Raw genomic sequence first — 89,791 nt, 5'->3', positions numbered from 1 at the left:
CTGGGCCAGTCCGCGCGCACAGGCCGCCGCCACCCGCGCCTTGGCCTCCGCGGTGATCAGCGGGCCCAGGTCGGTGCCGGGGGGGGGCGGGGGGGCCCCCCCCGGGGGCGCGGGGGGGGGGGGCGCCCCCGCCCCCCCCCCCGCCCCCCCCCCCCCCCCCCCCCCCCCCCCCCCGCCCCCCCCGCCCGCCGCCGGGGGGGGGGGCGGCCCCCGCCCCCGGGGGGGCCCCCCGGGGGGGCCGCCCCCCCCCCGCCGGGCTCCGCCGTCGTCAGCCGACGGTCAGCCGGAACGGGCCTGCCAGCACCGTGTAGCCGTCGTTGGCGAGGTAGTACGCGTCGTAGCGGCCCGGGCCGCTCAGCTTGCCCGTGGAGAAGGTGACCGCGCCGCTCTGGTTCGGCGTGTAGGACCAGGCCGAGGAGGACTGGGAACCCGGGGTGACCCCCGCCGGGTAGAGGCCGACCCAGTTCTTCGCCCCGGCCTGGGCGGCGTTCGGCAGGGTGTAGCGCAGGGTGACGTTGCCGCCGTTCGCGACCGCGTTCAGGTCGCCGGTCAGCGTCGGCCCGGTCGCCGTGGCCGGTGCGAAGGCGGCGTTCAGCGGAGTGGCGTACGTGTCGTTGGCGGTCAGCCCCGGCAGGCCGAGGGACGCCTCGATGGTGCGGCCGATGCCGTAGTGGTCGTAGTGCAGCGGGCTGCTGGTCCCGGCCGGGACGGTGCCCTGCGAGCCGAGGACGACGGTGGCGACGTGGTCGTACCCCTCGTTCTGGCTCTCGTCCCAGGTCAGGACGAGCAGCGAGCGCTCCTGCGTCCAGGCCGGGGAGGACAGCACCGGGGCCAGGGTCTGCTTCAGCCAGCCGTCCTGCACCTTGAGGCTGGCGGCGCTGCCGTTGCCGGAGGCCTCGCCGTCGTAGTAGTCGTCGGCGGCGATCCAGGAGAAGTTCGGCGTGGTGGCCGCCGACCGCAGGTCGGTCGTCAGCTGCGAGGTGTCGAACAGGTGCGCCGCGCAGCGGGCCGGATCGCCGCTGATGTCGGTGTAGTTGATGAACGGCGCGTCGTCGGGCATGTAGTAGCTGTCGTAGGTCTTGGTGGTGTTGCAGGGCGTGCCCATGCCCTGTTCGTAGGCCTTCCAGCTCTTGCCGGCCGCCTCGATGGTGTCGCCGAGGTTGCGCTGCGGGGAGTTGATGTTGGGCCAGTAGGTGGCGCCCTTGGTGTAGGTGTCGCCGCCGGCGACGGCCAGGTAGTTCTCGTCGCTCGGGTGGTAGACCGCGTGCGCGTCGGTCAGGGTGGCGCCCTGGGACATCAGGCCGTGGATGTACGGCGTGTCCGCCGGGTCGTTCATGATCTGGGTGTAGTCGGTGTTCTCCATCATGACCGTGAACACGTGGTCGTAGCCCGGCACTTGGGAGGCGGGCGGGGCGACCGGCGCGGGGGCGGCGACCGGGGTGTCGAGGGTCAGCGAGAGGTTGTCGAGGTACCCGGTCTCGTTCGACGTGGACAGGAACTGCACCTCGACCTGGATCGACCGCGTCCCGGCCGGGACGGCCCCGGTGGCGCTGCGGGAGAGGAACTCGGTACTCAGGCCCCGGTCGGTCGCGGAGACGGTCGGCAGCTTGGCGGTCGCGCCGACCGGGGCGCCGTTCGCGTCCTGGAAGTGCAGGCCGACCGCGACGTAGCCGCCGTAGGTGGTCCAACCGCCCAGCCAGCCGGCCAGGTTGTAGTGCACCCCGCCGCCGTCGATCGCCGTGGCCGCCGAGGAGACGTCGACGGTCTGCGCCATCGCGCCGTCGCCGAAGTTGCCCGGGCCGAAGAAGGCCTTGCCGGGTGTCCGGCCGTCGCCGGGCAGACCGAAGGAGGCGACCGAGTGGCACATCACGTTGACGCCGCCGGCCTGGACCGTCCAGCCGGGGACGGTGGTGGCGGCGCTCCAGTCGCCGGTGCAGTAGCCGCCGGCCTCCGCGTCGCCGTTGACGATCAGGTTGCCGCTGCTCCCCGCCGCCTGGGCGGGGGCGGGCGCGGCGACGACCAGTGCGCCGACGAGCGGAAGGGTGGCGAGCAGCCCGCGCAGGGGGCTCCAGCGCAGTCGCATGGGGTATACCTCGTCCCGTTGGTGAGGGTGGGTGTCATGGCCGAGCACCATGAGCGGGGACATAGGTATCCGGTCGGCGCGGTCCTGCGGAAGACCTCCTGCACGAACGCCGGCCGAACTTGACCAGACAACTTTGCGTGCGTCGCTCACGAAGCAAGGGGCCTCGCCGACCCGGCCCGCCCCGGCCGCCCCGGTCGGCCCCGCTCCCCCTCCCCGGCGCCGCGGGCCCGACCGGCAGGACGTTCGGAGGGGAACGACCGGGCCCGCGCAAGGAGTTCGACGGCCCGGAGCCGCATTACCGGGACATATCCGGAATGGTTCCCACCCGATCGGTCAAGTCTTCGCAAACAACATCGGTGCGTGGCGGAACTGCCTGTCGCAGCGCTTCGGGCCTCACCTATCTTCTGGCTCAACATCGGCGCCGCTGTGCGACTTTGAGGTTTAGTCACTTTCACTTTTCACGGGGAGGAACTGCCGTGGGCGTTTGGCATGCCCGAAATCGGACGTCAGGGGCGGGAGGAGGCTCCGGCGGGACACGACCACGCTCGGTGCTGTACGGCGCCGTGCTGGCGCTGACGGTGTCCGCTCTGGTGGCGCCGCCGGCGTCGGCGTGGACGTATCCGGAGCCCGGGGACAAGGTGTGGACTCCGCCGCACACCCCGCTGGGGGCGGCGACCACGCCCGTCCAGGGGCATGACGCGAAGCCGCCGGGGGCCGCGTCGGTTCCGGCGAAGGCGGTGTGGAAGCCGGAGGCGGCGGCGCCGGTGGTGACCGGTACGGCGACGGTCACGCTGGGCGCGGACGGCGCCGAGGCGGAGGCCGCGCGCAAGGCGACCGGCGGTGCCTCGCCCGCCTCGGGCGGGCAGAACGGGACGAAGGCCGGGGACCTGGCCGTCCGGGTCGCGCCCGGCAACGCGCAGACGGAGGCGGCGCATTCGGTCACCGTCCAGGTGACCGACCGGGACAAGGGCCGGGCGGCGGGCGTCGCCGGGCCGCTGGTGGCGCTCACCGACGCCGAGGCGCAGGCCGCGGGCGGCCCGGGCCGCGGGGCCCGGGTGACGCTGGACCTGAAGGCGCTGCAGGCGGGCGGCTGGTCGGACCGGGCGGCGCTGGTCGCCCTGCCGGGCTGCGCGCTGACCACGCCGGACAAGCCGGAGTGCCGCACCCAGACGCCGGTCACCACGACCAGCGACGGCTCCGGCACGATCACCGCGCAGGTGACGCTGCCCGCCAAGCCCACGGCCGGGCAGCCGGATGCGAAGCAGCCGGGTTCGGGACAGGCCGGCGGCACGGTCAAGGCCTCGTTCACCACCACCGCCACCCCGGCGTCGGTCACCGACACCTCCGGCGGCGGCTCCACCGTCCTGGCGGCGGCGCCTTCGCCGTCCGGCCCGCTCGGGAACTACACGGCCACCTCGCTGTCCCTGTCCGCCGCGTGGGCGGGCGGCTCCAACGCAGGCAGTTTCTCCTACAGTTACCCGATCGCGGTGCCGCCGACCCTCGGCGGCGCGGCGCCGACCGTCGATCTGAGCTACAACTCGGCGGACGTGGACGGCAAGACCTCCGCGTCGAACGCGCAGCCCTCCTGGGTCGGTGACGGCTGGAACTACGAGCCCGGCTTCATCGAGCGCTCCTACCGCGGCTGCGACAAGGACGGGATCACCGGCTCCGGGGACGAGTGCTGGGGCGGCCAGACCGCGTCCCTCGCGTTCAGCGGCCACTCGGGCCCGATCGTGCGCGACGACAAGACCGGCGTGTGGCACCTGAGCAACGACGACGGGACGAAGGTCGAGCAGCTGACGGGCGCGCCGAAGGGCGCGGGCGACGTCGACTACAACGGCCGCGAGTACTGGCGCGTCACCACGCCGGACGGCGTCCAGTACTACTTCGGCGCCAACCACCTGCCCGGCGGGGACGGCAGCGATCCGGCCGCGAACTCCGTGCTGACCGTGCCGGTGTACTCGCCCAACAGCGGTGACCCGTGCTACGACGCCGCCAGGGGCACCGGCTCCTGGTGCCAGATGGCCTGGCGCTGGCAGCTCGACTACGTGGTCGACGCGCACGGCAACCTGACCACGTACAAGTACGCGGCCGAGGGCAACAAGTACCAGCGCGGCCGCCTGCCCGGCGGGCCCGCCGGCACCCTCACCGACTACCAGCGCTCCGGCTACGTCCAGGAGATCGGCTACGGCCAGCGGCTGAGCGAGCAGCTGGCGGCCAAGGGCGCGAACGCCCCGGCCGCGAAGGTGGTGTTCACCGTCGCCGAGCGCTGCCTGCCCAGTGGCACGATCACCTGCTCGGAGGACCAGCGCACCACCGCCAACGCGGACTCCTGGCCGGACACCCCGATCGACCAGCTCTGCACCGACAGCAGCTGCGTCAACGGCTCGCCGACGTTCTTCACCACCAAGCGCCTGACCTCGATCAGCACCCAGGTCCAGGTCAACGGCGCCCCGCGCACCGTCGACACCTACAACCTCACCCAGGAGCTGGCCGACCCGGGCGACGGGACGAAGCACCTGCTGCAGCTCGACTCGGTGCAGCGGGTGCCCAGCAACGGGCAGCCGGACCTGACCACGCTTCCCGCCGTGCAGTTCCAGTACAAGATGCGGGCCAACCGGATCGACGGACTCGTCCCGGCCTCGCCGCAGTTCATGCGCCCGCGGATCCAGGGCATCACCACCGAAGCCGGCGGCCGGATCGGCGTCCTCTACACCGACCCCGAGTGCTCCCGGGTCAACAACCGCATGCCGGCCTCCGAGGACACCAACTCGATGGCCTGCATCCCGGTCCACTGGTACCTGCCCGGCCAGTCCGGGAAGGACCCGGTCAGCGACTGGTTCGACAAGCCGCTGGTGAAGGCCGTGGTCGAGCAGGACCTGGTCAGCACCCCGACCGTCTCCCGCGAAACCGACTACAGCTACGGCGGCGGCGCGGCCTGGCACCGCAACGACGCGGAGTTCACCGACCCCAAGGTCCGCACCTGGGACCAGTTCCGCGGCTACCAGACCGTCACCACGACCACCGGCAACGCCAACCCCGGTGAGGCGCCGAAGACCCAGCAGCGGGTGACCTACCTGCGCGGCATGGTCGGCGACTACCTCGCGGACGGGACGACGCTCAGGACCGTGCCCGATCTGGCGAGCCCGCTGGGCGGCAAGGTCACCGACAGCGCGCAGTTGGCGGGCCGGGTCGTCGCGACGGAGACCTTCGACCAGGCCGGCGGCAGCGTCATCGGGATCTCCGGCGCCACCTACAACGGCCAGCAGGTCTCCGCCACCCACGCCCAGAGCGCGGGCGCGCCGAACATCTTCGCCTGGCAGCCGGACTCGCAGACCACCGCGATCGCCAAGTCAAAACTGGCGGACGGAAGTTGGCGCACCACGACGACGGTGACGACGAGCGAGCCGGCCAACGGCAACCGCGTCGTGTCGGTCGACGACCAGGGCGACGGCACCGCCGCCACCCCCGAGACCTGCACCACCATCGGCTACGCCAGTGGCGACAACCCCATGGACCTGGAACTGGCGGCCGAGAAGACCGTCTTCCAGGGCGCCTGCTCCGGCACGGCCACCGCGGCCAACACCCTCACGGCCACCCGGACGCTCTACGACGGCAAGCCGTTCAAGCACGCCGGCACCACCGGCGACCCGACCGGCTCGCAGACCCTCGACCACTTCGACGGCTCCGGCAACCCGGTCTACGCGCACACCAGCAGCGCGACCTTCGACGCCTACGGCCGCCCGCTGACCACCGCGACCACCGACGGCTCGACCTACGACCGCGGCGGCGCCCAGCTCAGCGGCCCCTCGGTCACCCCCGCCGTCGTCTCCACCGCGTTCACCCCGGCCTCCGGCCAGCTGCCGACGTCCTTCGTCACCACCAACCCGCTGGGCTGGACCACGACCGTCAACCAGGACCCGGCCCGCGGCTCACCGCTGACCACCACCGACCCCAACAACCGCGTCACCACCGCCCAGTACGACCCGCTCGGCCGGATCACCGCCGTCTGGGGCCCCGACCGGCCCACCGACAGCCTGCCGAGCAAGCGCTTCACCTACGGCCTGTACGGCGCCAAGGCACCGGCCACCATCAAGACCGAGACGCTCAACGACAACTCGCCGACCTTCTCGGCGAGCATCCAGATCTTCGACGGCCTCGGCCGCCCCCGCCAGACCCAGAGCACCAGCGCCGCCAAGCCCACCGGGCGCCTGATCACCGACACCGTCTACGACACCCACGGCTGGGTCATCAAGACCTCCGCCCCCTACTACGAGCAGACCTCCTTCCCGACCGAGGCGATCTTCGTCCCGACCGCGGACGGCCAGGTGCCCGCCCAGACCTGGAACACCTACGACGGCAACGGGCGCCTGCTGCGCGCCGAGTTCCGCTCCAACGGCAACCTCCAGTGGGCCACCACCACCGCCTACCCCGGCGCCGACCGCGTCGACACCACCCCGCCCTCCGGCGGCACCGCGACCTCGACCGTCACCGACGCCCGCGGCCGCACCACCGCCACCTGGCGGTACCGCACGCCCGCGCCCACCGGCAACCCGGCCGACGCCGACGTCACCGGCTACGCCTACACGCCCGGCGGCCTGACCGCCGCCAAGACCGACAGCAGCGGCAACACCTGGTCCTACGGCTACGACCTGCGCGGCCGCCAGACCTCCACGTCCGACCCGGACACCGGCACCACCAAGCTGTTCTACGACACGCAGGGGCATCTCGACCACACCGTCGACGCCAAGAACCAGACGCTCTCCTACACGTACGACGCGCTGAACCGGAAGACCGGCGCGTACAGCGGCGGCGTCGCGCCCGCCAACCAGCTGGTCTCCTGGACGTTCGACACGCTCGCCAAGGGCCTGCTCACCTCCAGCACCCGCTACGTGGGCGGGGCGGTGAACGGCTCGGCGTACACCAAGGCGATCACCGGCTACGACACCGCCTACCGCCCGCAGGGCAGTTCGCTCACCATCCCGTCCAGCGAAGGCGCGCTGGCCGGCACGTACACCACGAACCTCACGTACAGCGGGGTCCTCGGGGTCGTCACGGGCATGGACATCCCGGCCGCCGGCGGACTGCCCGCCGAGTCGGTCAGCTACGGCCACACCATCACCGGCCTGCTCACCTCGGAGAGCAGCCTGAAGAAGGCGGTGGTCGCGCAGGTCGAGTACGACGCCCTCGCGCGGCCGGTCCGCACCACGGTCGGCCCGTACGGCACCCAGGTCGTCGCCACCCAGCAGTACGACTGGGCGACCGGACGCGTCATCAACAACTTCGTCGACCGGCAGAACGGCACGGTCTCGGCCGACCAGACCAGCTACACCTACACCCCGGCCGGCCAGATCACCTCGGCCACCGACATCCAGGACGCCTCGGCGACCGACACCCAGTGCTACACCTACGACTACCTGAACCGCCTCACCGGCGCCTGGACGGACACCGGCGGCACCCGGACCACCGCGGACTGGACGGACTCCTCCGGCCTCACCCACGGCACCGGCAGCTCCACCACCGTCCCCGGTACCGGCACCTGCAACAACGCCACCGGCCCGGCCACCGTGAGCCCCGGCGGGCGCACCGTCGGCGGCCCGGCGCCGTACTGGAACACCTACAGCTACGACGCCACCGGCAACCGCACCGGCCTCGTCCAGCACGACCCCAGCGGCAACAGCCTCAACAACACCACCGTCGCCCAGACCTTCGGAGCCGCCAAGAGCACCAACACCGGCGCGGGCAACGGCGGGGCGCACGCCCTCCTCAGCTCCACCACCACCGGCCCGGCCGGCACCAAGGCCGTCGGCTACCAGTACGACGCCAAGGGCAACACCACCGCCATCACCGACCCCGGCGGCACCACCACCCTGACCTGGAACGGCGAGGACAAGCTCGACACCCTCACCAAGCCCGGCCAGGGCGGCGTCACCAGCTACCTCTACGACGCGGACGGCAACCAGCTCATCCGCCGCAACCCCGGCAAGACCACCCTGGTCCTGGCCACCGACGAGGTCACCCTCGACAGCGCGGGCAACACGAGCAACGTCCGCTCGCTCGGCGCCCCCGGCGGCCTGACCTACACCCGCTCCACCACCGCCGGCGGCGGCACCACCGTCCAGATCCAGGCCGCCGACCCGCACGGCACCAACGGCCTCCAGATCGGCACCGACGCCGCGATGACCGTCACCCGCCGGGCCACCGACCCCTTCGGCAACCCGCGCGGCACCCAGCCCGCCGCGGGCCAGTGGGCCGGCACCAAGGGCTTCGTCGGCGGCAGCAAGGACGACGCCACCGGGCTCACCAGCCTCGGCGCCCGCCAGTACGACCCGGCCACCGGACGCTTCATCAGCCCCGACCCGCTGCTAGACGCAGCCGACTCCCAGCAGTGGAACGGCTACGCCTACAGCGACAACGACCCCGTCAACCTCTCCGACCCCAGCGGCCTGCACCCCGAGGGCACCTGCGGCGGCTTCGGCCCCTGCCGGACCCCGGAAGGCCAGACCGTCCAGGAGACCTGGACGTCGAACCACGGCGTCTGGACCGACACCATCCGCAAGTCGCGCCCGCACAACTCCTACCGACCGCCCGCGACCAACTCCAGCACCGACCTCCCCTCCTTCAAGTCGCGGCCCAAGCCCGCACAGACGGACGATCCGTGCCCGGCGGGGAAGAAGGTCTGCGACACCTCCAACGAACTCGGCGAGGCCGTCCAGGTCTGCGCGGAGGTCGGCTGCGGGGTCTACAGCGTGACGACCTACCCGCACAACGACGACCGGGCGCACGACATCCTCCGCGCCTGGCTCACCGACACCTTCGACCACAAGGACGTGGTGAACTTCGGCGCCGGCGACCCCCTCCTGATGGACCTCACCAAGCAGCAGGAGGTCAAGGAAGCGATCACCAAGGTCCTCAACAACTACCAGGCGAAGGGGCCCCAGGCGATCGGCGAGGAACTCCGCACCCCGTACGAGGACACCGGGAAGCTCCCCGACGCCGCGTTCCCCCTCAACAAGATCGGGGTCGCGCTCGGGATCGCCGACGACGTCGCCGGGGTGCTGAGCAACGGCAACATCGGCACCAACTACGAGTCCAAGTCGATCCTCGGCTCGTTCAACGTGGACGCCAAGATCACCAGTGTCGGGCCGATGCGGAAGGACGGGTACCGCGTCGTGGACATCCACTTCCGGGTGGACGACCAGTGGGACTGGAACTCGGCGACCAAGCTGGTGCCCCGCGACTGGAACCCGCAGGCCATTCCGGAGGGCAACGGCGACCGGATTCCGGGCCGGGCCATCAAGGCCCACTTCGAATGGGGGTACCGCACCATCCTCTTCCCGTCCGACAAGGTCTGCGGCGGGTAGCCGACCGCACGAGGGGCCCGGAAGGCGTTCGCGCCTTCCGGGCCCCTCCGCGTTCGGCGGCCGGTCAGCTCGCGTAGCGCAGCGGCAGCGCGGTGAGGCCGCGCAGCACGTCCGAGCGGTGCCAGGTCAACTTCCCCGGCGGGACGGCGAGTTCCAGCACGGGGTAGCGGGCCAGCAGTTCGGTCAGGGCGATCCTGATCTCCTGCCGGGCCAGCTGGTGGCCGAGGCAGAAGTGCGGGCCGTGGCCGAAGGCGAGGTGGGCCGCGGTCGGGCGGCGCAGGTCGAAGGTGTGCGGGTCGGCGCGGACGGCCGGGTCCCGGTTGGCGGCGGACGGCAGGAAGCGGACCAGCTCGCCCCGGCGGACGAGGACGCCCTCGATCTCGATGTCGTCGACGGCGACCCGGTTGGGGGTCGACATCACCGAGGCGTGGTAGCGCAGCGCCTCCTCGGTGGCGCTCTCCAGCAGCGCCGGATCGACCCGGAGCGCGGCCAACTCGGCCGGGTGGTTGAGGAGTTCGAGCAGGGCGCTGGCAATGACGTGGCCGGTGGTGACGTGCCCGGCGAACAGCAGGACGGAGCAGAACCCGACGAGTTCCGCCGGTCGCCGAGCAGCCGCCGGGCGGCCTCGGCGCCGAGAACGGTCCACGCCTCGGTGCCGTCGGCCTGCCGGGTGCGGACGACCGGGTGGCGGCGGGCCAGTTCGCCGAGTTCGCGTTCGGCGTCGGGCAGCGCGGAGATCTGCACGAGGTCCAGGACGGGGATCACGCCGGCTCCTCCTGCCCGTCCGGGGCGGTGGCGCCGACCCGGGGGAGGTCGCGCAGCCACACGTGCCGGTTCGCGAGCCGCCAGCGTCCGCCGGCCTTCTCCAGCCGGTCGACGTACGAGCCGCTGCGGCCGAGTTCGTGGCGGCCGTCGTCGAGGGCGAAGGTGAGGGCGAGCAGCGAGCGCGCCTCGGCGGTGGTGCCGTCCAGGCGGGTGACCACGGTGTTGGCGGTGAGGTGGCGCTGGTGGGCGCCGCGCGTCCCGGTGTGGTGCCGGTACAGCCCGGCCATCGCGTGGACGATCCGCTCCCGGCCGGCGACCGCGGGCGGGAAGCCCTCGGGGACCGGGGTGAAGGCGTAGGTGGCGTCCTCGGTGAAGAGTTCGCCGAGCGCGTCGAAGTCGCCGGAGTCGTAGTAGAGGCCGTAGGCGGCGACGAGGTCCTGGATGGCGGCCCGGTCGGCGAGGAAGGCCGCGTCGAGGTGGCCGGTCGAGCCGGGCACGGGGAGCACCGGGGCGGTCGTGGTGCCGGGTCGGGTCATGGCGGAGGTCCCTTCGTACGGTCAGGGGGCGGGGCGGGGTCAGGGGGCGGACGGGGACAGCCCGGCGATCCAGTCGCGCACCACGGCGCCGGTCCGGTCCGCGTGCTCGCCGATCATGGTGCAGTGGTCGCCCTCGACCTCCACGGCGGTGTGCGCGTGCGGCCAGGCGGAGCGCCAGTCCTCGCCGGTCATCGGCTCCTCGGGCGAGCCGGGGACGCAGCGCGACGGCCGGACGAACAGCGTCGGCACGGTGGTCGGCCCGGGCTCCCAGCCGCGGAACATCCGCCGGTAGCTGCCGATCGCGGTGAGGCCGACGTAGCCGAGCGCGGTGAAGGCGTGGCGGCGCACGATCACCTCGTAGTTCATCGCCCTGCGCATCCGGCGCGACATGGTGGCCGGCAGGTAGGTGTCCAGCAGCACCTGGCCGGTCGGCGCGGTGCCGGCGGAGGCGGTGCCGGTGGCCTGGAGCCGGCTGGTGACGCCGTGGGCGAGCCAGCCGCTGGAGGAGTAGCCGAGCAGCACGAACGGCTCGCCCTCGGCGCAGCGCAGGGTCGCGTCGGCCAGCAGGTCCAGCAGGACGTCGCGGGAGGCCGCGAGCGGCTCGCCGGCCCGGAAGCCGGGGACAGTCAGGACGGCGGTGCCGCAGAACCCGTCGAAGGCGGTGGCGAGCCGGCCGAACTGGATGGCGCCGTCGACCGGGGCGAACGGCGGGAAGCAGATCAGCCGAGGGTGCGCACCGCCCCGCGACATCCGGACGGCGCCGGCCAGGCCGGCCAGGCGCTGCCGGTCCGTACTGGTCTCGCGCAGCCCGGACGCGCCGACCAGCAGCGCTTCCGCGTCGTCCATCTGTCCGCGCAGGGCGAGCCGGCGGTACAGGGAGGCGAGCAGTTCGTCGGACTCCTCGGCGCCCGGCTCCGGCCGGGGCCGGTGGTGCGCAGGCCGAGCGCGTAGGAGACCCGGTTGGCGATCATGCTGCGGTGCAGGCCGGTCACCTGCCGCGACCCGGCCGCGACGCCCGCGCGGCGCAGCAGCGCGGCGTAGTCGTCCCAGATCGCCCCGGCGAACACGCCGACCGAGCCGCCGCTCAGGCCGTGTGCCGGGATGCCGGCGTGCTCCAGCGCCTCCCAGCAGAGTTCGAGCATGAGCCGCTGCTGCGGGTCCATCAGCGCGGCCTCGCCCGGGTCGATGCCGAAGAACTCCGGGTCGAAGCGGTCGACCTCGTCCAGGTACCCGCCGCGCCGGGGCCGGTGCGGCGCGGCGGCGTCCGGGCTTTCCGGCGGGATCGCCGCGCGGCGTTCGGCAGGGAATTCCCGGACGGCGTCGGCGCCGGTGCGCAGGAGTTCCCAGAACCCGTCCGGGGTGTCGGCTCCCGCCACCCGGCAGGAGAAACCGACGATCGCGACAGCTTCCGAATCGGCCATACCGTTCCATCACGTCCAGAGTCGATTAACACGGGCGAGCGCAGGCAGCAGAACTGTGAATCGTGGGCTCAGTGATCCGCAAGCCCGGCCTGTCGGCGAGCGCACCGCCGCGGCAGGGCGTCCAAGCCGACCGAAGCCCCACGGCGTGGTCCCGCATCAGCGTTCGGAGCTGCGGGGATGCGATCAACTGACAAGCCCACCGGCCTGATTCCCGCCCTCGCGGCCATCGCTCGCACGCGTCCGGTTCTCCCTCGAATAAATCATCCACTCACCGAAAAGAAGTTCGATGCCGATCCACAGGAATCACTTTCGTCACCTTGTGTCACAATCCCGGGCCGGCCGCACTGCCGAATTCCTTGGCGCTCGAACGCTTGAAGGAATATCGGAGGTGAAGGCATTCCGAAGCGCCCGCGAATTCCGGCCAATCGGGAACTTACACCGACCCGGCGGCGCGCGGGCACCAAGATCACCTGGACGGATGCGTCGTCCACGAAACCGACAAGAAAAACGGGCCCGGCGCCGGGTGGCGCCGGGCCCGGAAGGAACAGGACCCAGCAGGTACGAGCGGGCCGGTGTCAGCCCCTGGCGCGGATGGAGCGGCCGCCCTCCACCGGGTAGTGCAGGGCCTGCAGCTCGCAGAACGACTCGATGCCCTCGGCGCCGCACTCGCGGCCGATGCCGGAGTGGCCGAAGCCGCCGAAGGGGGCGGACGGGTTGAACGGGGCGCCGTTGACCTCCACCTGGCCCGACCGCACCCGGCGCGCCACCGCGCCGGCCCGCTCGTCGTCGGCCGACCAGACCGAGCCGTGCAGCCCGTAGCGGGTGGAGTTGGCCAGCCGGACGACGTCCTCGTCGCCGTCGTGGGCCATGATCGAGACGACCGGGCCGAAGATCTCCTCCTGCGCCAGGTCCATGTCCTCGGTGACGTCGCCGAACACCACCGGCGCGACGAACTGGCCCTCCAGCTCGCGGTACGGGACCACCGGGCGGGCGCCCTGGGCCAGTCCGCGCGCACAGGCCGCCGCCACCCGCGCCTTGGCCTCCGCGGTGATCAGCGGGCCCAGGTCGGTGCCGGGCGCGGCCGGGTCGCCCACCACGTAGCCGGCGGTGAGGGTCCGCGCCAGCTCCTCCGCCTCGGCGACCCGGCCGCGCGGCACGATCAGCCGGCTCCACTGCAGGCAGGCCTGGCCGCTGTTGAACATGGCCTGGTCGATGGAGGCGGTGACCGCCCGGGTCAGGTCGGCGTCGTCGAGGACCATCGAGGCGCTCTTGCCGCCGAGCTCCAGGTGCACCCGGGTCAGGTGGGCCGAGGCGGCCGCGGCCACCGAACGGCCCGCGCGCACCGAGCCGGTGAACGACACCAGGTCGGTCAGCGGCGAGGCGGCCAGGGCCGAGCCGACGCCGGCCCCGTCGCCGAACACCAGGTTGAGCACGCCGGCCGGCAGCCCGCTGCGCTCGGCCAGCCGGGCCAGGTGGGCGGCGTGCAGGGGCGTCAGCTCGCTGGGCTTGAGCACGACCGTGCAGCCGGCGAGCAGCGCGGGCACGACCTTCTGCAGGGTGAGGATCAGCGGCACGTTCCAGGGGATGATCGCCGCCACCACGCCGGCCGGGACCCGGCGGATCACGGAGTTGCCGCGCCGCTGGTCGTCCAGGACGGACGCCGCCTCCAGGCAGCCCCGGGCGACGTCGATCGCCAGGCCCACCTGCACCATGCGGCTGAGGCCGACCGGCGTGCCCACCTCCCGGGAGACCAGCTCGGCGAGGAACGCCGCGTCGGCCTCGACCAGGCCCAGCCAGGCCTGGACGAGCTTCGACCGGTCCTCGCGCGGCGTCTCCATCCAGCCGGGCAGGGCGGCCGCCGCCGCCGCGAGCGCGGCCTCGGCGTCCGCCGCACTACCCCGGGGGACGCTGCCCAGGACGCTGCCGTCCGCCGGGTTGAACACCCGGTCGGTCTCCGAGCCGGTGGAGGCGACCCAGGAGCCGCCGATCCAGTGCTCGTGGAGGTGGGGGGAGAAATCGGTACCGAACGGTTCGAGCGGCATGGACCGCCCCTTTCTCTCGAATCCGGAACAGGACTAGCAGGGGATACACAGCGCCCTGCCCCGGTCAACGTCACACCTTCGACAGCAAGTTGACCGGGGCATTCCGGCGCCGACAACAAGTTGACGCCCCACTCCGGCAGTTCCACCGGCGCGGGGCCCGGGATGACGCCGATCCAGAACTGTAGTGCCAGCAGCCGGGAATGCACCCGATGCTCCGTCAACACCCGTTCCACCAGCGAAGATCAACCGAAAGCGGACGACCTTCGGCGGGCATCGGACCGGCGCCCGCCGGCCAAACGTCCCCCCGATTCGCCCGGCACGAATGCCGGTTGCCCGCCACAGACCGCCTGGGTAGTGTCCTGGACTGCGTCAGGAAGACCGTCACGGGGTGTTTTTCATGGTCCTCCAGGCAATTCACCGCGACTGACTGGCCATCAGTCATCGGTTAGCGGTCATCAGGTGAGCGGTACGGGGCATTGCGGTCGATGCCGTCCCGTCCCGTCCCGCTCCGGCCCCGACCGAGGTGAACGCCGATCCCCGCGGACAAGGATCGCTCTCCGAGCGTTCTGTCCCGTCCTGCCGCATTGCGTATGACGAGGAAGGAGATTGTCATGGAGAACACCTCCGTGGAGACTCTGGAGCTCCAGGCCTACGAGACCCCCGAGGTCTTCGAGGCGGGTTCCTTCGCCGAGGACACCGGCGCGCTCGGCTTCTACGGCGCTGAGCCGTTTTTCCCGACCCTCCACACCAGCTGGTGGTAAATCCGCGCCGTGGGTGAGGGTGGCACGCTGATCCGTTGAGTGGGAGCCGGTGCGGTGGATTTTGGTGAGCAGTACTTCGTAGTCTTTCCGGACGAACAGAGGGCAATCGCCGCCGCCGACCGGCTTCCACCGGATGCCGCACCACTCATGTCGCACCGATCCGGCCGGCCGTTCCTGGCCGGCCGGATCGTCCCCGGGCAGTTCCTGACGGCCGAGGCCGGGGACACCCTGCTCGCCATCGCGGGCATCTGCTCCGCCACCCAGGCCGACCTGGACGCCCAGGCGCGGCGCATCACCGACCCGGCCCAGCTGGACGCGCTGTCGCTGCGCTGGTCGGGCAGCTACCACCTGATCGCCTCGGTGGGCGGACGGCTGCGGATCCAGGGCACCGCCTCGGGGCTGCGCCGGATCTGCCACGCCGGCCTGGACGGGCTGACCCTCGCCGCCGACCGGGCCGACCTGCTCGCCCGGCTGATCGGCTCCGAGGCCGACCTCGGCGTCCTCGCCCTGCGCCTGCTGGCGCCCCTGCCGCACCCGCTGCCCGAGCGCTCGGTCTGGACCGGCGTCGACACCGTGCCGCCCGGCAGCTGGCTGTCGGTGCCCGCCGACGGCCGGGGAGCCACGGTGCACACCTGGTGGCGGCCGCCGCGGCCCGAACTCCCGCTCGCCGACGCCGCGACGGCGCTGCGCGCCGAGCTGGCCGGCGCCGTCGACGCACGGCTCGCCCTGACCACCCGGCTGACCGGCGACTTCTCCGGCGGCCTGGACTCCACCTCCCTGCTCGCGCTGGCCGCGCAGGAGACACCGGTCGTCGGGTTCACCATGGCCAACGACGACCAGGCCGACGACGACCTCTACTGGGCCGAGACCGCCGCCGCCGGACTGCCCCACCTCAAGCACGTCGTCTTCGGCATCCAGCAGATCCCGGGCAACTTCGAAGGCCTGACCGGCATCAGCGCGGTCACCGACGAACCCAGCCTGGCCCTGCTAAGCGCGCCCCGGCTGCACGCCACCCGGGCGCTCGCCACCGGCCACGGCTCCACCCTGCACCTGGACGGCCTGGGCGGCGACCAGCTGCTGACCGGCACCTTCGCCTACTACCACGACATGCTGCGCCGACAGCCGCTGGCGGCGCTGCGGCGGCTGCGGACCATCCGGCTGCTGAGCCGCATGGACGTCGGGGCCTCGCTGCGCACCCTGCTGGACGGCAGCTCCTACCGCTCCTGGCTCGGCGCCGAGGTGGACGCGCTCGCCTCCGGCCGGGTCCGGCGCCGCAACAACGTCTTCGACTGGGACGCCCCGATGGGCCTTCCCGGCTGGCTGACCCCCCGGGCCAGGGACGCGGCCGTCGCCGAACTGCGCGCCGCGGCCGAGCGGGCCCGGCCCCTCGACCCGAGCCGCGGCCGGCACCGCGACCTGGTCGCGATCCAGGACATCGGCCTGCTGATCCGGTCGATGCACCAGCTGTCCGCCCAGCCGGGCTACCAGGGGTCCTCGCCGTTCCTGGACGACCGGGTGATCGCGGCCTGCCTCGCGGCCCAGCCGGAGGACCGCGCCACCCCCTGGGAGCTCAAGCCGCTGATCAAGCGGGCCATGGCCGGCGTGCTGCCCCCGCGGCTGCTGGAGCGGCGCACCAAGGCCGACGGCACGATGATCGCCGCCGAGGGCTTCGCCCGGCACCGGCTCGAACTCGACCGGCTCTGGGAGACCTCCCGGCTGGCCGAGTTGGGGCTGGTCGACCCGGCCCCGCTGCGCGCGCTGAGCCACCGCCCGTACACGGCCGACACCCACGGGGGGCGGATGCTCGCGGCCCTGAGCGTCGAGCTCTGGGCCAGGGACCGGCTCACCGCCTGAGCACTCCCCCGCCGACCCCGCCGACTCTGCCGACCCCGCCGACCCCGCCGCACGCGCCCGACCACGACGAGAGAGACCAGCATGGCCATCACGCTTCACCCGGACGTCTCCACCGCCGACACCGAGTACGGCATCGTCCTGCTGGACGGCCGGGACGGCCGCTACTTCCAGCTCAACGGGTCCGCCGCCGTGGCCTTCCAGGCGCTGGCGGACGGCGGCACCGTCGAGCAGGCCGCCGAGCGGCTGACGGGCACCTTCGACGTCGCCCTGGACCGGGCCCGCCAGGACGTCGAGCGGCTGGTCGCCAAGCTCGTGTCGCTCAAGGTGGTGACCGCGTGAGCAACTCGGTGATCCCCGCCAGGCGGGCGACCAGGCTGACGCTCGGACGCAACCTCACCGCCCGGACGGCCGTGGGCCTGGCCCGGCTGCTCGCCCGCAAGCCGCCCGCCCGGATCCGGGTGGTCCTGACCCGGCTGAGCAAGGGCGCCCGCCCGGCGACCTACGCGGAGGCGGAGGCGGCCCGCGACGCCGTCCTCGCCGTCAGCCTGCGCTGCGCGGCCTTCGAGGGCTGCCTGCCGCGCTCGCTGGCGACGATCCTGATCTGCCGGGCCCGCGGCACCTGGCCCACCTGGGTGGTGGGCGTCCGGGCCCGTCCGCCGTTCGGCGCCCACGCCTGGGTGGAGGCCGAGGGGCGGATGGTGGACGAGGGCGTGGACCCGGCGTACTTCCGCAGCCTCTTCACCGTCGGCCCGGCCGGCGACCGGCCGTAGGGCTTTCCGACAGGCCCTGGACCCGCTCCTTCCCACCCTCCGGGGGATCGCCGGTGCCCGGCGGTCCCCCGGAGTTCTCTCATGCTCCGGGGTAGTCGATGTTGATGATCTGCTCGGCCCGGAACTCGGTGCGGCGCGGATCGGCCGTGGGCGGGGCGAGCATCAGCCGGGCGGACAGCGGCTTCTCCCAGCGCGCCGACAGGGCCGCCATGTCCCCGATGACGGCGGCGAGTTCCTCGTCCCGGGTGGTCGCCGGCAGCGGGACGGTGTCCAGCCCGGCGCCGCAGACCGAGGAGTAGGCGAGCACCGCGTCGGTGTCGATCCGGCCCTCCTGCCAGGCCCGTGCGAGCACCCGGTCCTCCAGCACGGGGAGCATCAACCCGGCGTAGCCGACCATGGGTTGGCCGACCGCGCGGATGCCCGCGGTGACCGCCGCGCAGGCCGCCACCGTCCCGGGAGAGCCGAAGCGGATGCCGCCGACCGTCTCCAGGAACTCCGCGATGCTGGCGTCCGGGGCGCAGGCCGGGGACGGGTCGAAGCCGTGGAACAGCAGGCCTCGGCGCTCGCAGGCGGGCCGCAACAGCGCGGCCAGCGGCGCGAGTTGCCCGTCCAGGCAGCTCCTGGTGAGCTCCGTCGCCGCGGCGGGGTCGGCGACGCCGGCCTCGCGCGCCCGGGCCAGCAGCGGGCCCGCCGACTGGAGGCCCACGCTCACCCCCGCGGCGCCGCCGTCACCGTACGATCCGGGGAACAGCGGGGCGTTGGGGCCCAGGTGGGCGACGGCGGCGAACCGGAAGTTGGCCTCCCCGTCGCGGTTCGCCAGCTCGCGCACCACGGCCGCGGCGAAGGCGACCGCGCCGTGGTCCACCCGGCCGCCCTCGGCGACCAGCACGGCGAGGAACAGCAGCGGGTGCGCGACCAGCACCTCCGCGACGTCCGAGGGCGTCAACCCGGCCAGCGCGGACGGCCGCAGGGCGCCGAGCGAGGCGCTGCCGACGCCGGAGAGCCGGCAGGCCGCGGTGAGCGCGGCGGCCCGGCCGCGGAGCCGGTCGGGGCCGAGCGGCCCGTCGAGCGCCGGGCTGGACAGGCGCACGGTCTGCACCTCGTACCCGGCGGCGGCGAGTTCTCCGGCGATCGCCAGCGCCTGCGCGCCGTACCGGCCGATGGCGGCGGGGTCGGCCCGCCCGTCCGGGAACACCTCGTCGGGGAGGCAGAGCGTCACCGCGCGCACCGGGCCGGTGGTGGTCTTCTCGGTCATCAGCGCAGCACCACCGGCAGTTCGTTGAGTCCCCAGGTGAAGTTCGACCCGTTGTAGCGCGGCTCGCCCTCCAGTGCCGGCGCCCGCACCAGGCGGCGCAGGGCCCGCAGGTACGCGGTGATCTCCAGCCGCGCGAGCCGGCTGCCCAGGCACATGTGACGGCCCGCGCCGAAGCTCAGGTGGCGGTTGTCGGTGCGGCCGAGGTCGAAGATGTCCGGGTCGTCGAACACCTCCGCGTCGCGGTTGGCCGAGCCGATCCAGGTGACCACGCGCTGCCCGGGCTCGACCTCGACGCCGCCGACCCGCAGCGCCTCGGTGGCGGTCCGCATGACGTGCATGCCGGGCACGGACCAGCGCAGCGCCTCCTCGGTGGCGACGGCCGGTTCGGCGTCCCCGCTCAGGACGCGCTCCCACTGGTCGGGGCACTCGACGAGTTGGAGGGTGAGCGCGGCCAGGGTGAACCGGGTCGTCTCGTTGCCGCCGGCCAGGATGCCGCTGAAGTTGAAGACCAGTTCCTCGTCGGTCAGCCCGGCGCCGCCGGTGTCCTGCGCGGTGAGGCCGCTGACGAAGGCGTTCGCGCCCGTCCGGCGGTTCTCCCGCACCAGGTCGCTGAAGTACTTGAAGATCTCGCCGTTCGCCGTGATGCGCTGCACCTCGGAGGGGGACTCGAAGGCGTCGGTGGTCTTGCGGCCGATCCACTCCCAGTCCGTGCGGGGCAGCCCCATGATGGCGCAGATGACGTCGGTCGGGATCCGTTCGAGCTGCTTGATCAGGTCCGGCCCGGGCTGCCGGACGGCCGTCTCGACGACGTCGGCGACGACCTGCTCCACGTACCGCTCGGCCCGGGAGAGCACGTCGTTCGAGAACGGCTGGATGAGCACGCGCTTCATCCGGGTGTGGTCGGGCGGGTCGGCGACGATCAGCATCTTGTTCGCGACGGCGCTGACCGCGCGTTCGGTGGAGCCGAGCCGCATGCCCTTGGTCGAGCTCATCCGGGTGGTGTCGCGGTGCACGGCGACCACGTCGTGGTAGCGGGTGACGCTCCAGAACCCGTCCGCCTCCCCGGCGGGGTGCTGCCAGGAGACGGGGTCGTTCGCGCGGTACCAGGCGAAGCGCTCGTAGAACCCGGTGCCCTCGAAGAGTCCGGGCTCGAACAGGTCGGGTGCCGTCGGTTGCCCCGTCATCCGCGCACCGCCCCCTGGGGAGCGGCGTCGGAGAGCGCGTCCCGGAGGACCCGGACGACGGCGTCCGGCTCCGTGAACCCGTGGTGGTCCGCGTCGATCACGTCGTGTCCTCGGTAGTCGGCGGCCCGCTCGCGCCACCGGGCCATCTGCCCGGCGGTGACCACCGTGTCGCGCAGTCCGGAGACGGAGCGCAGCGCGGTGCCGGCCAACGGCTCGGCGGGCTCCCGGTAGCCGGCCATCAGCCGCAGGTCCGCGCGCAGCGAGTCGACGGCGTACCGGGCGAGTTCGGTGTCGCGGACGGCCGGGTGGAGCAGGGCGGTCAGTTCGGCCTCGGGCGGGTTCGCGGCGGGGAAGGTCCGCCAGTGCTCGGGCGAGCGGGCGGCGACGACCACCAGGGAACGGGCCGGGGCGCCGACGGCTTCGAGCCGGCGCGCCACCTCGTAGGCGACGAGCGCGCCAAGGCTGACGCCGAGCAGGACCAGCGGGCCGCGCCGGGCGTGCTCACCCAGTTCGGCGCCGACGCGGTCGACCACCTCGGCCAGGCCCTCGGCCGGCCGGTCCTCCAACCGGTCCTCGCGGCCGGGCAGTTGGACCCCGAGCAGGTGCGTGCCGGGGGGCAGTGCCGGGGCGGCCGGGCGCAGCCGCAGGCAGCCGGCGCCGGCCTGCGGGAACACGGCGACGGTCGTGTCGGCGGCCTCGCCCGCAGGGCTGAAGGAGCGCAGGTAGCTCAAGCCGCCCTCGCTTCGTCGATCCGCCGCGCGAGCGCACCCGGGGTCCTGGTGGTGAGGACGTCGTTGATGGTGACGGTCACCCCGAGGTCGGTCTCGATCCGGGAGGCCAGCTGGGCGGCGAGCAGGGAGTGCCCGCCGATGTCGAAGAAGTCGGCGTCCTGGGCGACGGCGTGTCCGAAGGCGCCGCCCCAGGCCGCCAGGACGCGGCCGAGGACCTGGTCGTCGGCCGCGGGCCCGCCGTCACCGGCCGCGGTCGGCTCGGCCGCGGTTCGCTCCGCTGCGACCTGCTCGGCCTCGCCGAGTTCGGCGACCGCGCGCCGGGCGACCTTGCCGGTCGCCTCCAGCGGGATGTCGGCGATCCGGTGCATCAGGGCGGGGCAGAGCTGGCGCGGCAGCCGGGCGGCGAACCGGGCGGCGAGGCGGGTGCGCAGCTCCTCGTCGAGTGGGCGGCCGGGGGCGGTCCGCAGGCCGATGGCCAGGGTGGCCGGCTCGCCGCGGGTGTAGGCCACCGCGCCCTCCACGCCGGGCTCCTCGCAGGCCAGGTTCTCCAGCTCCTCCAGCTCGATCCGGAAGCCGCCGATCTTGACCTGGTTGTCGGCCCGGCCGAGGATGCTCAGCTGTCCGTCCGGGCCGAGGGTGCCGTGGTCCCCGGTGCGGAAGTACCGGGCGCCGTCGCGCTCGACGAAGCGGTCCGCGCCGGGCGCGCGCGGATCGACGTACCCGAGGGCGACGCCGGCGCCGCCGATCAGCAGCTCGCCGGCCTCACCGGCCGGGACTTCGTTCAGCCCGGCGTCGACGACGGTGACGGTGCAGCCGCCGAGCGGGCGGCCGATGGTGCGGGGGTCGTCGCCGCGGGCGGTGTCGGCCAGGGTGGCGGCGATGGTGCCCTCGGTCGGCCCGTACACGTTGAGCACCCGGTCGGCGGCGGCCCGGAGGCGGTCGACCAGGGCGTCCGGGCAGCGCTCGCCGGCCACCACGGCGACCTCGGCCCTCGGCAGCTCGGTGAGTGCGGCGTACAGCGAGGGGGTCAGGCAGAGGTTGTCGATCTCCCGTGCGGCCAGGGTCTGTTCGAGGTTCCCGAGCGCGGGGTCGACGGCGACGCAGGTGACGCCGTTGACGAAGGGGGTGAGCACCGACCACAGCCAGCCGTCGAAGCCCGGGGAGACGGCCACGACGGCCCGGCTGCCGGGGCGGAAGCCGAGCGTCGCGGCCTCGGCGAGCAGGTTGCCCAGGGCGGCGGAGCCGACCCGCACGCCCTTGGGGCGGCCGGTGGTGCCCGAGGTGTAGACGACGTACGCCTCGGCCCGGCGCTCGGTGTCCGCCCGGTCGTCCCAGGCGGGGCCGCCGGCGGGCGCGGCGCCGGGGGCCTCCGTGCCGTCCGTGTCGAGCAGGGTGAGGCCCAGGTCGGCGGCGTCCGGCTCGGAGGTGACGAGCACCTTGCACCCGGCGTCCGCGACGATCCAGCGCAGCCGCTCGGCCGGGTGCCGCTCGTCGAGCAGCACCGCCGACGAGCCGTTGGCCCAGATCGCCAGCAGGCTGCTGAGCCCGTAGCGGGAGCGGCCCGCCATGACGGCCACCCGGTCGCCCGCACCGACCCCGGCCCGCTCCAGGCGGTCGGCCAGGGTCCGCGTCGAGGCGGCGATCTGCGCCCAGGTGAGCGCCGTGCCGTCGGTCCCGACGAATCCGGGGCGGTCGGGGTGGGCGGACGCCCAGGACTCCAGCGCCCGCCTGACGTGCGATATGTGCGGAACGCTCGCGTGGCTGTCCGTCACGGGCCTGATCACCAGTTCTCCCCCTAAGTCCACCGCGGAGTCCCCAGACGTCCCCGGTGCGCCGATGTGCTGCCGCCGTCCGCCGTCAGTTCGACTTGGTGGCCCACAGGATGACGTTCGTTCCGAAGAACTTCTTGCGCCACCCGATGTCCCGGAACCCGAGCCCGCGCAGCACGACGGCGATGCTCTGCGGCGTCTCGAAGGCGCGCGTGCTGGATTCCAGGTAGGTGTACGACTTCCGGTCGCGGGCCACGACCTGCCCCAGCAGCGGGACGATGACGCGCATGCCCCACTTCACGACCGGCTCCACCAGGCCGCTCGGCGGGCAGGTCTCCAGGATCACGACGCGGCCGCCGGGCTTGAGGACGCGGTGCTGCTCGCGGAGCACACCGGGCAGGTCGTCGACGTTGCGCAGCAGGTAGCCCTCGGTGATGCCGTCGAAGGACTCGTCCTCGAACGGCAGGTCGGTGGCGTCCGCGTGCTGCCAACGCACCGCGCCCGCACCGGGCTTGGCCTTGGCGCGGCGCAGCATCTCCTCGGAGAAGTCGGCCCCGGTGACGGTGACGGTGGGGTACCGGCGGGCGGCCTCCAGGGCGATCACGCCGGTGCCGGTGGCCAGGTCCAGCAGCTGTCCGCCGCGGGCGGGCGCGACGCGCGCGGCCACCTCCCGGCACCACTTCTCATGACGGCCGAGCGTCATGACGAAATTCATCCGGTCGTAGTAGCCCGCGATCTTCTGGAAGATCCCGTGCACGTCGGAGCCCTTGCCGTGCTGCGTGCGGTCAGTCGTCACCTGTTACGCCCTCCTCCACTGGGAACACCCGCCTCCGGTTCGACCCGGGTGATGTGGTGGCTCACCCTGGAGTCCGAACCGGACAGGTCCGCCCAGGCCATGACCGCGACGGCGAACGCGCCGATCAGCGCCGTCCCGAGCGATGGCCGCACGCCGAAGAGCAGCAGTCCGAGGAAGACCACGGACACGTACATGTCCCGCTGGCCGACCAGGTTGTACTCGATCGGTGTCCGGGCCCGGACCATGGAGACCATGTTAGCCACGGCCGGAACGACCATGACGCCGGCGTAGGCGAGCCGGTCGGGCAGGTCGCTGACCAGGACCAACAGCGGGAACGCGGCGTACACCGCGGTGGTGGCGACGGCCGCGACCCAGGCGCCGGCCTGCTGCGAGGGCAGCAGCGCGGGGATCGTGCGCAGCCCGGCCGCCTTGTCCCCCGCGTAGTCGGGGACGTTCTTCATGATGCCCTTGGCGAAGTACCAGCAGAACAGGAACGCGGCCAGCAGGACGGGCTGTTGGAGGGAGTCGTAGTGCGGGATCTCCCACCACGAGTCGCCGAGCAGCGCGCCGGCGACGAACGGCTCGGTGACGGCCATCGAGAAGACCGCCATGCCGACGACCGGGCGGCCCTTCAGCCGGAACCGCTTCGAGGAGTAGCCGAGCACCAGGAACACGGCGTACACCCACAGCAGGGACTGCGCGAAGGAGATCAGCAGCGAGAGCAGCAGCATGACGGCGAGTCCGCCGTACAGGACGCGCTGGAGCAGCCCGACGCCGGCCGCCTCGACCAGCTTGAGCCGGCCGGGGACGTTCTCGCCGTCCTCCACCAGGTCGGTGACGGCGTTGTGGGCGTTGGCGGCCAGCGGGGCGAGCACGTGGAAGAGGACGCCGAGCAGCACCGTGAGGTCGAGGCTGTGGCCGGCGACGGCCACGCCCACGCAGTAGGAGAGCGGGCTGACCAGGAGGGTGCGGGGGCGGACGTTCTTGACCACCGCGCTGAAACGCGTCGTGCCGCGCATGGGGCGAACCTCTCTGAGGGGATCGTGCCGACTCTGACGGTCGTGCAGGGGACGGGCGCACCGGAGGGCCGCGGGCCGGTCGGCGGCGCGGCCGGGTGCCGTCACATGCGGGTGAGAGTCAGCCCGAAGCCTTCCCGGGGGCGCAGGGTGAGCATGGCCTTGGGGGCGGGGCCGGTGGCGTCCCGCTGGGAGACCTCGAAGGTGTCGAGGACGCTCGCGAGCAGCATGCTCATCTCCATCATGGCGAAGCCCTTGCCGATGCACATGTGGGCGCCGGCCCCGAAGGGCAGGAAGGTCCCCTTGCCGGGGGTGCCGTTGGCGAAGCGCTCCGGCAGGAACTCGTCGGGGCGCTCCCACACGTCCGGATCCCGGTGGATGGCGGCCACGTTGAGCATCACCATCGATCCGGCGGGGACGGTCGAGGAGCCGATCCGCACGTCCTTCTGGACCTGGCGGGGGATCGTGGGGGACGGCGGGAAGAGCCGCATCCCCTCGTTGATGACGCCCTCCATGAGGGTGCCGCCCTGGCGTTCCCGGGCGGCGCCCGGGGTGGCCGCGCGGACCTCCTCGCGCAGGCGCTGCTGGACGTCCGGGTAGCAGGCGAGCAGGTAGAGGATCCAGGTCAGCGCGCTGGCCGTGGTCTCGTAGGCGGCGACGAAGGTGGTCAGCACCTCGTCCCGGACCTCGGTGTCGGTCAGCGGCTCCGCGGCGTCGCCGACCCTGGCCTCCAGCAGCATGTCCAGCAGGTCGCCCTGCCGCTCGCCGGTGCGGCGGCGTTCCCGGACGATGCCGTGGACGAGGTCGTCCAGGCCCTTCATGGTGGCGGTGAAGGTGCGGTTCCGGCTGGTCGGCACGCTGACCGGCAGGGACAGCGGCATCTGCAGTCGGCGCTCGACGAACCCGAGCAGGAACGAGATCGTGCCCGGGGTGAGCACGGCGGCCACCGAGTCGCCGGAGCGGCTGAACATGCACCGGGACACGATGTCGAGCGCGAAGGACAGCATGTCCTCGTGGACGCGCAGTTCGGTGCGGTCCCGGCCGTCCCAGCGCCCGGTGTGCTCGGCGATCACGTCGGCCATCTTCTGCCGCATGCCGGCCAGGCTGGGGCGGCCGTACATGGGGTGCAGGGCGCGCCGGCGCCGCAGCCACTGGTCGTGGTACGGGTTGCTGATCAGCCCGTCCCCGAGCACCAGCCGCAGCGGGTTCTCGCCGTCCGGCTTGCCGAAGGTGTGGATGTCGGACAGGACGGTGTCGGCCGCGGCGCTCCGGTTGACGAAGACCATCCGCTTGGGGCCGACCGAGAAGTACGAGAGCTCGCTGCCGTCCCGGGCGGCGTACTGGATGGCGTTCAGCAGGTTCGACCGCAGTCTCGGCAGGTCGCCGAGCACGGGCAGGCGCCTGGGCGGCACGGTCGGCGCGGCGAGGACGCCGCTGTCGTGCCGCACCTGCCTCACGGGTAGCGCGCTCGCGACCGTGCCTGCCATCCCTGGCCCCCTGGTGAATCGTTGCGTCATGCCGGCGGCCGGGGGGCTCGTCCGGTCGGCGTGGAGCACGGCGACCGGGGGCCTCCCGGCGGAGCGCCGGACACGGAGTCCGTACGGAGTGCGCCGGAGGGCCGGGGCGCCGCCCGCTGGAGCGGCCGCACCTTGATCCGGTCGGCGCGTACAAGTCGTACTCTCGCGAGGTCCGGCGGAGCAAGCAGATGGCAGGAAGGTGACGAGGGGTGCGGGCGATTCCGTCCGGCTTATGCCTGATAATTCATCAGCGCACCCTTGACCAGGCCGACTTGGGCCTCGGCGGGCGGCGGGACGTCCTCGGCGCCCAGGGCCCGCACCCGGGTGTCGGCGGGGAAGCCGGCGATCGGGCCGGCCCGGCGGGCGAACTCGGCGATGGCGGCGAACTGGTCCCCCGCCAGCCGGAAGTCGAGGGTCCGGAAGTAGCGTTCCAGCGAGGCCGCGTCGAAGGGCTCCCAGTGGGCGGCCTGCCGGGCGATCTCGGGCAGGTGGTCGTGGGCGAGGTCGCGGGCGGCGAGCAGGGCGCGGTGCACCCGGTGGACCAGGGCGGGGTGGCGGGCCAGGTAGTCGCGGCGCACGGCCCAGACCGCGAAGACGAACGGCAGGCCCGTCCAGGCCTTCCACATCGCGCCGAGGTCGTGGACCCGCAGGCCGAGTTCCTCGGCCTGGTGCAGCCCCGCCGTCAGCGCGACATCGCCGATGACGACGGCGGCGTCCGCCTCCCGCATCATCGCCGGCAGGTCGGGCGGCCGGACGGCGTAGCGCGGCGTGACCCGGTACTGCTCGGCGAGCAGCAGCCGGGCCAGGCACACCGACGTCCGGGAGGTGGAGCCGAGCGCCACCCGGGCGCCGTCCAGCCGCTCCAGCGGCAGCCGGGAGACGATCGAGCAGGACATCACCGGGCCGTCGCAGCCCACCGCGAGACCGGGCAGCACCACCAACTCGTCGGCGTTGCGCAGGAATTCGACGAGGCTGATCGGCGAGATGTCGAGGTCACCGCGGACCAGCGCGTCGTTCAGCTCGTCCGGGGTCCGCCTGGTCAGGTCGAGGTCGAGCAGGGCGCTGCTGCGGGCGAGCCCCCAGTGCAGGGGAAGCGAGTTGAGGAACCGGATGTGTCCGACCCGGGGGCGGCGGTCGGCGGCGGCGCTGGGTGTTGTCTCCACGATCGGAGAGTAGGCCCCCGAACGAACCGGCCGCGGGGCGGGTCCGGCCGTCGGCGTCAGCTGGCGGCGCGCGCCCACCACGTGCGCAGGACCTCCTCGGCCGGCTTGCCGTGCGGGGTGTAGGCGAGGTGCTTCGCCGTCTCCCCGCTGTCGGGCCAGTCGTCCCACATCCACCAGCAGACGCCGGCCCACCACGCCTTGCCGTCGAAGGAGGCGAGCAACGCCTCGTAGGCGGCGGCCTGTTCGGCACTACCGTCGCTCTTGGAGACGGTCCAGGAGTACGGCGCGGTGGTGGTGCCGCGCTGGCTGACGTAGCCGGCCTCGGTGAACAGGACCTTGCGCTGCTGGCGGGCGGAGAAGGCGGCGAGCTCGTCCGCGATCGGCTTCCAGGCCTCGCGCAGCTGCGCGGCGTCGGTGGTCGCCCGGTCGGCCAGCGGCCAGTAGGCGTCGATGCCGATGACGTCGAGGTCCTTCCAGAACGGGACGTTGCGGTACTCGTCGTAGTTGGCGGCGTACGTCAGCCGGCCCCGGTAGTGGCCCCGGACGGCGGCGATGACCTTGCTCCAGTGCGCGCCGTCCTGCGAGGTGCCGGCGAGTTCGGTGCCGACCGACAGCTGCTCGGCGCCGGTGTCGGCGGCGAGGTCGGCGTAGTGGGTGATGAAGCGCTCGTAGGCCGCGAACCAGGCGTCCGGGTCGCCGGGTTTGATCCCGGCCCGGTCGCCGCCCTTCACCAGGTCGACGTGCGGCTTGATCATGGTCTTGAGGCCCGCGTCGTGGGCGCGGCGGATGATGGCGCGCAGGCTCTCGTCGGAGGCGGTCTCCTCGGTGGTGCGCAGCTCGGAGTCGGTGACGCCGTCCTGGTACCAGGTGGGGGTGAAGGTCACCCACCGGGCGCCGGTGGCGGCGATCTGCTGCAGGTACGGGCCGGCCTGCGGGCTGTCGTAGTCGTGGGTGTTCCACGAGGGGAGCGTGATGCCCCGGAGCGTGCCGGTGTCCCCGTCCGCGGGCCGGGTGCTCGGGCCGCCGGCGCTCGCCGAGGGGGTGGGCTGCGGGGTCTCCTCTTCGTCGCCGCCGGACGAGGAGCATCCGGCGCCGACGAAGAGGACGACCAGCGCCGACCAGGCGGCGGCCATCCTCTTCATCGGGTGCACTGCTGACAACTCCTCTCCCGGGCGGGCCGGTTCAGTTCGCGAGGTCCATCGGGCCGACGAAGGTGTAGCCGAGGGCCCGGATGCCGTCGATGGTCTGCTGGAGCGGCGCCACGTCGTAGTACGGGTGGTAGAAGAAGCTCGCCACGCCGTCCCGGACGGCCAGGTTGGCCTTCGCCGAGGCGATCAGGTCGGCCGGGAGCCGCGCCGGGTGGTTGTTGATGGGCACCGGCTCGTAGTTGCCGATGTTCTCCGGGAGCACGGTCGTACCGTAGACGTCCTTCACGGAGTACGGGAAGAACTGGCCGATGTACCGGGCGGCGTTCACCGTTCCGCCGCCGAGCGTTCCGGCGAAGTACAGCGGACGCTCCAGCCGTGCGGTGAAGTTCTGCCCGAAGACCCGGTAGTCGGCGGCGGAGGCGGCGTAGTGCGGGGTCGTCCAGAGCGCGGGCCTGGGCAGGCCGGCGGCGGCGAACTGGGCGAGGCCCGCGGTCACCCGGGCCTGCGCCCAGGGCGCGGAGTCCTCGGCCGGCGGCCCGTCGTAGACCACGTTGTTGGCGGCGTCGACGTGCGAGCGGAAGAACTCGAAGTCGTCGCCGGTGACGCCGGTGTAGGGGTTGGCGACGTCGCTGTACTGGTGCGTGTAGCCGTGGTTCATCAGGACGGCGCCGTGCTGGAGCATGTACTGGAGCGCGGCGACGACGTCCGGGGCCTGGGCCAGGGTGATGGTCTGCGGCGTCCCGTTGTTGTAGACGCCCTTCGGGTCGGTGTAGACCGGGATGACGTTGATGCCGTACCGGATGTTCTGCGAGGCCAGGTAGTCGGCCATCGCCCGCAGCTGTGCCGGGTCCGAGCTCGGGCTGATGTCCTCCAGCCGTACGAACGCCCGGTGGCGCGCGGTGGTCGCCGGGGCGAGGGCGTCGAAGAGCAGGTCCTCGAAGGCGATCACCCGGTCCTGCTCGGACACGTAGGCGAAGGGGATCTCGCCCACGTAGGTGAGGTTCGACGAGCGGAACGCCCACGGGCTGGTGGCCCCGGTGGTGCCGTCGACGGCCTGCGCGAGCTGGGTGACCTGCGGGTAGCCGGCGCCGGAGAGGGCGGGGTGCAGCACGCCGCCGTCCTGGCCCGCCGGGAACTTCCGGGTGAGCGTCTGGCCCTGGTAGACGACCTGGTTGATGTTGCCGACGCTGCCGTTGGTGGAGAAGAAGGAGTTGGTCGGGTCCCAGCCGTACTTCTTCTTGAAGTTCTCGATGCCGACGGCGTTGGCCATGTTCCAGACGTTGTCGCCGATCCAGTCGACCGGCTTCGCCGTGGTCATCACGTCCTGGTAGAAGGACGCGGGCACGGCGTCGGGTATGGAACCGCCGTAGTAGGTCGAGCCGACGTAGAAGGTCGCGGAGTACTGCTCCACCAGGCCCGGGGTGTACGCGGACACCGGCTTCGCGGTGACGGCGCCGAAGTGGCCGGCCAGGTTGGCCACCGCCATCGCGTAGAGCTCGCCGAGGTAGCCGTAGGGGCCGGCGGTGTCGTAGAGGACGAGGGCCGAGGTGCCGGCCGTGCCGGCCGTGCCGGCCGTGACGTTCGGGGACTGCGGGGACTGCGGGACGGACGGGGACTGCGGGGCGGCGGCCTTCGGCGCGGCGGCGGCCCCGGCGCCCGGGGCCGGGGCGACGCTGAGCCGCCGCCCCTGGCGCTCGCGGTCGTTCTGCCGCTGGTGGGCGCTCCAGGCCGCCAGGTCCTCGGAGCCGGTCGCCGACGGCGCCGAGCCGCCGCCGCCCTGGAGTCCGTGGAACGAGACCGTCTGCTTCGGGTTGCGGCCCGTCGCCGCCTCGGCGCCGGTGGAAAGCGCGACGCCACCGAGGAGGGCGGCGATCACGGTCAAGCTGAGCGAAACATGAGAAAGCGGAGCTCTCCCTCGCGCATTCTTCATTACGGCCCCCTGATTTGGAGTTTTTACCGGCCCTTCACCGAAAGCGCCTCCGGCAAAGCGGGGAGAGCGTCGCGATGAAGCCAGATAATTCGGTGATTCTTGCGCCGGGGCCGAGGAGTGTCAACTGGACTCCGCACACCGGCGAGTGCGCCCGACGAGGCGGCCCCACTCGTGGAATTCATCGTTCCGATTCTTCACCTCCGACAATAAACCGTAAAGCATCCTTCTCTTCTGATAACCTCCGTGCGCACGCATCGGGACGACCGGCGTGCCGATATCCGGGGGAACTCTCATGTACGGAAAGCCAGTTCTGGGGATAGGCCTGCCCTTGGCCGGTCTCACAGCAGCCCCAGAAGTCCTGCCCGGCATACCTTTCGCCAAGGGACTGCAGGAAGTGGCCGGTGCCGGATTCCTGCTCTACTGCACGACAGCCGCCGTTCTTCTTCTGGCCAAATTCTGGTTCGTTCTCCGAAACCATGGTGAACAAAAGTGATCACGGAGGTTCTCCTCTCGTCCAGCATCGCCATCATCGTGATGGCGGGCTGCTACAACTCCGCCCTCTTCCTGCTCTCCCGGCGCCGGGTCCGCCACGACCACGGCCACGACACCGAACGCCTCTACGTCTTCCTCCTCGCCTGCCTGAACGAGGAGAAGGTCCTCACCGAGAGCCTGGCCCGGATCACCTCACTGCCGACCGGCAACTTCATGGCCCTGGTCATCGACGACGCCTCCGAGGACCGCACCGCCGACATCGCCCGCGCCGCCGACCCCGCCCGGGTCAAGCTCCTCCAGCGGCACCTGCCCGACGCCCGCAAGGGCAAGGGCGCCGCCCTCAACGCCGGCATCCGCCACCTGCGGGAATCCGGCATCCTCCAGGGCCGCGACCCCGCCGACGTCATCGTCTGCGTGGTCGACGCCGACGGCCGCCTCGACCCCCACGTCGTCCAGGCCGTCGACCCGTACTTCGACGACCCGCGCACCGGCGCCACCCAGGTCGGCGTGCGCATGTACAACCGCCACCAGGGCCTGCTCGCCCGGCTCCAGGACATGGAGTTCGTCATCTACGGCGACATCTTCCAGTCCGCCCGGCGCTACTTCGGCAGCGTCGGCATGGGCGGCAACGGCCAGTTCATGCGGCTGTCCGCACTCGACACCCTCAGCGCGGACGGCAGCGGGCCGTGGAGCGACTCCCTGACCGAGGACCTCGACCTCGGAGTGCGCCTCATCGCCAACGGCTGGACCAACCACCACTGCACCACCGCCGCCGTCAGCCAGCAGGCCGTCCTGGACGTACGCCGTCTGGTGCGCCAGCGGTCCCGCTGGTTCCAGGGCCACCTGCAGTCCGCCAGGCTGGTCCCGCTGATCCTGCGCGAAGTCCCCGTCAAACCCGCGATCGACCTGCTCTACCACCTGTCGAGCCCCGTCCTGATCCTGCTCACCTCACTGCTTCCGCTCTCCTTCCTCGTCGCCGCGGGCGCCGTCGTGCTCGGCTCCGTCCGGGCCGGCCACCCGCTGATGACACCCATGTGGTTCATCGGCCCGTACGTCCTGTCCTTCGCGGCGGCGTACGCCTACGGCTGGGTCTACTCCCGGCGCGAGAGCGGACTCGGTCTCGTCCGCGCGATCCTGCTGTCCCACGTCTTCGTCATCTACGGCTACATCTGGTTCGCCGCCGGATGGTGGGGCCTGTGGCGCATGCTCACCGGCAAGCAGACCTGGCTCAAGACCGCGCGCACCTGACGCGCGCCCAACCCTCCACCTGCCAGCACGTGCAGGCACCCTCCCTGGGAGACCCATGCCCCCGAACGCCAGCACCACGCCCGTCCGCGCCATGCTCATCCTGGGCACCCGGCCGGAAGCGATCAAGCTCGCGCCCGTGGCCCGCGCCATGGCCGCCTCCCCGCACTTCACCCCGCTCGTCGTCTCCACCGGCCAGCACCGCGAGATGCTCCAGCAGATGCTCGAACTCCTGCAGGTCGAGGCCAAGTTCGAGCTCGACGTGATGCGCGAACGGCAGGACCTCGCCAAGCTGACGGCCCGCCTGGTCGACGGCCTCGGCGAAGTCGTGCACGCCGAACGCCCCGACCTCGTCGTCGTCCAGGGCGACACCACCTCCGCGCTCACCGGCGCCCTCGCCGCCTTCTACGAGCACATCCCCGTCGCCCACGTCGAGGCCGGGCTGCGCACCGGCGTGGCCGACAACCCCTTCCCCGAAGAGCTCAACCGCCGCCTCATCGGCCGCATCGCCCGCTGGCACTTCGCCCCCACCCCGCGCGCCGCCGGGCACCTCACCGCCGAGGGCGTGCCCGAGGCCGAGGTGTTCGTCACCGGCAACACCGTCATCGACAACCTGCTGTGGGTGCTCCGCGAGGGCACCGGCCACAACCACTTCCGCACCGGCCTGCGGCGCGTCCTGGTCACCCTGCACCGCAGAGAGAACCAGGGCGACACCATGCGCGCCATGGGCAAGGCGCTGCGCCGGCTCGCCGACCGCGGCGACGTCGAGATCGTCCTGCCGCTGCACAAGAGCCCCGCCGTCCGCGAGGCCCTGCTCCCCGAACTGTCCGACCACCCCGACATCCGGATCGTCGAACCGCTCGGCTACCTCGACTTCTCCGCCACCCTGGCCGGCTGCGACCTCGTCCTCACCGACTCCGGCGGCATCCAGGAGGAGGCCCCCACCCTCGGCAAGCCCGCCCTCGTCCTGCGCACCACCACCGAACGGCCCGAGGCCGTCGACGCCGGCGCCGCCCGGCTCGTCGGCACCGACCCGCAGGTCATCCTGGACGCCGCCGTACAACTGCTCGACGACCAGGACGCCTACCTGCGCATGGCGAAGGCCGGGAACCCCTTCGGCGACGGACACGCCACCGAACGGATCCTGGCCCAACTCGCCGAGGACTTCGGCATGGGCGCGGCTGCGGCGCCCACGCCGAACCCGCTGGTCGCCCCCTGACCCGACCCCTCCGGCGGCATACTCGACGGTATGACGCGAGTTCACCGGCTGCTCTCCCTCGCACTGCTCACCGCCGTCGCGGTGACGGGGCTCGCCCTCGCGGTGGGCCCCGTCTGGGGAGGCGGGGGCGGCGAGCCCGCCCGGCCGTGGACCGACGGCTCGGTCCACGGCCCGTGGCGGTCCGTCTTCGACGGCCACGGCGCGAACACCGAGCTCGACAACGGCCTCTCCCTCTCCCCCGCGCCCGCCCGCGCACCCGAGGAGACCCACGCCGGACTGATCGTCTCCACCCGGCAGTACCAGGACCTCACCCTCCGGGCCACCCTGCGCACCCTCGCCCAGCTGCGCACCCCCGCCCCCAACCCCTGGGAAGTCGCCTGGCTGGTCTGGGCCTACACCGACCCGGACCACTTCTACTACGTCATCCTCAAGCCCAACGGCTGGGAACTGGGCAAGCGCGACCCCGCCTACCCCGGCGGCCAGCGCTTCCTCGCCACCGGCGACCAGCCCTTCCCGGTCGGCCACCCCACCGACGTCCAGGTCGCCCAGCACGGCGCCCACCTGGACGTCACCACCGGCGGCCGCCCCCTCGTCGGCTACGACGACCGGGAACGCCCGTACCTCACCGGCAGCATCGGCGCCTACACCGAGGACGCCCACGTCGAGTTCACCGACCTCACCACCGACCCGGCCTGAACCGCGCACCCCCGCCGCACCCCCCGCCGCAACCCCGCTCTGAGCAGGCGCTACGCTCTGGGCCGCGCCGTGCCGTTCGGGGCGGCGGAGACGAGTCATCACGGGGGAAGTACTGTGCGCTACCTGGTCCGCGACCGGATGTTCGCCTTCCACGAGGAAGCCTGGATCGAGACCGAGCACCGGGAGAAGCTGTACCGCGTGAACCGGAAGTTCTTCCGGTTCCGGCGGACCTTCGCCCTGGTGGACACGCGCGGCGAACACGTCGCGACGATCGTGCGCAAGGCGTTCACGATCCACCACACGCTGCTGATCAAGCAGGACGGGCAGTTCAGCGCCAAGATCAGCAAGAAGATGTTCAAGCTCTTCGGGGACCGCTTCAAGGTCCGCCTCGCGGACGGCCGCAGGCTGAAGGTGAACGGGAACCTCTGGGACCGTGAGTTCGACATCCGGCACGAGGGGACGACGCTGGCGCACATATCCCGGCGCTGGTTCACCATCCGGGACGCGTACGCCGTGGACGTGCTCAGCGAGCAGGACGCGCTGCTGCTGATCATCCTCGCGGTCTGCGTCGACCACACCGTCCAGGACGCCAAGGGCGACCAGTTCACGAATCTCTGAGGCCGGGTCAGGCCGAGTGAGGGCAGGGTGAGGGCAGGGTGAGGGCAGCGCCAGAATTTGGCATAGCCACGGCAAAGCCTTCCCGTCGCGGCATGCACACGTCTGGACGGAGCGCCGCCGAGCTGATGTGGTGTCGGGGCTCAACAGCGAGTACGCCCCTCCCACACCCTCACACTCGGGAGCAGACGCATGCGCAAGCCGTTCAAGGCCGCCGCCCACACGCTGGCCGCGCTGGCCCTGGCCGCTGTCGGAACCACCTCACTGGCCACCGGGGCCGCGGCGCAACCCGCCGCGGTGCCGGGCCACTTCGGGGTCAAGCCGCTCCACTCCGGCGCCGCGCCACAGCTGGCCACCGCCTCCACCAACACGCTGAAAGTCGGTTCCAGCGCCACCCAGGGCGTGGTGTCCCCCACCCCCAAGGTGTACCTGGTCTTCTGGGGCTCGCAGTGGTCCTCCGACCCGGCGGGCGTGGCCCCGGACCTGCAGAACATGTTCAAGGGCCTGTACGGCAGCCAGGACACCTGGGGCACGATCCTCTCGCAGTACTGCGAGGGCGTCGCCAAGGGCACCAGCACCTGCGGCACCAAGGGCACCCACGTCCAGCACCCGGCCACCTCCCCGCTGGCCGGCGTGTGGTTCGACAACGCCGCCGCCGCGCCCGGCAGCGCGACCGCCGCCCAGATCGCGGCCGAGGCCGGCAAGGCCGCCGCCCACTTCGGCAACACCACCCAGGCGCCGAACCTCAACGCCCAGTACGTGGTGGTCTCCGCGACCCAGACGCACCCGGACGGCTTCCCCAACACCGGCTTCTGCGCCTGGCACGACAAGACCAGCAGCTCCTACGGCACCCTGGCCTACACCAACCTGCCGTACATCCCGGACAACGGCGCCGGCGCGTGCACCACCTTCACGGACGGCCGGATGCTCTCCGGCATCGAGTCCACCGAGACGCACGAGTACGCCGAGACCGTCACCGACTTCTGGCCCAGCATCGGCTGGAACGGCGGCGGCGGTGAGATCGGCGACGAGTGCCAGAACCTCGACGCCTACGTCACCCTGAGCACCGGCACCTTCGACCTCCAGGGCCTGTGGTCGAACAGCGCCAACAAGTGCGTGACGCACGGCTAGGACGAAAACGTCGCTCCGCGGCGGGATGGTGGCAGAATTCGCCGCCGTCCCGCCCGGGGCGGCCCCGAACCGGGACAGGCCCGTCCGTCCGCGCCAGCGTGAGGTGAAGTCCGAAGCGCTCAGGGGGAGATGGGTGGCGTGGCGGAGAATCGACCCGGCGGCGACAAGACGCCGCCCGGCGACCAGATGGTCTTCATCATCCTGGCCGCGCTGACGGTGATCGTACTCGTGGTCGTCGTGGGGGCCGCGCTGTCCGGCGGCTTGAACCCGTTCGAGGACGCACCGCCCGGACAGCACGGAATCTGAGCGGCCCGGCGCCGGCCCGGCCCGCTCAGCCGACCGCCTCGCGGCGGTCGGGCCTGCGCGGGCCGGGCGGGCGGACCGAGTCGCAGTGCGCCCGCAGCAGCAGCGACAGCTCCCGGCCGGGCTCGACCCCGAGCTCCCGGCAGGTCAGGCCGCGGTAGGCGTCGTAGCTGCGCAGCGCCTCGACCAGGTTCCCCTCGGCCAAGTGCGCCTCGATCAGCGCGCGTTGGGCGCTCTCCCGGAGCGGTTCGACGCCGACCGCGATCATCGCCGACTCCACCGCCTCGGCGCACCGGCCCGCCCGGACGAGGTGGCGGCTGAGCGCCTCCAGGCCGTGCAGCAGCCGCTGGCGGATCCGCTCGCGCTCGATCAGCACCCAGTCGTCGTACCAGCCGGGCAGCAGGTCCAGCGCGTCGGCCCGCCAGCGGAAGGTGCCGAGGTCGGCGGGGGTGGCTGTGCCGGCGATCAGACGCCCGGCCCACTCGCACAGCACGTACAGATCGACGACGGTGTGCTCGCGCACCGAGAGCGAGCACTTGTCCGAGTCGAGCACGTCTATGCCGGCCGCCTTGAGCCGCCACAGCGCCGAGCGGAGGTTGCCGGCCGCCCGGAGGTCGTCGCCCAGCGGCCAGAGGGTGCCGGCCGCGTGGCGGCGTTCCACCCAGCCGCCGTTGAGGGCGACGAAGGCGAGCAGCCGCTTGCTGCCCTCGGGCACCTCCAGCCGGCGGCCCGCGCGCACCACCCGCGGAGTGCCGAAGAGGTGCAAGGTCGGCGCGTCGGCCTGACCGGGGATCAGGATCGGAGCTTCCAGGAACGGAGCTTGCATGGCGGTCCTCCAGTCGAAGCCCGGCCCTGCGAGGCTATGTGCTCCTCGTCACAGGACCGTCACCGTGCGCGACCGGACAGTGCTTACCCGTCCTTTTCCTCCGTAACCCTGGTCAGCTCTGACCGCTCGTGACGCGGCAGCCCCGCAGGAAGTCCGCCACCAGCGCCAGCACCGCGCCCGCGTCGGCGGCCCGGCTGCGCGACTCGGCGGACGGCCGGCGCAGGTCGGTGCTCGACGTGACCGTGATCAGGAACCGGCCCGGCGCCTGCGGCTCGACCCGCACCACGCACAGTGCGGCGTACGGGAGTTCGTCCTCGTCGACGGGTCTCACCGACCGTCACCCGGCTCGGCGGTCGGCGGCTCGGCGGTCCGCGGCTCGGCGGTCCGCGGCTCGGCGGCGGTCTGGGCCGCGGTCCCGGCGGTCGGCGTCGCGGCCGCCCCGTCCGACCCGCAGAAGACCTGACGGCTCCGGACGAACGCCACCCACCCGCCCGTCCAGCCGCCGCCCACCGCCGACGCCGTCACCGGGGCGACCGGCACCAGGATCTGCACCTCGGCGGCGGAGTCGAGCACGATCCGGTCCCGGTGCTGCGCCTGCTGGACGGCCTCCGCGATGTCGGCCCGGGTGGCGTCGCAGAAGCGCAGGCCCAGGCGGTCCCCGAGCACCCGGCGCACCTCGTCCTCCAGCGTCCGCCGGTCGCTGCGGACCGACAGGTAGCCGGCCGGCGGCAGGTCGGCGAAGCCGCGCTCGGCGAGCGGCGGCACCGGCGGGGGCGTGGCGTCCCGCAGGTCGCCGCTGTCCCGCGCGGCCCGCTCCAGGGCGTCCTTCATCGACAGCGCGAGCCGCGAGCGGGCGCCCTGGGCCATCTCGACGATCCGCCGGATCTCCTCCGCGAGCGCCGTGTCCGCGGCCCGTTCGGCCGCCGCCGCGCCGCTCGCCCGGGGGTCCCGCCACTGCGCCGACTGGGCCTGGAACTGCAGGACCTGCGCCGTGTACGCGTTCCACGGCCGCATCCCGAGCCGGCCCTGCCACCAGCGCTCGGGCGGCGGCGCGCCCACCTCCCGGCGGGCCGTCCAGACGTCGACGACCCACTGGGAGACGTCCGGCCCGATCGGGATCAGCACGGCGAGGCGGACCGGCGGCCGCGGCAGGTCGACCGGCGGATCCCAGTCGGTCGGCAGCACGGACGGATCGGCCAGCCAGGGCGTGTCGCCCGCCTGCTCGGCGGCGAACAGCCGGGAGGCGAGCCAGTTCCGGCGGTTGACGCCGAACTGCTCCTCCAGGCCGACCGCCCGGTCCGCCGTCAACGAGATCCGCACGCCCTCGGCGGTGAACTCCTTGTTGGTCGTGGCGCCCGCGCACGGGTCCTCGCAGAGCAGCCCCTGGACGGGGGTGTCGCCGTAGTCCCAGTCGGCGCGCGACACCTCCACCCACCAGAAGGCGTCGGTTCCGGCCCGCAGGTCCTTCAGCGGCAGCGACACCTCGTGCCGGGAGCGCAGCGGGCGGCCCGCCGCGTCGATCGCCAGGCCGCCGCCGACCTTCAACGCGCCCTGGTCGACGGCGACCTGGTAGCCCTCGACGACGCCGGGGCCGCCGGACCGGCCGATCGCCGAGGCGAACTCCCGGGTGTAGTCCTGGATCCGGTTCAGGTGCTCGGCCCGCAGGAACAGTCCGTCGAAGGCGTGCAGGCGGTCGATGTCGCCGCCCGCGGTGTCCGGCGTGCCGGCGGAGTTCTCGTCGGGTGTGCCGGCCGATGCGGCGGCGGTGGCGGTGGTCAAGACGCGGCCCTCCCGGTGTCGGCGGTGTCCTGGTGCCGGTGCTCGTACTCGTACTCGTGCGGGTGCTCGTGCTCGTGCTGGTTCAGGTGCATGGTGACCACCGCGTCGTGGCCGTCGTGCCGGCCGGCCGCCGGGCCGCCCGTGAGGCCGGCGAACGGCACCCACGGCTCGGTCCCGTAGCAGGGTTCGGGGCCGGTGCCCCGGATCAGGACACGCACCAGCCGGTGCGCGGGCGGGAGTTCGAGGTCGACGACGGCCCGGGTGCCGCCGTCCGTCAGCCGCACCCCGGCGACCGTGCTCCGCGCCCAGCCCGCGCCGTGCTCGGGGAGTTCGGAGAGCGAGGTGACGGTGAGGGCCTGCTCCAGCGACCGGCGGTCCACCGGCCGGTCGAAGCACAGGCTCAGGCAGGTGTTCCCGCGGCTCCACCGCAGCGAGCCCGGCGCCAGCCGGGGCCCGCCGGCGTCCTCGCTCAGCGTCTCGCCGAGCAGCCCGGGGGCGAGGCCGCACAGCAGTTCCTGGAGGTCGCCGGTGGGCAGCAGGGCGGTCCGGGCCCGCTGGTCGACGTCCACGTTCGCGACCCGCACGCAGCCGGGCCCGGTGACGACGTCGAAGGTCAGCTTCGCGAGCGCCACCGGCGCGTGGTCCTCCGTCACCGGGAACAGCTGCGGGCAGGCGTCGCCCTCCTCCCGCTCCGGCCCGTCCTGGAGCGCGTCGCCCGCGGCCAGCCGCCGGAACTCGGCCAGCAACCGCTCCGCCCGGCGCCCGGGGGCGGCGGCCCGCACCCGGTCGGCGGCCTCCGTCGCCTCCCGCCCGGCCGCGTCGTCCGGCCCGGTGACGCCCTCCAGGCCGAACAGCACCCGCAGCCGGTGGTACGGGCGGCGGTGCGGCGGCTCGTCACCGAGGATCACCACCCGGACGGTCTCGGCGATCCGGGAGTAGTCGTCGTGGCGGCGGGTGACGTCGCACGGATCGGCCAGCGCCGGGACGGGACGGGCCGCGCAGGACGCGAACTCGGCCGCCAGCCAGGCCGTCACCCGCCGGGTCGCCCCGCCGGGGCAGGGATCCGGATTCGGCGGTCCGGCGCAAGGGTCCGGCCCGGGCGGGCCCGGCGGGCCGCCCGGCGCCGGGTGGTCCTGCGCCGGGTGGTCCTGCGCCCAGCGGGTGGCCCACGCGGTGAGCGAGGCGCACGCCTCCGCCTCCAGGGCGAGTTCGCGCCCCCAGCCGTCCACCGCGAGACCGGGCGCGGCGCGCAGCCGGTCGCCGTCCGCGTCGAGGTGCACGCCGTACCCCCAGAGCACGCCGGGGCCGTGCAGCCAGGCCGCGTGCAGCATCTGCTTGCCGCGCGGATTGCCCATCAGCACCCGGAAGTCGTCCTCGCCGAGCAGCATGCCGAAGGCCACGCGCAGGGCGTCGAAGGGGGTGACCGGCAGGTCGTCCTGGCGGCACGGGCCACTCCCCGTACCGGTCGCAATGCCGGCGGTGCCACCGCAGCCGCACGGTGCGCCACTGTCGAGCGCCGTCATGGTGATTCCTCCCTGTTGGGCCCGGTGCCGGCGGCGCCGAGCGCGCGCTGCGCCCGCTCGTCCGCGGCTGCGCCGGGCGGGACGGCCGGATCGGCCGGGAACGGGCGGCTCGCCTTGGCGTACTCCCGGCGCATCGCCTCGACCAGCTCCGGCCGGCCGACCCGCCCGCCGCACTCCGCCGCGCGGAAGGCGGCGGCGATCGCGGCGTTGCGGATCCAGCCGCCGGGGACGGGGTAGCGGTGGGCGAGCGCGGCCAGGTCTACGCCGGGCTCCCGGACGGGCGGGGGCAGGTGCAGTTGCCACAGCCGGTGCCGGTCCGCCTCGCCGGGCAGGTCGAAGCCGACCACGAAGTCCATCCGGCGGACGAACGCGGCGTCGATGTTCTGCCGCAGGTTGGTGGCCAGCACGGCCAGGCCGTCGAAGCGGTCCAGCCGCTGGAGGAGGTACGCCGTCTCCAGGTTGGCGAAACGGTCGTTGGCCTCCGAGATCTCCGTCCTCGTCCCGAACAGGGCGTCCGCCTCGTCGAGGAACAGCACCGCCTGCATCCGCTCGGCCACGTCGAAGGCGGCGGACAGGTTCTTCTCGGTCTCGCCGATCCACTTCGACACCACCTGCGAGAGGTCGACGACCAGCAGGTCCGTCCCGGCGGCCGTCGCCAGCACCTCGGCCGCCAGCGACTTGCCGGTGCCGGGCGCGCCGCTGAGCAGCAGCCGGACGCCCCGGTCGGCGCGGGCCGCCTCGCGCAGCCGCCAGTCGTCCAGCACCACCGACTGGTACGCCAAGCGGGAGACGGCGTCCCGGAGTTGGCGCTCCGGCTCGGCGGCCAGCACCAGCCGGTCCCAGGACGCGCGCGGGCCGATCAGGTCCACGCCGGGAGGCAGGACGGCGCCGGCCCTGGTCCGGATCGCGGCGGACACGTCCGTGGCCGGTCCGCCCGGCGCCAGGGCGTCGCAGCTGTGCACGTCCATGGCGACCTGCGCGGTCAGCGCCGGGTCCAGCGGGTGGCGGGCCGCCAACTGCGGTGCCTGCCAAGGTGATTCGGGCAGCGCCGCACGCCAGGCCGCCCGCCGGTCGGCGGTACCGATCGGCCCGACCGGCACCGCCAGCACCGGCCGCTCCGGGCCCGGCCGGACGGCGCCCGGCCCGGCGCAGACCAGGATCGGGCCGGCCACCCGGCGCAGGTCCAGCCGGGCCGGCCCCGCCCCCTCCTCCGGCCGGGGCGCCACCAGGACGGGCACCCCGCCGCGGGCGGCCGCGTGCAGGTTGAGCAGGCCGAGGGCGGCCGGGTAGTCGGGGCGGGTCCGCCCGGCGACCGGCCGCAGGCCGGCGGCGCGGGCGAGCGCGGCGCAGCGGCTCAGCGCGACGGTGGTGTCCTGCGCGGTCACGATCACGGTGCGCGGCGCGGGCGAGCGCAGCGCGGCCACGGCGAGCTGCGCCGCCGGTCGGGCCAGCCAGCCGTCCAGCCCGGCGACCGGCGGGCCCGCCTCGACCTCGGTCAGCGCCTCCGGCCAGGCCGCCCAGCCGTGCAGGGCCTCCCACAGGCGGTCGGCCAGGCGCAGGCTGCGGTCGTGGAACGTCCCCTCGCCGGAGACGGCGAGGGCGCCGCTGCGCGCGGCCGCGCCCTCGTGGAGCAGGCGGCGCAGCGCGGCGCGGTCGCAGGGCTGGTTTTGACCGAGCAGGAGGGCGGCGAGGCCGACGCTCGGGTGCGAGTCGCCGCGCGGGTGCATGGTGCGGAAGGTCCTGGCCAGGCCCTCGTGCTCCTCCGGCAGGCCGGCGAGCAGCAGGAGGTCGAGTTCCACCTCGGTGAGGGCGAGCCGGTCGGCCAGGCGGCCGAGCGGGTCCGCGTCGGCGGGAAGTGGCTCCTCCTGGTGGCGGGCGGCGTTGGCCCAGGCGCGCAGGAAGTCGACGGAGTCGGCGGAGGAATCGGTGTCGCAGGTGGCTTCGAGCAGCCCGGCCAGGCGCAGGGCGATCCCGGCCGCCCGCGCGGTGAGCGCGCGGCTGGCCGCCTCGGGGGCGTGCGGCAGGTCGGTCGACTCGGACATGGCGGTCTCAGACATAGACGTACCTCACGACCGCGCCGAGCCAGGGCACCCAGCCCGGGTCCAGGTCCAGGCCGGCCCGGCGGACGGCCAGGTCGGTGTCGGTGACGGACAGCCGGACCTCGATCCAGCCGGGCTCCGCGCACACCTCACCGGTGCGGTGGGCGACCGTGCGGACTGCGGTCGGGCCGTCGGTGGCGTCGGTGTCGTCGGTGGCGTCGTCCAATCGTGCCGCGGTGGCCGATGCCCAGGCGGTGGCGAGGGAGCGGACGGCGGCCCGTTCGGGCGCGGTGGGCGGCGGAGCGGCGAGCAGCGTACGGGCGCGGGCGGGGCCCAGGCCCGCCAGGGCGAGCAGGGCCGGGTCGTCCGGGGCCGCCTCCGGCAGCAGCTCGCGCCCGAGGCGGTGCAGCACCCAGCGCAGCGGGCGGGCCGTCAGCGCGGGGTCGTCCAGGGCGCGCTGCGGGAGGCCGGCGTCGGGCGCGGTCGCGAGCAGGAAGAGCAGCCCGGCCCAGGCGGTGGACGCGGCGGCGGGGGCGTCCTGGTACGAGGACGGCTGCGCGGCGCGGGGCGGGGCGACGGGCTCGGCCGGGCAGGTTCCGGCGGACGGTTCCCCGGACGGCTCCTCGGACGGATCCCCGGGCAGCTCCTCGGACAGCTCATCCGGCCACCCCCCGGATTCCTCCCCGGTCGCCGCCGACTCCCGCTCCGGCACGGTCCCTACGGGCGCGGCGGGCGCGGCGGGCGCGGCGGGCACCGGCGGCGCCCCGGGTTCGTCCCGTACGGGCGCGGGTGCGGCCTGCCCGAGCACCGCCCGCAGCTCCTCCGCGAGCGCCCCCGGCAGGTCGGGGTGCGGACGGCGGTGGAGCGATCCGGGATCGGCCTCGGCAGCCGCCAGCACCGCCCAGGCGGCCAGGGTCGCGGGCCCGGGGCGCAGCCGGGCCGACCGGGCGAGGCCGGCCAGGACCGAGCCCGCGAGCAGGGTCCGGGCGAGCGCCCGGGCGTGAACCGGAAGACCGGTGTCCGGACCGCCCGCGCCCGGCTCGCACCAGGACGCCACCGCCGCCAGCCCGGCCACCGCCTGCCACCCCTCCGCGCCGAACAGCCGGTCCAGGGCGGGCAGTCCGCACCCGGGCGCCGCCCGGAGCAGCGCCGCCGCCGCGTGCTGCGGGGCCCGGCCGAGCGCGGCGAGCACGGCCGCCCTGGGGTCGGCGGCGGGCGCCGGGTCGCCGGGCCGCAGCGCGCCCGCCTGCTGCCACGCCCACTGCCGGGCCGTCCGGTTCGCGGCCACCCCGGCGATCAGGTCGGCGAGCAGGTCGACGTCGTGCCGGTAGTGGACCACGTCGGCGCCGCCCTCCCGGACCGCCCGCTCGATCGCGGCGGCCACCGCCGCCGCCCACTCCCGCCCGCCCTCCGCGCCGGGCCGGTCGAGGTCGAGCGCCACGGCCAGCCGCAGCCGCCTGACGCACCAACGGCCCTCCGGCAGGCGCACGTTGCGCAGCGCGAGCGCCAAGCCGCCGTCGACGACGCACCGAAGGGGCGCCTCCAGCCCGCCGCCACCCGGCTGCGCCGAGCCGTCGTCGTGCAGCGTCGCGGAGAACCGCCCGATCGTCACCGCAGGAGCACTCATGCCGCCGTCACCGCCTGCCCGGACGAGACCCCGACGAAGCCGACCACCACCGTGGCCCGGCCAGGGCTCACGCCGCAGAAGGTGCCGGCCGACAGGAAGTCGTCCAAGGCCAGGGCGAGCAGGGGAAGACCCGCCAACTCCACGGCGGAAACCGACTGTTCGACCTCACCGACGATCACGCTCACCCGACCCTCACCGCCCCCACCGCCGCCGACTCCCCCACCCTCGCCGCCGCCGAGGGCACCCCGACCACCCCGTCCTCCCCCACCCGGACGTGGCCGACCACCGCCGGGCCCCAGGCGGCGCCCGGGCCGACCACGGACGTCAGGTCCAGGTGCAGGGCGCGGCCGATCCGCATTCCGGCGCCGAGCGGGCAGATCTCCGCCAGCGTGTGCGCGGGCTTGTGGGTCTCGACGATGCTGCGCACCACGTCGAGCGGCTCGCCCGCCAACGGCGCGGCGATCAGGACGGTGAACCGGTGGGCCGTCGCCGTGTAGCCGTCCTGGCCGGGCTTCAGGCCGCCGACGGCGAACCGGCCGAGGGTGGCCGTCGCCCGGGCGGCGCCACCGACCGCGGGGGCGGGGGGCCCGCCGGGTTCGGTGCCGAGGACGGCACCGCCGAGGCCGCGCAGGCGCCAGTTCTCGACGACGGCGACGGGGACGGGCAGGTACAGCCGCAGGATCCGTTCCAGGCAGGTGAGGGTGCCGCGGATGCGGAACAGGTCGTACGCCTGGGCGACGAGCGCGCGGCGGGCGGCGATCGGCCAGCGGCGGTCGAGGGCGAGGCCGAGCAGTCCGGCGAGCCAGCCGAGGGCTTCCTGCGGGGTGGCGGTGGGGTCGAGCAGGACGGTCCGCAGGGCGGCGCGTCCGTCGAGTTCGTGCAGCAGTCCTTCGGCCGGGGCGAGGTAGCGCTGCAGGAAGTCCGCGTCGTCCTCGTCGCGGCTGAAGGCGCGGGGCAGTTGGGTGAGGAGCCGGTGGCCGGGGCGTTCGACGCGAAGCGTGCGCACGCGCGGGGTGAGCCGGGCGGTGCCGGCCAGGTCGAGGACGATCCACAGGTAGCGGCCGGGTGGGGCGGCGACCGGGGCCTCGTAGGTCTCGAAGGCGTCGTCGGGGGCGATCTGCTCCCAGGGCCGTTCGCGGCCGGTGGGGCGCCGGTACAGTCCGCCGGGCGGCGCGAGGGCGCGGAGCCGGAGTTCGGACGGCAGCGGCGGCGTCAACTCGCCGTGCCGGACGGCGCGCTGCCCCTGCGCCGGGGGCGTCCAGGGCAGCAGGTCGGGGACGGTGTCCTCGTCGCTGGTGAGGAAGCCGACCCGCAGGTCGGTGCCCGGGGGGACGCAGGCGTCGAGGAAGAGCCGGCCCCAGCGGGTGCGGTAGGCACCGGAGTCGAGCCGGTAGGTGACGAGCCGCCCGCTCGGCACGTAGCGCGCGGCCGGGCCGGCGGTCCGGGCGAGGCCCTGGTCGGTGGTGTACGCGGTGTGCCCGTCCGGGGCGGTCTCGACGGCGCCGCCGTCGTAGCGGGGCGCCCGGACGGGTTCGATCTCGATCCAGCGCTCGCCGTCCGGCCGGAAGCGGCGGAACGGCTGCCCGGGGCGCCCGGCGACGGTGAGCAGGCCGTCCGGCCCGAAGGCGAGGTCGCTCGCCTCGCCGACCTCGACCGGGTGGCTGCCGTCCGGCCGGGCGATCACGGCCGGCCCGCCGCAGGGCGACGTCCAGAGCAGGTACGCCTGCCCTGCCGTGACGGCGATCCGGGCGGGCGTCAGCCCGGCGGCGAGCAGCGGTCCGCCGAGCTCGGGGCCGCGTCCGGGCCCGCGCCGTCCGCGCAGCAGGGCGAGGCCGGGCGGGTCGGCGAGCAGGACGAGGGCGCCGTCGCAGAGCGCGGCCACGTCCAGCGGCCGGCGGGCGCGGTGGGCGGCGGTGCGTACGGGCACCCGGCGCAGCAGCCGCTCGGCCCAGAGGTCGACGACCTGGACGGCGCCGCCGCAGGATTCGGCGGTGTAGAGGCGTTGGGCGCTGTCGACGGCGAGGCCGCGCGGGGTGCGCAGGGTGCCGGGGTGCCGGTCGGCGCACGGGTCGGCGGGGGCGGACGGCGCCCGGGGGTCGAGCACGTCGACCCGCCCGAGGCCGGGGTACGAGCGGTAGGCGCGCCCCCACCGGTCGAAGGCCAGCCCGGCGGCGTCCCCCCACGGCCCGCCCGGCGCCGGGTCGGCCGTCCAGGCGAGGCCGGCCCCGCCGCCGTCGAGCAGCGCGGTGCCGTCGTGGGCGCAGCGGACCCACTGGTCGGGGTCGGTGAGCACGCTGATCTCGCGGTCGCCGTCCATCAGCACACCTCCGGGGGCAGCGGGACGAGGACGGGGTCGCCGCCGGGCAGCGGGGTGGGGCCGTAGCCGGTACCGGGCGGCAACGGCGGTCCGGTGACGACGGTGATCCCGGCGAGCCGGGGCACCTGCCAGGGCTTCAGTTCGACGAGCGGGGCCGGGGACCAGGCGGCGGTGGGGTCCGGGCGGGCGGCGAGGCCGAGTTCGCCGTCGAGGTACTCGACGCCGTCGACCTGGACGGCGACCGCTTCCAGTTCGGCGCGCCGCACGGCCCGCCCGAGCGGCCAGCCGGCGCCGTCCGGCCCGTAGGGCGGCACGGGGGCGAGGTACTGGCGGACGAGCAGTTCGACCCAGCGGCGGACGGCGTCGACCTGGTAGCCGTCCCGGACGTGGAGGCCGATCGAGACGGCGATGTCCAGGTAGGTCGGGGGGATGACGTAGAGCTCGGTGGTGAGCAGCCGGCGCGGGTCGAGGTAGGCGGCGACGCGGCGCAGCAGGGCGAGGTCGGGCAGCGGGGCGCCGAGGTCGCGCCGGTCCTCGGTGGGGAAGACCAGGACGCTGACGACGCCGGCGGCGGTGCGGCTGAGGGTGTCGGGGTGGAACAGCGGCAGGGTCTCGGCCCGCCGGACGCCGGGGACTTCGAGGGCGAGGGCGCGGAAGTCGTCGGCGGTGACGGCCCGGTCGCGGCGGTGGAGTTCGCCGGGGAGGGCGTCGAGGGCGTCGGCGAGTGCGGCCGGGTCGGCGCCGCCGGCGGCGGGCAGGACGTTGCGGGCCTTGACCCCGGCGACGCCGGTGAGGCTGCCGATGGCGCCGGCGGGGACGTTCCCGGCGGCGCCGCCGCCGTGGCGGTAGCCGAGGGCCCGGATCCGTTCGCCGATCTGCGGGACCTTGCCGCGGGTGCCGAAGTGGACGAGCCCGGTGGCGGCGTCGAGGGTGTAGTGCCGGTCGAGCGGGCCGTCGGCGGCGAAGCTCTCGACCTCCGTCCAGGGCTGCCAGCCGTCCGCTTCCTCGACCTCCAGCCGGACGGTGCCGGGGACGACGGGGTGCTGGGTCAGCCGGTAGGTCTGGCCGGCGTCGGCGGTGCCGGTGCCGAGGAGTTCGGGAGCGGCGGTGCGGGCCTGGACGACGCCGACCGCGTTGGCGCCGACCCAGCGGATGCGGTGGATGGCGTCGTTCTCGGTGGCGGGGCGGCGCACCCGCAGCCAGCCGATGACCCGGGCGGCGGTCTTCTCGTCGTCCAGCGGGGGCGGGCTGTGCAGGTCGCCGGTGCTGGCCGGTGCGGGGGCGTGGGTGGGGAAGGCGGCGGGCAGCTGCAGGGTGACGACGCCGGTGGCGGTGAGGCCGCGGGTGGTGTCGGCGAGGACGGCGAGGTTGGTGAAGGCGGTGTCGGCGCTGCCGGCGCGGTCGGGGCCGTTCCAGAGCTCCCAGAGGAAGGCGGGCGGGTCGGCGGTGAGGTCGGCGGCGCGCAGCCGGGAGCGGTCGGGGTTGCGGGCCTCCAGGTCGAAGGGCGTGGGGAGTTCGGTGTCCGGGACGACGCCGAGGAAGATCGCGTGGTCGCGCAGCTGGGCCGGGTCGGTGCCGTTCTTGCCGAGCAGGGCGATCCACAGGCACTGGTCGAGCGTGCCGGCGACGTCGAGCGGCGGCTGGTCGGCGGCCAGCGGGTCGGTGGGAACGGCGGTGGTGGTGTAGAAGCCGGGGGCGGCCCCGGCGCGGACGTGGTCCTGCTGGCTCAACGGGAGCGCGGCGACGGCGTCCTGGCGCCGGCGGGCCTCGGTGCTGCCGGCTTCGGCGTCCGGGGCGGCGGTCTTGCCGACCGCGCAGGTCTCCAGCGGCCAGGCCACCACCTCGTCCTCGGTCTCGAAGGGGACGGCGCCGGCGCGCGCCTCGGTGCCGCGCAGGACCTGGATGCCGGCGGCCCGATCGGTGTCCAGCACCAGGAGCGTGCGGGCGAGTTGGGCGGGCCTCGGCTGGACGTCGAGCAGCCGCAGGAAGGCCGCCCTGGTCGCGTCGGGGATCTGGTTGAAGCGGAAGAGCAGCGACTCGCCGAGGTAGGCGAACAGCTCCAGCAGGGCCACGCCGGGGTCACTGGCGTTGTGGTCGGTCCACTCGGGGTTGTAGACCGGGATGCGCTTGATCAGCTCGTCGCGGAGCTGGGCGAATGTGCGGTCGTCGAGGATCGGGCCGATCAGGGCCACGGCCGGGTCACCCCCTGTCCGTCGTCGTCATCACCGAAGGGCACGTCAGCGCAGGTAGAACGGGTACACCAGGTTGTCGGCGCGCAGGTCAGCGAGCCGGACGTAGGCGATGTCGATCCACACCATGGTCGGCTCCTCCCCCGGCGTCACGGACACCCCGGTCACCTGGATCCGCGGCTCCCAGCGGCCAAGTGCCTGCTCGATCTCGGCCCGCAGCGCGGCCCGGGTGGCGGCGGTGTTCGGCGCCATCAGGAACTGCCGCAGCCCGCACCCGAAGTCGGGCCGCATGACGCGCTCGCCGGGCTCGGTGTCCAGGATCGTCTCGATCGACTGCCGGACGAGGTCCATCCCGCTCGTCCAGGCCAGGCCCCCGCCCGGCCCGCCGGCGGGCGTCCGCGGCCGGAAGGGCAGACGGAACCCGGTGCCGAGCCACGTGTCGGCACCGGAGCCGGCCGGTGCTGCTCCTACCGGAGCGTCGGTTGCTGCCATGCCGTCGATGGTGCTCGGGGCGCGTCACGGGCGCGTTATCGCCGGGGGCTACTTGTTCCACCCCGGGCCGCAACAACGCTTTGCGCGAGAAGTCGGCCTGGCCGACTTCTCGCGCAAACCTCTCCCGCACTGTCCAGGCCGATCAGGACGCCGGGCGACGGCAGCGTCCACAGGTTCAGCCTCTTCTCTTGATCAGAAACGGCTCGGGTTCTCATCAGCAGGGGGGATCTACCGGGGGCGCCTGATCCGCCTCGATCGCCCTGGCCGCCTCGGCTGCTTCCCGGAAGGTGACGACCGCCTCGCCGTTCTCCCGTGCCCATGCGGTGAGCATCCTGATGGGTTCCTCCAGGGTTCGCCCGAGATCGGTCAGGCTGTACTCCACGCGCGGCGGCGCCTCGGCGTACGCGTGCCGCTCGACGAGCCCGCTGGCTTGGAGCCGGCGCAACGTCTGGGTCAGTACCTTGCGCGAAATGCCACCGCTCAGCTCGACCAGCTCGCCGTGACGCAACGGGCCGTCGGTCAGCGCGAAGAGCGTGACCATGGACCACTTGCTGGCGATGATCTCCATGGCCAGGAGAGCCGGACAGTCGGCGAGGAAGGCGATTCCGGGTCGCAGGCTCATGCCCCGAAGGTTACCTGGAGGTACCTAGTGGCCGCCTATCGTCGTCGAGGTGCGCACATCCCCTGCTCGCATCTCGCATGATCGAGGTTTCAGCCATGTTCGTCTCCCTTGCCGTCGTCACCGTGTTCATGTCGGCGCTTCTCCTGGTATCGGCCGGGGCCAAATCTCTGCGGACGCGGCACATCACCGAGCAGATGTCCACCCTCGGAGTGCCGCAGAGCATGATGGCTTTCCTGATCAGCGCTCAAATCGCAGGCGCGGCCGGTGTGATCGCCGGACTCTGGTGGGGACTCGTCGGAATCGCCGCCGCGATCGGCCTGACGCTCTATTTCGCCGGGGCGGTCGCCTTCCACCTGCGTGTCGGCGACCGCAAGGGCGCGTCTCCGGCGGTGGTCCTCACCATGACCTCCGTCGCCCTGATCGTGCTGCGTACCGCCACCCTCTGACAGCGGACAACCGGGGCCAACCGGCCATCGCCAGTGCGAACCTACCAACAGCAGACTCCGAGCGCTGGACAGCCGGTATCCAACCGCGGACCGACCCGCAACAACGCTTTGCGCGAGAAGTCGGCCTGGCCGACTTCTCGCGCAATCCTCTCCCGCTCACCACCAGCAGTAGCGACGCCGGGCGATCCCGGATTCGGGATCGCCCGGCGTCGCTGCTCACTCGGACGGGTGGGGAGTGGCCTGGCGGAGGACGGAGAGGAGAAGGGCTTCAGCGTTTCCCGGGGTGGCCAGCCAGCGCTGCGTCTCGATGTGGGCGGCCCGGCGGCGGGGGCTGATCGCGCGGACCGGCCGGGAGAACTGGGCGGTGAGGCACCACCACATTTCGAAGCGGGTCCAGCTGAGGCGGCCGATCACGGCGCCGGGCGCAGGTAGATCGGGTGGGTGTCCAGGCCGAGGAAGGCGATCGCGCCCACCGCGCCGGTGTGGATGAGCTGGTGGGCGATCCGCTCGGCGGAGGCCGGGGCGAAGTAGTCGGCGAGGTAGCCGGCCTGGTCGTCGTCCAGCGGGAGCCGGGCGAGGCTGGCGCGGATCGCGTCGAGGGCGTCGGAGAGCTCGGCGAAGGTGGCGGCCGAGGTGATGCCCCTGATCTCGACGGTTACGGGGAAGGGGAGTTCGACGCTCACCGCGCGCCCTCGCCGTCGATCAGCGCCCAGATCACCTTGCCGATGCCGCCCTCTCGCGGGCAGCAGCCCCAGCTGGCGGCGAGCTGCGAGACGAGCCACAGCCCGCGCCCGGCCTCGGCGTGTTCGGCGGCCTGGCGCGGCACGGACGGCTGGTTGGCGTCGGCGTCGTGCACCTCGATGCGGAGGGCGTCGGGGTGGAGCTCGAACCGGATGAAGATGAGCCGCCCTGGCGGGGTCTTGGCGTGGAGAGCGGCGTTGGTGACGAGCTCACCGAGCACCAACTCCCCGGCGTCGAGGAACTGTTCGCCGTTGGGCTGCTTGGCGAGGTAGGTGCGGAGCAGCCGCCTGGCGAAGCCGGCGGACTTGCGGTGCCTGGGCAGCCACCAGGAGAACGGATCGGCAGGGGCGGGCGGCTTCTCCAACGTTCCGGGCATGGCGGGGCCTCCTCCGGGAGTGGTGGGTAAGTTCGCGATCCGGAGAGCGGCGAGAGGCATGGGAATGCCCGAGCGGCCGTCCGCCATGATCGCCGTGTGCGAGCAGCGGATTACTGCTCGTAGTCTGCTCCCGACTGCCCGAAATCTGCAAGACTTCATTTCGGGTACTTCAAATGGAATGACTCGAACAGTTGACGCTCATTGCGAATCGGGCACCCAGGTGCTTTCATTTCGAGCGCCGACGGTGCTTCATACTGGAAGCCAGGAAGGGGAAGGCCATGGCGGAGGGGCCCACTGGATCAACGGTGCCGCGCAGGCAACTCGGGCGGTACCTGCGTGATCTGCGCAACCGATCGCGACTCACCGTGCGGGCTGCAGCCCGTCGGCTGGAGTGGTCGGAGGCCAAGATGTGGCGCATCGAGACGGGTCAGACATCCTTGCGAAGCCTGGATGTTGAGGCGATGTGCAAGGTCTACGGCGCACCGGCCGAACTGACCGAGGCTCTGATGGGGCTGGCAAAGGAGACCAAGGCCCGGGGCTGGTGGCACGCCTACGGGGATGTGATCCCCGAGGGATTCGATCTCTTCATCGGGCTGGAAGAAGCTGCTTCGAAGATCGCTTGGTACGAGAGCGAGTTGGTTCCCGGGCTGTTGCAGACCGACGACTACTCGCGCGTGGTCATGCGGGCGCACAATCCACACGAAGTCGATGAAGAGATCGAGCGACGAGTCCATCTTCGTTCGAACCGCCAAGTTCTTCTCACCAGGGTCACCGATCCGCCGGTCTTCGATGTCGCACTCAACGAGGCGGTACTGAGGCGCCCTATCGGTGGCGACAAGGTCATGGCCGCACAGCTCGCCCACCTGCTGGATATGGGCGAGCTCCCCAATGTCACCATCAAGGTGGTCCCGTTCAACGCGGGTCTACACCTGGGCGTCCTGTCAGGCTCATTCGGAATTCTGCGCTTCCCGCTCAACGGCGACAGCTCCGAGACGGAGCCGCCGACCGTCTACGCGGACGGATTCACCGGCGACCTGTACCTGGACAAGCCCAACGAAGTGGAACGCTACGACGCCGCGTTCACGAATATCTGGGAGACAGCGCTCAGTGAGCAGGCGTCGAAGCTGCTGATCTCCGAAGTGGCAGGAAGCTATGGACACGGTTGATCTGACAGAAGCGGTGTGGTTCAAGTCCAGCCGCAGCAACGGACAGTCCGCCTGTGTTGAGGTCGCGTTCCTCAACACAGGCATCGTTCCCGTTCGGGACTCCAAGGACCGCAACGGGCCGGCGCTCGCCTTCCCCGCCGACGCGTGGACGACGTTCGTCACCGCCATCAAGGCCGGCGAACTCCCCAGCACCTGAACACCCTTGCGCGGGAAGTCGGCCCAGCCGACTTCCCGCGCCTGATATTCACAGCCTCACTTGTCGGCGCCGAGTTGCTTCCACTCCTTGGGGAGCTTGCTCTTCATCTCGGCGATCGCCTTGGTGTACTTGCCGGGCGCGATCCCCTGGATGTCCTGGGCGTCCTTGTCGATCGCCTCCTTGAACTTCCCTTTCACCAGCAGCCTCGTCTGGTCGGCCCGCCAGCCCTTGCCGCCCGAGCCCCAGCTGGCGGTCTTCTTGTGGTCGGCGACGGCCATCTCGACGGCGGGCGCGGTGTAGTGCGAGACGACGTTCAGCGCCTGGGCGACCTTGGCGGACTTCCCGGGCGCGGCCTGGGCGTCCTTGGTGGCCTTCCAGGCGGGCATGTGGTTGCGTTCGGTGCCCTTGGTCGCCCGGTTCTTGCCGCCCCTGGGGTTCTTCACGCCGAGGGTGCTGTACGGGCCGCCGCGGTAGGTGATCGGCTTGGCGAGCCTGACCCTGGGCTTCCTCTTGGTCTGCGGGCTCATCCGGGCGTCGATCAGTGACTCGTCGCCCTGGCGGTGCTCTTCGAGCAGGGTGAAGCCGTACGTCTTCTTGATCCCGGCGAGGGCGGTGCGCAGCTCGTCCTCCTCGAAGGGATCGGTCAATGACTCTTGCGCGAGGGCGCCGATCGCCTGGAGGCCGCCCTGCCAGCGCTTCAGCTTCTCGGGGCTCATCGGCTGCTGATCGGGGTCGGCGTTCTTGGGCTTCGCCGTGGCGGGCTTGGGCTTCGTCGCGGCGGGTTTGACGGGTTTGACGGGCTTGGCCGGTGTGACCGGCTTCCCAGCGGCAGGCGCGCCGCCCTTGACGGGCGCCGCGCCCGGGCCCTCGTGCCAGGTGCCGGCCTTCCTGTCGTCCCGCCCGGACTTCTTCGGGACGTGGTCGTTCATCAGGTCGGTCATGAACTTGTCGGCGCTGAAGGCGACTTCGCCGAACTGCACCTCGGGCACCTTCCCGGAGCCGAGCACGTAGTCGACGTCCGCGCCGATCCCGAACTCGCCCGGCAGCGGGTACTCCAGCTGGAACAGCGGCCAGGTCCAGCGGTGGCTGGGGGCCGGCGACCACCAGGGGCTGACCAGCGCGACGAACAGGTCGCCGCCGAGGCCGAGGAAGGGCTGGGCGGCGATCTCCAGGTGGCCGCCGATGAAGAACTCGCCGTGCTTGCCGGCCTTCGGGTCGGCGATCTCCCGGTAGCCGATCCGCGGGGTCGCCTCGACGTAGCCGCGGATCCCGGCGAGGGCGTTCAGCGCGACGCCCGCCTTGATGTCGTGGCCGAGGAGTTCGACGCCCGCGCCGCCCTCTGCGACGAGCCGGATGCCCGCGAACGCGGAGACGTTGAGGGTGCCGGTGACGCCGAAGTCCTTCAGGACCTCGGGTTTGGTGGACCAGGTACCGGTGAGTTCCATCCGGTCGAGGGTGGCCGGGCCGAGCTTGGCGAGCAGTTCCAGGCCGACGTTGGCGAAGACGAAGACGTTGCCGACCAGCGGGACGCCGTAGAGGGCGCGGACCTCCAGCTTGGGCAGCGGCCTGACCCAGTCCTTCTGCTCGAACAGCGGCCTGGTCATCCGCGGCGTGATCTTCCCGACCAGCGTCACGTCCCCGTGGTGGTCGACCACCACCAGGGCCTCGCCGCTCAGCCACTCGGCGAGCTGGACGTTCACCGTCCCCCAGCCGACGACCACCCGCGGCCCGGGTCTCGGGCCCGCCGCCTGCGGCGCCCCGCCGCCCGGCGCCTCCTCGGCCGCCGGGACGGACGGCTTCGGCGCCGCCGCCTTGGCCTGCGCCGCGGCGACCTGTTCGCCCGTCAGCCGCGTGGCGTTCTGCTCGTCGGTGGCGACCAGGGTCACCTCGCCGTCGAACTTGTCGTTGGCGTAGTGGACGCTGCCGCGCACGTCGACGACGCCGCCCGCGAGGGCCGCCGTCACCGTCCCCTTGAAGCCCTTGAGTTCCACCTCGACCGTGGCCTCGCCGGACAGCGCGCCCTGCGCGTCCCGCCTGACCGGCAGAGTGACGACGGCGAGCCCGGGCACCGTGCCGGTGGCGGTCGCGTCGAAGGTGACCAGCTCGTTGGCGAGGCCGAGCGCGCCGGTGGCGTCGAGGAAGCCGCCGAGCCGGAAGTGCAGCCCGTTCGCCCGGATCAGCAGCGTCGGGCCGTCGAGCCGGTTCTCCACCGCCGACAGCTTCAACGCGCTCACTCCGGTGAGCCCCAACTGTTCGGCGTGCTCGACGACTTGGCCGAACAGCCCGGCCGGGCCGGGGAGCAGGCGGCCCTTCACCAGCGCGGAGGCGTGGCCCTCCAGCAGGCCGCCGCGCACCCGGACGGCCAGCACCGGCTCGACGCCGTACCGGGTGAGCGGCAGGAGGAAGGGGTGGGCCAGCGGCAGCGTCTCGTAGTCCGGGCCGGTGGTCAGGCCCTCGTCGCTCGTGCGCAGGTTCAGCGTCCCACTGGCGATCGTGCCCAGCGCCGCCCGGACGGGGCCGCCGGCGGGGCCCTTCCTCGCCAGGTACTCGGTGACGGCCGGGGTCGGCGTCAGGGCCGCGCCGCCCCGGAGCGCGAGGACGTCCCGGGGGACGTCGGGCGCGACGGCCGGGCGCGGGGGCACGACGCCCGCCAGCTGACCGGCGAGGGCGCCGGCGGCCCCTTCCGCGGCAGGCGCGGGCGCCGCCTTGGGCGCGGCGGGCGCGGGCGGTTTGACGTCCCGAGCGGGCGCGGGCGGTTTGACGTCCCGAGCGGGCGCGGCCATCAGCGGCCTCCGCACAGCGGGTCGGGCGGGGAGCTCTCGACGGGCGGCGGCGTGCCCGTGGCGGCGGTGGTCGGGTCGAGCGCGGCCACCAGGTCGGCGGCCGCCGCCTGGGCGTCGGGATCGGCGCCGGGCGCGCTCGGCCGGAAGGGCGGGCGCCCGGCCATCGCGGCCGTGGCGCCCGGTTGGCCGAGCAGGTCGTCCAGCTTGCCCGGACCGGGGTTGTCCGGCCCGGGCCCGGTGAGCAGGGTGGCGAGGTCGTGCCCGGGCGCGTTGACGTAGGCCTGGAGGGCACCCAGGGCGACGACGTCCGGGGGCAGGCAGAAGCGCAGCGCGAGCAGCCACCAGAGCTGGAAGGCGAGCACCACGATCGGCAGGAAGAGGCTGAACAGGAAGAACGCCACGATCGTGAAGAGTTCGAGCGCGAAGGTGCAGATCCGGAAGTCGGTGCCGCCGGGCGTGCCACTCCCGGGCTTGGGGATGTCGCCGCCGGTGACGGGCAGTTGGGAGCCGGGCGGGGTGGTCACCGCCACGCCGCCGGGGCCGGGCGGGCGTCCGGCGCGGGCGGCGAGGGCCCGCAGGTCCGGCATGGTGATCGACACCTTGTGGTTCTTGGTGCCCTCCGGGTCGTAGAACGCGGCGAGGCTGAACGGTTCGGTGGGGGCGCTCCAGGACTCCTGCGGCGGGCAGTGCTCGTGGCCGGGCGCGGGTGGGCGGCGGGCGACGCAGTGGAGCTCGTACACGTGCTGGTCGTCGAGTCTGGGCGCGCCCTGGTCGTCGTGCTCGCCGGAGAGGGTCGGGACGAGGCCGAACCAGAGCGAGCGGGTGGCGGCCCGTTCGCACTCCCAGGCGGGGGCGGGGATCCGCCACATCGGCAGTTCCTGCTCGGGCTCCGGCTTGCCGTCCGGGCCCACGGTGCCGGTGGGCACCCAGTGCGGGCCCTTGGCGCCGGTGGTCCAGCTCTGCACGACGGGCGGCCCGAGGGCGGCGAACAGCTCGCCGTGCTCGGCCTCGAAGCGGGCCCGGTAGGCGAGGTCGGCCCAGAGCAGGTTCGGCAGGTCCCGGTCGGTGAGCTTCCCGGCCTCGGTGCCCCGGGCGGCCAGCAGGTCGGCGGTCAGCGCCTTCGCCAGCCGGCGCACGGCCGTCCGCGCGGACGTCGGCACGGTCCGCTGCCGGCGGCGCAGCACCATCCGCAGCTGGACGCCCTCGGCCGCCGCGCCGGGCCGGGGCAGGCCGGGCCGGTCGCAGAAGAGCTCGACGACCACGGCGTAGAAGCGGTGGTGGCCGGGCTGGTAGAGCTTGCGCAGCGGCGTCGGGACCATGGTGTGGGTGGCGAAGCGCAGCCGTCCGCGCCGGGTCTGGCCGGCCGGCACCGGGACGGGGTAGGCGTACACGTCCTCGACCGGGTCGAAGGCGAGCGAGGCGCGCGGGTCCGCCGTCAGCCGGGCGACGAAGTCGGGGGCGTCGTACTTCTGCAGCGCCGGGGCGGCGGCCCGGGGGTCGAAGCGGTCGAAGTGGCCGCGCTCGCAGACGTACCAGGGCGCGCGCAGCTGGAACCCGTGGGCCGCGGCGGTCACCAGATGTTCCCGGCGCCGGGCGTGTAGGCGGGTGACATGACCATCTGTTCGGCGGTCAGGGTGCCGACCTGGACGATGCCGCTGAAGGTGGCCAGCGGCGCGTCGACCTTCACCATGGGCGCGGTGACGTCGACCGAGACGTTGGCCCGGATCTCGACCGTGGTGTCGGTCAGCCGGACCTCGCAGCCGCCGGCGTGCCGCACCGTCACCGTCCGGGCGGCGTCGTCCAGGCTCACCTGGTGCCCGGAGGCCATGGTGATCCGCACCTTGGCGGCCCCGGCGGTGTCGTCGAACTCCAGCCGGCTGTCCGCGCGGGAGCGCAGCAGCCGGATGTCGTTCGCCTTCTCCGGCTGGTGCGGCAGGGCCTCCCGGCCGTTCCAGGCCGCGCCGAGGATGTACGGGCGGCGCAGGTTGCCCGCCTCGAAGACCACGACCACCTGGCTGCCGACCTCCGGGAGGACGAGCAGCCCCTGGTCGCGGTCGGCGTACGGCGAGCAGAGCGTGGCCCAGGCCCGGACGTCGCGGTCGCCGTCGGTGCCGAGCCAGGGGAAGCGCACCTCGACCCGGCCGAGCTTCTGCTCGTCCACGATGTCGGTGACCAGGGCGGGGTAGGCGCCGTGGTAGCCGGGCGCGGCGCCGTCCGACGGGCTGGGCAGGGGCATCGGTTCCACCTCGTCCTTCGGTTCGGGTCGTCCGTCAGTTCAGGTCGTTGAGCGTGGCCCGCTCGGCCTCGAAGCGGGTGCGGAAGCCGTGCTCCAGGTCGAAGCCGTGGCACAGCTGGGTGACGTAGTAGCCGGGGCCGTCGAAGGGGGCGCCGACGTCCTGCAGGGTCAGCCGGCTGCCGACCACCAGGTCGGGGGTGCCGTTGGTGAGGCCGGTCGCGACGACGAAGCGGCGGCCGCGCCGGAGCATCTCGGCGCGCGCCCAGGCGGACGCCTCGGCCGCGTTGAGGGCGACCTCGCGCACCCGCAGCGTGGTGCTGGGGCCGAGCGCCCGGGCCAGCAGGCGCGCGCCGGTGCGGCCCCCGCTGGTCTCGGCCTCGACCAGCTCCGGGCCGGCCCGCTCGTCCACGCTCTCGCGCCGCTCGGCGTCGTAGCCGGTGACCACCACCTCGCTGCGCTGGTGCGCGAGGTCGGCGGTCAGCCGGGCGGACAGCAGGTCGCGGCCGAGCACCAGGGTGAGCGCGGTGCCGGGCCGGGCGTCCCGGGTACGCAGGTGCAAGGTGCCCGCGGTGCACCAGAGTTCGGCCTGGAGCAGGCGGGCGCGCTCGCGCAGGAAGGCCAGGTCGCTCTGGTTCAGCTGCTGGACGACGTCGTAGCGCGGGCCGGGAGCGGCGGTGTCCGCCCGCAGGCCGTGCTCGCGGGCGACGGCATCGGCGAGGTCGGCGTCGGTGACCTGGGTGTAGGTGCGGGTCCGGCGGGTCATCCGCAGCCGCATCAGGGCGTCCTCGGCGTGCACCACGACGACGGGCGGGTCGCCGTCGCCGAGGACGAGCTCCAGCCCGGAGACGGTGCCCTCGAAGACGTTGCGCTGGTCGGCGTCGGGGCCCAGGGCGACCTTGAGCGCGCTGCCGAGGTCGACCGTCCGGCCGTCCAGGTGCAGCAGGCTCTGCTGCGGGCCCTTGGCGCCGATGCCGCTGGCAAGGAAGCTCGCCCGCAGGGTGCGCAGGCCCTCGACGCCCTCGCGGACCTCCAGACGGACGCAGTCCCGGCCGAGGTCGCGGACGAGGGAGCCGCCGACGGTGAAGACCGGGGCGACGGCGGTGACGCCCGGCTCAGTCATCGAAGCCCACCGCCGCGACCCGCCCGGCCAGCCAGCGCGCCCGGTCCAGCGCCGCGCACAGCTGCTCGGTCCGCTCCGCCTCGCCGACCGGGCCGCCGGGCCCGGCGGCGGGCGCCGGGCCGGGCGCGCCCGCGGGGACGACGTCCGTGTGGACTTCACCGATGTGCACGGTCATGGCAGACCTCCTCGCGCAGACGCGCGCTCAGGACCCGCAGGAGCCGCCCTGCGGCCGCCACCTCAGGGTGCTCGGCGGGGCGTCACGGCGGCGTTGCGCGCAGTCCGCCGCCGTGCGGGCGGCCGTCACCGGGGGCAGGTGCTCCCACGGGGGCGTCAGGCCGTCCGGCGGCGGCAGCTCCCGGGCGCGGGCCCGACCGGCCAGGCTGCGGGCGCCGCCGGTCGCCGTCTCGGCGAGGGTCTCGGCGTCGGCGCGGGTGCGCAGCGGGATGCCCTGGCCGTACGTCAGGGCGCGTGGGTCGGGCGGTGGCGGGGCGGCTCCGGCGGGCCCGGCCGGGGGTGCGGCACCGGGGACGGCGAAGGCGCCGCGGGCCCGGTCGACGGCGTCGGCGGCCCGGGCACCGGCCACCGTGCTCAGCGAGGCGGCGATGCCGCCGCCCGCCGAGAGCGCGAAGCCCGCGGCCGTCAGGTCGTCCGTCCCGCTGCCGGTGCCACCCGGTTGAGTGGCGTCCGGCCCGAGGCCCAGCGCCCCGGCGAGCCCGGCGACGGAGGTGACCGCGGCCTCGCCCGCGAACCCGGCCGACAGCCCGGGCCCGCCGCCCGCCTCGACCTCGACCCCGAGCTGCACGTTGAACCCGGCGGTGAGCGCGAGCGGGCTGTCCAGCCCCCGCATCGCCCCGCGCCAGGCCGCCGGGTCGAGCCCGAGCCGGGCCAGCAGCTGCTGGGCGCTCTCCCCGGCCTGCGCCTGGACGACCTGCCGCGGCCGGTTCGTCCCGGCCGTCCCGGGGGTGGAGCCGGGCGGCGGCGTGCCCGGGTCGGTGGCGGCGCGGGCGTCGCGCGCCCCGGCGCCCTTCTCGTGCGCTTCGAGGCCGAAGTCCTGCTCGGTGACGCTGAGACCGACCTTGGCCCGCAGCGGGGTGCCGTCCGGGGCGAACAGGTCCAGTTCCTCGGTGACCTGGGTGACGATCCCGTCGAACCGGAACGTCCCCCACTGGAACCGGACGATCGGCGGCGGGTCGCCCTTCCTCCGGGCCGGCGGCTCGACGAACTGCCGGACCAGCGCCGTCCATTCGCGCACGTCCGTGTAGCCGCCGGGGCCGCCCTGCTCCGCCGTGTCGAAGGCGAGGTCGAAGGCGAGCACGGCGGGCTCCGCGGAGGGGTTCTGGCGCTTCTCGGTGCGGGTGCCGACGCCGCCGCGGTCGACGTTGTTGTTCCGGCTGAGCCGCAGCGAGACCGGGTTGAACTGGACCTCGACCTTCGGCCCGTCCGCCCTGACCAGCGGCGGCCGGTCCTTGCCCCCGGCCTTGTCCACCCGCAGCCGCTGCAGGGTCGCGTGCGCCAGCTCCGCCATCAGGTGCTCTCCAGTCGCAGGCCCTCGTGGGCGATGTGCAGTTCCTCCAGGGCGATCTCGCCGGTGCGGGCGTTGAGCGCGGGCCCGGTGAGCTTGACGGGCAGGCCGCGGGTGAACCGCCAGTGGGCGACGGTCCGGGTGCCGGTCGGGTCCAGCACCTCGATGTCGCCGTCGTAGCGGGCCGACCGCCGCTCGCCGCTGACGATGCCGTACAGCCAGTCCCAGAGCGCGGTGTCGGCCCGGCCGCCGGGGGTGGGGACGAGCATGCCGCGCTTGAGCACGATCGGCTGGAGCTTGATCCGGCCCGTCCCCCGGGCCAGTCCGTCGTTGCGGCCGCCCTCGGGGTGGTCGCCGACCTCCATCTCCAGTTCCAGGCCGCCGCACTCCTGGAAGCCGCCGTCGCCGAGCCGGTCGGGCGTGCCGTCCGCCCCGGCGGCCGCCCCCGGGCGGGCGCCGGTCGCGCCGTCCAGGCTGGGCGGCGGCGTCGCGGTCGGGCCCGGGGAGGTGCTGCGCCGCAGCGAGACCCGGAAGTTGAAGGCCTGCACCAGCTCGGTCATCGCTCAGCCCGCCACTCTGACGTCGCCGTCCGCGTCCTGGGCGATCCGCAGGACGAGGTATTCGAGCGGCTGGGCGGGCGCCACCCCGATCTCGGCGACCAGCCGGCCCAGCCCCTGCGACCAGCCGGGGTTCAGCTGCTCGTCGCAGCGGACGAAGAAGGCCTGCGCCTCGGTGGCCCCGGCGAACGCCCCGGCGCGGAACAGGTCGCGCAGCAGCCGCGTCACCGCGCCGCGCAACTCCTCGCGCAGCTGCGGCGAGTTGGGCTCGAAGGCGAGGCTCTGGGCCTGGCGTTCGAGGACCAGGCGCAGCATCGTCATCAGCCGCCGGACGCTCAGCTGGCGGTAGTCCGGGTCGCGGGAGAGCGTCCGGGCCGAGGCCAGCCGGAAGCCGTCCCGCTCGGCGGCGAACACGTCGATCCCGAGCAGGTGCAGTTCGTCGCGCTCGGCCGGGGCCGGCCGGTCGGCGGCCGTGACCGCGCCGGCCGCGAGGGCGTTGGCCGGGCCCCAGGGGATGCCGAGCCGGTGCTCGCGGTCGGCGACGATCCCGGCGGCGAACCCGGACGGCGGCACCAGGACGGCCCGCGCCTGCGGGTCGTCCGGGTCGACCACGCCGAGCCAGGGGTGGTGCGCGGCCGCGTACGTGCTGTCGAAGCCGGAGCGCCAGCGGGCGGTCAGGCGCAGCGGCAGCCCGGGCGGCACGTCCAGCAGGGCGACGAACCGGCGCTGGCGCTCCGCCAGGTCGACCAGCCGGCGCTGGCGGCGCAGGATCTCGGCGAGCGCGCCCGGGTCGCGGCCGTCGAGCAGCACCACCTGTTCGGGCGGCGGCGGGTAGACCACGGGGACGGCCGGGGGCGGGCAGCGCCCGTCCGCACGTTCCCGCGGCGGATCCGGGGGGTCGGTGGTGCCGGCCGGGACCGGGTGGTCCCAGAACAGGTCGGGCACGGCGAGCAGGGCGACCTCGGGTTCCAGGGCGAGCCGGTCGAGGCCGACGAAGGAGGCGCCGTCGTCGGGACCCGAGTCGCCGCCGATGGGGAACAGTTCAGGCGGGGTGTCGCCGAAGAGGCTGTCGGCCGTGATCGCCGACCAGCGGTCCGCGCCGGGCCGGTCGGGGACGGCGTCGACGGCCGGCAGGGTCGGGTCCGGGGGCAGCAGCTGCTCGGGCCAGTCGCCGTCCGGGGCGATCAGCAGGGACTCGTCGGCGAGGACCTGCCGGGCGGGGCGGGGGTGCGCGGCGGACAGGCCGAGGTCGGTGAAGCGTTCGGCGCGGGCGAGGCCGGGGTCGGCGTCGGTGACGGTGACCGTGGCGGTGACGACGTCCACGTCGAGGCCGGTACCGTCAAGTGGCTGGTCCAGCACGGCGATTCGGCCCAGTGGCGATTCCTCGACCAGCCGGACGAAGCGGAACACCCCGCCCGGCGGCAGCCCGGCCCCGCGGGCCCGGAGCAGCGAGCCGGCCGGTACGGCGACCGCGTCGGGCAGCGGCAGCCGGGCGCCGTCCGCCGGCGCGGTGAAGTGCCGCGCGGCGGTGAACTCCCAGCGCACGGAGAGCCGTTGGCCCCAGCTGCCCTCGTCGGCCGCGAGCAGGCCGAGGTCGACGGGCCCGCCGGCCGCCGGGTCGGTCAGCCGGACGGTGAACCGGGCGACGGCGGCCAGCCCGGCCGGGTCGGGCGCGCGCGGCACCGGCGACACCCGCAGGACGTACGCGCGGCTGCCGCCCTGGGCGAAGAACGCCCGCACGGCGTACGGCAGCAGGCCCGGCCCCTCGAAGCCGCCGAAGCGCCGCTGGTACTCCGTCCAGCGCCCGACGGCGACCGGCCGGTCCACCGGCCCGCGCGGCGCCACCCCGACGAACCCGGCCACGTCCAGCCGCACCGGGCGGAAGGCGGGCGCCGGCCGCCGGGCGTCCCGGTACACCCCGGGCGCCCCGAGCCGCAGCCCGGGGGCTTCGGTCGGCGTGCTCATAGGGAGGCGAAGTCGATCCGCTCGGCGACGAGGTGGAGTTCCTCCATCGCGACCTCGCCGCCGCCCTTGCCGGCCAGGGTGGGGCCGACCCACTTCTTGGGCTGGGCGTTGTGCAGCGTCCAGGAGCAGACCGGGGTGCGGGCCTCGTCGTGGAGGGTGACGACGACCGTGCGGGGGTCGAAGTCGCCCTCCCGGGTGGCCTTGATCCAGTTGAACAGCCGCAGGTCGCCGATGATGCCGCGCTTGAGGGTGACGTCGTCGGTGACGTTGGTGTTGGCGATCTTGCGGACGTGGTTCTCCTTGTCGTTGCCGTTGCGGTACTCGGAGAACTTCACCTCGTTGCCCGCGCCGGTGAAGTCGGAGAAGCCGCCGGCGATCTGGTCCTCGCCGCCGGCGTCGCCGAGCTTGACGAGGAAGTTGAAGGCGCCGTACGGGTTGTTGCGCGTGGCCATGTGCTACCTCCTGTGCGGTGGTTGACGCTACGTCAGACGGCCGGCGCGTCGGCGGTGAACTGGCCGATCCGGAAGATCACGAACTCGGCCGGGTAGGTGGGGGCGACCCCGATCAGGCAGATCATCCGGCCGTTGTCGATGTCGTTCTGGGTCATCGTGGTGCGGTCGCAGCGGACGAAGAACGCCTCCTCGGGCTTGCCGCCCATCAGCGCGCCGCTCTTCCAGGTGACCAGCAGGAAGTCCTCGACGGACTGCCGCACCGAGGCCCAGAGCCGCTCGTTGTTCGGCTCGAACACGGCCCACTGGGTCGACTTGTCGATGGAGTGCTCCAGGTAGATGAACAGCCGCCGGACGTTGACGTACTTCCACTCCGGGTCCGAGCTCATCGTCCGCGCGCCCCAGACCCGGTTCGACCGGCCCTCGAAGAAGCGCAGCGCGTTGATCCCCTCGGGGTTGATCACGGCCTGCCGGTCGTACGTCACGTTGGTGACGAACTCGCTCATGCCGTACACGACTTCGTTCGCCGGGGCCTTGAACACCCCGCGGTCGTTGTCGCTGCGGGCGTAGATCCCGGCGACGAAGCCGGAGGGCGGCAGGTCCAGCGCCGGCGTGGGCGCGCCCGGGTCGGGCCGCCGGGTGGGGTCGGTGATCCGCAGCCACGGGTAGTACAGCGCGGCGTAGCTGCTGTCGAACTGCGAGCGGAAGCGGCGCACTTCGGAGATCGAGCTGTCCTTCGGCGGGTCGACGATCGCCATCCGGTAGCGCAGCTGCTCGCAGTGGTCGATCAGCCCGGAGGCCGCCTCCATCTGGTCCTGGCCGGTGAGGTTCACCGTGTCGGGCATCGCGACCACGGCGATGTCGTCGATCTCGCCGAGCGCGGCCAGGCCGGTGGCCGGCTTGTTGTGGTCGTCCGGGTCGGCGCGCTCGCCCAGCAGCTCCACGGACGTCGGGTCGAGGCCGTCGCCGCCGCCCGCGAGGAAGCCCGGGTGGGCGGCGTCGAGCGACAGCAGGGCGGTCAGGACGTCGCCGGGGGACGGGGGTTGGGCCCCGGGCGTGGTCGGCGCGCCCGTGGTCGGCGCCGTGTCGAGCCAGACCAGGGAGAACTCGTCGGCCGGGTCCTTGGCGGCGAGCACCCTCGCCACCGAGCGCGGATGGGCGTCGTCCAGTTCGAGCTCGTTGTAGACGTCCAGCCGGTCCGCGCCGGAGCGGACGGTGACGGCCAGGGTGAGGTGGAAGGCGGCCTTGCCGGCGGCCGGGGCGTCGACGCCGCCCTGGGCGTTGCGGTAGCCGAGGCTCCCGTCCGCGGCCCGCGCCACGATCCGGACGGCGGCGGCGTCCGGCTTCGTCCGGTCGCTCGGGGTCGGCGGCTTCCCGCCCACCAGGTCGGCCAGTTCGACGGCCGCGCCCGGCTGGACGCCGGTCAGCCGGACGGTGCCGGTGCCGTCCGCGGCGGTGGTGGCGATGAGCACGTTCTTGCTGCGCCGGAACGCCACCGAGACGGCGATCCGCGCCCCGGCCTGCCCCGGCCAGCGGGCCCACCAGCGCAGCAGCGGCGTGCCGGTCGCGGGAACCGCGAGCGAGGCGAAGTTGGCGGGCCCGTCGATCGCCCCGGCCGGGGCGCCCGGCCCGGTCGCGGTGACGAAGGAGAACACCCGGGAGACGTACAGCCGGCGGCCGCCGTTGGCGAAGAAGGCGCGGGCCGCCAGCGCCAGGTAGCAGGGGCTGTCGTCGCCCAGCGTCAGCCCGCCGTACGCGCGCTCGTACTCGGTGAAGCTGGTGACCAGGCTCGGGCCGGGCGTCAGGATCCGCCCGTTGGCGAGGTACGGCACCGGGCCGTAGGCCGTCCGGCCGGCCATGCCGAAGGTGCTGGTGGGCACCCCCTCGATCGACCGTGAGCGGAAGCTGGTCTCCTCGACGTAGACGCCTGGGGTCAGGTACTCGGGCATGCGCGGGCCTCCTCGGGCGGCGGGCTGCGTGTCAGGTGTGCGGCAACTCGGTCTCGGGGAGCACCCGACCGACGGTCAGGGTCCGGACGACGTCCCCGGTGGCGGTCCGGTAGCCCGGTGGCAGGGCGGTGCCCCGCAGCAGCGGGTTGTCCAGGTCCGCGGGGACGGGCGGGGCCTGGCTGCGCGGGACGTCCTCGACCACCAGGTCGGCCAGCGGGTCGAGCGGGTCGACCGGCGGCGGGTGTGCCGGGTCGGGGACGGCGGTGCGCAGGGCGACGTCGAAGGCGGAGGGCGTCGGGTGCGGCAGCGCCCCGATGCCGTCCACCAGCAGCAGCAGTTGGCCGTGCTCGTCGCCGTGCGCCCAGCCGACCGGAATGCCGCCGGAGCCGAAGGCCGTCACCCGCGGCCAGCGCACCGGCAGGCCGTGGTGGGTGACGCGCAGCCGCAGGCCGGTCAGGCCGTTCGTCACCGGGTACGCCACGCCGGGCAGCAGCCAGGGCCGCAGCAGCCGGGAGGCGGCGGGTACGTAGCCGGCGGTGGGCGGGCGGTCGTCGGCGCCGGTGAGTTCGGCGAGCGTCCACAGCGGGACGCGGAAGCGGCGCGGGACGAGGCGGCGGGCCGGGTCGTCGAGCCGCAGCACGACGGTGCGGGTCCGGACGCCGCCGGGGCCGTACCGCAGCACCGCGCCGGTGGCGCCGTGGCTCTCCAGCGGCCGGACGGGGCCGCCGGGCGGCGGGGCCTCGCGGCCGACCCGGACGCCCGGCGCGGGCGCGGCGGTGCGGGCGTCGAGCGGGCGGACGGCGAGCGCGAGCCGGTGGGTGACGTCCACCCGGCCGGCGTCGACGGTGATCGGGGGGCCGGCGCCGAGGTCCCCGGCGGCCTCGCCGTCGGGCCCAGTCACCGGGGGATCCCGGAGAGCCGGGTGGCCACCGTGGTGACCTCCTCGGGGACGGGCCCGTGGGGGCCGTCGATCCGCACCACCCGGGCCAGGTAGGGCAGGCAGAGCCGGTAGTCGGTGCTTATCGCCTGGAAGGCCTCGCTCAGCGAGTCCATCGCCAGCTCGTCCGAGACGACCTGGACCGTGTCCCCCGGCTCCCAGTCGCCGCTCGGGTCGAGCAGCGGGCCGGTGAGGATGCCCTCGCTCTCCAGCGTGCGGGCGGTCAGGCCGAGCCACTCCAGCTCGGCCTCGACGAACTGGTCCCAGGCGGCCATCATCATGTGCATCCGCAGCGGCAGCCGCGGCAGGCCGTCCCGCGCGGAGACGGCGCCCCAACCCGCCCTGGTCTCCCGGTCGATGCTGAGCCGGTAGCAGTACACGGAGACGGCCGGGTAGCGGATCACCGCGCCCGCGGTGTCCACCTTCTCGAAGTCCAGCGGGCCGGCGAGCACCGCCAGCGGCCGCCGGCCGGCGCCGTCGGGGATCTCCTCCTCGAAGCGCCGGTTCAGCAGCGCCACGACGCTGCGCCCGACGGCGGCGAGTGCCCGGTATCCAGCCATGGTCCGATGCTCGGCGGGCGACGTCACCGCAGCGTTGCCGCCGCCGGGCGACGGCGTGGTGACGGTGTCCCACGCACTCTCGACGCGCGTCCGCTCCCGCACCCGGGAGCTTCCCGATCACCCCGGAGAAGGCCCATGAGCTACGAGTCCCCGTACTCTCCCGGACACCCCGGCTGCTGCGACACCGACGCCATCGACGAACTCGCCTGCAAGGCCAAGGGCATCCAGAAGCGAGCCGACGTCATCCAGGAGAGCCTGAAGACCCTGGAGCCCTTCAAGGCCGCCTTCTCCACGGCGAAGAAGGACTACGGCGCCGCACGCGCCGCCGCGGGCACCGACGTTCGCGCCGCGGACGCCCAACTCAAGTCGATCCGCGAGCAGTTGCGCTGCCGGGTCGACGAGGAGCAGCGCGACTGCGCGGAGCGCGCCGAGCACCGGGTGCACGCCCGGATCGAGGAGTGCGACGGGGAGCCCGGCTGCCGCGAGTTCCCGTGCGACTTCGGGACGGACGGGCACGAGGACGACCCGGACGCCAAGCTCGCGGGCCTGATCGCGCACTACCGCAGCGAGGTCGACGTGGCCTCGACGTTCTTCCAGGACCTGCTGGCCGAGCAGGCGGCGCTGCCGCCGCGCGCCGCCAAGCTCAAGGCGGACGCGGCCCAGCTCGCCGCGGACGTCGCCGACCCGAACCGCGGCCCGCTGGAGCTGTACGTGCGGCTGCTGGTGCTGGACCGGCAGGTGAAGGGGGTGTGGAACGGGTTCCCGGGCGTCCAGGAGTACGTGGACTGCCTGTGCCGGACGCTGCTGTACGTCCTCAAGGGGTGGGAGGCGGTGGCCTGCCTGGAGGGGTGGCGGGCGGTGCGGCAGTGCAAGGACCAGGGGCGGCAGGACCGGTGCAAGCAGCTCCGGGACCACACGGTGGACGAGGTGATGGCGGAGGCCGCCAAGTGCCTGGGCGGGGACTGCGGGCCGTGCGGGGGGTCGCCGGGCCCGGCCGGGCCGTACTCGCCGAAGCCGCGCTGAAGGGGCGGGGATCCGCCGCCGGGGCCGCTCCCGGGTGGGGTCGGGGGCGCTCCCGGCGGCGGGCCGGTCGGCCGGTGGCTCGTACGGCTCGGCCGGCTCGTCGGCCGGTGGCTCGCGCGGCTCGGCCGGCTTCTCGGCCGGTGGCTCAGCCGGTCGCGGCGAGGGTGCCGTCGAAGGTGGCGGCCGCGAGGCCGAAGGAGAGGGTCATCCCGATGCCCGAGGTGACCGAGATCGCCCGCACCCCCGGCGCCAGGTCGCGCACCAGCAGCGGGCCGCGCGGGCTGCTGGCGTAGACGCCCTGCCAGCGTTCGAGGACCCGCAGGCGCGGCACGCCCAGGACCTTCGCGACGGCGTCGAGCAGCAGCTCGTAGGTGCGCTCGTCGATGAACGGCGGGGTGGTGGCGTCGTAGTGGTGCGAGTCGCCGACCAGGACGGTGCCGTCCGGGAGCCGGGTGAACATCACGTTCGCGCCGATCTCCAGCAGTTCGGCGCTGTGGCCGAGGACCTCCGCGCGCAGCCTGGCGGCCGCGGGCCGGCTGGTGAAGGCGTCGTAGCGCAGCATCGAGGTGGCGGTCAGCACGGCCGAGTCGGTGCGGAACCCGGCCGGGGCCTCGGCGCGGGCCATGGTGAGGCGGCACCGCTCGACCCCGTGGTCCTCGGCGATGTCCGGGAAGAGGTAGTCCACGTCGTGGCCGACGCAGACCAGGATCCGCTCGCCGTGGACGGGGCCGCGGGTGGTGTGCACCGTGCCGGACTCGACGCCGGTGACGGCGGTGCCCCACCGGACCCGGCCGCGCGGGTGCTCGGCGACCCAGCGGGCCAGGGCGGGCGCGGCCTCGCGCGGGTTGACCCGCAGGTCGGCGGGCAGCAGCGCGCCGGCCACGAGGTCGCCTTCGCCGTCCGTACGGCCGAGCGCCGCGGCCGTCTGCGCGGCGGTGCGCGGCTGGACGGCGTCGTCGCCGCGCTCGGCGCGCAGCTCGTCCAGCACGGCCGCCTCGGTGGCCGAGCGGGCGACCACCAGGGTGCCGGCCTCGGCGGCCCAGAAGCCGGCGGCCTCGGCGGCGCGCAGCCAGCCGGGCCGGGAGCGCTGGGCGAGGGCGAGCAGGTCGCCGTCCTGGGCGCTGATGCAGCAGTGGCCGAAGTTGCGGACCGAGGCGCCCACCGGCCGGCGGTCGCGCTCGACGACGGTGACGGACAGGCCGTTGCTCAGCGCTTCGAAGGCGTGGGCCAGACCGATGACACCGGCGCCGACGATCACCACGTCGCTGCGGGCGGGGGCGGTGTTGGTGCTGATGTTGGTGTGGGTGTTGGTGCTGCTGCTCATGGCTCCAGATTCCGGGCTCGGCGGCGTCGACGTCAAGAGATGTCTGTACAAGTTACCGTCTGTTCATCCGTTCGACGGCCACCGGGGGGCGGACTCCGCCGCAGCTCGGGGTGCGCACACCGTCGCGCTTGAGAAGTTCCGCCCTCGGGTGCCATAGTCGACTTGTGAAGACAAGTGAGGCGCCTCCGCTCCCCCTCCACCAACGGCTCGCCGCCGAGTTCCAGCGGCGCATCGAGTCCGGCGAGTGGCCCGAGGGCGAGCCGGTGCCCAGCGAGTCCCAGCTCTGCGCCGAGTTCGGCAGCTCCCGCGGCCCGGTCCGCCAGGCCCTGGCCGTCCTGCGCGGTGAGGGCAGCCTGGTCGGCGGCCGCGGCAAGCCGCCGGTCGCCCGCCGCACGGCGCCCTCGCAGCCGTTCGCCACCTTCCTGTCCTTCACCCAGTGGGCCCGCGACATCGGCCGCGAACCCGGCCAGCGCACCGTCGAAGTGGCCCGCCGCCGGGCCACCCCGGAGGCCGCAGCCCGGCTCGGCCTGTCCGAGGGGGAGCCCGTCGTCGAGCTCGTCCGGCTGCGGCTGCTGGACGGCGTCCCGGCCATGCTGGAACGCTCCACCTTCGTCCACGAGGTCGGCCGCGTCCTCTTCGACTTCGACCCGGACACCGGGTCCGTCTACGAGGAACTGCTGCGCCGCGACGTCGACCTGCACCACGCCCGGCACACCATCGACGCCGTCGCCGCCGGGCCGCGCGACGCCGAACTCCTGCAGGTCACCGCAGGCGCCCCGCTGCTGCGCGTGCGCCGGCTCACCACCTCCAGCCGCGGCGTGCCGCTGGAGGACGCCGACGACCGCTACCTGCCCAGCATGGCCACCTTCACCATCGAGAACACCGTCGAAGGCCGCACCGTCATCGGCCGCTACCACACCGAAGAGGACTGACACCGTGATCCAGCTCGCCGCCCTCGACATGGCAGGCACCACCATCAACGAGTCCGGCGCCGTCTACCGGGCGCTGCGCACCGCCGTCGAGCGCAACGGTGTCGCCGTCGCCGAGGCCGACCTCCAGACCTGGATGGGCACCGACAAGCGCGAGGCCATCGACGCCCTGGTCCGCCTCGGCGGCGGCACCCCCACCCCCGAGCTGGTCGAGGAGAGCTACGAGGCGTTCCGGGCGTACCTGCGCGAGGCCTACCGGGCCACTCCCCCGCAGGCCATCCCCGGCGTCGAAGCCGCACTGGCCGAACTGCGCCGGCGCGGCATCAAGGTCGCGCTGACCACCGGATTCAGCGACGACGTCGCGCTCCCGCTGCTCGAATCGCTCGGCTGGTCGACCGGCGAGGGCGGCAACCTGGACGCCGTCGTCACCTCGGACGAGGTCCCGCGCGGACGCCCCGCCCCGCACATGATCCACCGGGCGATGGAGAAGACCGGCGTCATCGACACCCGCCGGGTGCTCACCGCCGGCGACACCGTCGTCGACGTCCAGGCCGGCGCCAACGCCGGGGCCGGCGTCGTGGTCGGCGTGCTGACCGGAGAGCTCGACCGCGCCGACTTCGACGGGCAGCCGCACACCTACGTGCTGGCCAGCGCCGCCGACCTGGTCGAGCTCGCGGAGACCCAGGCCTGACGTTCAGTCAGTGCCGGCCGCCCCGGCAGCTGCGTTCGCATCCTTCAATACCTGCCCACCCCGCTTCGCCCGCCGCCGGGTGAACACCCGCGATCCCTCCGCAGCGTTGAGCAGGTCCACCACCGTTCCCCACCATCCACCCCCCACCCGCCTGCCGGCGGGTTCCCACCCCCGGCCTCGCCGCGCGCCGCCCAGCCAGGCGGCGCGCGGCGCCGATGGAGCGGCAATCCCGCCCAAGCGGTCCGCAAGACCGAGGAGACCCGATCGTTCCCCGGCGCTGCCGGTAAAGCCCAAACACACCCCGGGCAGCGGCGTCTCTACTCCCAAGGCCTCCATCTGTCAGTACTGATCTCGACGTCACCGGTCGAGGGCGCGATGGTGCAGGCCGACCTTGCGCAGTTCGTTGCCGTGATGACGCAACGCGTGAGCGTGCAGACCGGGATCGCCCACGCGCCGTGCGACACTCAGGCCCTTGCCCGTCCAGCTGGCCGCGGCGGCCAGGCGTTCCTCAGGCAGGACGCGGCCGAGGGCGACGCCGAGCCCAACCCGGGCGCGTCCGAGCAGGCGAAGGGTGTCGAGGTCGGTGCAGCCGGCGACCGCGCGGGCCTCCAGGCGGGCGGCCAGAGGCCACAGCTCAGCAACGGCGGCAGTGGCCTGGCCGGCCTGGCGGGCGGTCTCGGCCAGTCGCAGCACGGACTCGGCGAGCTGGAGCACGAGTTGGTGGTCCCCGTCTTCCTCGTCGGTGATGCCGAGGCAGTTCGGCGGCAAGCCCAGGCATTCCGCGATGTGAGCCAGGGCGCCGATGTCGGTGATCGTGCGCGAGCCGGTCTCGATACGGGAGACGTAGCTGGTGGAGTAGCCGAGCAGGTCGGCGAGTTCCTGTTGCGGCAGGCCGTGGAGGTCGCGGTAGAGCTGGAAGATCTCGGGCAGACTGCGGCGGCGCAGGATGTCCTGGGCTCTGGGGGTGGTCCAGTGCCAGCGGATCCCGCCGTCCGAGTCGATCCGGGCCAACGGTCAGACCTGGTCCTGGAATTCGTACCAGCGGGCAACGGAGTCCTTGTAGCCCTGCGGCATCAAGAGGCCGGATACCTCGTCCCGGCGGAACAGACCGGCTTCCTTGTGCTCATGGCTGACGACCGGGGGCATGTGCGCGTCGGTGGCCGTGCAGCCATAGGTGACGATGAAGACCTGGCGGCCGGGAATCGGCTCGTACATCCACACGTCCAGCAGGGGGCCGGCGGTCGCCGCCCAACCGCTTTCCTCGTGGATCTCCATGACCACCCGCTCCTCGGGAGTCTCGGCACCCTCCAGTTTCCCACCGGGCAGCTCCCATTCCTCGCGCTCGTTCTTCAACAGCAGCACCCGTCCCTGCGGGTCGAGCACAACACCCTTGATGGAGATCGGGAAAACCTTTGGGACGTAGGGCTGTTCTGTCTGTCCGGTCATCGCTTCTTCCGGGGCGCGCAGGCGGTCACGGGCCTGTCGAAGGTAGCAGTTGATTGGCCTCCCCCCGTCCCACTGCCACCCGATTCCACTTTGACCATCTGTCACTTTCCATGGGGGCAACGCGGCATGGAAAGTGGTCCACCTCTCATCCACTCCGTCCCGCGAGGAGGATTCACCATGCCGTCTTCCGACACCGCTGACGCCTCGGGCGAGGAATTCACCGTGAGCGCACTGGGCGGAGCCGTACGTGGGCGGGCCGGGGCGGTGCTGCGGGAGCGTGGGCTGCTGAGACTCACGAGGTTGGGCGGCCGTGACGACACACTCCTCGCGACCGCCAGGTTGATGTCCTCGCTGTGGCAGCACGCCGCCGCAAGGGGGCCTGCTCAGCTCTGCTCGGCGGACTCCAGCCCGGCTCGGACCACCAGGTGGCGAAGCCGGTCGTCCAGGGCCTTGCGCCCGCTACCCGAGATGGTGTCGAGCGCAACCATCGCGGTGACGATGACGTCGCACAGCTCCAACTCGACGTCTGACCAGTCGTGCGACCGACCCTTGCGAGGGTTCGCCCCCAGGGCACCGTGCACGGCCTCCGGGACCTCGCCGAACTCCTCGCCGATCTTGAGAACGCGCAGCAGCCGCACGCCGGCGACCGGCACCTCCTCAGCCTCGTCATCCAGCCAGGTGCGCAGCCTCCCGACCCGGCCCCACAGCTCGTCTTCCATGCTGGTCTCCTCGTGCTCTCGGAACAGGGCCAGCAACCAGCCGGCCGGGATCGGGGAGGTCTGCGTTGATGGGCACCGGCTCCAGAAGGATCCGGGGCGAAGAGCCGAAACCGGAGACAGTGCCGAAGTCGCAGCGCGCCCGCCCGTGTGCGAGGGCAACCAGGGAGACCGACACCGAGCCCCAGACCCGGCCGCTCGGGGACTCCAGGCGGCGGATCAGGGCTGCCGGGTCGTCCACCGGGAGGCCGTCGCCGCGCGCTATCGGCAGCCACTGGCCCCACGCGTCGCCCGGCCGCCCACCTGCCGGCTCGGGGCGGGCAACCGCTCGCAGCCGTGCCCGGAAGTGCGCTGCCCTGGCGGCCATCGTCGCGCGGAGGTGCGGTGGGCAGGACTGGGCGCCCGCCCGGCCATCCAATCCATCGTTGAGCACGACGCTCAGACCGGCGGGCAGCGCGTTGTCCTCCAGGCTGCTGCCGCTCCAGCTGACCACCCGCACCCCGGAGGGCCGGGCAACGATCAGATGGAACGGGTCGAAACGCTCCAGCTGAAGACCGGTAATCGGCTGGCCGCTGACGGCGATGAGCGGCAGCCCGCCCCGGGAGAGCCGCTGCTGCGGGGCGGCGGTGCGGCCGAAGCCGTTGAGCAGGCAGGCCGCCACCGGCCCGGCGCCGGGGGCGACGGCGAGCCAGGTGCCGCCCGCGTCCAGGTCCAGGCCGCCGAGGACGTCAGGCTGGTCTGGCCAGTGTCGGCCGGGCGGCAGCCACTTGCGGTCGGTGTACTCGTCCCGAACAGCAAGCAGGAGAACCGGCATTGCCGAGCCCGGGTCGATGCTGACGAACGCCGTGCACACGTTGCCTCGCCCTCCTAGATCGTGGGGTTCTACAGGTGGCGGGCGGCCATCAGGATGCCCAGCGATGCGCCCGCCAGGGTGAGCCGGCCACAGTAGGCGGCATCGACGGCGTCGCGCAGGTTCCACCACTCCAAGGTCATACCGGCCTCCGAGCCGGTCAGCTGCTGCTGCCCGAGGGTCAGCCCGGTCGCCAGGAAGCAGTGCAGCCGGGCGGTGTTGCGGGTCAGCAGGGCGACGCTGCCCAGCGGCGTCCAGTGCCTTGCGGTGAGCCCGGTCTCCTCGCGCAGCTCCCGCTTCCCGGCCGCCAGCGGGGCCTCACCGGGCTCGATGTGGCCGCCCGGCGGGGTGACGACCTCGCCGTGGACGTAGGTGACGAAGCGGACCATGCCGACTCGTCCGCGCGCGTCCACCGGTACGATCAGCGCGCCGTCCGGCTGCTCGGTCACCCACACCTCGCCGGGTTGCCCGTCCGGCCGCGTGACCGGGTCGCGGTGGATGGACAAGCTGGGCGCGGTGAACACCGTCTCGCGGCCGTGCTGCTCCCAGGTCACATCGGCCTGCCGCAGTGCAGGATGATCTGGCTTTCGTTCGCGAAGGCGGTGACCAGCGCGGTCAGCCGGCCGTGCATCGTGGGCGACACCTTGCCCTCCCAGTCGGCAAGTTGACGAAACCGGTGGTCGTCGTGCTCCTCGGAGAGGGCGATCGACTCGACGCGCTCCCAGGTGAGCGGCCCGGTGGAGAAGAAGTACGTGCTGACCGAGGGCCAGCGCTCGGCTGGCGGGAGGAAGTCCACGCCGACCGGGACCAGCGGCTCGTCGAGCCGCAGGCCTGTCTCCTCCAGTGCCTCCCTGCGGGCCCCGTCCACGGGCGCTTCGCCATCTTGGAGGATGCCGCCCGGTGCCCACCAGCGCTGCCGCCAGCCCTGGGCAGCTCGGCCCTCGCTGTAGGAGTCGTGCAGGAGCAGCAGCCGCCCTTCGGGGTCGAAGAGCAGCACGCTGGCGCTGTGCAGAGCCCGGGGCAGCGTCTGGACGAACTCCTCGCGGGGCAGCCAGGTCTTCGCCATCGGGCTCAGCTCGCCGACGCGAACAGGGCCAGCAAGTGCTCGGGATCGGCGGTGCCGGGGATCGGCGCCACGTGCGGCCCGAGGTCCAGCAGCCACCGCAGCGCCTTGGCCGGATCGAGCTTCCCGGCGTTCAGCGGCCGGTAGGGCACGTACGGGATGCCGTTGTCCAGGCAGTAAGCCAACGCCGGGTCCTCCGGGTCAGCAACGTTCAGGCAGTTCTGCACGGCGGCGACCGTCACCAGGCCGGCGGCCTCGCGGATCTGCTCGGGGGTCACCTTGGACAGGCCGATGGCGGCGATCTTTCCTTCGGTTCGCAGATCCTCCAGTTCGCCGACCTGCTCGGCCAGCGGCACCGCGGAGTCCACCCGGTGCAGGTAGCAGAGGTCGATGCACTCGGTGCCCAGGCGGCGCAGCGACGCCTCAACGGCGGCGCGCAGGTATTCGGGGCGCCCCAGTGGCTTCCACACGTTCGGCGCGGGCCGCACCATGCCGACCTTCGTGGCCAGCAGCAACTGCGCCGGGTAGGGGTACAGCGCGCGGCGGATCAGCTCCTCGACGGTGTGCGGGCCGTAGGCGTCGGCGGTGTCGATGTGCAGGACGCCGAGGTCGTGAACGGCCGTACGCAGCAGCGCGGCGGCGCCGACCATGCCGGCCGGCTCGCCCCAGGTGCCGGGGCCGGTCAGGCGCATGGTGCCCAGGCCCAGGCGGGGGACCTGCTTGCCCGCAATGGTGATCGCCGTGCTCACGCCGTCGCCTCCCAGGCGGCGGTGATCGCCTCGACGGCCACCTCGACGCTCTCCGCGTGCCCGTCGCTGGGCACCGTGATGTGCGGAACGCTGTGCGCCTTCAAGGACCGGTGGAGCTGCTGGTCCACCGCCGTGCGGAACGCGGCGTCGGTCCAGTCGGGGTCCTTGCCCGGGTGCTCGGCCAGCGGCAGCGCCGGGTCCAAGACCGTGGCCAGGAACACGGCCGGCCGGGGGCTGGCCAGTTGCGCCATGCCGGTCAGCCGGGACAGCTCTTCGGGGTCGGGCTGCTCGTCCCGGTGCTGGAGCGCGGCCAGGTAGTAGGCGAGGGCGTCGAACGGGGTCCGGTCCACGATCACGGCGTCGGCGCCGAGTTCGGCCTCCAGGGCGGCGGCGCAGGTGGAGCTGATGATCCAGGCGGCGGACTGGGCGGTGTGCCGGGTCATCTTCGGGAAGCCGAGTTCGGCGGCCCGCTTGGCAAAGCCGCCGGTGCGGGCGACCTTGAGGCCGGTGGAGCGCAGCTCCATCTCGATGCGCCGGGCCAGGGTGGTCTTGCCGGTCGAGTGCGTTCCGGCGATGTAGAGGCGAACGGGTGTCACCACAGTGTCGGTTCCTCGGGTTCGGGGGTGGGCAGGGGGGCGCCGGGCATCCCGGGCGGGACCGCGGCGGCGGTCAGCGCGTCCCAGGTGGAGTAGTACCCGGCGAGGTTGAGCAGCAGCAGGGCGGTGGCGTGGGCGTCGTAGGCGGCGCGGTGGCGATGGCCGGGCACGGCCGCCAGGTCGATGCCGGTCATGGTGATCAGCGCGTCGAGGCCGTAGCCGCCGGCCTTCGGGTACGTGGCGCGGGCGAGCCGCAGGGTGTCGAGCACCCCGGCGGGCTTCCAGTCGGGCATGTGCCGCAGCAGTACGCCGTAGTCCACGTGGGCGTTGTGCGCGCAGATCCACGCACCCTCCAGGTCGGCGTGGATGCGCGGCCCGATCTCCTCCCAGGACGGCGCGTTGGCGACGTCCTGGTTCGTAATGCCGTGCACCCTCCGTGCGAACGGCGTGATGGGGTTCGGCGGGCGCAGCAGGGTGGAGCGCGTGGACGACGGCACCGGGCTCCCGTTCACCACGGGGATCGCGGCGACCTCGACCAGGTCCGGCGGCGTTCCTCCGTTGCCTTCGACGTCCACGACGAAGAGACGGGGCCAAGTGCCGTAGTCCATCAGCGTTCCCTACTTGTTGTCGGCCCAGCCGATTTCGGCCCGGCCGTGGCGGCGGTGGCGGTGCGGCTTGTGACGGTCGTGGACTTGGTAGCCGAAGCCGTGCTGCAAGAAGTAGCGCGGCGGCTCGTTCAAGCCCTCGACGATGATGGCGCGTTCGTTCACCTCAACGTCGCCGACCGCCCCGACAACACGGGCCTGATCGGTGGCTTCCTCCAGGGAGGGGGCGTGCCAGGCGTCGCGGCACAGGCCCAGCTGCGCGACCGGGCAGATGTCGCACAGCTCGCGGATGCCGTAGTGCCCGTTGTAGTCGGGCACCTTGTGGGCGTACGCGACCCCGCAGCTGGTCTTGCGGAAGAGGGGCCCGTACGGCTCGGCCCCGTCGTCGGGGCGGCGGAAGGCCGCGAGGATGCGCCGCTCGGACTCCTCCGGCATGATCTTGCGCCGGGCGGTGTCCGAGTACGGCAGCGGAAGCCCGTGGTCGGCGTAGTACTTGGCGATCTCCTCGCGAAAGAACAAGCCGGTGAACACCGTCGCGTCGGCGTGCCTCGACAGCTCCAACGCCCGCTCGATGTCGGCATCGGAGTCGTTGAGGCCAGGCACGATCGGCCGCCAGTACAGCACGGTGCGGTAGCGCTCGGCGTGCTGGTGGAGGGTCCGGAGACTGGCCGCCGCGATGTTCGAGTCCACCGGCTCGATCCCCGGGTGGTCGATGCCGGAGTGCGTGACCAGCATCGTCAGCCGGATGTTGCGGAAGCTGTTCAGAACCGTGCAGTCCTCCGGCGTGACGCGCCAGCGGGTGATGACCAGGACGTGGTTGGTGAAGCACTGCTCGTCCAGCAGCCGCAACGTATTGAAGGTGTGCGGCTTGACGACCGGCAGCATCGGGTCCGTCGCCCTGTTGAAGATCTGGATCGGCGTGCGGTGCGGCAGGAAGTACCGGTGCCCGATCAGCAGCTCCACCGCGGCCTCGTCGCTCATCAGCGCCCGGGGCGTCTTGAGCGAGAAGTTGTCGAACAGGTGCCGCACGCAGTACCCGCAGTCCAGCGGGCAGCCGACGATGTGGTTCAGGCTCAGGCCCGATTTGCGGTACTCGATGACCTCGGCGAGTTCCGGTTTGAGCCCCGCGATCTGCTCGGGGGTCAGCAGGGGCAGCGGGCGCCGGGCCCGGGTGGTGGTCGTCATCGGTGATCCTCCTTGATCTCCAGTAGCTGGTGCTGGCCGGCGCCGAACCACGTCCCGAAGTCCCTGCGCGCGGCACGGGTGTGGTCGGAGGTGTGGATCAGGTTCTCCACCAGGCGCTGCTGTACCCGGGCGGCGGTGAGACTGTCGTCGCCGAGGTCGGCGCGGATCGTGCCCGCTTCGGCCTGCTTGGGGTCGAAGTGCCCCAGCAGCGCGCGCAGCCGCTCGGGGGTGCCCGGTGCGCCGTGGGCGAGCGCGACCACGACCGGCTTCCCCACGTAGGCGCTGCGCAGGCAGGCGGGGATGTCCACCTCGAAGAAGTCCCGGTCGACCAGCAGATCCCAGTAGTGGACATGGATCTGCCAGTCCTGAACGATGACCTGCCGCTGGTGGACGATCCGCGCGGCGGGCTCCAGCCGGGCCAGCACCTGATCGGTCAGGCCACGGCGCAAGCAGTCCGGCTTGAGGAGCACCACGCTCCAGCGGGACCAGTCCACGCCACTCAGCGCGTCGCCCCTCATACCCCGCCCCCGACCCGGGCCGGCCAGCGGCGTTCAAGCTGCCAGCGGGCGCCCGGCTCCAGCGCGGCGAGCAGCCGCGGATCGACGTCGTCCGCGGGGCAGTGGATGATCTGCCGGTGCGCCTCGAAGAGCAGCAGCACCCGCTGCCAGTACAGGGGCAGGTCCAGCGCGGCGACGTCCCCGGGGGTGTACTGCACCTTGTTGGTGCGCAGCATCGCCTCGTGCTCCAGCACTGTGCGGATGTGCTGCCAGGCGCTGTCGGCCGGCATCACCGGGGCCGCGAAGCGGGGCATCGTGTTGAGGCTCGCTGCCGCAGTCTCGTCCAGTACCCTGCCTGCGCGCTCCAGGTCCCGGAGGCCGACGTGCATCGAGCCCACGTGGTGGGAGTAGGAGCCCAGTCGCAGCCCGAGCAGGGCGGCGGCGAACTCCTGGATCAGGGTGAAGGAGTAGACATCGCAGACCATGCCGCGGTTGGCGTCGTTGGCGCGCATGTAGGTGACCATGTGCAGGTAGCCCTCACGGGCCAGCAGGTGAAGGCCGACCAGGCACGGCAGGTCAGGGTGGCCGATCTCGTCCAGGTCCCGGGTCTCGAAGATCGGCATGTAGGCCCGCTTGCTGTCCTTCTCGGCCTTCAGCAGCTCCAGGGCCTGGTCGAAGGCGGAGGGCGTGCCGTCCGGCCGGGGAGCGAAGATCCGCGCCCCGTAGGACGAACCGTCGATGGTTACGCCGTCGCGCGAGTCGGCCCGGCGGCGGTTCGCGTAGTGCCCGATCAGGTCGAGGTTCCGCATGCCGCCCAGGTACCAGAGCGCTTCCGCGTGGTGGTACACGGGGTTGACCGGCCGGCTCGTCAGGTAGAGCGCGCGCTTGCGGGGGTCGGTGAGCCGGAAGCTCGCACCGATGATCTCGTGACTGTGGTTGCCCCGAGCCGAGTTGACGAACTCGTGATTCTCGGTGACGAGCCGCAGGACGGCGGCGTAGGCGTGCTGGAACGAGGGGAACACGGCAGGTGCGATCACACTGGACTCCACTTCTTTGGTGTGACTCAGGAGAGCCAGAAGCACGGGCAGCTCCGGCCGCAGGCCGGGCAGGGAGAGGCTTGGTTCAGCGGGCCAGGCGCATGAAGCTCCGGTCACCGGGCACCCCGCCGTCGCGCTCGGCCCCGGTTGCCGGACGCCCCGTCACGCCGCCGCACCGCTGGAGCCCGCGCCTGGCGACGTGCGCGACGTCGTCCGCGAGGCAGAGCACCCCAGGGAACTCCATCGGGGCGCACCAGTACGCCCCGGGGCTGTCGGCCCGGGTGAGTCCCGGTGCCGGCACCCTCACGACGGAGCCGCGGCCGAGGACGATGACGCCCGACACGGCCCAGGCGCGGGCCGCGCTCGGCGGCACCAACGCGACGTAGACGCCACCGTCGCCCGTGCACCACACCGGGCCGTCGAGCGCCGTCGCGAGGTAGCGGTCGATCGCCGCCCACTCCGTCGTCCCCGCAGCCTTGGCGACGATGTCGGCTGGCAGGCGCACCGCCGAGAACAGGATGCCGGCCGGCAGCACGGTGGTGCCGAGGGTCGCCCAGTCGGCAGCAGCCGCCGGTCGCTCGACCTCGGGAAGGGTCGCGAGGAGCCACCGCCTCATGTCGGCTTCGCGCTCGGCCTCGATCACCGGGTCCTCCCTCGCGCCGTCGCCTCCGGGCCTGCCATGCCGGCGTCGTGGGCGCCGTGGTGTCTGTCGGTTCGTGCCAAGGGAGTTCCCATCAATAGCCGTGCAGGTAGGCAGACCCGGCCTGTGCGTCCGGCTGGCCGAGCAAGGCGGGCCGGGCTCCCGGGACGGGAGTCGTTAGGGGTGGCGGCTCCCCCTTGTGCCCGCCTGGAAGGAGGAGCCGCCGCCCTGGCCGCGCACCGCAGGAGGAGCGAGGCGCGGTCCCCCGCTGCGGTGGAGCGGGAGTCTGTAGCTAGCCGGCGGCCTGTAGGCCGTCGAGACCGTCCGGGAGGAAGGTGCTGCCCTCAGGGGCAGGGTGGGGGCCGATCACGGCCCACACGCATTTGCCGGTCGGCCAGCGCTCGCAGCCGACCGACTCGGCGAACGCGCGGATCAGCAGGAGGCCGCGTCCGGACTCGTCGTCGGGTCCGGCGGTGCGCGGGACCGGAGCTTCGGAGCCGGCGTCGGAGACAGTGACGGTGACGCGGTCGCCGTCCATCCACATCTGGGTGTCGATCATCCCCGCAATGGGGTGTCCGTGGGCACCGGCGTTGGTCACCATCTCGGTCAGGGCCAGGAGGACGGCGAACACCTGGTCGCCGTCCGATTCAAGGCCCCACGAGCGGAGCACAGCGCTGGCGTTGACCCGGAGGACGCCGACTGCCTCAGGGGCGTCGTCGACCATCCACATGGCGCGCTGGACGCCGGTCAAGATCCGGGGGGTGGGGGGCGCCTCGGTGCCGACAACGGGCAACTGCGCCGGGGGGAAGGTGTTCACTTTCAGCTCTCCTGGGGGGTTGGACCTCCCGAGCCCCCGGAGGTGCGAGATGGGGGCCCGAGAAGTCCGGCGGCTACTCGTCGCCGTTGTGGTTGCCGCTCTCACCGTGCTGGTTGTTCCCGTCACCGGAGCTGTTGTGGTTGCCGCCGGAGCTGTTGTGGTTGCCGCTCTCGCCGTGCTGGTTGTTGCCCTCCATGGACACATCCCTCCTTGTGAGCCGCCAACTGGCAGCAGTCGATTGAGTTCAGACCGCGGCCGACCCCGCGACGGGTCGTACCGAGGCGCGAGCCCGCACCGCACGCCGTTGCGAGGTGCGAGGTGCGAGACAGCAGGCCGGATCTGATCCGATTCGACGATCAATCACTTCCTCGTCCATCACCGGCTGCTGACATTCAGTGAACCGGTGGTGACGCAAGGCGGGATAGGTCATTCTGAGGCTGTCGACGTCACGCACCCCGGACATTCCCGAGGGGTTGACGGCGAGCGGGGGCAAGTGGGGTCGTCCTCACCCGGACCGAGGAGTGCCAATGGCAACAGTCCGCCCGAACAACGTACTGAGGGCCCTGATGCAGCGGGCCGGCCTGTCTGCGGAGGACTTGGCAAAGGCCGTCAATGACGCTGGTGAGAAGCGGTTCGGGCGCCCGGGGAACGCGACCGGTCGGCACGTGCGCCGATGGCTGTCCGGCGAGACGGCCCAGCCGCAGGTCCACTACCTCGTTGGCCTGATGGACGTATTCCAACTACAAGGCAGTGACCTTGGCTTCACTCTTGCGGGTAAAAGATCCAAGGAGCTTGCTAGGTTCCAGCCGGGCTCTAATCTGCTGCTAGAGACCCCTGCCGAGGAGGATCACGTGCTCCGTCGCCAGTTCATGATCGCGGGCGCTGGAAACTTGCTCGCCTTCGCCTTCGCTCCGCTTCCGACATCCGGACGGATAGGAGCGAGCGACGTCGACCGTATCCGCGAGTCCATCGACCGACTGCACGCCGTAGACGACGCCTACGGCGGCGAGCAGCTGGCCGACATCGCCGAGGAGGTCGTCGATCAGATCGAGGCCGCCATGGGCCGATGCCTGTACGGGCCCCGCGTAGAGCGGGCCCTGTACCAGGTCATCGGCCAACTCCACGCCTCGGCAGGCTGGTTCGCGTTCGACAGCGGCGACCAACCTCGTGCCAGCCGCAACTTCGACTCCGGCCTTCGCGCCTCCCTGCTCGCCGACGACCGCCAGCTCCAGGCCCGCATCTGGGCGTACATGTCCCGGCAGTCGTGGGCCCTCGGCCGGGCGACCGAGACCGTCACCATCGCCCGCGCGGCCCTGGACGCCACCCGCAACGCGCGGGACCACCACCTCAGCGCACTCCTCCACGGCCGCCTCGCGCTCGGGTACGCCGCATCCGGACAGGGCGCCCAGTGCGGCACAGCCCTCGCACGCGCCGAGACCGCGCTCGACCGGGCCGGAGACGCGCCGACCGCCGCCTGGCTGGCCTTCGTCGGGCCGGGGGAGGTGATGGCCGCGGCGGCGATGGCGTACATGGACCTGCATCAGCCCGACCGCGCCGCGCACCAGGAGGAGCAGGCGATGCAGCTCCTCGACCCCGCATTCCGGCGGAACAAGTTCGCAACGGCGGTCCACCTCTCGGAGTGCTACCTCGCAGCTGGTCAGGTCGAGCAGGCCATCAGCATGGCGGGCGAAGCCCTCGACCTCCACCCGTCGGTGAACTGCCCGCGCTGGGCCGTGCACCTCAACCAAGTCCGGGAGCGAGTGGCCAACTTCGATCTTCCCGACGCCATGGCCTTCGTGGAACGCTACGACGACGTCACCGCATGAGGAGCAGGAGCAGCACCGTGGCCGAGACCGAGACCCTGACCGTCAGCTATCACACCGACCTGCCCTCCATCGAGTCGAAGCTGCTCGACCTCTACGCCGAGATCTACGCCGCCGAGGCGGCCAGCGATCCGTTCTTCTCCATCGAGCGGTTCGCCGACCGCCTCCGCCGCCACGCCGCATCCCCGCGCTGGGGCTGCGCGCTCGGAGAGGTGAACGGTGTCGCGATCGGCTACGCCTACGGCTTCGCCCGCACCGCCGACTACCAGTGGGCCGGCCTCGTCAGCTCGGTACCGGGCGTAGACCTCACGGAGACCGACACCCGCACCTTCGCCCTGTGCGAGGTCATGGTCCGCGCCGACTTCCGCGGCACCGGCACCGCACGCACGCTGCACGAGGAACTCCTCTCCTACCGGATCGAGGAACGCTCGAATCTCTTGGTCGACGAGGAGCACCCGAAGGTCCGGGCCCTCTACGAGCGGTGGGGCTACACCGAGATGGGGATCATGCAGCCCTTCACCGATTCACCCCGCTACGTCTCGATGTGGCGCCCGATCAGCAGCTGAGCCGACGGACGTCCGCTGGCGGCCCAAGTGCGCTCGCCCCAGGACGAACGGACCCGCTCTCCCCGGCCTCGACAGCGTGCGGCTCTTCCACGTCGACAGCCCGGGTCGCCGAGCCCGGACCGCCCGCCCTCGGACGCGCCGAGACCGTCGTCGTCCTCGCCTCCGCCATGCTCGGCGCGGCCGGGCTCGACTGGTACGAGCAGGGCGACGTCTGGGCCAGGTTCGCGGCGCTCCGCGACGCCCCCGTATCCGTGGATCCCGAGCGGGTGGCCGCCCTGACCGCCGCCATGCGCCACCTGATGCGTCTCGACACCCGGGCGCTCACCCGCGACACCGGGCCGCTCGCCCGCTGCGGCGGCTGGGTCGACGCCTTCCAGCAGACCGGACAGGACCTCGCCCGGCTCGCTCGTGACGGCCGCCTTACTCGCGGGCTGCGCGCCGTCCTCGCGCACCACATCATCTTCCACGCAAACCGCGCAGGGCTGCCGGTCGATCACCAAGCGGACATGGCGGCAGGGGCGTTGGACTCCATCCTTCTCTTCGACGAGAGCCCTGCGCCCTCGACATCCAGGACCCACACAACCACTAGGGTCACTCACATGACTACCCTCAGCAACCAAACCGGTTCCGCCGAGCAGCTGCGGGACATCCTCGCCGACCGCCTGCTCGCCCAGGAGGCCATCCGCACCGACGCGGTGGAGGCCGCATTCCGTGCGGTGGCCCGCGAGCACTTCCTGCCTGGTTTCCCGATGGAGGCCGCGTACGCGGACAACCCCACGTACACCAAGGCGGACGGATCCGGAGCCCAGATCAGTGCCGCCTCCCAGCCCGCGATCGTCGCCCTGATGCTCGAACAGCTCGCCGCGCAGCCAGGCGAGAGGATCTTCGAGGCCGGAGCGGGCACCGGCGTCAACGCGGCCTACATCGGCCACATCGTCGGCCCCGAGGGGCATGTGGTGACCATGGACGTGGACGAGGACCTCGTCGACGGCGCCCGCAAGCACCTCGCCGACGCCGGGATCACCAACGTCGAGGCCGTCCTCGGCGACGGCGCCCTCGGCCACCCGGCCGGCGCCCCGTACGACCGGGTGATCGCCACGGTCGGCATCAGCGAGATGCCCACGCCGTGGCTGGAGCAGGTCAAGTCGGATGGACGGATCGTGGTACCACTGCGGCTGCGCGGAACGGCCTCGCGCACGATCGCGTTCGAGCGCGGCGCACACGGCTGGGCGTCGGTCGACGACCAGCTCGCCGTCTTCATGCCGCTGCGCGGCAGCATGGACGACGCCCGTCGCACCGTCGCCCTCACCCGTGAGGGCGACGTCACCCTCCAGGTACACAAGGACCAGCACGAGGCGGTCGACGCCGACCTGCTGCTCGGCGTCCTCGACAGCGGACGACACGAGACCTGGACCGGGGTGACCATCCCGGCCGGCGCCACCTACGAGTACCAGGACCTGTGGCTGGCCCTCACCCTCCCGAACTCCCTGATGCGGATGAGCGTCACCGGCACCGCCCGCGAGCGCGGCGTGCACCCGATGTTCGGCTGGGGCGCCATGGCCACGGTCGACGCCGGCTCCCTCGCTTACCTCACGCTGCGGCCCGGGGATCCGGACGCCGAGGGCCGCAGGACGTACGAGACCGGCGTGATCGGCCACGGCCCGGCGGGCGCCGCCCTCGCCGACCTCCTCGCCGAGGGGATCCGGGCGTGGGACACCGGCTTCCGTGGCCGGACCCTGCGCTTTGAACTCCCGGACGTCCCCGCCACCTCGGACCCTGCCGCCGGGCGCTTCACCCTGAAGCGCCCGCACCACCCGATCACCGTCAGCTGGGAGTAACCAGCGTGCACCCGACCGACCCCGTCGCCCGGCGCTTCCCGCTGGTCGCACGCCCCCGGCCCGCGTGCCTGCCCCTGAACGCCCGTGTCGGCCGGCTCGGCGAGCTGGCCGACACGGCCGCCGGGCAAGCCGACCCGATCCGGGCGTCCGCCGTCTTCAATCAAGCCGCCCTCCTCGCCTCCGACCTCGCCCTGCCCGACTACGCCCGCGAGCTGTGCCACCGCCACTCGGCGCTCTACCTCACCCACGGACCGCTTCCCGCCGCGAGCGCCATCCGGGGACTCGAACCGGTCGTCAACCTCGCCCGCCTCCACGTTCGCGCCGGCCTCCACCGCCAGGGCCACCGACTCCTCCTCGACCTCTACCGCGCCGTCAGCACCGCCACCGAGACGGCGATCGACGGCATCACCGTCCCTGCCCACCTCACCGAGACAGAGCTACAACGTGCCGAAGTCGTCACCTGGTTGTGGAAGGTCGTCATCGCAGACGGCACCCGCGCCCTCACCGCCGCCGGCCGCTGGAGCGAGGCCCTGCGTCACATCGAGGAGCATCGCGGCATCGGCCGACGCATCCTCGACGGCCGCCAAGTCGCCGTCCTCGCCCGGGCCACCACCGGCGACCGGCCCGGCGCCCTCGCCCTGCTGGCCACCACCGAACCGGGAGAGCCCTGGGAAGACGCCGTCACCGCCGTCCTCACCGCACTGTGCCGCCCCCGCGACCGGGACGCCGCCGAGGCCGCCATCGGCCGCTGCCTCGCCTTCGAGCCGGGCCAGGGCCTGGCCGTGTTCGCCACCCGCCTCGCGCTGACCGCTGCCGACACCGCCGGGCCCGACACACCCGCCGCCCGGTACCTGATCCAGCACCTGGCCAACCGAGCGGAAGAATCCAGCGATGGCTACGCGCTGCGCGAGCTCCTCGCCCACGACGGCGTCCGCACCCGCCTCGGACCCAGCCGCACGGCCGCGCTCGAACTCGTGCTCGCTGCCTGCGCACTGGACTCCGCCGCACTCGCCGAGCACCTGCGAGACCGGTTGGAACACACCCTGGCCGGCGCCCGGGAAGTGCTCGAAGAGTCAGCGGCCCGGGTGCACAGTGCTCGCCACCGGATCGCGTGACCTCCCGGGTGGATCACCGGGTGCACCGGGCGCGCCGGCAGCGGTGCGGCCTGAGGCTTCGCCGAGTTCGCGGGCCGCGAGAGGACGCGCCTTCACCGGCGTCAGCTTGATGATCTCCGCCGCGCGGGCATCGAGGATCTGCGTTCGGTGGTCCGCTGGCACCGCCAGGTAGGTCTCGCGGGCGAGCTGGCACGCTTCCGAGACACTGTGCTCACGAGCCAGGCACATCGCCTGCTCCAGGTGCAGCAGCGCCGGGTCGATACCGATTCGGCCAGGGTAGAGCAACAGTGCCTCGTCCTGGACCCGTCCGGCTTCCGCCGAGTCACCGAGGGCCGTGTAGGCGCCCGATAGGTACAGCAGGAGGCACCGACGCGGAAACGCCCAGGCGTCATCCCCCTCCAGGGACGGCTGCCGACAGCGGTCGAACAGGTCGCGCGCCCGGGCGATCGCTCCCCGCGCGCCTGGGCCGAACGGCTGCGCCCTGCGCCGGTTGATGCTGATCGAGGGGCGCTGGCGGCAGCCCGCCGAGCCGGTGTCCTATGTGCCGGGCGCGGCCGCGCTGCCCTGGGACGGCGGTGTCGGCGCGGCACGACTGGCCGAATCGGCGGCCGCCTTGGGCCTGCCGGCCCGCGTAGTGGACCTGTCGACTGGGGGCGCGCCGTGGACAACGAGCGGTACGCGCTGATCGCCGGCTGACGCGCCCTCGGGGCGTCAGTGATACGTCCAGCTCTGGTTGCTCCAGCCGTTGCAGGCCCAGAGCTGGACCTTGGCGCCGTTGTTGCCGATGGTGTTGGTGTCACCGTCCAGGCATTCCCCCTGGTCGGAGTTCCGCAGCGTGGAGCCGTTCCAGAGCCAGGTCTGGTTGCTCCAGCCGTTGCAGGCCCAGAGCTGGACCTTGGCGCCGTTGTTGGGGATGGTGTTGGTGTCACCGTCCAGGCACTGCATGGCCTCGCCGTTCTGCAGCGTGTAGTACCCGACGGGCATGCCTGCGACAGGCGTCCAGTACCAGCTCTGATTGTCCCAGCCGTTGCAGCTCCACAGCTGCACGATGGCTCCGTTGTTGGGGATGGTGTTGCGGTCGCCGTCCAGGCACTGGCCGCCGTCGTTGTTGGTGAACGCCTTGGTGCGGTAGGTGATCCTGGTCGAGTTGGTGCCCGCCGGGAGCACACTCGGGTGCTGCCCGACGCCGGGGATCTGGTTGGGGAAGGTGACGTCGATGACGGTCCTGCCCGCGGCCGGGCCGGACAGCGCCGGGGCGGCGTGCCGCGTCGAGGCCGGGTCGGCGCCCCGGCCGTCGGCCAGGGCGGGTTGGGTGGCGGCGGCCAGAGCGAGGGTGCTGGAGACGACGAGCAGCGTGCCGGCGAGCCGGTTCATGTGCATGGATGGTCCTCAAGTCGACCCGGAGCGGAATGTGATCCGCATACGGTGGTTATACGGGTCGTCTTGGTGTGAATTCAAGTAAATAGAAAATAGCGTGACGATATGAATATGGCGGCCTGAAACGGGCGGGGGTGGCGGTACGGGAACACCGTCGCCCTCCAGGGGCTACATCGTGAACCGCCCCGGGTTCAGTGGAGACTCGATTTCGTGTAAGGATTCGAGTCATTGCACGTCCTTCCTCCTATCCGCCTGAGCTGCGCCGTCGTGCGGTGCGCATGGTTGCCGAGGTCCTCGGTGACTACCCGAACGAGTCGGCGGCGCTGCGGGCCGTCGCGGAGAAGCTGGGCATCGGCTCCGCCGAGACCCTGCGCAACCGGGTGCGACGCGACCAGGTCGACTCCGGGCAGCGCCCGGGCACGACCACGGAGGAGTCCGCGCAGATCAAGGCGATGAAAAAGGAGATCGCCGAACTCAAGCGCGCCAACGAGATCCTCAAGGCCGCAGCGAGTTTCTTCGCGGCCGAACTCGACCGGCCACACCGGCGCTCGTAGCGTTCGTCGACGAGCACCGGCGCCGCTTCGGCGGCGTCGAGCCGATCTGCCGCGTGCTCACCGAACACGGCTGCAGCATCGCCCCCTCCACACCACAAAATCGCAGGTCACTACGACCACGACGACGTCACCCTCTCCTGACCCGAACCTCAGGGCCGGCCCGCCTACTTGTGGTCGCGGAGGAAGGCCGGGATGTCCGCTCGGGTCGGGTAGTCGGGCAACGGTGCGGGCTTGTCCTGGAGGAACGCGGTGATGACGGCCGCCGCCCGCTGGTCGTTGTCACCCAGGCCGTTCCACATCCGGTGGCCGACGCCGGGCAGGTACTGGGTGCGCTGGACGGCGGGGTCGCTCGCCAGGACGGCCGTCTCCCACTGCCGGACCTGGGAGGAGCACTCGGCGATCATCAGCATCGCGGGCGTCCGGGAGCCGCTCAGCCGATCGGCGATGGAGGGGGAGTCCTTGACCGTCTGCTGGATGCGGAGGCTGGCGGCGGCGCTGAAGGAGAAGTTGAGCGCCGTGTCCTCGACCGGGATGCGCTGCGCGTCCTGCGCGCAGTAGGCGGACGCGGTGTCGCTGCCGAGGTCGGCGGCGGTGAAGGCGTTGTCGCCCTCCGCCTGTCCGACCAGCCCGTTGTCGGGGCTGAGCAGCCCGAGCCGCATGAGGCCGAACGCGACCGCGTACCGCGGGACGTGCGTGGAGCGCGGTCCGGCCATGGCCGGCGCGAGGTCGCGGGCCGACGGCCGGCCCTGCTGCCCCGCGATCCGGGTGGTGGGGCCGTCCATCGGGCCCGGCTCCGCGATGACCACCCGGCGCAGGTGCGCGGCGGCGGCCGGGTCGGCCAGCGCGCGGGTGAGCACGACCGCGCCCGAGGAGAATCCCAGCACGTCGACGCGGCCATCGGCGCCCGCGCCGAGCCTGCCGACCTCGCCGACCTTGCCGGCGAAGGCGTCGAGGTCGGCGACGGACCGGGTGATCGAGTACTGGTCCATGGGCAGCAGGTCGCTGCGTCCGCCGCCGGCCTGCTCGTAGGCGTACACGTCGTACCCCTGCCCCGCGAGGAGCTGCAGGAAGTGGTGGTCGAGCACCGAAATGCCGCGCACCGGGCCGCCGTTGAGGTAGACGAGCGGCACGGGCTGCCGGGGGCCGCCGCCGGTGGGCGGGTAGTGGTAGACCGCGACCCGGCTGCCGGTGGACAGGCTCCAGTGCTCGGTGGTCACGAACGCCAGGGCGGCCGGGTGACGGCGCGTCGTGGCGACGGTGGGGACGCACACCGACAGGGTCACGGCCGCCGCGACGAGCACCGGCACGAGCGGCACCAGCCGGCCCCGCCAGGAGCGGCGGCGGCCCCGCCACAGCGCCGCGCCGACCCCGACCGCGACGGCCGCGGACCACGCGGCGAGCCCCGATCCCGCGCCGTCGGTGGCGACGATCAGCGCCAGGAAGAGCGCGACCAGCCCCACCACCGCGGCGGCAGCCGCCAGCAGGCGGCCCGTGAGGCGCAAGGAACGTAGGACGGACGGTCGCATGGTGATCTCCCCCAGCTTTTTGAAACACCGTTTTGAAACGATGTTAGCAGCGCCGGTAGACTGCTCCCATGGGAAGGCCGAGAACGAACGACGACACCGTCAGAGAACGGCTCGTGACATGCGCGACCGAGATGTTCGCCACCCGCCCCCAGGAGTCGGTCACGCTCCGCGCCCTGGCCACCGCCGCCGGAACGTCCACGGCCGCGGTCTACACCCTGTTCCAGGGCAAGGACGGACTGATCCGCGAGGTGCGCGACCGAGCGGTCGCCGGCCTGTTCCAGGACCTGACGGCCGTTCCCCGCTCGCCGGCCGCCCTGGACGATCTGCACGCGCTGGCCGCGGCGTACCGCCGGTGGGGACGCGAACACCGCCACCTGTACACGGTGCTGTTCGGTGGCGCGCAGTCCTTCGTCCCGTCCGACCGCGTCGGCGACCGCGACCCGGTGCGGCCGCTCGTCGCGGCGATCGACCGTGCCGTGGCCGACCACATCCTCACCGGCGACACCACCCGGATCGCCGTCTCCCTGTGGGTCGCCCTCCACGGGCTCGTGACCCTCGAACTCGCCGGCGCCCTCACCGGCACCGCGGCCGACACCGCGTT

At 73.2% G+C, this 89,791-nt stretch carries 86 protein-coding genes (1 of these 86 cut by a window edge); 25 read left to right on the top strand and 61 right to left on the bottom strand.

The window, feature by feature from the left end; all coding sequences use genetic code 11:
• Positions 1-268: 268 nt before the first annotated feature.
• Complete coding sequence (locus ACPC54_RS10005; RefSeq protein ID WP_498963187.1) at positions 269-2,083, bottom strand: alkaline phosphatase family protein; 1,815 nt, start codon at positions 2,081-2,083, stop codon at positions 269-271.
• Positions 2,084-2,631: 548 nt separating this feature from the next.
• Between ACPC54_RS10005 and ACPC54_RS10000 the strand changes: the two genes are divergently transcribed.
• Positions 2,632-9,447, top strand: coding sequence for an RHS repeat-associated core domain-containing protein (locus tag ACPC54_RS10000; protein ID WP_498963185.1), 6,816 nt, complete (start codon positions 2,632-2,634; stop codon positions 9,445-9,447).
• Positions 9,448-9,511: 64 nt separating this feature from the next.
• Here the strand turns inward: ACPC54_RS10000 and ACPC54_RS09995 are convergent, their stop codons facing one another.
• From ACPC54_RS09995 to ACPC54_RS09975, 5 genes are all read right to left on the bottom strand, one after another.
• Entirely contained in the window at positions 9,512-10,093 is a 582-nt protein-coding gene (locus ACPC54_RS09995) for a cytochrome P450 (protein WP_498963183.1), read from the bottom strand.
• Positions 10,094-10,208: 115 nt separating this feature from the next.
• Positions 10,209-10,748 carry a nuclear transport factor 2 family protein gene (locus ACPC54_RS09990; protein WP_498963181.1) on the bottom strand — a complete coding sequence of 180 codons (540 nt, stop codon included), beginning with the start codon at positions 10,746-10,748 and terminating at the stop codon, positions 10,209-10,211.
• Between the two features lie 39 nt (positions 10,749-10,787).
• The gene (locus ACPC54_RS09985; protein ID WP_498963222.1) at positions 10,788-11,498 is read right to left on the bottom strand and encodes a thioesterase domain-containing protein; all 711 of its coding nucleotides are present in this window, start codon (positions 11,496-11,498) and stop codon (positions 10,788-10,790) included.
• Complete coding sequence (locus ACPC54_RS09980) at positions 11,468-12,169, bottom strand: beta-ketoacyl [acyl carrier protein] synthase domain-containing protein (RefSeq protein ID WP_498963178.1); 702 nt, start codon at positions 12,167-12,169, stop codon at positions 11,468-11,470. Before ACPC54_RS09980 ends, ACPC54_RS09985 begins: the two co-directional genes overlap by 31 nt.
• Before the next feature lie 575 nt (positions 12,170-12,744).
• A complete protein-coding gene (locus ACPC54_RS09975) occupies positions 12,745-14,211 on the bottom strand; it encodes an aldehyde dehydrogenase family protein (protein WP_498963176.1) in 1,467 nt (488 codons plus the stop codon).
• A 611-nt stretch (positions 14,212-14,822) separates the two neighbouring features.
• Between ACPC54_RS09975 and ACPC54_RS09970 the strand changes: the two genes are divergently transcribed.
• The 4 genes from ACPC54_RS09970 (at position 14,823) to ACPC54_RS09955 (ending at position 17,596) form a co-directional block, all read left to right on the top strand.
• Positions 14,823-14,972, top strand: a complete 150-nt coding sequence (locus ACPC54_RS09970; RefSeq protein WP_498963174.1) for a keywimysin-related RiPP — start codon at positions 14,823-14,825, stop codon at positions 14,970-14,972.
• Positions 14,973-15,119: 147 nt separating this feature from the next.
• Positions 15,120-16,826 carry an asparagine synthase-related protein gene (locus ACPC54_RS09965; RefSeq protein WP_498963172.1) on the top strand — a complete coding sequence of 569 codons (1,707 nt, stop codon included), beginning with the start codon at positions 15,120-15,122 and terminating at the stop codon, positions 16,824-16,826.
• Positions 16,827-16,907: 81 nt separating this feature from the next.
• Positions 16,908-17,165 (top strand): lasso peptide biosynthesis PqqD family chaperone, encoded by a 258-nt coding sequence (locus ACPC54_RS09960; protein ID WP_498963170.1) that lies wholly within the window; start codon positions 16,908-16,910, stop codon positions 17,163-17,165.
• A complete protein-coding gene (locus ACPC54_RS09955) occupies positions 17,162-17,596 on the top strand; it encodes a lasso peptide biosynthesis B2 protein (protein ID WP_498963168.1) in 435 nt (144 codons plus the stop codon). Before ACPC54_RS09960 ends, ACPC54_RS09955 begins: the two co-directional genes overlap by 4 nt.
• A 79-nt stretch (positions 17,597-17,675) precedes the next feature.
• Here the strand turns inward: ACPC54_RS09955 and ACPC54_RS09950 are convergent, their stop codons facing one another.
• From ACPC54_RS09950 to ACPC54_RS09905, 10 genes are all read right to left on the bottom strand, one after another.
• A complete protein-coding gene (locus ACPC54_RS09950; protein ID WP_498963166.1) occupies positions 17,676-18,851 on the bottom strand; it encodes a DUF711 family protein in 1,176 nt (391 codons plus the stop codon).
• A complete protein-coding gene (locus ACPC54_RS09945; protein ID WP_498963164.1) occupies positions 18,851-20,035 on the bottom strand; it encodes a cytochrome P450 in 1,185 nt (394 codons plus the stop codon). Before ACPC54_RS09945 ends, ACPC54_RS09950 begins: the two co-directional genes overlap by 1 nt.
• The gene (locus ACPC54_RS09940; protein ID WP_498963162.1) at positions 20,032-20,766 is read right to left on the bottom strand and encodes a thioesterase II family protein; all 735 of its coding nucleotides are present in this window, start codon (positions 20,764-20,766) and stop codon (positions 20,032-20,034) included. Before ACPC54_RS09940 ends, ACPC54_RS09945 begins: the two co-directional genes overlap by 4 nt.
• Positions 20,763-22,550 carry a non-ribosomal peptide synthetase gene (locus tag ACPC54_RS09935; RefSeq protein WP_498963160.1) on the bottom strand — a complete coding sequence of 596 codons (1,788 nt, stop codon included), beginning with the start codon at positions 22,548-22,550 and terminating at the stop codon, positions 20,763-20,765. Before ACPC54_RS09935 ends, ACPC54_RS09940 begins: the two co-directional genes overlap by 4 nt.
• Before the next feature lie 73 nt (positions 22,551-22,623).
• On the bottom strand, positions 22,624-23,331 hold the full coding sequence (locus ACPC54_RS09930; RefSeq protein ID WP_498963158.1) for a ubiquinone/menaquinone biosynthesis methyltransferase: 708 nt from the start codon (positions 23,329-23,331) through the stop codon (positions 22,624-22,626).
• Complete coding sequence (locus ACPC54_RS09925) at positions 23,328-24,350, bottom strand: UbiA family prenyltransferase (protein ID WP_498963156.1); 1,023 nt, start codon at positions 24,348-24,350, stop codon at positions 23,328-23,330. The genes ACPC54_RS09930 and ACPC54_RS09925 overlap by 4 nt, the downstream gene beginning before the upstream one ends.
• 101 nt (positions 24,351-24,451) lie before the next feature.
• Positions 24,452-25,795 carry a cytochrome P450 gene (locus ACPC54_RS09920; RefSeq protein WP_498963154.1) on the bottom strand — a complete coding sequence of 448 codons (1,344 nt, stop codon included), beginning with the start codon at positions 25,793-25,795 and terminating at the stop codon, positions 24,452-24,454.
• A 299-nt stretch (positions 25,796-26,094) separates the two neighbouring features.
• Positions 26,095-27,027, bottom strand: coding sequence for a menaquinone biosynthetic enzyme MqnA/MqnD family protein (locus tag ACPC54_RS09915; RefSeq protein WP_498963152.1), 933 nt, complete (start codon positions 27,025-27,027; stop codon positions 26,095-26,097).
• Between the two features lie 56 nt (positions 27,028-27,083).
• Positions 27,084-28,169, bottom strand: coding sequence for a glycoside hydrolase family 113 (locus ACPC54_RS09910; protein WP_498963220.1), 1,086 nt, complete (start codon positions 28,167-28,169; stop codon positions 27,084-27,086).
• Between the two features lie 40 nt (positions 28,170-28,209).
• Entirely contained in the window at positions 28,210-30,051 is a 1,842-nt protein-coding gene (locus ACPC54_RS09905) for a DUF2334 domain-containing protein (RefSeq protein WP_498963218.1), read from the bottom strand.
• Positions 30,052-30,397: 346 nt separating this feature from the next.
• Here ACPC54_RS09905 and ACPC54_RS09900 point away from each other — a divergent pair, with 346 nt between their 5' ends.
• The 7 genes from ACPC54_RS09900 (at position 30,398) to ACPC54_RS09870 (ending at position 35,809) form a co-directional block, all read left to right on the top strand.
• On the top strand, positions 30,398-30,598 hold the full coding sequence (locus ACPC54_RS09900; RefSeq protein ID WP_498963150.1) for a hypothetical protein: 201 nt from the start codon (positions 30,398-30,400) through the stop codon (positions 30,596-30,598).
• A complete protein-coding gene (locus ACPC54_RS09895) occupies positions 30,595-31,845 on the top strand; it encodes a glycosyltransferase (protein WP_498963148.1) in 1,251 nt (416 codons plus the stop codon). The genes ACPC54_RS09900 and ACPC54_RS09895 overlap by 4 nt, the downstream gene beginning before the upstream one ends.
• Before the next feature lie 55 nt (positions 31,846-31,900).
• The gene (wecB, locus tag ACPC54_RS09890) at positions 31,901-33,061 is read left to right on the top strand and encodes a non-hydrolyzing UDP-N-acetylglucosamine 2-epimerase (RefSeq protein WP_498963146.1); all 1,161 of its coding nucleotides are present in this window, start codon (positions 31,901-31,903) and stop codon (positions 33,059-33,061) included.
• Between the two features lie 30 nt (positions 33,062-33,091).
• Positions 33,092-33,757 (top strand): calcium-binding protein, encoded by a 666-nt coding sequence (locus ACPC54_RS09885; RefSeq protein WP_498963144.1) that lies wholly within the window; start codon positions 33,092-33,094, stop codon positions 33,755-33,757.
• 114 nt (positions 33,758-33,871) lie between these two features.
• Entirely contained in the window at positions 33,872-34,375 is a 504-nt protein-coding gene (locus tag ACPC54_RS09880; protein WP_498963142.1) for an LURP-one-related/scramblase family protein, read from the top strand.
• Positions 34,376-34,564: 189 nt separating this feature from the next.
• Positions 34,565-35,503 (top strand): hypothetical protein, encoded by a 939-nt coding sequence (locus tag ACPC54_RS09875; RefSeq protein WP_498963140.1) that lies wholly within the window; start codon positions 34,565-34,567, stop codon positions 35,501-35,503.
• A gap of 138 nt (positions 35,504-35,641) precedes the next feature.
• On the top strand, positions 35,642-35,809 hold the full coding sequence (locus ACPC54_RS09870) for a hypothetical protein (protein ID WP_498963138.1): 168 nt from the start codon (positions 35,642-35,644) through the stop codon (positions 35,807-35,809).
• A 25-nt stretch (positions 35,810-35,834) separates the two neighbouring features.
• Here the strand turns inward: ACPC54_RS09870 and ACPC54_RS09865 are convergent, their stop codons facing one another.
• The 11 genes from ACPC54_RS09865 to ACPC54_RS09815 form a co-directional block, all read right to left on the bottom strand.
• Positions 35,835-36,632, bottom strand: a complete 798-nt coding sequence (locus ACPC54_RS09865; protein WP_498963136.1) for an AfsR/SARP family transcriptional regulator — start codon at positions 36,630-36,632, stop codon at positions 35,835-35,837.
• A gap of 112 nt (positions 36,633-36,744) precedes the next feature.
• Positions 36,745-36,963 (bottom strand): hypothetical protein, encoded by a 219-nt coding sequence (locus ACPC54_RS09860; RefSeq protein WP_498963134.1) that lies wholly within the window; start codon positions 36,961-36,963, stop codon positions 36,745-36,747.
• Complete coding sequence (locus tag ACPC54_RS09855) at positions 36,960-38,411, bottom strand: hypothetical protein (RefSeq protein ID WP_498963133.1); 1,452 nt, start codon at positions 38,409-38,411, stop codon at positions 36,960-36,962. The genes ACPC54_RS09860 and ACPC54_RS09855 overlap by 4 nt, the downstream gene beginning before the upstream one ends.
• Positions 38,408-39,934, bottom strand: a complete 1,527-nt coding sequence (locus ACPC54_RS09850; RefSeq protein WP_498963131.1) for a hypothetical protein — start codon at positions 39,932-39,934, stop codon at positions 38,408-38,410. Before ACPC54_RS09850 ends, ACPC54_RS09855 begins: the two co-directional genes overlap by 4 nt.
• Positions 39,931-41,991, bottom strand: a complete 2,061-nt coding sequence (locus tag ACPC54_RS09845; protein WP_498963129.1) for an ATP-binding protein — start codon at positions 41,989-41,991, stop codon at positions 39,931-39,933. The genes ACPC54_RS09850 and ACPC54_RS09845 overlap by 4 nt, the downstream gene beginning before the upstream one ends.
• The gene (locus ACPC54_RS09840) at positions 41,984-43,600 is read right to left on the bottom strand and encodes a hypothetical protein (RefSeq protein ID WP_498963127.1); all 1,617 of its coding nucleotides are present in this window, start codon (positions 43,598-43,600) and stop codon (positions 41,984-41,986) included. Before ACPC54_RS09840 ends, ACPC54_RS09845 begins: the two co-directional genes overlap by 8 nt.
• Positions 43,597-43,785, bottom strand: a complete 189-nt coding sequence (locus ACPC54_RS09835) for a hypothetical protein (RefSeq protein ID WP_498963125.1) — start codon at positions 43,783-43,785, stop codon at positions 43,597-43,599. Before ACPC54_RS09835 ends, ACPC54_RS09840 begins: the two co-directional genes overlap by 4 nt.
• Positions 43,782-45,917 carry a phage tail protein gene (locus tag ACPC54_RS09830; protein WP_498963123.1) on the bottom strand — a complete coding sequence of 712 codons (2,136 nt, stop codon included), beginning with the start codon at positions 45,915-45,917 and terminating at the stop codon, positions 43,782-43,784. The genes ACPC54_RS09835 and ACPC54_RS09830 overlap by 4 nt, the downstream gene beginning before the upstream one ends.
• Positions 45,917-48,109, bottom strand: coding sequence for a putative baseplate assembly protein (locus ACPC54_RS09825; protein ID WP_498963121.1), 2,193 nt, complete (start codon positions 48,107-48,109; stop codon positions 45,917-45,919). The genes ACPC54_RS09830 and ACPC54_RS09825 overlap by 1 nt, the downstream gene beginning before the upstream one ends.
• Before the next feature lie 45 nt (positions 48,110-48,154).
• A complete protein-coding gene (locus ACPC54_RS09820; protein ID WP_498963119.1) occupies positions 48,155-48,598 on the bottom strand; it encodes a GPW/gp25 family protein in 444 nt (147 codons plus the stop codon).
• A gap of 214 nt (positions 48,599-48,812) precedes the next feature.
• A complete protein-coding gene (locus ACPC54_RS09815; RefSeq protein ID WP_498963117.1) occupies positions 48,813-49,220 on the bottom strand; it encodes a winged helix-turn-helix transcriptional regulator in 408 nt (135 codons plus the stop codon).
• Positions 49,221-49,315: 95 nt separating this feature from the next.
• Between ACPC54_RS09815 and ACPC54_RS09810 the strand changes: the two genes are divergently transcribed.
• Positions 49,316-49,666 (top strand): DoxX family protein, encoded by a 351-nt coding sequence (locus ACPC54_RS09810; RefSeq protein WP_498963116.1) that lies wholly within the window; start codon positions 49,316-49,318, stop codon positions 49,664-49,666.
• Positions 49,667-49,882: 216 nt separating this feature from the next.
• Here the strand turns inward: ACPC54_RS09810 and ACPC54_RS09805 are convergent, their stop codons facing one another.
• The 3 genes from ACPC54_RS09805 to ACPC54_RS09795 are packed head-to-tail and all read right to left on the bottom strand — an operon-like array spanning position 49,883 to position 50,783.
• Positions 49,883-50,080, bottom strand: coding sequence for a hypothetical protein (locus ACPC54_RS09805; protein WP_498963114.1), 198 nt, complete (start codon positions 50,078-50,080; stop codon positions 49,883-49,885).
• Entirely contained in the window at positions 50,077-50,349 is a 273-nt protein-coding gene (locus ACPC54_RS09800; protein ID WP_498963112.1) for a hypothetical protein, read from the bottom strand. The genes ACPC54_RS09805 and ACPC54_RS09800 overlap by 4 nt, the downstream gene beginning before the upstream one ends.
• Complete coding sequence (locus ACPC54_RS09795; protein WP_498963110.1) at positions 50,346-50,783, bottom strand: ATP-binding protein; 438 nt, start codon at positions 50,781-50,783, stop codon at positions 50,346-50,348. Before ACPC54_RS09795 ends, ACPC54_RS09800 begins: the two co-directional genes overlap by 4 nt.
• Positions 50,784-51,061: 278 nt before the next feature.
• Here ACPC54_RS09795 and ACPC54_RS09790 point away from each other — a divergent pair, with 278 nt between their 5' ends.
• Complete coding sequence (locus tag ACPC54_RS09790; protein WP_498963108.1) at positions 51,062-51,949, top strand: helix-turn-helix domain-containing protein; 888 nt, start codon at positions 51,062-51,064, stop codon at positions 51,947-51,949.
• A complete protein-coding gene (locus tag ACPC54_RS09785) occupies positions 51,936-52,145 on the top strand; it encodes a DUF397 domain-containing protein (RefSeq protein ID WP_498963106.1) in 210 nt (69 codons plus the stop codon). Before ACPC54_RS09790 ends, ACPC54_RS09785 begins: the two co-directional genes overlap by 14 nt.
• Before the next feature lie 56 nt (positions 52,146-52,201).
• Here ACPC54_RS09785 and ACPC54_RS09780 read toward each other — a convergent pair whose 3' ends face one another.
• The 12 genes from ACPC54_RS09780 to ACPC54_RS09725 are packed head-to-tail and all read right to left on the bottom strand — an operon-like array spanning position 52,202 to position 66,223.
• Positions 52,202-54,928 carry a hypothetical protein gene (locus tag ACPC54_RS09780; RefSeq protein ID WP_498963104.1) on the bottom strand — a complete coding sequence of 909 codons (2,727 nt, stop codon included), beginning with the start codon at positions 54,926-54,928 and terminating at the stop codon, positions 52,202-52,204.
• A complete protein-coding gene (locus ACPC54_RS09775) occupies positions 54,928-56,502 on the bottom strand; it encodes a hypothetical protein (protein WP_498963102.1) in 1,575 nt (524 codons plus the stop codon). The genes ACPC54_RS09780 and ACPC54_RS09775 overlap by 1 nt, the downstream gene beginning before the upstream one ends.
• The gene (locus ACPC54_RS09770) at positions 56,499-57,164 is read right to left on the bottom strand and encodes a phage baseplate assembly protein V (RefSeq protein WP_498963100.1); all 666 of its coding nucleotides are present in this window, start codon (positions 57,162-57,164) and stop codon (positions 56,499-56,501) included. Before ACPC54_RS09770 ends, ACPC54_RS09775 begins: the two co-directional genes overlap by 4 nt.
• Positions 57,165-57,198: 34 nt before the next feature.
• Positions 57,199-58,284: a phage late control D family protein gene (locus ACPC54_RS09765; RefSeq protein WP_498963098.1), complete on the bottom strand. Its 1,086-nt coding sequence runs from the start codon at positions 58,282-58,284 to the stop codon at positions 57,199-57,201.
• Entirely contained in the window at positions 58,277-58,459 is a 183-nt protein-coding gene (locus ACPC54_RS09760) for a hypothetical protein (protein WP_498963096.1), read from the bottom strand. The genes ACPC54_RS09765 and ACPC54_RS09760 overlap by 8 nt, the downstream gene beginning before the upstream one ends.
• Positions 58,460-58,486: 27 nt before the next feature.
• Positions 58,487-59,809 (bottom strand): CIS tube protein, encoded by a 1,323-nt coding sequence (locus tag ACPC54_RS09755; RefSeq protein ID WP_498963094.1) that lies wholly within the window; start codon positions 59,807-59,809, stop codon positions 58,487-58,489.
• Positions 59,809-60,366 carry a phage tail protein gene (locus tag ACPC54_RS09750; protein WP_498963092.1) on the bottom strand — a complete coding sequence of 186 codons (558 nt, stop codon included), beginning with the start codon at positions 60,364-60,366 and terminating at the stop codon, positions 59,809-59,811. The genes ACPC54_RS09755 and ACPC54_RS09750 overlap by 1 nt, the downstream gene beginning before the upstream one ends.
• A 3-nt stretch (positions 60,367-60,369) precedes the next feature.
• Positions 60,370-62,328, bottom strand: a complete 1,959-nt coding sequence (locus tag ACPC54_RS09745) for a phage tail sheath C-terminal domain-containing protein (RefSeq protein ID WP_498963090.1) — start codon at positions 62,326-62,328, stop codon at positions 60,370-60,372.
• Positions 62,325-62,780, bottom strand: a complete 456-nt coding sequence (locus tag ACPC54_RS09740; RefSeq protein WP_498963088.1) for a phage tail protein — start codon at positions 62,778-62,780, stop codon at positions 62,325-62,327. Before ACPC54_RS09740 ends, ACPC54_RS09745 begins: the two co-directional genes overlap by 4 nt.
• A 32-nt stretch (positions 62,781-62,812) precedes the next feature.
• A complete protein-coding gene (locus ACPC54_RS09735) occupies positions 62,813-64,726 on the bottom strand; it encodes a phage tail sheath family protein (RefSeq protein WP_498963086.1) in 1,914 nt (637 codons plus the stop codon).
• A gap of 31 nt (positions 64,727-64,757) precedes the next feature.
• The gene (locus tag ACPC54_RS09730; RefSeq protein WP_498963084.1) at positions 64,758-65,627 is read right to left on the bottom strand and encodes a hypothetical protein; all 870 of its coding nucleotides are present in this window, start codon (positions 65,625-65,627) and stop codon (positions 64,758-64,760) included.
• Positions 65,624-66,223 (bottom strand): Pvc16 family protein, encoded by a 600-nt coding sequence (locus ACPC54_RS09725; protein WP_498963082.1) that lies wholly within the window; start codon positions 66,221-66,223, stop codon positions 65,624-65,626. Before ACPC54_RS09725 ends, ACPC54_RS09730 begins: the two co-directional genes overlap by 4 nt.
• Before the next feature lie 135 nt (positions 66,224-66,358).
• Between ACPC54_RS09725 and ACPC54_RS09720 the strand changes: the two genes are divergently transcribed.
• A complete protein-coding gene (locus tag ACPC54_RS09720) occupies positions 66,359-67,246 on the top strand; it encodes a hypothetical protein (protein WP_498963080.1) in 888 nt (295 codons plus the stop codon).
• 145 nt (positions 67,247-67,391) lie between these two features.
• Here the strand turns inward: ACPC54_RS09720 and ACPC54_RS09715 are convergent, their stop codons facing one another.
• Positions 67,392-68,570 carry a TIGR03364 family FAD-dependent oxidoreductase gene (locus tag ACPC54_RS09715; RefSeq protein ID WP_498963078.1) on the bottom strand — a complete coding sequence of 393 codons (1,179 nt, stop codon included), beginning with the start codon at positions 68,568-68,570 and terminating at the stop codon, positions 67,392-67,394.
• A gap of 164 nt (positions 68,571-68,734) precedes the next feature.
• On the opposite strand from ACPC54_RS09715, the gene ACPC54_RS09710 reads away from it, so the two are divergent.
• Both ACPC54_RS09710 and ACPC54_RS09705 read left to right on the top strand, forming a co-directional pair.
• The gene (locus tag ACPC54_RS09710) at positions 68,735-69,502 is read left to right on the top strand and encodes a GntR family transcriptional regulator (protein ID WP_498963076.1); all 768 of its coding nucleotides are present in this window, start codon (positions 68,735-68,737) and stop codon (positions 69,500-69,502) included.
• A 4-nt stretch (positions 69,503-69,506) separates the two neighbouring features.
• On the top strand, positions 69,507-70,190 hold the full coding sequence (locus ACPC54_RS09705; RefSeq protein WP_498963074.1) for a phosphonatase-like hydrolase: 684 nt from the start codon (positions 69,507-69,509) through the stop codon (positions 70,188-70,190).
• 357 nt (positions 70,191-70,547) lie between these two features.
• Here the strand turns inward: ACPC54_RS09705 and ACPC54_RS09700 are convergent, their stop codons facing one another.
• The 15 genes from ACPC54_RS09700 to ACPC54_RS09630 all read right to left on the bottom strand — a co-directional run bounded on the left by ACPC54_RS09700 (position 70,548) and on the right by ACPC54_RS09630 (position 80,587).
• Positions 70,548-71,201, bottom strand: a complete 654-nt coding sequence (locus ACPC54_RS09700; protein WP_498963072.1) for a helix-turn-helix domain-containing protein — start codon at positions 71,199-71,201, stop codon at positions 70,548-70,550.
• 3 nt (positions 71,202-71,204) lie between these two features.
• Positions 71,205-71,636, bottom strand: coding sequence for an NUDIX hydrolase (locus ACPC54_RS09695; protein WP_498963070.1), 432 nt, complete (start codon positions 71,634-71,636; stop codon positions 71,205-71,207).
• Positions 71,637-72,019: 383 nt separating this feature from the next.
• A complete protein-coding gene (locus tag ACPC54_RS09690) occupies positions 72,020-72,355 on the bottom strand; it encodes a MazG-like family protein (RefSeq protein WP_498963068.1) in 336 nt (111 codons plus the stop codon).
• A complete protein-coding gene (locus ACPC54_RS09685; RefSeq protein ID WP_498963066.1) occupies positions 72,303-73,205 on the bottom strand; it encodes an NRDE family protein in 903 nt (300 codons plus the stop codon). Before ACPC54_RS09685 ends, ACPC54_RS09690 begins: the two co-directional genes overlap by 53 nt.
• A gap of 29 nt (positions 73,206-73,234) precedes the next feature.
• Positions 73,235-73,756 carry an NUDIX domain-containing protein gene (locus tag ACPC54_RS09680; RefSeq protein WP_498963064.1) on the bottom strand — a complete coding sequence of 174 codons (522 nt, stop codon included), beginning with the start codon at positions 73,754-73,756 and terminating at the stop codon, positions 73,235-73,237.
• Positions 73,753-74,268, bottom strand: a complete 516-nt coding sequence (locus tag ACPC54_RS09675; RefSeq protein WP_498963062.1) for an NUDIX domain-containing protein — start codon at positions 74,266-74,268, stop codon at positions 73,753-73,755. Before ACPC54_RS09675 ends, ACPC54_RS09680 begins: the two co-directional genes overlap by 4 nt.
• A 5-nt stretch (positions 74,269-74,273) precedes the next feature.
• The gene (locus ACPC54_RS09670) at positions 74,274-75,014 is read right to left on the bottom strand and encodes an aldo/keto reductase (RefSeq protein ID WP_498963060.1); all 741 of its coding nucleotides are present in this window, start codon (positions 75,012-75,014) and stop codon (positions 74,274-74,276) included.
• The gene (locus ACPC54_RS09665; RefSeq protein WP_498963058.1) at positions 75,011-75,613 is read right to left on the bottom strand and encodes an AAA family ATPase; all 603 of its coding nucleotides are present in this window, start codon (positions 75,611-75,613) and stop codon (positions 75,011-75,013) included. Before ACPC54_RS09665 ends, ACPC54_RS09670 begins: the two co-directional genes overlap by 4 nt.
• A complete protein-coding gene (locus ACPC54_RS09660; protein WP_498963056.1) occupies positions 75,607-76,218 on the bottom strand; it encodes a 3'-5' exonuclease in 612 nt (203 codons plus the stop codon). Before ACPC54_RS09660 ends, ACPC54_RS09665 begins: the two co-directional genes overlap by 7 nt.
• A gap of 9 nt (positions 76,219-76,227) precedes the next feature.
• Positions 76,228-77,400 (bottom strand): radical SAM protein, encoded by a 1,173-nt coding sequence (locus tag ACPC54_RS09655; protein ID WP_498963054.1) that lies wholly within the window; start codon positions 77,398-77,400, stop codon positions 76,228-76,230.
• A complete protein-coding gene (locus tag ACPC54_RS09650; protein ID WP_498963052.1) occupies positions 77,397-77,918 on the bottom strand; it encodes a nucleoside-diphosphate kinase in 522 nt (173 codons plus the stop codon). The genes ACPC54_RS09655 and ACPC54_RS09650 overlap by 4 nt, the downstream gene beginning before the upstream one ends.
• Positions 77,915-78,934, bottom strand: a complete 1,020-nt coding sequence (locus tag ACPC54_RS09645) for a thymidylate synthase (RefSeq protein ID WP_498963050.1) — start codon at positions 78,932-78,934, stop codon at positions 77,915-77,917. The genes ACPC54_RS09650 and ACPC54_RS09645 overlap by 4 nt, the downstream gene beginning before the upstream one ends.
• Before the next feature lie 85 nt (positions 78,935-79,019).
• Positions 79,020-79,577, bottom strand: a complete 558-nt coding sequence (locus tag ACPC54_RS09640) for a hypothetical protein (RefSeq protein ID WP_498963048.1) — start codon at positions 79,575-79,577, stop codon at positions 79,020-79,022.
• Between the two features lie 289 nt (positions 79,578-79,866).
• Positions 79,867-80,325 carry an ATP-binding protein gene (locus ACPC54_RS09635; RefSeq protein ID WP_498963046.1) on the bottom strand — a complete coding sequence of 153 codons (459 nt, stop codon included), beginning with the start codon at positions 80,323-80,325 and terminating at the stop codon, positions 79,867-79,869.
• A 139-nt stretch (positions 80,326-80,464) separates the two neighbouring features.
• Positions 80,465-80,587: a hypothetical protein gene (locus ACPC54_RS09630; RefSeq protein WP_498963044.1), complete on the bottom strand. Its 123-nt coding sequence runs from the start codon at positions 80,585-80,587 to the stop codon at positions 80,465-80,467.
• Positions 80,588-80,918: 331 nt separating this feature from the next.
• Here ACPC54_RS09630 and ACPC54_RS09625 point away from each other — a divergent pair, with 331 nt between their 5' ends.
• Genes ACPC54_RS09625 through ACPC54_RS09610 form a run of 4 tightly spaced genes read left to right on the top strand, consistent with a single transcriptional unit; the run spans position 80,919 to position 85,733 of the window.
• Entirely contained in the window at positions 80,919-82,217 is a 1,299-nt protein-coding gene (locus ACPC54_RS09625) for an NsdA family TPR-like regulatory protein (RefSeq protein ID WP_498963042.1), read from the top strand.
• A gap of 17 nt (positions 82,218-82,234) precedes the next feature.
• Positions 82,235-82,780: a GNAT family N-acetyltransferase gene (locus ACPC54_RS09620; RefSeq protein WP_498963040.1), complete on the top strand. Its 546-nt coding sequence runs from the start codon at positions 82,235-82,237 to the stop codon at positions 82,778-82,780.
• Entirely contained in the window at positions 82,696-84,618 is a 1,923-nt protein-coding gene (fxlM, locus tag ACPC54_RS09615; RefSeq protein ID WP_498963038.1) for a methyltransferase, FxLD system, read from the top strand. Before ACPC54_RS09620 ends, fxlM begins: the two co-directional genes overlap by 85 nt.
• Positions 84,619-84,623: 5 nt before the next feature.
• Positions 84,624-85,733 (top strand): hypothetical protein, encoded by a 1,110-nt coding sequence (locus tag ACPC54_RS09610; protein WP_498963036.1) that lies wholly within the window; start codon positions 84,624-84,626, stop codon positions 85,731-85,733.
• Here ACPC54_RS09610 and ACPC54_RS09605 read toward each other — a convergent pair.
• Positions 85,692-86,018 (bottom strand): hypothetical protein, encoded by a 327-nt coding sequence (locus ACPC54_RS09605; RefSeq protein ID WP_498963034.1) that lies wholly within the window; start codon positions 86,016-86,018, stop codon positions 85,692-85,694. The two genes, ACPC54_RS09610 and ACPC54_RS09605, sit on opposite strands and share 42 nt — an antisense overlap.
• Before the next feature lie 205 nt (positions 86,019-86,223).
• Here ACPC54_RS09605 and ACPC54_RS09600 point away from each other — a divergent pair, with 205 nt between their 5' ends.
• Positions 86,224-86,418, top strand: coding sequence for a hypothetical protein (locus tag ACPC54_RS09600; protein ID WP_498963032.1), 195 nt, complete (start codon positions 86,224-86,226; stop codon positions 86,416-86,418).
• Between the two features lie 26 nt (positions 86,419-86,444).
• Here the strand turns inward: ACPC54_RS09600 and ACPC54_RS09595 are convergent, their stop codons facing one another.
• Positions 86,445-87,113 carry an RICIN domain-containing protein gene (locus tag ACPC54_RS09595; RefSeq protein ID WP_498963030.1) on the bottom strand — a complete coding sequence of 223 codons (669 nt, stop codon included), beginning with the start codon at positions 87,111-87,113 and terminating at the stop codon, positions 86,445-86,447.
• A 191-nt stretch (positions 87,114-87,304) separates the two neighbouring features.
• On the opposite strand from ACPC54_RS09595, the gene ACPC54_RS09590 reads away from it, so the two are divergent.
• Positions 87,305-87,664: a transposase gene (locus tag ACPC54_RS09590; RefSeq protein ID WP_498963028.1), complete on the top strand. Its 360-nt coding sequence runs from the start codon at positions 87,305-87,307 to the stop codon at positions 87,662-87,664.
• A gap of 164 nt (positions 87,665-87,828) precedes the next feature.
• On the opposite strand, the gene ACPC54_RS09585 is transcribed toward ACPC54_RS09590, so the two are convergent.
• Positions 87,829-89,190: an alpha/beta hydrolase gene (locus ACPC54_RS09585; RefSeq protein WP_498963026.1), complete on the bottom strand. Its 1,362-nt coding sequence runs from the start codon at positions 89,188-89,190 to the stop codon at positions 87,829-87,831.
• Positions 89,191-89,258: 68 nt separating this feature from the next.
• Here ACPC54_RS09585 and ACPC54_RS09580 point away from each other — a divergent pair, with 68 nt between their 5' ends.
• Positions 89,259-89,791 carry the 5' portion of a TetR-like C-terminal domain-containing protein gene (locus tag ACPC54_RS09580; protein WP_498963024.1) on the top strand. The gene runs 85 nt beyond the window's last position, so only the first 533 of its 618 coding nucleotides appear in the window; the start codon lies at positions 89,259-89,261; its stop codon lies off the right edge, out of view.

It is taken from the genome of Kitasatospora sp. NPDC094028 (genome assembly GCF_049543595.1).
GTDB lineage: Bacteria > Actinomycetota > Actinomycetes > Streptomycetales > Streptomycetaceae > Kitasatospora.
The sequence above is the reverse complement of the archived record's forward strand: the minus strand, read 5'-3'. Positions and strand labels throughout refer to the sequence as shown.

Coding starts and splice junctions, on each gene's coding strand:
- ACPC54_RS09625 (WP_498963042.1), top strand. CDS start 80,919: ATGGCAACAGTCCGCCCGAACAACGTACTGAGGGCCCTGATGCAGCGG.
- ACPC54_RS09985 (WP_498963222.1), bottom strand. CDS start 11,498: ATGTCGCGGGGCGGTGCGCACCCTCGGCTGATCTGCTTCCCGCCGTTC.
- ACPC54_RS09720 (WP_498963080.1), top strand. CDS start 66,359: ATGAGCTACGAGTCCCCGTACTCTCCCGGACACCCCGGCTGCTGCGAC.
- ACPC54_RS09910 (WP_498963220.1), bottom strand. CDS start 28,169: ATGAAGAGGATGGCCGCCGCCTGGTCGGCGCTGGTCGTCCTCTTCGTC.
- ACPC54_RS09790 (WP_498963108.1), top strand. CDS start 51,062: ATGGCGGAGGGGCCCACTGGATCAACGGTGCCGCGCAGGCAACTCGGG.
- ACPC54_RS09660 (WP_498963056.1), bottom strand. CDS start 76,218: ATGGACTACGGCACTTGGCCCCGTCTCTTCGTCGTGGACGTCGAAGGC.
- ACPC54_RS09690 (WP_498963068.1), bottom strand. CDS start 72,355: ATGGAAGACGAGCTGTGGGGCCGGGTCGGGAGGCTGCGCACCTGGCTG.
- ACPC54_RS09655 (WP_498963054.1), bottom strand. CDS start 77,400: ATGACGACCACCACCCGGGCCCGGCGCCCGCTGCCCCTGCTGACCCCC.
- ACPC54_RS09725 (WP_498963082.1), bottom strand. CDS start 66,223: ATGGCTGGATACCGGGCACTCGCCGCCGTCGGGCGCAGCGTCGTGGCG.
- ACPC54_RS09760 (WP_498963096.1), bottom strand. CDS start 58,459: ATGACCGTGCACATCGGTGAAGTCCACACGGACGTCGTCCCCGCGGGC.
- ACPC54_RS09925 (WP_498963156.1), bottom strand. CDS start 24,350: ATGCGCGGCACGACGCGTTTCAGCGCGGTGGTCAAGAACGTCCGCCCC.
- ACPC54_RS09840 (WP_498963127.1), bottom strand. CDS start 43,600: ATGAGTGCTCCTGCGGTGACGATCGGGCGGTTCTCCGCGACGCTGCAC.
- ACPC54_RS09875 (WP_498963140.1), top strand. CDS start 34,565: ATGCGCAAGCCGTTCAAGGCCGCCGCCCACACGCTGGCCGCGCTGGCC.
- ACPC54_RS09945 (WP_498963164.1), bottom strand. CDS start 20,035: ATGACGGGGCAACCGACGGCACCCGACCTGTTCGAGCCCGGACTCTTC.
- ACPC54_RS09900 (WP_498963150.1), top strand. CDS start 30,398: ATGTACGGAAAGCCAGTTCTGGGGATAGGCCTGCCCTTGGCCGGTCTC.
- ACPC54_RS09815 (WP_498963117.1), bottom strand. CDS start 49,220: ATGAGCCTGCGACCCGGAATCGCCTTCCTCGCCGACTGTCCGGCTCTC.
- ACPC54_RS09850 (WP_498963131.1), bottom strand. CDS start 39,934: ATGACGGCGCTCGACAGTGGCGCACCGTGCGGCTGCGGTGGCACCGCC.
- ACPC54_RS09865 (WP_498963136.1), bottom strand. CDS start 36,632: ATGCAAGCTCCGTTCCTGGAAGCTCCGATCCTGATCCCCGGTCAGGCC.
- ACPC54_RS09885 (WP_498963144.1), top strand. CDS start 33,092: ATGACGCGAGTTCACCGGCTGCTCTCCCTCGCACTGCTCACCGCCGTC.
- ACPC54_RS09990 (WP_498963181.1), bottom strand. CDS start 10,748: ATGACCCGACCCGGCACCACGACCGCCCCGGTGCTCCCCGTGCCCGGC.
- ACPC54_RS09965 (WP_498963172.1), top strand. CDS start 15,120: ATGTCGCACCGATCCGGCCGGCCGTTCCTGGCCGGCCGGATCGTCCCC.
- ACPC54_RS09830 (WP_498963123.1), bottom strand. CDS start 45,917: ATGGACGGCGACCGCGAGATCAGCGTGCTCACCGACCCCGACCAGTGG.
- ACPC54_RS09595 (WP_498963030.1), bottom strand. CDS start 87,113: ATGCACATGAACCGGCTCGCCGGCACGCTGCTCGTCGTCTCCAGCACC.
- ACPC54_RS09795 (WP_498963110.1), bottom strand. CDS start 50,783: ATGCCCGGAACGTTGGAGAAGCCGCCCGCCCCTGCCGATCCGTTCTCC.
- ACPC54_RS09785 (WP_498963106.1), top strand. CDS start 51,936: ATGGACACGGTTGATCTGACAGAAGCGGTGTGGTTCAAGTCCAGCCGC.
- ACPC54_RS09675 (WP_498963062.1), bottom strand. CDS start 74,268: ATGGCGAAGACCTGGCTGCCCCGCGAGGAGTTCGTCCAGACGCTGCCC.
- ACPC54_RS09780 (WP_498963104.1), bottom strand. CDS start 54,928: ATGGCCGCGCCCGCTCGGGACGTCAAACCGCCCGCGCCCGCTCGGGAC.
- ACPC54_RS09695 (WP_498963070.1), bottom strand. CDS start 71,636: ATGACCGGACAGACAGAACAGCCCTACGTCCCAAAGGTTTTCCCGATC.
- ACPC54_RS09960 (WP_498963170.1), top strand. CDS start 16,908: ATGGCCATCACGCTTCACCCGGACGTCTCCACCGCCGACACCGAGTAC.
- ACPC54_RS09950 (WP_498963166.1), bottom strand. CDS start 18,851: ATGACCGAGAAGACCACCACCGGCCCGGTGCGCGCGGTGACGCTCTGC.
- ACPC54_RS09650 (WP_498963052.1), bottom strand. CDS start 77,918: ATGAGGGGCGACGCGCTGAGTGGCGTGGACTGGTCCCGCTGGAGCGTG.
- ACPC54_RS09715 (WP_498963078.1), bottom strand. CDS start 68,570: ATGAGCAGCAGCACCAACACCCACACCAACATCAGCACCAACACCGCC.
- ACPC54_RS09820 (WP_498963119.1), bottom strand. CDS start 48,598: ATGGCAGCAACCGACGCTCCGGTAGGAGCAGCACCGGCCGGCTCCGGT.
- ACPC54_RS10005 (WP_498963187.1), bottom strand. CDS start 2,083: ATGCGACTGCGCTGGAGCCCCCTGCGCGGGCTGCTCGCCACCCTTCCG.
- ACPC54_RS09585 (WP_498963026.1), bottom strand. CDS start 89,190: ATGCGACCGTCCGTCCTACGTTCCTTGCGCCTCACGGGCCGCCTGCTG.
- ACPC54_RS09750 (WP_498963092.1), bottom strand. CDS start 60,366: ATGACCGAGCTGGTGCAGGCCTTCAACTTCCGGGTCTCGCTGCGGCGC.
- ACPC54_RS09740 (WP_498963088.1), bottom strand. CDS start 62,780: ATGGCCACGCGCAACAACCCGTACGGCGCCTTCAACTTCCTCGTCAAG.
- ACPC54_RS09970 (WP_498963174.1), top strand. CDS start 14,823: ATGGAGAACACCTCCGTGGAGACTCTGGAGCTCCAGGCCTACGAGACC.
- ACPC54_RS09770 (WP_498963100.1), bottom strand. CDS start 57,164: ATGCCCCTGCCCAGCCCGTCGGACGGCGCCGCGCCCGGCTACCACGGC.
- ACPC54_RS09745 (WP_498963090.1), bottom strand. CDS start 62,328: ATGAGCACGCCGACCGAAGCCCCCGGGCTGCGGCTCGGGGCGCCCGGG.
- ACPC54_RS09980 (WP_498963178.1), bottom strand. CDS start 12,169: ATGGCCGATTCGGAAGCTGTCGCGATCGTCGGTTTCTCCTGCCGGGTG.
- ACPC54_RS09975 (WP_498963176.1), bottom strand. CDS start 14,211: ATGCCGCTCGAACCGTTCGGTACCGATTTCTCCCCCCACCTCCACGAG.
- ACPC54_RS09755 (WP_498963094.1), bottom strand. CDS start 59,809: ATGGCGGAGCTGGCGCACGCGACCCTGCAGCGGCTGCGGGTGGACAAG.
- ACPC54_RS09735 (WP_498963086.1), bottom strand. CDS start 64,726: ATGCCCGAGTACCTGACCCCAGGCGTCTACGTCGAGGAGACCAGCTTC.
- ACPC54_RS09845 (WP_498963129.1), bottom strand. CDS start 41,991: ATGTCTGAGACCGCCATGTCCGAGTCGACCGACCTGCCGCACGCCCCC.
- ACPC54_RS09810 (WP_498963116.1), top strand. CDS start 49,316: ATGTTCGTCTCCCTTGCCGTCGTCACCGTGTTCATGTCGGCGCTTCTC.
- wecB (WP_498963146.1), top strand. CDS start 31,901: ATGCCCCCGAACGCCAGCACCACGCCCGTCCGCGCCATGCTCATCCTG.
- ACPC54_RS09630 (WP_498963044.1), bottom strand. CDS start 80,587: ATGGAGGGCAACAACCAGCACGGCGAGAGCGGCAACCACAACAGCTCC.
- ACPC54_RS09765 (WP_498963098.1), bottom strand. CDS start 58,284: ATGACTGAGCCGGGCGTCACCGCCGTCGCCCCGGTCTTCACCGTCGGC.